Annotated in this window: 98 protein-coding genes and 1 pseudogene (1 of these 99 running past the window's edge); 61 read left to right on the plus strand and 38 right to left on the minus strand. The window is 44.3% G+C overall.

Annotated features, from left to right (window positions below; translation table 11 throughout):
- The 13 genes from LN893_RS04730 to LN893_RS04785 form a co-directional block, all read left to right on the plus strand.
- A partial coding sequence (locus tag LN893_RS04730; RefSeq protein WP_255709888.1) for a UDP binding domain-containing protein occupies nt 1-294 on the plus strand: 294 nt, incomplete at its 5' end.
- 44 nt (nt 295-338) lie between these two features.
- Nucleotides 339-1,916 (plus strand): lipopolysaccharide biosynthesis protein, encoded by a 1,578-nt coding sequence (locus LN893_RS04735; protein WP_229968651.1) that lies wholly within the window; start codon nt 339-341, stop codon nt 1,914-1,916.
- Complete coding sequence (locus tag LN893_RS04740; RefSeq protein ID WP_229968652.1) at nt 1,913-3,172, plus strand: O-antigen ligase family protein; 1,260 nt, start codon at nt 1,913-1,915, stop codon at nt 3,170-3,172. Before LN893_RS04735 ends, LN893_RS04740 begins: the two co-directional genes overlap by 4 nt.
- A gap of 1 nt (nt 3,173) precedes the next feature.
- Entirely contained in the window at nt 3,174-3,896 is a 723-nt protein-coding gene (locus tag LN893_RS04745; protein ID WP_229968653.1) for a hypothetical protein, read from the plus strand.
- Between the two features lie 32 nt (nt 3,897-3,928).
- Nucleotides 3,929-4,714: a glycosyltransferase family 2 protein gene (locus tag LN893_RS04750; protein WP_229968654.1), complete on the plus strand. Its 786-nt coding sequence runs from the start codon at nt 3,929-3,931 to the stop codon at nt 4,712-4,714.
- A complete protein-coding gene (locus tag LN893_RS04755) occupies nt 4,715-5,080 on the plus strand; it encodes a serine O-acetyltransferase (RefSeq protein WP_229968655.1) in 366 nt (121 codons plus the stop codon). It begins immediately after the preceding gene.
- Nucleotides 5,081-5,112: 32 nt separating this feature from the next.
- A complete protein-coding gene (locus LN893_RS20675) occupies nt 5,113-5,265 on the plus strand; it encodes a hypothetical protein (protein ID WP_369427654.1) in 153 nt (50 codons plus the stop codon).
- A gap of 59 nt (nt 5,266-5,324) precedes the next feature.
- The gene (locus LN893_RS04760; RefSeq protein WP_229968656.1) at nt 5,325-5,900 is read left to right on the plus strand and encodes a serine acetyltransferase; all 576 of its coding nucleotides are present in this window, start codon (nt 5,325-5,327) and stop codon (nt 5,898-5,900) included.
- 29 nt (nt 5,901-5,929) lie between these two features.
- Nucleotides 5,930-6,979, plus strand: coding sequence for a glycosyltransferase family 4 protein (locus LN893_RS04765; protein WP_229968657.1), 1,050 nt, complete (start codon nt 5,930-5,932; stop codon nt 6,977-6,979).
- Nucleotides 6,980-6,983: 4 nt separating this feature from the next.
- The gene (locus LN893_RS04770) at nt 6,984-8,054 is read left to right on the plus strand and encodes a glycosyltransferase family 4 protein (protein ID WP_229968658.1); all 1,071 of its coding nucleotides are present in this window, start codon (nt 6,984-6,986) and stop codon (nt 8,052-8,054) included.
- A gap of 13 nt (nt 8,055-8,067) precedes the next feature.
- On the plus strand, nt 8,068-9,354 hold the full coding sequence (locus LN893_RS04775) for a phenylacetate--CoA ligase family protein (protein WP_229968659.1): 1,287 nt from the start codon (nt 8,068-8,070) through the stop codon (nt 9,352-9,354).
- A 78-nt stretch (nt 9,355-9,432) separates the two neighbouring features.
- Entirely contained in the window at nt 9,433-9,885 is a 453-nt protein-coding gene (locus LN893_RS04780; protein WP_229968660.1) for a glycosyltransferase family 28 protein, read from the plus strand.
- A complete protein-coding gene (locus LN893_RS04785) occupies nt 9,882-10,472 on the plus strand; it encodes a glycosyltransferase (protein ID WP_229968661.1) in 591 nt (196 codons plus the stop codon). The genes LN893_RS04780 and LN893_RS04785 overlap by 4 nt, the downstream gene beginning before the upstream one ends.
- A gap of 62 nt (nt 10,473-10,534) precedes the next feature.
- On the opposite strand, the gene fcl is transcribed toward LN893_RS04785, so the two are convergent.
- Entirely contained in the window at nt 10,535-11,467 is a 933-nt protein-coding gene (gene fcl / locus LN893_RS04790; RefSeq protein ID WP_229968662.1) for a GDP-L-fucose synthase, read from the minus strand.
- Entirely contained in the window at nt 11,468-12,580 is a 1,113-nt protein-coding gene (gene gmd / locus LN893_RS04795) for a GDP-mannose 4,6-dehydratase (RefSeq protein ID WP_229968663.1), read from the minus strand.
- Nucleotides 12,581-13,692: 1,112 nt separating this feature from the next.
- Between gmd and LN893_RS04800 the strand changes: the two genes are divergently transcribed.
- Together LN893_RS04800 and LN893_RS04805 are read left to right on the plus strand one after the other, a co-directional pair.
- On the plus strand, nt 13,693-15,090 hold the full coding sequence (locus tag LN893_RS04800) for an undecaprenyl-phosphate glucose phosphotransferase (protein WP_229968664.1): 1,398 nt from the start codon (nt 13,693-13,695) through the stop codon (nt 15,088-15,090).
- Between the two features lie 240 nt (nt 15,091-15,330).
- Nucleotides 15,331-16,095, plus strand: coding sequence for a hypothetical protein (locus LN893_RS04805; protein WP_229968665.1), 765 nt, complete (start codon nt 15,331-15,333; stop codon nt 16,093-16,095).
- 1,039 nt (nt 16,096-17,134) lie between these two features.
- Here the strand turns inward: LN893_RS04805 and LN893_RS04810 are convergent.
- Together LN893_RS04810 and LN893_RS04815 are read right to left on the minus strand one after the other, a co-directional pair.
- Nucleotides 17,135-18,595 carry a capsule assembly Wzi family protein gene (locus LN893_RS04810; RefSeq protein WP_229968666.1) on the minus strand — a complete coding sequence of 487 codons (1,461 nt, stop codon included), beginning with the start codon at nt 18,593-18,595 and terminating at the stop codon, nt 17,135-17,137.
- 39 nt (nt 18,596-18,634) lie between these two features.
- Nucleotides 18,635-20,113, minus strand: coding sequence for a capsule assembly Wzi family protein (locus LN893_RS04815; RefSeq protein WP_229968667.1), 1,479 nt, complete (start codon nt 20,111-20,113; stop codon nt 18,635-18,637).
- A gap of 688 nt (nt 20,114-20,801) precedes the next feature.
- On the opposite strand from LN893_RS04815, the gene LN893_RS04820 reads away from it, so the two are divergent.
- Complete coding sequence (locus LN893_RS04820) at nt 20,802-22,106, plus strand: undecaprenyl-phosphate glucose phosphotransferase (RefSeq protein ID WP_229968776.1); 1,305 nt, start codon at nt 20,802-20,804, stop codon at nt 22,104-22,106.
- A gap of 439 nt (nt 22,107-22,545) precedes the next feature.
- On the opposite strand, the gene LN893_RS04825 is transcribed toward LN893_RS04820, so the two are convergent.
- Together LN893_RS04825 and LN893_RS04830 are read right to left on the minus strand one after the other, a co-directional pair.
- Complete coding sequence (locus tag LN893_RS04825; RefSeq protein WP_229968668.1) at nt 22,546-22,812, minus strand: NifU family protein; 267 nt, start codon at nt 22,810-22,812, stop codon at nt 22,546-22,548.
- A 4-nt stretch (nt 22,813-22,816) separates the two neighbouring features.
- On the minus strand, nt 22,817-23,920 hold the full coding sequence (locus LN893_RS04830; RefSeq protein WP_229968669.1) for an Mrp/NBP35 family ATP-binding protein: 1,104 nt from the start codon (nt 23,918-23,920) through the stop codon (nt 22,817-22,819).
- Nucleotides 23,921-24,150: 230 nt separating this feature from the next.
- Between LN893_RS04830 and LN893_RS04835 the strand changes: the two genes are divergently transcribed.
- The 6 genes from LN893_RS04835 (at nt 24,151) to LN893_RS04860 (ending at nt 30,616) form a co-directional block, all read left to right on the plus strand.
- The gene (locus LN893_RS04835; RefSeq protein WP_229968670.1) at nt 24,151-24,417 is read left to right on the plus strand and encodes a hypothetical protein; all 267 of its coding nucleotides are present in this window, start codon (nt 24,151-24,153) and stop codon (nt 24,415-24,417) included.
- Nucleotides 24,414-24,692 carry an META domain-containing protein gene (locus LN893_RS04840; protein ID WP_369427655.1) on the plus strand — a complete coding sequence of 93 codons (279 nt, stop codon included), beginning with the start codon at nt 24,414-24,416 and terminating at the stop codon, nt 24,690-24,692. The genes LN893_RS04835 and LN893_RS04840 overlap by 4 nt, the downstream gene beginning before the upstream one ends.
- A 252-nt stretch (nt 24,693-24,944) precedes the next feature.
- Nucleotides 24,945-25,466 carry an O-acetyl-ADP-ribose deacetylase gene (locus LN893_RS04845; protein WP_229968671.1) on the plus strand — a complete coding sequence of 174 codons (522 nt, stop codon included), beginning with the start codon at nt 24,945-24,947 and terminating at the stop codon, nt 25,464-25,466.
- Between the two features lie 350 nt (nt 25,467-25,816).
- Nucleotides 25,817-27,754 (plus strand): DNA primase, encoded by a 1,938-nt coding sequence (gene dnaG / locus LN893_RS04850; RefSeq protein WP_229968672.1) that lies wholly within the window; start codon nt 25,817-25,819, stop codon nt 27,752-27,754.
- A gap of 756 nt (nt 27,755-28,510) precedes the next feature.
- Complete coding sequence (locus LN893_RS04855; protein WP_229968673.1) at nt 28,511-29,758, plus strand: bifunctional 3,4-dihydroxy-2-butanone-4-phosphate synthase/GTP cyclohydrolase II; 1,248 nt, start codon at nt 28,511-28,513, stop codon at nt 29,756-29,758.
- Between the two features lie 174 nt (nt 29,759-29,932).
- Nucleotides 29,933-30,616: a hypothetical protein gene (locus LN893_RS04860; protein WP_229968674.1), complete on the plus strand. Its 684-nt coding sequence runs from the start codon at nt 29,933-29,935 to the stop codon at nt 30,614-30,616.
- 253 nt (nt 30,617-30,869) lie between these two features.
- Here LN893_RS04860 and LN893_RS04865 read toward each other — a convergent pair whose 3' ends face one another.
- Nucleotides 30,870-31,640 (minus strand): DUF2705 family protein, encoded by a 771-nt coding sequence (locus tag LN893_RS04865; RefSeq protein ID WP_229968675.1) that lies wholly within the window; start codon nt 31,638-31,640, stop codon nt 30,870-30,872.
- Nucleotides 31,640-32,536: an ABC transporter ATP-binding protein gene (locus tag LN893_RS04870; RefSeq protein WP_229968676.1), complete on the minus strand. Its 897-nt coding sequence runs from the start codon at nt 32,534-32,536 to the stop codon at nt 31,640-31,642. Before LN893_RS04870 ends, LN893_RS04865 begins: the two co-directional genes overlap by 1 nt.
- Nucleotides 32,537-32,813: 277 nt before the next feature.
- Here LN893_RS04870 and LN893_RS04875 point away from each other — a divergent pair, with 277 nt between their 5' ends.
- Nucleotides 32,814-33,446 (plus strand): HAD family hydrolase, encoded by a 633-nt coding sequence (locus tag LN893_RS04875; RefSeq protein ID WP_229968677.1) that lies wholly within the window; start codon nt 32,814-32,816, stop codon nt 33,444-33,446.
- 316 nt (nt 33,447-33,762) lie between these two features.
- On the plus strand, nt 33,763-35,559 hold the full coding sequence (locus tag LN893_RS04880; protein ID WP_229968678.1) for a cellulase family glycosylhydrolase: 1,797 nt from the start codon (nt 33,763-33,765) through the stop codon (nt 35,557-35,559).
- 284 nt (nt 35,560-35,843) lie between these two features.
- On the opposite strand, the gene LN893_RS04885 is transcribed toward LN893_RS04880, so the two are convergent.
- Nucleotides 35,844-36,476, minus strand: a complete 633-nt coding sequence (locus tag LN893_RS04885; RefSeq protein ID WP_229968679.1) for an SDR family oxidoreductase — start codon at nt 36,474-36,476, stop codon at nt 35,844-35,846.
- Between the two features lie 135 nt (nt 36,477-36,611).
- Entirely contained in the window at nt 36,612-37,127 is a 516-nt protein-coding gene (locus LN893_RS04890) for a cupin domain-containing protein (RefSeq protein ID WP_229968680.1), read from the minus strand.
- A gap of 105 nt (nt 37,128-37,232) precedes the next feature.
- On the opposite strand from LN893_RS04890, the gene LN893_RS04895 reads away from it, so the two are divergent.
- Both LN893_RS04895 and LN893_RS04900 read left to right on the plus strand, forming a co-directional pair.
- Nucleotides 37,233-38,192 carry a DUF3078 domain-containing protein gene (locus LN893_RS04895; RefSeq protein WP_229968681.1) on the plus strand — a complete coding sequence of 320 codons (960 nt, stop codon included), beginning with the start codon at nt 37,233-37,235 and terminating at the stop codon, nt 38,190-38,192.
- 231 nt (nt 38,193-38,423) lie between these two features.
- A complete protein-coding gene (locus LN893_RS04900) occupies nt 38,424-38,897 on the plus strand; it encodes a Dps family protein (protein WP_229968682.1) in 474 nt (157 codons plus the stop codon).
- A gap of 190 nt (nt 38,898-39,087) precedes the next feature.
- On the opposite strand, the gene LN893_RS04905 is transcribed toward LN893_RS04900, so the two are convergent.
- The 3 genes from LN893_RS04905 to LN893_RS04915 all read right to left on the minus strand — a co-directional run bounded on the left by LN893_RS04905 (nt 39,088) and on the right by LN893_RS04915 (nt 42,245).
- A complete protein-coding gene (locus LN893_RS04905; RefSeq protein WP_229968683.1) occupies nt 39,088-40,848 on the minus strand; it encodes a M14 family metallopeptidase in 1,761 nt (586 codons plus the stop codon).
- A 292-nt stretch (nt 40,849-41,140) separates the two neighbouring features.
- The gene (locus LN893_RS04910) at nt 41,141-41,581 is read right to left on the minus strand and encodes a DoxX family protein (RefSeq protein ID WP_229968684.1); all 441 of its coding nucleotides are present in this window, start codon (nt 41,579-41,581) and stop codon (nt 41,141-41,143) included.
- Nucleotides 41,582-41,621: 40 nt separating this feature from the next.
- A complete protein-coding gene (locus LN893_RS04915; RefSeq protein WP_229968685.1) occupies nt 41,622-42,245 on the minus strand; it encodes a mechanosensitive ion channel protein MscS in 624 nt (207 codons plus the stop codon).
- A 119-nt stretch (nt 42,246-42,364) separates the two neighbouring features.
- Here LN893_RS04915 and surE point away from each other — a divergent pair, with 119 nt between their 5' ends.
- Nucleotides 42,365-43,144, plus strand: a complete 780-nt coding sequence (gene surE / locus LN893_RS04920; RefSeq protein ID WP_229968686.1) for a 5'/3'-nucleotidase SurE — start codon at nt 42,365-42,367, stop codon at nt 43,142-43,144.
- Between the two features lie 141 nt (nt 43,145-43,285).
- Here surE and LN893_RS04925 read toward each other — a convergent pair whose 3' ends face one another.
- From LN893_RS04925 to LN893_RS04935, 3 genes are all read right to left on the minus strand, one after another.
- Nucleotides 43,286-43,771: an energy transducer TonB gene (locus tag LN893_RS04925; RefSeq protein WP_229968687.1), complete on the minus strand. Its 486-nt coding sequence runs from the start codon at nt 43,769-43,771 to the stop codon at nt 43,286-43,288.
- A 114-nt stretch (nt 43,772-43,885) separates the two neighbouring features.
- A complete protein-coding gene (locus tag LN893_RS04930; RefSeq protein ID WP_229968688.1) occupies nt 43,886-45,334 on the minus strand; it encodes a M56 family metallopeptidase in 1,449 nt (482 codons plus the stop codon).
- On the minus strand, nt 45,318-45,710 hold the full coding sequence (locus LN893_RS04935) for a BlaI/MecI/CopY family transcriptional regulator (RefSeq protein ID WP_229968689.1): 393 nt from the start codon (nt 45,708-45,710) through the stop codon (nt 45,318-45,320). The genes LN893_RS04930 and LN893_RS04935 overlap by 17 nt, the downstream gene beginning before the upstream one ends.
- A 516-nt stretch (nt 45,711-46,226) precedes the next feature.
- Between LN893_RS04935 and LN893_RS04940 the strand changes: the two genes are divergently transcribed.
- Entirely contained in the window at nt 46,227-49,169 is a 2,943-nt protein-coding gene (locus LN893_RS04940) for a SusC/RagA family TonB-linked outer membrane protein (protein WP_229968690.1), read from the plus strand.
- Between the two features lie 18 nt (nt 49,170-49,187).
- Nucleotides 49,188-50,633 (plus strand): RagB/SusD family nutrient uptake outer membrane protein, encoded by a 1,446-nt coding sequence (locus LN893_RS04945; protein WP_229968691.1) that lies wholly within the window; start codon nt 49,188-49,190, stop codon nt 50,631-50,633.
- Nucleotides 50,634-50,759: 126 nt separating this feature from the next.
- On the opposite strand, the gene LN893_RS04950 is transcribed toward LN893_RS04945, so the two are convergent.
- Together LN893_RS04950 and LN893_RS04955 are read right to left on the minus strand one after the other, a co-directional pair.
- Nucleotides 50,760-51,359 carry a histidine phosphatase family protein gene (locus tag LN893_RS04950; protein ID WP_229968692.1) on the minus strand — a complete coding sequence of 200 codons (600 nt, stop codon included), beginning with the start codon at nt 51,357-51,359 and terminating at the stop codon, nt 50,760-50,762.
- Nucleotides 51,360-51,546: 187 nt separating this feature from the next.
- Entirely contained in the window at nt 51,547-52,137 is a 591-nt protein-coding gene (locus LN893_RS04955; RefSeq protein WP_229968693.1) for a GNAT family N-acetyltransferase, read from the minus strand.
- Nucleotides 52,138-52,383: 246 nt separating this feature from the next.
- Here LN893_RS04955 and LN893_RS04960 point away from each other — a divergent pair, with 246 nt between their 5' ends.
- The 16 genes from LN893_RS04960 (at nt 52,384) to LN893_RS05035 (ending at nt 68,997) form a co-directional block, all read left to right on the plus strand.
- Nucleotides 52,384-53,088, plus strand: coding sequence for an SDR family oxidoreductase (locus LN893_RS04960; protein ID WP_229968694.1), 705 nt, complete (start codon nt 52,384-52,386; stop codon nt 53,086-53,088).
- A gap of 20 nt (nt 53,089-53,108) precedes the next feature.
- Complete coding sequence (locus tag LN893_RS04965; protein ID WP_229968695.1) at nt 53,109-54,227, plus strand: NAD-dependent epimerase/dehydratase family protein; 1,119 nt, start codon at nt 53,109-53,111, stop codon at nt 54,225-54,227.
- Between the two features lie 38 nt (nt 54,228-54,265).
- Nucleotides 54,266-56,329, plus strand: coding sequence for an NAD-dependent epimerase/dehydratase family protein (locus tag LN893_RS04970; RefSeq protein WP_229968696.1), 2,064 nt, complete (start codon nt 54,266-54,268; stop codon nt 56,327-56,329).
- Nucleotides 56,329-57,330 (plus strand): MDR/zinc-dependent alcohol dehydrogenase-like family protein, encoded by a 1,002-nt coding sequence (locus tag LN893_RS04975; RefSeq protein WP_229968697.1) that lies wholly within the window; start codon nt 56,329-56,331, stop codon nt 57,328-57,330. Before LN893_RS04970 ends, LN893_RS04975 begins: the two co-directional genes overlap by 1 nt.
- A 3-nt stretch (nt 57,331-57,333) precedes the next feature.
- Nucleotides 57,334-58,380, plus strand: a complete 1,047-nt coding sequence (locus LN893_RS04980) for a Gfo/Idh/MocA family protein (protein WP_229968698.1) — start codon at nt 57,334-57,336, stop codon at nt 58,378-58,380.
- Nucleotides 58,381-58,383: 3 nt separating this feature from the next.
- A complete protein-coding gene (locus tag LN893_RS04985) occupies nt 58,384-59,484 on the plus strand; it encodes a glycosyltransferase family 4 protein (protein WP_229968699.1) in 1,101 nt (366 codons plus the stop codon).
- A gap of 345 nt (nt 59,485-59,829) precedes the next feature.
- On the plus strand, nt 59,830-60,972 hold the full coding sequence (locus LN893_RS04990) for a CgeB family protein (RefSeq protein WP_229968700.1): 1,143 nt from the start codon (nt 59,830-59,832) through the stop codon (nt 60,970-60,972).
- The gene (locus LN893_RS04995; RefSeq protein WP_229968701.1) at nt 60,962-62,068 is read left to right on the plus strand and encodes a CgeB family protein; all 1,107 of its coding nucleotides are present in this window, start codon (nt 60,962-60,964) and stop codon (nt 62,066-62,068) included. Before LN893_RS04990 ends, LN893_RS04995 begins: the two co-directional genes overlap by 11 nt.
- A complete protein-coding gene (locus LN893_RS05000) occupies nt 62,065-63,138 on the plus strand; it encodes a CgeB family protein (RefSeq protein WP_229968702.1) in 1,074 nt (357 codons plus the stop codon). The genes LN893_RS04995 and LN893_RS05000 overlap by 4 nt, the downstream gene beginning before the upstream one ends.
- 182 nt (nt 63,139-63,320) lie before the next feature.
- Complete coding sequence (locus LN893_RS05005; RefSeq protein WP_229968703.1) at nt 63,321-63,617, plus strand: hypothetical protein; 297 nt, start codon at nt 63,321-63,323, stop codon at nt 63,615-63,617.
- A gap of 18 nt (nt 63,618-63,635) precedes the next feature.
- A complete protein-coding gene (locus LN893_RS05010) occupies nt 63,636-64,463 on the plus strand; it encodes a TIGR04290 family methyltransferase (protein WP_229968704.1) in 828 nt (275 codons plus the stop codon).
- A 504-nt stretch (nt 64,464-64,967) separates the two neighbouring features.
- Complete coding sequence (locus LN893_RS05015; RefSeq protein WP_229968705.1) at nt 64,968-65,525, plus strand: NUDIX hydrolase; 558 nt, start codon at nt 64,968-64,970, stop codon at nt 65,523-65,525.
- A gap of 511 nt (nt 65,526-66,036) precedes the next feature.
- The gene (locus LN893_RS05020; RefSeq protein ID WP_229968706.1) at nt 66,037-66,489 is read left to right on the plus strand and encodes a MarR family winged helix-turn-helix transcriptional regulator; all 453 of its coding nucleotides are present in this window, start codon (nt 66,037-66,039) and stop codon (nt 66,487-66,489) included.
- Nucleotides 66,490-66,658: 169 nt separating this feature from the next.
- Complete coding sequence (locus tag LN893_RS05025) at nt 66,659-67,255, plus strand: nitroreductase family protein (protein WP_229968707.1); 597 nt, start codon at nt 66,659-66,661, stop codon at nt 67,253-67,255.
- Nucleotides 67,256-67,266: 11 nt separating this feature from the next.
- Nucleotides 67,267-67,980: a pirin family protein gene (locus LN893_RS05030; RefSeq protein ID WP_229968708.1), complete on the plus strand. Its 714-nt coding sequence runs from the start codon at nt 67,267-67,269 to the stop codon at nt 67,978-67,980.
- A gap of 237 nt (nt 67,981-68,217) precedes the next feature.
- Entirely contained in the window at nt 68,218-68,997 is a 780-nt protein-coding gene (locus tag LN893_RS05035; protein ID WP_229968709.1) for a TerB family tellurite resistance protein, read from the plus strand.
- Between the two features lie 103 nt (nt 68,998-69,100).
- On the opposite strand, the gene LN893_RS05040 is transcribed toward LN893_RS05035, so the two are convergent.
- Entirely contained in the window at nt 69,101-69,700 is a 600-nt protein-coding gene (locus LN893_RS05040) for a DsbA family oxidoreductase (protein ID WP_229968710.1), read from the minus strand.
- Between the two features lie 121 nt (nt 69,701-69,821).
- Between LN893_RS05040 and LN893_RS05045 the strand changes: the two genes are divergently transcribed.
- Entirely contained in the window at nt 69,822-71,000 is a 1,179-nt protein-coding gene (locus LN893_RS05045; RefSeq protein WP_229968711.1) for a serine hydrolase domain-containing protein, read from the plus strand.
- A gap of 381 nt (nt 71,001-71,381) precedes the next feature.
- Here LN893_RS05045 and LN893_RS05050 read toward each other — a convergent pair whose 3' ends face one another.
- The 3 genes from LN893_RS05050 to LN893_RS05060 form a co-directional block, all read right to left on the minus strand.
- Nucleotides 71,382-74,678 (minus strand): amidohydrolase family protein, encoded by a 3,297-nt coding sequence (locus LN893_RS05050; RefSeq protein ID WP_229968712.1) that lies wholly within the window; start codon nt 74,676-74,678, stop codon nt 71,382-71,384.
- Between the two features lie 294 nt (nt 74,679-74,972).
- Nucleotides 74,973-75,515 carry a hypothetical protein gene (locus LN893_RS05055; protein ID WP_229968713.1) on the minus strand — a complete coding sequence of 181 codons (543 nt, stop codon included), beginning with the start codon at nt 75,513-75,515 and terminating at the stop codon, nt 74,973-74,975.
- Between the two features lies 1 nt (nt 75,516).
- Nucleotides 75,517-76,128 carry a hypothetical protein gene (locus LN893_RS05060; RefSeq protein ID WP_229968714.1) on the minus strand — a complete coding sequence of 204 codons (612 nt, stop codon included), beginning with the start codon at nt 76,126-76,128 and terminating at the stop codon, nt 75,517-75,519.
- 345 nt (nt 76,129-76,473) lie between these two features.
- Here LN893_RS05060 and LN893_RS05065 point away from each other — a divergent pair, with 345 nt between their 5' ends.
- The 7 genes from LN893_RS05065 (at nt 76,474) to LN893_RS05095 (ending at nt 84,825) form a co-directional block, all read left to right on the plus strand.
- A complete protein-coding gene (locus LN893_RS05065; RefSeq protein ID WP_229968715.1) occupies nt 76,474-76,755 on the plus strand; it encodes an ATP-dependent Clp protease adaptor ClpS in 282 nt (93 codons plus the stop codon).
- A 14-nt stretch (nt 76,756-76,769) separates the two neighbouring features.
- Nucleotides 76,770-77,378: a recombination mediator RecR gene (recR, locus tag LN893_RS05070; RefSeq protein WP_229968716.1), complete on the plus strand. Its 609-nt coding sequence runs from the start codon at nt 76,770-76,772 to the stop codon at nt 77,376-77,378.
- A 187-nt stretch (nt 77,379-77,565) separates the two neighbouring features.
- The gene (locus LN893_RS05075) at nt 77,566-79,599 is read left to right on the plus strand and encodes a lectin-like domain-containing protein (RefSeq protein WP_229968717.1); all 2,034 of its coding nucleotides are present in this window, start codon (nt 77,566-77,568) and stop codon (nt 79,597-79,599) included.
- Between the two features lie 7 nt (nt 79,600-79,606).
- On the plus strand, nt 79,607-80,602 hold the full coding sequence (locus tag LN893_RS05080) for a PorP/SprF family type IX secretion system membrane protein (protein ID WP_229968718.1): 996 nt from the start codon (nt 79,607-79,609) through the stop codon (nt 80,600-80,602).
- Nucleotides 80,603-80,811: 209 nt separating this feature from the next.
- Complete coding sequence (locus tag LN893_RS05085; protein ID WP_229968719.1) at nt 80,812-82,026, plus strand: pyridoxal phosphate-dependent aminotransferase; 1,215 nt, start codon at nt 80,812-80,814, stop codon at nt 82,024-82,026.
- Complete coding sequence (locus LN893_RS05090) at nt 82,026-83,045, plus strand: bifunctional heptose 7-phosphate kinase/heptose 1-phosphate adenyltransferase (RefSeq protein ID WP_229968720.1); 1,020 nt, start codon at nt 82,026-82,028, stop codon at nt 83,043-83,045. Before LN893_RS05085 ends, LN893_RS05090 begins: the two co-directional genes overlap by 1 nt.
- Nucleotides 83,026-84,825 (plus strand): TrkH family potassium uptake protein, encoded by a 1,800-nt coding sequence (locus LN893_RS05095; protein WP_229968721.1) that lies wholly within the window; start codon nt 83,026-83,028, stop codon nt 84,823-84,825. Before LN893_RS05090 ends, LN893_RS05095 begins: the two co-directional genes overlap by 20 nt.
- Before the next feature lie 148 nt (nt 84,826-84,973).
- Here the strand turns inward: LN893_RS05095 and LN893_RS20485 are convergent.
- The 3 genes and pseudogenes from LN893_RS20485 to hemE all read right to left on the minus strand — a co-directional run bounded on the left by LN893_RS20485 (nt 84,974) and on the right by hemE (nt 87,240).
- Nucleotides 84,974-85,750: pseudogene (locus tag LN893_RS20485) on the minus strand (outer membrane beta-barrel protein).
- The gene (locus tag LN893_RS20490; RefSeq protein WP_255709890.1) at nt 85,690-86,079 is read right to left on the minus strand and encodes an outer membrane beta-barrel protein; all 390 of its coding nucleotides are present in this window, start codon (nt 86,077-86,079) and stop codon (nt 85,690-85,692) included. The pseudogene LN893_RS20485 and the gene LN893_RS20490 overlap by 61 nt, the downstream one beginning before the upstream one ends.
- Before the next feature lie 114 nt (nt 86,080-86,193).
- Nucleotides 86,194-87,240: a uroporphyrinogen decarboxylase gene (hemE, locus tag LN893_RS05105; protein ID WP_229968722.1), complete on the minus strand. Its 1,047-nt coding sequence runs from the start codon at nt 87,238-87,240 to the stop codon at nt 86,194-86,196.
- Between the two features lie 382 nt (nt 87,241-87,622).
- Here hemE and LN893_RS20495 point away from each other — a divergent pair, with 382 nt between their 5' ends.
- The gene (locus LN893_RS20495) at nt 87,623-88,255 is read left to right on the plus strand and encodes a cation:proton antiporter domain-containing protein (protein ID WP_255709891.1); all 633 of its coding nucleotides are present in this window, start codon (nt 87,623-87,625) and stop codon (nt 88,253-88,255) included.
- A complete protein-coding gene (locus tag LN893_RS20500) occupies nt 88,252-88,938 on the plus strand; it encodes a cation:proton antiporter domain-containing protein (RefSeq protein WP_255709892.1) in 687 nt (228 codons plus the stop codon). Before LN893_RS20495 ends, LN893_RS20500 begins: the two co-directional genes overlap by 4 nt.
- Before the next feature lie 4 nt (nt 88,939-88,942).
- On the opposite strand, the gene LN893_RS05115 is transcribed toward LN893_RS20500, so the two are convergent.
- The 3 genes from LN893_RS05115 to LN893_RS05125 form a co-directional block, all read right to left on the minus strand.
- Nucleotides 88,943-89,566, minus strand: a complete 624-nt coding sequence (locus tag LN893_RS05115) for a MarC family NAAT transporter (RefSeq protein ID WP_229968723.1) — start codon at nt 89,564-89,566, stop codon at nt 88,943-88,945.
- 70 nt (nt 89,567-89,636) lie between these two features.
- A complete protein-coding gene (locus tag LN893_RS05120; protein ID WP_229968724.1) occupies nt 89,637-90,230 on the minus strand; it encodes a response regulator in 594 nt (197 codons plus the stop codon).
- Nucleotides 90,220-90,558 (minus strand): hypothetical protein, encoded by a 339-nt coding sequence (locus LN893_RS05125; RefSeq protein ID WP_229968725.1) that lies wholly within the window; start codon nt 90,556-90,558, stop codon nt 90,220-90,222. Before LN893_RS05125 ends, LN893_RS05120 begins: the two co-directional genes overlap by 11 nt.
- Nucleotides 90,559-90,842: 284 nt before the next feature.
- On the opposite strand from LN893_RS05125, the gene LN893_RS05130 reads away from it, so the two are divergent.
- Nucleotides 90,843-91,973: a 5-(carboxyamino)imidazole ribonucleotide synthase gene (locus LN893_RS05130; protein ID WP_229968726.1), complete on the plus strand. Its 1,131-nt coding sequence runs from the start codon at nt 90,843-90,845 to the stop codon at nt 91,971-91,973.
- Between the two features lies 1 nt (nt 91,974).
- A complete protein-coding gene (gene purE, locus LN893_RS05135; RefSeq protein WP_229968727.1) occupies nt 91,975-92,499 on the plus strand; it encodes a 5-(carboxyamino)imidazole ribonucleotide mutase in 525 nt (174 codons plus the stop codon).
- 58 nt (nt 92,500-92,557) lie between these two features.
- Here the strand turns inward: purE and LN893_RS05140 are convergent, their stop codons facing one another.
- From LN893_RS05140 to LN893_RS05155, 4 genes are all read right to left on the minus strand, one after another.
- A complete protein-coding gene (locus LN893_RS05140) occupies nt 92,558-93,046 on the minus strand; it encodes a GNAT family N-acetyltransferase (RefSeq protein ID WP_229968728.1) in 489 nt (162 codons plus the stop codon).
- Nucleotides 93,047-93,425: 379 nt separating this feature from the next.
- The gene (locus tag LN893_RS05145) at nt 93,426-93,947 is read right to left on the minus strand and encodes an outer membrane beta-barrel protein (RefSeq protein WP_229968729.1); all 522 of its coding nucleotides are present in this window, start codon (nt 93,945-93,947) and stop codon (nt 93,426-93,428) included.
- 113 nt (nt 93,948-94,060) lie between these two features.
- Nucleotides 94,061-95,998 carry a molecular chaperone DnaK gene (gene dnaK, locus LN893_RS05150; protein WP_229968730.1) on the minus strand — a complete coding sequence of 646 codons (1,938 nt, stop codon included), beginning with the start codon at nt 95,996-95,998 and terminating at the stop codon, nt 94,061-94,063.
- 344 nt (nt 95,999-96,342) lie between these two features.
- Nucleotides 96,343-99,072 (minus strand): S8/S53 family peptidase, encoded by a 2,730-nt coding sequence (locus tag LN893_RS05155; RefSeq protein ID WP_229968731.1) that lies wholly within the window; start codon nt 99,070-99,072, stop codon nt 96,343-96,345.
- Nucleotides 99,073-99,650: 578 nt separating this feature from the next.
- Between LN893_RS05155 and LN893_RS05160 the strand changes: the two genes are divergently transcribed.
- Entirely contained in the window at nt 99,651-102,848 is a 3,198-nt protein-coding gene (locus LN893_RS05160) for a VPS10 domain-containing protein (protein ID WP_229968732.1), read from the plus strand.
- 173 nt (nt 102,849-103,021) lie between these two features.
- Here LN893_RS05160 and LN893_RS05165 read toward each other — a convergent pair whose 3' ends face one another.
- Nucleotides 103,022-103,429 carry a hypothetical protein gene (locus LN893_RS05165; protein WP_229968733.1) on the minus strand — a complete coding sequence of 136 codons (408 nt, stop codon included), beginning with the start codon at nt 103,427-103,429 and terminating at the stop codon, nt 103,022-103,024.
- A gap of 107 nt (nt 103,430-103,536) precedes the next feature.
- On the opposite strand from LN893_RS05165, the gene LN893_RS05170 reads away from it, so the two are divergent.
- Nucleotides 103,537-104,145, plus strand: coding sequence for a PepSY domain-containing protein (locus tag LN893_RS05170; protein WP_229968734.1), 609 nt, complete (start codon nt 103,537-103,539; stop codon nt 104,143-104,145).
- Entirely contained in the window at nt 104,145-106,553 is a 2,409-nt protein-coding gene (locus LN893_RS05175) for a TonB-dependent receptor (protein WP_229968778.1), read from the plus strand. The genes LN893_RS05170 and LN893_RS05175 overlap by 1 nt, the downstream gene beginning before the upstream one ends.
- Nucleotides 106,554-106,844: 291 nt before the next feature.
- Here LN893_RS05175 and LN893_RS05180 read toward each other — a convergent pair whose 3' ends face one another.
- On the minus strand, nt 106,845-108,503 hold the full coding sequence (locus tag LN893_RS05180; RefSeq protein ID WP_229968735.1) for a M1 family metallopeptidase: 1,659 nt from the start codon (nt 108,501-108,503) through the stop codon (nt 106,845-106,847).
- A gap of 256 nt (nt 108,504-108,759) precedes the next feature.
- Here LN893_RS05180 and LN893_RS05185 point away from each other — a divergent pair, with 256 nt between their 5' ends.
- Nucleotides 108,760-110,538, plus strand: a complete 1,779-nt coding sequence (locus tag LN893_RS05185) for a thiamine pyrophosphate-requiring protein (protein ID WP_229968736.1) — start codon at nt 108,760-108,762, stop codon at nt 110,536-110,538.
- Between the two features lie 101 nt (nt 110,539-110,639).
- Here the strand turns inward: LN893_RS05185 and LN893_RS05190 are convergent, their stop codons facing one another.
- From LN893_RS05190 to LN893_RS05205, 4 genes are all read right to left on the minus strand, one after another.
- Nucleotides 110,640-113,570, minus strand: coding sequence for a WD40/YVTN/BNR-like repeat-containing protein (locus LN893_RS05190; protein ID WP_229968737.1), 2,931 nt, complete (start codon nt 113,568-113,570; stop codon nt 110,640-110,642).
- A gap of 304 nt (nt 113,571-113,874) precedes the next feature.
- A complete protein-coding gene (locus tag LN893_RS05195) occupies nt 113,875-114,285 on the minus strand; it encodes a rhodanese-like domain-containing protein (protein ID WP_229968738.1) in 411 nt (136 codons plus the stop codon).
- A 79-nt stretch (nt 114,286-114,364) separates the two neighbouring features.
- Complete coding sequence (locus tag LN893_RS05200) at nt 114,365-114,670, minus strand: ArsR/SmtB family transcription factor (RefSeq protein WP_229968739.1); 306 nt, start codon at nt 114,668-114,670, stop codon at nt 114,365-114,367.
- Nucleotides 114,671-114,834: 164 nt separating this feature from the next.
- Nucleotides 114,835-115,343, minus strand: partial view of a catalase gene (locus tag LN893_RS05205; protein ID WP_229968740.1) — the 3' end only. It continues 997 nt past the right edge of the window; only the last 509 of its 1,506 coding nucleotides appear in the window; its start codon lies beyond the right edge, outside the window; the stop codon is at nt 114,835-114,837.

The raw sequence follows: 115,343 nt of genomic DNA on the forward strand, positions 1-115,343 counted from the left end.
CGCGCCTACGATCCAGTGGCCATGAAAGAGGCATCGCACACGCTTGGCGACACGATCGAGTACGGCAAGGACGAGTACGAGACGCTGATAGACGCAGATGCGCTGCTGCTTGTGACGGAGTGGCCAGAGTTCAGATCACCTAACTTCGCGGTGGTGAGCAAGCTGATGAAGGACAAGGTGGTGTTCGACGGCAGAAACATCTACGATGCGGCAGAGATGCACGAGAAGGGCTTCACCTACTACGGCATCGGTATAAAGCAGCAGGTTTCACAACAGTTAGACGCAGCAATATAAAAAGAGCATTGATAACAGGTGGAATAATGTAAAGCTTAGTTTTGATGAAAGGAAGCAAAGGTAAAGTCTTAAAAGGGGTATCATTTTCATGGATAAAATTTGCTACTTCTATTGCATTCGGTATCATACTAACTCCATTGATATTTAAACTGCTTAACAAAAATGAAATAAATTACTGGTATTTATTTTTTTCTATTGGTTCTTTTTTGCAAATGGCAGATTTAGGATTGGCTTCTGCTTTATCCAGGACAATAGCATATATAAATAACTCGAAAGAGGGTAATTCTGACTCTTCATTGGAAGTGTACAAAAGGTATACTTTAAAGCAGATATATTATACGGCCCTTCTTACCTTTCTTATATGTGTGATTATTATATTTTTTGTATCTGTTGTTGCTTTTAGCGTCTTGGATAGTACTAATATTTCAATAATCACTATTGCTTATGTAGTGTATGGAGTTGGGGTTATATTAAATCTAATTAGTAATATACCATCTGCTTTTTTATCAGGGCTCGAAGATGTTGGTTATGATAATTTAGTCAAAGTATTAGCTCAAGTAGTTTATTTTATTTTAATAGTTACGTTTTTAGAACAGTTTCCTAACATATTATTTTTATCAGGACTATTTCTTTTGCAAAACTTAATACAGCTTTTGTTACTTCATATTACTTTGTATAAAAAGCATAAATTTATATTTAGTAGTAATACTAAAGTTAAAAGCCTTTTTGCTTTTGAAGCGGCAAAAGAAATTTACAAAAATTCTATGCCGATGTTTATTAACCAGTTGGGGGGGTGGTTAACTAATAGATCAGTTATATTTATTACAACTATTACAGTGGGAACAGCTTATATAGCAGACCTTTCTGTCCATCAACAGCTAATTTCCTATGGAGTAGCTATAGTTTCAGTAATCAATCAATCTGTAGGTCCTTTTATTGCAAAAAAGTATATAAAGGAGGGCCGTGTTGGTGTAATTCCTCTTTTTGAAAAAGTGGTTATTCTAGCCCTTTCTTTAATTACTGCGTTTGCACTTTTTGTGATTTTGGCAGGGAATGAAATATTGCAAATATGGATTGGGACTGGCCATTTTTTGGGAAATAGTGTAATCACATTATTAGCAATTTCTGCTATTCTTGAGATACAGCATGCCGTATGCGGTAATTTTGTTTGGAACTTAGGGAAGTGGCCATTTAACTATTGGACATTGGCGGCAGGAATTTTATCGATGGTTTTAGGCTATATTCTTGGTAATGCTTTTGGATTAGAGGGTTTAGTTTTTGCTTTTACTTTATCAAAGTTATTGACTATAAATTGGTATGTAGTTTACTACTGTTTAAAAGAGCTAAATTACAATATTTTTAAATTCATTATAAACTACCCATTTATGATGCTTCTAATGATGAGTGTTATTATAGTGGTAGTGAAATTAACTAATTTGTTGTCCTTTTTTAATGAAAGTCCTTTAACATCGATAATAGTTATTTGTTTAATAGCAGCAATGTATTTATTTATAGTTCTTATAAAATATAAAGATAAGTTGTTGACAAAAAACATAAAGCTATCAAAGTTAATGGATGAGATAAAGACAAGAAGAAAAGCTGCCTATATAAATGTTAAATGATAAAGTTAAAGCACATCCTTCTCTTATTATTCCTATTGTGGATTTTTGTTTTTGGTTTTTTTAATGGTCAAAGATTCAATAATGACACGGTTACACGAGATTATGGAACTATACTAATTCTTAATATAATATTAATAGCTGTTATTTTATTTGTAAAGAAAATACAATTTAAAACAAGATTTCCTAACTTTAAATGGTATTATTTAATGCTATTTTCAGTTGTTGTATCTGTAGCTTTTAGGACACCATTTGGCTTCAATATAAATAATAGTTTTAATATGCTTTTTACGCAATTACTTATTTTGGGTTTATCGGCTATTACATGGAGGGTAAGTCTTAAAAAAGTGCTTGATGTAATGTTGCTTTTCATACATATAGCCTTGATGCTTTGTTTGTATGTTCATATCAAAACAGGAGGAACGTTTGAGTTTGGTAACCATACTATGGCAGGAAGATTAGGAGGATTATTCTTTTTTGCAGATACAGCAGCATTGGCGGGTTTTGGGCTTAACATTGCCTTTTATTTGTGGATGAAATATAGAACTAAAGTTAGCATAGTATCAGGGGGGGTGTTTTTGTTTTTTCTCATAATAGGTGATAGTAGGGCAGTAATGGGTGGTGTATTATTAGCATTTATTGTTCAGTACTATTTTTACCTTAAAGCAAAAAGAAAAAGTACCAAAAAGTTGATAATAATATCCTTAGTAACAATTCCTTTGTATAACTTATATAAGAGTCTTAATTCAGGAGGGGCAGATGTAGAAGGAGATTTTGAGTTTAGAACCCAAATTTGGAGTGTAGCATTTGTCGGAATAAAAAATAAATTATGGACGGGTTATGGTGATTCTAAATATTATTTTTCTACAATAACGACACATATCACAGACTTTTATGAGCAACTCAGTGACCCTCATTCAAGCTATCTTGCTTTTGTATTACAATATGGTGTGATAGCATTTGTGGTTTTTATTATTTTTCTAGTGAAGACAATAAAATATGTTTATAAATATGTCAACCCAATAGATAAAGGAGTAACCTCATTTATTTTTTTTTGGATAGTTATAGGCTTGACAGGTGGGACCATCTTTAACTTTAATTATACGCTTCTATCACTACTGTTTCAGTTTTCTATTTTTGGCATATGTTTACATCCAAACATAAGGACAAATATTCTAAAACTTAAGGATGAAAGTCTAGTTGCTAAAAAATATAATGAGAATGAGTCAGTACAAAGTTTATTGATAAAAAATTACTAATATGAATAATCCAGTGGTCCTTTTAACAGGAACAATAGATCCACAAAATATGATCTTCACTAAAATCACTGATAAAGATTTTAGGAAAAATCAATATATTGACTCTATAAAATTTTGGCTGAAAGAAACAAAATGCAAGATTATTTTTGTGGAAAACTCCAATAATGATATAAGTCCATACTTTGAAGATGCTCTTAATTCCTTCAGGCTTGAAATATTATGTTTTAACGGAAATACTTATTCAAGGGAAGTTGGAAAAGGTTATGGGGAATTATTATGTATAGAATATGCTTTAAAAAATTCTAAAATTTTAAAAACATCTAATTTTGTATTCAAAATTACTGGGAGACATAAAGTTTTGAACTTTTTGCCTTTTTTTGAAAGATATGATAAAAATAAGGATTTAGATTTGCTTCTTGATTTCAATAAGAATTTAACCTTTTGCGACTCAAGGATTTTTGGCTTCACTCCTGTTTTCTTTTATGACTATTTATATAAATATAAAAATAGTCTTAATGATACTAATGGTGTTTATTTTGAACATATTTTAGCTAAAGCTTCATTGATAGCGATATCGCAAGGTCTTAAATATTTGCCTTTTCCAAGTTCCCCAAAAATCAAAGGTATAAGTGGTTCCAATAATATCAAGTACGATTTAAATAACTTTGAATTTTTTAAGAATTCGATAAAATTTAAACTTAAAAGTTATCTGATAGAGCAGTAGATTTTCTCAAATACAATTACACATAAATATAGATGAATAGTTATCCATTAATAACAATTGTTACACCTTCCTACAATCAAGGTAAATTCATTGAAGAAACTATATTGAGTGTCCTCAATCAAACTTATAAAAACATCCAATATATTATTGTTGATGGTGGATCAACGGATAATACAATGGACATAGTGAATAAATATAAAAATAAAATCGATATAATAATTCATGAAAAAGATAAAGGCCAGTCTGATGCAATAAACAAAGGATTTAAATTATCAAAAGGAGAATTAGTAGGTTGGATAAATTCTGATGATATTCTTTACCCAACCTGTGTAGAAGAAATTGTGCAGCTTTATAAACAAAAGCCCAATGGGGCTATATTTTATTGTTCAAAGCTGAATTTGATAAACTCAGAATCAGAATTAGTACGAACAATTGAGATTAATATACCTAATAGGAGACATTTACTAAATCAAAAGTACAGTGTTATTCAACAAGGCTCTTTCTATAATAGGGAAAGTTTAGTTGCTGTAGGTTTCCTTAATCAGGATATTCACTACTGTATGGATCTTGATTTATGGTTAAGACTCCTGAATAAAGGTACTATTCATGCATATGATCGTTGCCCATTGAGTGCATTCCGCATTTGGGAAGATACAAAAACATCAACAGGGAATATAAAATTTTTAAAGAATATTAGGGAGGTGTTATTAATTAATGGAGCAACAAAACTGTCTAGAGCAGTTTGGTTAACGCATTGGTATGAGTTGAAATTTAATATCAAGACTATACTTATAAAGACCAATATAATTTCTGTTTAGATGATTCAGAAGCTAATCTTATCAGACCTATACCGATATACAGGTAAATACTCATTTAGTGTTTTCATCAAAACTTACTTTAGGATTCCTGGCTTTAGGTTTATGGTCTGGCACCGCATAGCCGCAAGAGCTAAAGCTTTAGGTTTGATATTTTATCTTTTACCATGGCTTTACCATAGTAGGCTAAAGTATAAGTTTGGCATGGATATCCCTCCAGAAACTAAAATAGGTAAAGGATTTTATATCGGTCACTTTGGGGGTATAGTAATAAGCTCTATGGCTGTCATAGGTGAAAACTGTAACGTCTCCCAAGGAGTAACTATAGGACTTTCAAGTAGAGGTAAAAAAAAGGTTATCCAACAATAGGGGATAGATGTTATATAGGGCCTGGAGCCAAAATCGTAGGCAATGTTAAGATAGGAAATGATGTTGCCATAGGAGCTAATGCTGTTGTTTTAGATGATGTACCTGACAAAGCAGTAGTAGCAGGTATTCCGGCGAAAACAGTTTCTTTTAATGGCTCAAATGGCTATATATTGAATCAAATCTAAGTTTCATGTAAGTAAAAGCAATACAAAGTAAAACTCAAAATATTTTAAATTATTACACTATGATATTCAGTCTAATAGTACAGAAGTTGGGAGGGTACTATTTATTAAAGCAAAAGCACAATAACTCTAAAGTTAAGATTATAAAAAGTGTACTTGAATTTGTTAATAAAGGGTTCCTACATGAAACTAATGCTTACCTGCCCCTCAATTGTAAAATTGAAGGGCCAATAAACTTTATACATGGAACTTACGGGGTTTTTATAAGTGGAGGTGCAAAAATTGGTAAAAACTGTACCATATATCAACAAGTAACAATTGGTTCAAATATGTTGATAGATTCCAAAGGTTTAGGTAGTCCTACAATAGGAGATAATTGCATATTAGGTGCAGGCGCAAAGGTAATAGGAAACATAAAAATAGGTAACAATTGTAGAATTGGTGCAAATGCAGTTGTAGTTAAGGATCTACCAGATAATAGTGTTTATGTATTAGGTCCTCCAATTGTAAGAGTAAAGCAGCACCTAGAAAATAAAATCTATCAATTTAGCAAAAGAGGATGGGGTTACAGAGAAAATGGAAATTTTGTGTTAGAAGACAAAGAGTCTAAAATTAGAGCTTTAGAAGCGTTAAATTAAAATACTCTGATAACATATTAAAGTTGATAATGTCACAGAAAATAATACATATTTTATTTGATTTCAATGTTGGTGGAACAGAAAATATGCTTGTTGATATCATAAATGAACAGGCTAAGAGCAATAATGTGGTATTAGTTATAGTTAATAATCAATTTGATGCTAATCTTATTGGAAAAATAAAATTAGCAAAGGTTCATTGTATCAATAGAGTACCAAAGAGTAGGAACCTTTATAAAATTTTACAATTAAACTACCTTGTTTTTAGCTTAAAGCCCGATGTTATTCATTTCCACAATTACAATGGAATTAAATTAATAAAAACAAAAACGAAAGCTCTAAAATGCCTAACAATCCATGATGTCAACGTGCCTCTTCAATATTTGAAATGGCATGATAAAGTAATTGCAATATCTAAAGCCGTTAAAAAAGATGTCTTGCTAAGAGCTAATACGGAAGTAAAGGTAATTTATAACGGTATAGCAACTAATGAAGTAGGAAAAAGAAAAGCTAGAGATCTAATAGAAAATAAGTTTAAAATCATACAGGTAAGCAGATTAGAACACAAGAAGAAAGGTCAAGATATTCTACTTAAAGCCGTTGCGAATCTTGTTCATGAAAAAGGAATAAAGAATATCGCACTAGATTTCATAGGAGCAGGAAGCTCTCTTCCATATTTGGAATCACTAATTACAGAGCTTAAACTAGAAGATAATGTCAACTTCTTGGGGTTAAAAGACAGAGAATTTATTTACAAAAATCTTAAGAACTATGATTTAGCTGTGCAACCTTCTGTATACGAAGGTTTTGGATTGACTGTAGTAGAAGCAATGGCTGCTAGATTAAACATACTAGTTTCGGATATAGATGGACCTATGGAAGTAATTAATCATGGGCAATATGGGTACTTCTTCGAAAATGGTAACATCCTCGATTGTAGTTCTAAATTAGAGGAAATAATACACAATAAGGTAACAAAACAAAACATTGATCTTATTGAATCTGCTTATCTCTATGCTAAAGAAAACTTTGACATCAAAAAAACTGCTTTAAAATATCTAGAAGAGTACTCAATTTAGAGAAATGAACCCAGAATTAGCAAGTAAAGTGTTAGTGGTTGGACCACAATACAAAAACCATAGAGGGGGAATAGGAGCTGTAATTGATAGCTACAGTAAGTGTGTTAAGCCCTTTAATTTTGTTTCGACATACAAGCCTTTAAGTAAATATTTAGTTCCTCTGTATTCTCTTAAACAGATCATTATATTATGTATGTATTTGTTTAAAAATCCTTCAATTAAGATAGTACATATTCACGGGGCCTCAAGAGGGAGCTTTTTTAGGAAGTACATTATCTTTTTATTTTCAAAGTACATTTTTAATAAAAAAACTATTTACCATATACATGGTGCTGAATTTCATATTTTTTATGAAAATTCAAATCTAATTACTAAGAACTTGGTAAAAAATATATTTGAACATACAGATAAGGTGATTTGCTTATCCACATGGTGGTGTAGTTATTTTTTAAAACATTTTAATCCAAAATCTATAAGTGTACTACCAAATATTATTGAGAAAATTGATAGCCAAAAAAAAGATAATCACAATAACAAAAGAATAATTTTTTTATTCTTAGGAAGAGTTGGTAAACGTAAGGGCATTTACGATTTGATTGATGTGATCAGTTCTTTAGCCAAGCTTAATACTCCCCCATTTGAAGTTTGGATAGGGGGAGATGGAGAAATAGATATTCTAGAAAAAATAATAGCTAAAGAAGGATTGCACCAACTAGTTAAATATTTAGGATGGGTAACAGGAGAAAAAAAAAGAGAGGTATTAGCTAAAGCTGATGTTTATGTTCTTCCTTCTTATAATGAAGGGCTTCCTGTTTCAATTTTGGAAGCAATGAATTACGAATTACCTATAATATCCACGAACGTTGGAGGAATTTCTGAATTAGTTAAACCACACAAAAATGGCTTTTTGATAAATCCTGGTGATAAAGATGCTTTACAGGAGGCAATGCTTTACTTTCTAAATAACTCTGATAAAGTTGCAAAATTCGGAGGAGAATCTAAGCAAATGATAAAATCCTATTATCCTGAGAAAGTAGTTGATCAGTTAGGTGATTTTTATAAGGAACTATTGTAAAGACTTACTTCTAATGACACTTGCACTAAACAATAAAGTAAGAATTCGAATATTAGATTTGGCTCGACAAACAAATCAATATAAATTATTTAATCAATATTTAAAGAATCAATATATATATAATAAAGAAGAAATTGAATTATATCAAAAAAAGAAATTTAAAGAAATATTTAAACATCACTTCGAAAACAACGAGTCTTATAGAACTCATTTAAGAAGCATGGGATTTAATGGAAGTAGTTCGAGTGAAATTGATAAAATTCCTATTATTTCTAAGAGCTTCTTCAAGAACAACTTGAATAATCACTTTATTTCTAGTCTAGTACACACAACAAAGTATTCAGGGGGAACTACTGGAAGTCCATTAGCTATTCACTTAAGTCAGGAATCAATAGATAATTTCTGGCCAGCTATATGGCGAGCGTTTGATGTATACGGTGTAGAACCCTGCGATAAAATAATGATGATAGCTGGACCTTCTCTATTAAATAAAAGAACATTAAAACGCAAAATTTATGATTTGGTCTCTAATTTTGAAGTTGTATCGGCTTTTGATTTAAGTTCTGATGTACTTTATAATGCTTATAAGACTTTACTGAAAAGAGACATAAAAGCAATATATGGCTACACTTCATCTGTACTTGTTTTTTTGAATTTTCTGAAGGATAACAATTATCGTTTGGACTTAAAGTGCATCTTTACCACTTCTGAAACTTTTATTCCAAAAGTTAGAGTTCTGGCTAAAGAGTATTGTAATTGTGATGTGATAGATACTTATGGTGCGAAAGATGGGGGAGTTGCAGCCTTTGAATGCAACTTTCACCACGGGTATCATCTTAATTTTGAAAATAGTTTAGTTGAGATAATTGATAACAAAATAATTTGCACTGATTTACTGAATAGAGCGTCTCCATTTATCAGATATGAAGTAGGAGACTATACAACGAGTGATAAAGTAATCACTGAAAAATGTGAATGTGGAAGGAGTCTGTTTCGAATTGAGTCTATAGCTGGCAGAGTTAATGATCATGTTATAGATATTGATGGCAATGTTGTTCATTCTGAATTCTTTAGTCACCTTTTTGTTGAGGACGCTCTGATTGATCAGTACCAAATTTTATATTCTAATCAGGAAATTGTTATTAATATGATAACCTCAGCGATGGTTTCAGAAGAGCAGTTTTACAAAAGTTATGGACTTATGTTGTCTAAGAGATTTAAGATGCCCTTTAGAATAGTAGTTAATCAGGAGATAATTACTCTACCTAATGCTAAAATTCCTATCATTGTTAAGGCTTGAGTATTTAATGTTTAATCTTCAATCTTCAATCAAAATAGAATTCTTGCATTTAATAGATTTTAAAGTAATTTACATACTATGAAGCAGAAAAAAATTTTAGCAATTGCCTCTGCTGGAGGGCATTGGATACAGCTTCTACGATTAAAACCTGCTTTCAAATATCATGAACTTATTTTTGTGTCTACAAAAGGGAGCTTTGCGGAAACAGTTGAAGGACACAAGTTTTACCACGTTCCTGATGCTAATAGGAAGAATAAACTTGATATTTTAAGATCAGCTATAAAAGTTACAAATTTGATAAGATTAATCAAGCCTGATGTTATAATAACCACTGGAGCTGCTCCTGGGCTCATGGGGTTACTTGCTGGTAAACTATTAGGTACAAAAACAATTTGGGTAGATAGTATTGCTAACGTTGAGGAGCTATCAATGAGTGGCAGGATTGCATCTAAAATTGCAGATAAGGTATATACTCAGTGGGAACACCTTTCAAATGATGAAATAACTTTTAGCGGCAGTGTATTATCATGATATTTGTTACTATAGGTACACAAGAGCCATTTGATAGGCTTATAAAAGCTATTGATGAAACTGTTCCCCTTTTGGGTGATGTTGAGGTGATTGCTCAGGTGTCTAACACAGGTTATCTAGTGAAGAATATGAAAACTCTGGAGTTTGTCTCACCTACTGAGTTTAATACATATTTTGCAAAAGCCAAATTAATAATAAGCCATGCAGGAATGGGTACAATCTTATCTGCTTTAGTACAGGAGAAGCCTATTATAGTGATGCCAAGATTAGCAAAACTTGGGGAACATAGGAATGAGCACCAGTTAGCAACAGCCAATCGTTTTAATGAGTTAGGTTATATTAATGTAGCTTATGATGAGGCTGACTTAAAAAGTAAAGTATTGGCGATGGTTAATACTTCTTTGGAACCTCTTCATAAAATTGGGTATCATGCATCTGATCAACTTATTTCTTCTCTTCAGGAGAGCATTGAACGTCCAAGAAGTGGTAAAGGGCATGTTTGGGTGAAGAAGTCTAAAAAAGAAAAATCAATTTACAAGTTGATGCTTAGAAAAGTACTAAATAATATTAAACGAGAAACTAAATAGGAATTCTATAATTCAACACGCAGCAAAGTTATGAATTTGCTGCGTGTTGAATTATAATAATATCATGCCCAACTAAGTTCTTTTATTTCTTCGTATACCTTTTGTATACCTTCTTCAAGAGATATCTTAGCCTTCCATCCGAAAGAGTGTAATTTAGATACGTCCATCAATTTACGAGGAGTGCCATCTGGCTTGGTCTTATCCAGTACAATCTCTCCTTCATACCCTACGGTTTTTTGCACCAGTTTTGCCAGGTCTAGAATGGAGATGTCTTCACCAACCCCAATGTTTACCAAACCTGGCTCATTGTAATTTTGCATCAGGTAGAAACAAGCATCGGCCAGGTCGTCGGCATGTAAAAATTCGCGCTTAGGCGTGCCCGTTCCCCAAAGTTCTACGGTCGGCGCATTGGTTTCTTTTGCTGTAATGAACTTGCGCAATAATGCTGGTAGCACGTGTGAGTTCTTCAGGTCGTAGTTATCATTCGGGCCGTACAGGTTCGTAGGCATCACCGAAATAAAGTTACAGCCGTACTGATCTCTATAGGCGTCGCACAGCTTTATGCCAGCTATTTTAGCAATGGCATAAGGCTCATTTGTTGGCTCTAGTGGCCCTGTAAGCAGATACTCTTCTTTTAAAGGTTGTGGTGCCAGTTTCGGGTAAATGCAGGATGAACCCAGGAACATAAGCTTCTGCACGTTATTCAGGTAAGAGGCATGAATAACGTTGTTCTGGATCATCAGGTTATCGTACAGAAATTCTCCCCGGTACGTATTATTGGCTACAATTCCCCCTACTTTAGCAGCAGCCAGGAAAACATAATCAGGTTTTTCTGTAGCGAAGAAATCATTTACCGCTCCCTGGTTACGAAGGTCCAGCTCTTTGGATGTACGTACGATAATGTTGTTATAGCCTGCTGCCTCTAGCCTTCTGATAATAGCTGAGCCGACCATTCCTCTATGGCCGGCTACATAAATTTTATTTTTTACTTCCATTTATTCGAACTGGTTCTTTACGCGGTAGCCTTTATCCTGTAACATTTTCTCTCTGTGGAAGTGCTGTATGTCAGCTTCCATCATATCTTTGACAAGCGCTGGTAAATCATATTGAGGCTCCCAGCCAAGTTTAGTTTTTGATTTGGTCGGATCTCCAATTAAAAGCTCTACTTCCGTTGGACGGAAGTAACGAGGGTCAACTGCCACAACTTCTTTTCCTACTTCCAGCTGGAAGTCAGGATTTGAGCAAGAAACGACTACGCCTTTCTCTTCCACTCCCTCTCCAGAAAACTCTAATTCTATGCCTGTCTCAGCAAAGGCCATCTTCACGAAATCGCGTACAGTAGTTGTAATACCTGTCGCAATTACATAATCTTCTGGCGTATCCTGCTGCAGAATGCGCCACATCGCTTCAACATAATCTTTGGCATGGCCCCAATCGCGACGAGCATCCAAGTTGCCAAGGTAAAGCTTGTCCTGCAGGCTCATGGCTATTTTAGCTGCGCCGCGTGTAATTTTACGTGTAACGAAGGTTTCACCTCTTAAAGGAGATTCGTGGTTGAACAGGATACCGTTGCAGGCATACATGTTGTAGGCTTCACGGTAGTTTACGGTAATCCAGTAGCCGTACAGTTTTGCTACCGCGTAAGGTGAGCGTGGGTAAAAAGGAGTCGTTTCAGATTGCGGCACTGCCTGCACCAAGCCATAAAGCTCAGAGGTAGAGGCTTGGTAAACTCTTGTTTTTTCGGTTAGCCCCAGAATACGGATAGCCTCCAGAATACGTAGCGTACCGATACCGTCAGCATTCGCTGTATATTCAGGTGTATCGAAGCTCACCTTTACATGGCTCATGGCACCCAGGTTATATATTTCATCTGGTTGCACTTGCTGTACAATACGTATAATGTTTGTAGAGTCGCTAAGGTCACCATAATGCAGGTGGAAGCGCACGTTTTCCTCGTGCGGGTCCTGGTACAAATGATCAATGCGATCGGTATTGAACAAGGAACTTCTACGCTTGATGCCATGCACCTCGTACCCTTTTTCCAACAATAAATCTGCCAGGTAAGCACCATCTTGTCCTGTGATGCCTGTGATAAGAGCTTTTTTCATTCTATTATGATATAAGTAATTCTATAGGATTATCATTTTTATATGGGCAGCTGTGAAAGGCTGCAATGATATAGTGTAGACAAGCTAAGGTAAAGCTATTCGGCTTTAGATTCTTAAAATTTTACAAATATAATATTCTAAACTAAACTACAACAATTGATAGTGAATAATTTCTCTATTTCGAAAACTATGAAAAAAGTTTAGTATATATCTTGTGATTTATCTCAATAAAGATTCAATACGGGATGCTCTTCCATGAATAAATTGATGCCTGAGATTTAGAACCCACCCCTAACCCCTTCCAAGATAGGATTTCCGAAATGAGAGTGTCCGTTCTACTTGCTAAAGAGTGCTTTTGGCTTATATCTACCCTTTTTAACTGTTCTACGTTGTTGATTATTAACCTGATGTAGAGAAACTATATCCTTCAAACTACTAGTTGCGGTAATGTACATACTTGACCAGTATACAACCACAGTGATGTTATGCAATAGCTAAATGAGGCATTCTACTCCTTTAAAAAATGAGGAACGAACTACCAAGTTTACACCCCTATGTTACCTTCAAGGGAATAATCATTCCCACTGCTGATGCTGATTTTTAAATAACAGCTATTCTAAATTAGGTATGGAATAGAAATTAAACTCAAGCTCTCGTCTGCGTCAAAATCCAGGTTGAAGCTCCGATGGCAATCATTGTATTTCCTACAAGATGATTCTAAGCAAAGATGAACTATAAATAGAAAAGGTAAGTGTGAACTCAATCTTCTATGAACAGGTAAGGTAATCTGTTTAAAACATAGAAATGTAATGATGCTAATATTTAAAATTGTTTATATAGATAAAAAATATTTATGATAAAAGATGGATAGTTGTTCTGAATATATAGTTGGTAAATAGTACATTATGTTTTGAGGTAATCTTGTTTGTTATAGTGAGTAACTCAAAATATCAATAAAATTATTGGTATTGTGTACTATTTTTGTTGATATTACAATCATTCTTTTTGGAATAAATTTTTATTTGTTGTCGCTACGCAATCATTATAAAAAGGTTTATGTTTGTATGCTTTTATTGCTTTTGCAAGAGTCCTGTTCAAAAGTAAATGCTTTTATGACATACAGATACACAACTTTTTCGAAGACACTTAATTTGGTTATTGACTTTAGTATTCTGAATCTGGCTCTTTATACCTGTTTTGTTGTGGAGAACCCTGAAAGGATCTGGATGAATGTACCCGAACAATACCGTAAGGAGTTTCTGTTGCTCAACCTTACCTGGTTCTACTGTTCTACTTCCTGTAAATTGTATGAGAATATATTCCGAAGGGATGCCATTCCGACCATTAGCATAACTTTAAAATCGTTGCTGGGTTTCGCATTTCTTGTATTTGTGCAAATGCTCGTGCTTCCACAATTTCAGCTATCCAATTACTTTTTACTTTGCTTTTTTGCTCTGCTGTGCTTTTTTATACTGGCCTGGAAAACAACCTTCCTGCTTGTCAGAAAGCCCAGGCGATGGTCACTCATCAAATTTAAACGAATAGTGGTGGTGGGTGCTGGAACCCAAGGAATGGATCTGTATAACTACATCGAAAAAAACAAGCACTTAGGCTATGAGGTAGTAGGCTTTTTTGATGACAATGTGGCCGCTTTGCCTATTGCTAACAACCTGGTGTTAGGTAAGGTGGCCGACTGTATGGACTATGTAGAGCAGCACAACATAGCTGAGGTTTATTGTGCTTTACCAGATATAGCTAGAGATAAGATCCTGATGCTGATGGAGGAGTCGGACAAGCGGATGATACGCATTAAACTGGTGCCTGATGTAAAAGACTATTTTAAGGAAAACTTTATGGTGGAGATGTATGGGCACATGCCGATCCTAACGCCCCGAAGAGAGCCGCTTGGTGATAAGGCGAATGAAGTGGTGAAAAGAGCTTTTGATGTGGCTTTTTCGCTGGCTGTTTCACTTTTCCTGTTAAGCTGGTTTATTCCTTTGATGGCTATCATTATAAAACTTGATTCTAAAGGACCTGTTTTTTTCAGGCAGTTACGCTCAGGCAAAAATAACAGGCCCTTTTATTGCCTTAAGTTCAGGAGCATGAGCGTGAACAGCGACTCTGATAGTAAACAAGCTACCAAAGGTGATGCCCGCATCACACGTGTGGGTGCGTTTATCCGGAAAACCAGCATTGATGAATTGCCGCAGTTCCTGAATGTGTTGATGGGAGATATGTCTGTCGTAGGGCCTCGCCCACACATGTTGAAGCATACTCAGGATTATTCTGTTCTGATCGAGAAGTTTATGGTTCGCCATTTTCTGACGCCTGGTATTACAGGTTGGGCGCAGGTAAGTGGGTTCAGAGGGGATACAACAGAGACAATAGAGATGGAGAAGCGGGTAGAGGCAGATATCTGGTACCTGGAGAACTGGTCTTTTTTACTTGACCTGAAAATAGTTGTCCTCACATTCTGGCAGGCCGTTCGGGGAGACAAAAAAGCATTTTAATAGTATATAAGCCCTTTTTTCAGTGATCATCTTTAATATCCTAGTGCTGAACCTGCTTATATGCAGCATCTGAAATTTGTATTAACCATATTTTCTTTTAAACTATTATTGCAAAACTATACATAAAATTATATGCATTATTGTATATATAAAAAAATATATTTATAATTGTTCAAAAATACACTGATGCAAAACTTTTACCTGTCCAATAATTACCAGACCATGTTGAAAAAGATACATATGAAAGCCCTTTTCCTGGCAGCCACACTTGTTTTTTTATTAAGTTTTACAATTGACGCCCAGGCTCAGCGGAGCTATAGCCCAAAGTTTAGGGGCAGTTTATATAACAGTTTCAGACGAGCTGATAAGTGGACCTTTATAGCTGGAACAGGTATATCTGTTATGAACAGCGACAACACGACGAGAAACTACAGCAGTAGCATAGGATTGATGAAGGGGAATGGCTATGGGGTAAATGCTAATGCAGGAGTGATGTATCAATTTACTCCTCAGGTGGCTTTGTTGGGAAACCTGGAATACGCGCGTTTTAATGGTGCACAAGATATGGCTGGATATAAGCTTAAAAATAGCTTTTCATTTAGTTCTGAAGCAGTTTCTTTTTCAGGATCAGCTGTTTTCAATATAGCCAATAACTATACGCTTGCAGGCTTATACAGAAGATCCATTCGTAACCGTATGATTATGGTGCCTTATGCGAAGGTTGGGCTTGGTGTGATGCGCTATAATGCTGTTTCTTTTGGTGAAGCAACTGATGAGCCAGATTCTGAATTTAAGCCTACTTACCCAGCTATTGCAGCTGTTATACCAGTTAGTGCTGGCCTTCGTTTCAGATGCTCAAACGAGTTCAGTTTTGCTCCAGAGCTTACATTAAACCTAACAACAACAGATTATTTAGATAATACGAAAAGAAAAGGTGGTTACACTGGTAGTACTGATCAGTTTGTTACTGCATCTATAAAAGTATTTTATACACCTCATTTGTAACGAAGTAAAGGGACACAAGTATCACGACACAAGATGTAAGACTTTTTGTGAAGGAATGTGCTGATATTTATTATGCTGTAAATAATCATGCGCTTTCCTTCATGTAAAACTAATTTTGTTTCCTCATTTAACTTTGTTTTGAGTTGGCTTTCTACAGCACTATAACGAATGGTTGGAGGATTTAGCATAAAGCGGGCCTTGGGAGCTAATCCCAAGGCCCGCTCTATTTCTGTTATATTTTGGAAATTTTAACTGTCAATTTTGTTAGCATGTTGCTGTACTGACACTGCACCTCAAGAAGGTATAAAATAAAAAGTTTCCTTCCGAATAAAAGTACTATGTTTGTTTTAAATCTGACGGTATTATAAAGTGTTCTGATGGAGAAGTTGTTGGTGAAAACACACAACAACGGCAAACAGCATCTTTCAGTTGAAGTAATAGGGGGGAGGCATCTATAAACTAGATTTTATCAGGATGAAACAACATAAGATTAAAAATACTGCCTAACTTACTGAACTTAAGCTCCCCTACTTGGATAAGGAGGGGTTGGGGGTGGTTGGATACAAGGGCCAATTGCTATTGCAAGATTGCGGGAATAACAACACGCGTATTTTTATAAAGCTGCTTATTACTTGAATCCGTTGCTGCTTATTTCACTTGTTTGCGCGAATTTCCAAGTTCATGACTTGCAGATGATGTGACGTCTCCGACTTGTAAAGCCTAACAAAGACTGTTCCGTCTGCCAACATAATCTCACATGTATTTAAACCTCCTACCGTACAAAGCAATTCTCGTGCCTTTGTGTGATGTGATAGGACTCTTCGTGTCCGTCAAGTCGCAGACTCGACAGTATTATTAGGCGCGGGAATTATTCCCGCGCCAGGTTTAGCTGAGAAGTTTACAGGCTATCATACCTCGGGTAAAACCTGCAGAGGCTCCTTCTAAATAGTTTTCCTTCAATGAAATTCTTGAAACTTACCCTTGATAGTCATCAAGGGTAAGTTTACAATGAAAGGGCTTGTATAGAGTTTGGCTATTCTTACCAGTTTTTAGATAATTTCATCATTCCTCCCAAAGAGTTGGTATACAAATTTCCAACATCAAGGGCGGAAACAAAACCGAAGCGATAGCCGTTATTTAAGTTTTTTCCTAACTCCAGATAAGTCGATATTTGCTTTAGCCCCTCTGCATCTGCGGCAGTATTTGCTCCACTGCTACTGCCATAAGTGTTACCTGTTAAGTCAGCCCTGTAGGTGCCGTAGTTTTCAGAGAAGGAAGCTTTAGCAGTAACATTCCATTCTTTCACTTTTCCTTCCACACCCATATGAACAGCAACAACTCTGTTGTTGATAAAGTAAGGTGCACTGTCTGTTAGCAGTTCTTCTTTTACATAGTTCTTGGTACTGATAAGAGGCGTACCTAGTCCCATTTCCTGGTATGACCAGCCCTGTGTATAGATGTAATTGTTGTAATAATCTTCATAACCAAGTAAATCGAGGTTATTCCAGGTGCTTCCTGCCTGATTTTTTGTGTAAAGCACTTCAAAAACCAATTTTTTCCACTGAACTTGTTTATTGGAGATACGCTTGTTCTCAAGGCTCAGTCCGTTTAAACCGTCGGGGAAGTTGGCAAAATGAATAAAGGCATCTTTGTCGTAATAGTGCTGTCTGTAAGCTAAGATGCTCAAATTTCTGAAGTCATACGTAATGCCAAGATCAACAGATCCTACGTGGTTGCCTACCTTGGACCATTCAAACGTTTTACCTGCGACAGCATACCAATATTCCTGCTTAGAAGACAATTTAAATTCTTTGGGCGGGTAAATTATTTTGCTGTCACCCCAGAAGACTTGGTGATTAATTCCGCCATAGAATTTTACCTTCCAATTGGGGCTGCCAATGCGCCCGTACAGCGACTTCTGATGAAGATATGTTTTTGCTTGTGGCGTTTGTCTTTTTCCAAAGCGTGCATACGTTTCTCCTACCCATCCGTGGGCAAAGTTTCCTTTTACGGCAAAAAAACCTTTCCACAGGGGCAGAGGGTAGAATTCTGGTATGCTGATCTGCACCTTCGGTATTCCCAAGGCATTGCCAGAGACGGAGAATGCTCCAGAGGAGAGGGTTGTATCTACCAGGCCCATGATCTCTTTTGAGCGCCCCGCCTTCAGCTCGAAGGGCCCAACGCGCAGCTTTCCGTAGCCCTCTATGAGAAGCAGTTCTGTTCTTTCGCCTATGTTGGCCCTTCCCTCGAAGGAGGCTCCCCAGTCAAAGAGCCTGGTGCGGGTGCTGTCATAGTCCCTGCTCACGCGGTTGATGATGCTCAGGGAGGTGCCAGGAAGAGGAACGCTGCCGTACTGGTTTGACCTCAGCCAGAAGGGCAGCCGTTCGGAGGAGGAGCTAGCCACTCCCTGTACCTCATAGCCATAGTGGAAGTTACTGGACTGGGAGTAACCGAGGAGGCTAATAAAAGAAAGAATAAGAGTGATGTAAAGCTTAAACATGATGGTGCCGAATAAAGACAGAATTATGAACAGTTATCCTTACAAAGATTTAGAAAGCTTTATAATGATGCCCCCCGAATTATCAAGAAGCCCACCGTAATCAACGGCAGCAAGAATGCCTAGATTGAGCTGGTTGGCTAATGTTCTGTTCGCTTCAATGTAGGTGGACAGTTGCCCCACCTCTTGAAAGATGCCGTACTCACCTGGATATCTTTTACTCCCCAGGGAATGGCCTATGGTGCTGGTGCCATAGGTGCCATAACTTCTTGCGTAGGATGCTTTTGAGATAAGATTCCACTCCTTTATCTTGCTTACCACACCAAAATGCATGGCCAGCACTCGGTTGTTGATGAAATAGTTGGCTGGGTGAGTTGGTAAACCCTGCCTGGTAGAAGTTTTAGTGCTAAGGAAGGGAGAACCTAAACCGACACCTTTGTAAGACCAGCCCTGGCTGTACATGTAATTGTTGTAGTAGTCTTCATCACCAGAAGGCGTAACCTTGGCCCAAGCTTCACCTGCTTGATTTTTCGTGTAAAGCAACTCAAACACAAGCTTCTTCCACTGTATAGCGTTGTGAGAAGCTTTCTTGTTTGAAAGGCTTAAACCATTCAGGCCATCCAGTATATTAGCTAAATAATAAAGAGCTCCTACATCATAAAAGTTTTGGCGGTATGCAAACAGCTTGACGTTCTGGAAATCATACTCAAAGCCTAAGTCGATAGAGCCAATGTGATTACCAATTTTAGATACTTCGATTCCTCTGCTTCCGTACTTTTTGCCTGAAACAGTATAGATGTATTCTTGCCATGGAGATAGGGTAAAAGCTCCTTCGGCATACACATTAGCATAATTTCCCCATGTGACTTGATGATTAAAACCTCCATACAATTTCCAACTCCAGTTAGCTTTGCCGAAGCGCCCATAGAAAGACTTTTGGTGCAGGTAAGTTTCGAGAAAGTTTACTCTGCTTTTATCAAACCCTATGGGAACTGAGCCCACCCATCCATGAGCGAAGTTTCCTTTGAAGGCGAAGAGCCCGTTCAGCAGGGGCAGGGTGTAGAACTCAGGTATGCTGATCTGCACTTTCGGTATTCCCAGGGCGTTTCCAGAGACAGAGAAGGCCCCAGAGGAGAGGGTGGTATCCACTAGACCCATAATTTCTTTTGAGCGCCCTGCCCTCAGTTCGGATGGCCCTACGCGCAGTTTGCCGTAGCCCTCTATGAGAAGCAGTTGTGTTTTGTCCCCGATGTTTGCTCTTCCCTCAAAGGCAGCCCCCCAGTCGATGAGTTTAGTTTGGGTGCTGTCATAGTCCCTACTCACGCGGTTGATGATGCTTAGGGAGGTGCCAGGTAGGGGGACGCTGCCGTATTGGTTGGACCTCAGCCAGAATGGCATCCTCTCAGGAGAGGAGCTAGCCACTCCCTGCGCTTCAAAGCTATAGTGGAGGTTGCGGGGCTGGGAGTAAGCTCCTACACAATTTAAAAAGAAGAGAAGTAACGCAATCAGCAATCTAAACATTATGAATGTATTTGAATATTTAGATATATACGTAATGTTGTAGTAATTTTGTTTTGTTTATGAAGATATTTAGTTGAGAGGTGTGGTAGGACCTACCTATATATACTTAACCTGAAGGTCTTAAAAAGGATGTTATCAATGAAAGAAAACCAACCAAACTTGTTGCCGCTTATGTGATTTCTTACTTCATAAAAAGCTGATACATTTTATACGTTCAAGTTGTGCCTTATACACTACCAATCCTGTGTTGCTTAAACTGGCGTTATTAAAGTATGAAAAGACATTACTAGTTTATAATTTACCCTTACAAACTTAGCTTCTAGAGTGCCTGAGGTTAATAACATAAGGTGTCAATAACACATGGTAAATACAGCTAAGTGATTATCCTTATGGTGTATCATTCAAGCAGGAATAATATTCGAACTACTTATTTGATTGAAACAGTAAGGCAATGTATATATCTTTTTTATGTACTATAAATTAGTAAAGGAGAATAATTTTTAAAAATTATTTTGTAATTTAATAACTAAATTTTGCATTTAAAGTATCTAATTGTAAATTACGATATATTAATAGTTGGTTAGTTTAAAATGTAGCTATGACATACAAATACTCAACCTTTTTTAAGTGGATCCATGTTGTAGTAGATTACTTTCTCCTTAACATGTGTCTCTGTATTGGATACGTCATGGAAAATCCTGGTGCGGATTTCTTGGCCGTTTCCGACTTCTATAAGCTTTACTTCGTGCTGCTGAACCTGCTCTGGTTCTATTGCTCGAGCGTCGCTAGGCTTTATGAGAACGTGATGAGGCAAAATGCACTACATCTTCTCAGGAGGTGCTTTGGGGCATTTGCTCTATATTTAACTGTGTCTCTCACATTGGCCTTCATCCTGCCGCAGGTGAAGTTCTCAAGCCATTTTGTGGAGGTTTCCTCGCTGTCCTTCTGCGTAGGGTTGCTTCTCTGGAAACTTTCCTTCCTGGTTCTCAGGAAGTACAAGCGCAGGTTCTGGATGCAGAGCAAACGGGTGGTCGTCGTAGGGTCGGGCCATGTGGGAAGCGAGATATACAACTACATCAGCACCAACCCAGGACTAGGCTACCAGGTGGAGGGGCTCTTCGATGAGGAGCTCTCGCTGAAGTCGGAGGGAGGTAAAGCTGGGGGAGGCATAGGCCAGTTCTTTGATAGTATCGCTGCGACTGGTGTGAGCGAGATCTTCTGCGCGCTCCCGAGGCAGCACCTGGACAAGATAAAGACGCTGATGGAGGAGGCGGACAGGCGCATGGTCCGCTTCAGGCTGGTGCCAGACGTGGACGGCTTCTTCGACAGAAACGTGGTGCTGGACCTGTACGGTCACATGCCCGTTTTGACCCACCGCAGGGAGCCTTTGGATAACAAGGCCAATGAGGTGGTCAAGCGTTTCTTCGACATAAGCTTCTCTTTGCTCGTCATCGTTTGCCTGCTGAGCTGGCTGATTCCTGTGCTGGCCCTGATCATCAAGCTTGACTCGAGGGGGCCTGTGTTCTTCAGGCAGCTGCGCTCGGGCAAGAACAACAGACCCTTCTACTGCTATAAGTTCAGGAGCATGACGGTGAACACAGACTCTGACAGCGTTCAGGCCACCAAGGGCGATATGCGTATCACCAGGGTGGGGGCAATCCTTCGGAAGACGAGCCTGGACGAGCTGCCGCAGTTCTTCAACGTGCTGATGGGAGAGATGTCGGTAGTAGGACCGCGGCCTCACATGCTCAAGCACACGCAGGACTACTCGGCGCTGATTAACAACTTCATGGTGCGCCACTTCCTTACCCCTGGCATTACGGGCTGGGCGCAGGTGAGCGGCTACAGGGGCGAGACAAAAGAAACTACGGCTATGTCGCAGCGCGTGGAGGCAGACATCTGGTACCTGGAGAACTGGAGCCTATTGCTTGACTTGAAGATTATTGTGCTGACAGTGTGGCAGGCGCTGCGCGGAAGCGATAAAGCCTTTTAAATAACTCAAGTTGCGATTAACTTGTGGCGTTGAAATTCAACCCACACCTAACCCCCTCCGAGGAGTAGGGTCGTTTCATTTTAATAATTATAAGTTAAAACTACTGTCATTCTGTAAAGAAGCTTGGTTGAAGGGAGGTTAAGCTTTAGCTACTAACCCACAAGATCCTTTCAGGATGACAAAGAAGTTAGAATGAAACGACCCTGCACCTGGGAGGGGAATTTCTCAAATAAGTAATAATTCCCCTCCTCGGAGGGGTTAGGGGTGGGTAAACAGTATAATGTGTTCATCCTGCTCTTGTAAATCTTAACTTGAGTTAAATAGTCAGATGGGCTTCATCAATGAAAGCGGCTGAACACAATTCTTATAACACATCAACAAAAAAAGTCCTGCTTAAACAGATTTAAGCAGGACTTTCTGAAAATAGGTATTAAATATCTTATAGTACAGCCGTTACATTCACAGCTTCTACTGCTTTTATCTCTGGTACAGCTTTTAACACCGATTGCTCAACTCCAGCTTTCAATGTCATGGCAGACATAGGGCAGGAGCCACAGGCCCCTAAAAGTTCCAGCTTCAGTATCATGTCTTCTGTTACCTCCAGCACCTTCACGTTGCCGCCGTCAGCCTCCAGGTATGGTCGGATCTGGTCTAGTGCGTCCTCAACACGGAGCATGAAATCTTGATCTATGTTAACTACTGCCATTGTATTAGCTTTTAATTTCTACAGGTTGTGTTTTGGCCATGGTTGCGTTGCGAACAGAAACCTGCTGCGCTACAGATTGGGCCAACTCTCTGAAAACACCAGAAGCTGGAGAATCGTTCTGTAATATCACTGGAGTTCCTGCATCGCCGCTCTCGCGTATACTTTGCACAATCGGAACCTGCCCTAAAAGTGGTACTTCATACTTATCAGCCAAGGCCTTTCCGCCGCCTTCTCCAAAGATATAGTATCTGTTCTCTGGTAGTTCGGCAGGTGTAAAGTAAGCCATATTTTCGACAACACCCAAAACAGGCACGTTAATCTGTGGCTGGCGGAACATTTGTAGGCCTTTCATGGCATCGGCCAGGGCTACTTTTTGAGGAGTAGTTACGATAACAGCACCTGTTACGGGCAGTGCCTGTACCATGGTCAGGTGTATGTCAGAAGTGCCAGGAGGTAAGTCGATAAGCAGGTAGTCCAGGTCGCCCCAGTCTACATCCGAAATAAACTGGCGCAACGCAGAGCTTGCCATTGGGCCACGCCAGATCACAGCACCGTCAGAAGGCGTTAGAAAACCGATGGACATCATTTTGATGCCAAACTTCTCTACAGGCACAATATAGTTTTTGCCGTGGTCGCCCTGCACCATGCGCGGACGCTCCAGCTCTGTACCAAACATTGTTGGTATAGACGGACCGTAAATATCGGCATCTATCAAACCTACACGAGCACCAGACTGTGCCAAAGCTATAGCCAGGTTGGCTGTAACGGTAGATTTACCTACACCACCCTTGCCAGAAGCTACGGCAATAATGTTTTTAGCACCACTCACCACAGCAGAGTTATCAGCTCTGCCTGAGGTAACACGCGAGGTCATGTTCACGGTTACATCCGCCTCTTTGTCTACCATGGCATGAATGGCATTCACGCAGGCATTACGGATTAAGTCTTTTAATGGGCAGGCAGGAGTTGTCAGAATCACCGTGAAACTTACGTTTTTGCCTTCTACCAGCACGTCCTCCACCATATTCAGCGTTACCAGGTCCTTGCCCAGGTCCGGTTCCTCTACATAGCTGAGGGCTTTTAATATATCTTCTTTTGTGATAGCCATAATAATTGTGTCGCAAATTGCACTACAAAGATACAAACAATTCTGCTTAATCGGGAAGGATGCCTCCTTTATAGTTCTTGTCGATTCGTCAGGTTCGATATCACCTATGCTATTTTCCTGTTCCTTCAAAATATGAGTTACTGTTTCATCAAGAATGAATTATAGCGGGCATGCAACCCAAGGCTGAGAAAATGAATCTGCTGTATATGAAGACTCCAATCTAGTATGTTATGAAAGATTATTCATCAAGTTCTGTTCTGTCGCTGTTCATTTTGCTGTTCAGCTTTGTGTTGGTTACTTCCTGCCTGGAGATTTATGAACCCGATGAGGCTGTAAATGCTACCATAGTAGGTAAGTGGCAGCTAGTGCGTATAGAGGAGCCGATAAAAACCCTTGCGCCAGCCACTGATACCATTGAAGTCTGGATTGAATTTAAGGAGGCAAACATAAACCCAGCGCAATTGAAGTCTGGATTGAATTTAAGGAGGCAAACATAAACCCAGCGCATCCGACCTTTGCGCCTAACTATAGCCTGTTCGGGGAGAACTTAACAAACCTATACTTTAGCTTGGCTACTTTCGATGCTGGCAAAAAGAAAGGAAAGCTGGAGGTGCATACTATCGGATCAACCAGAAAGGGAGGCCCTGATTCTTATCTCGCTTTCGATACTTATTACCTTGAGAAACTATCCAAGGCCACTTCCTTCACAATAAACGATGGCATACTGATCGTTAACACAGCAGATGGAGATATGCTGGTTTACAAGAGGTAATTTTAACTTAAGTACTAGGACACAAGTATCAAGACACAAGACACATGACTTTTTGCTGAAAACAGTATTTGGTGTTCAGGATATTGCAAAGCATAATGAAACTTATTCAAGTAAAGCTAATAAAAAAAGCTCCTCTCCTTAGATAAGGAGGGGTAGAGGTGGTTGGATTATAAGGCGGTGGCTATTCCAAAAGAAGTCATTTTTACGTAATGTAAAAACTGAGGAGAATATAAGATCTAACCCGAATATAAAATGCATACAAAGCTAGAAGCCATAAAAGGAGATATAACCAAACTTGATGTAGATGCCGTGGTAAATGCTGCTAATAATAGTCTGTTAGGTGGGGGAGGTGTTGACGGCGCTATTCATCGTGCGGGTGGACCTGCTATATTGGAGGAGTGTAAACAGATTAGGGCCAGGCAGGGTGGTTGCCCAACAGGTGAAGCTGTACTGACGACAGGCGGTAACTTGCCAGCTAGCTATGTAATTCATACGGTGGGGCCTGTGTGGAACGGTGGAAGGAAGGATGAGGCAACGCTGTTACAAAATTGCTACTACAACAGTGTGCGCATCGCCTCTGAAAAGAACTTGCAAAGCATTGCCTTCCCGAACATCAGCACAGGCGTTTATGGCTATCCAAAGCAGCAGGCGGCGGAGGTGGCGGTTCAGGCTGTAAAGGAGTATCTGCAGAAAAATGAAACAAGTCTGAAGTATGTTCTATTCGTTTGTTTCGACGACGACAATTATACTCTTTACCAGAAGCTTCTAGTGTAGCATTTGCCGCTAATATATAGGATTGTTGCTGCTATTTGATTTTCTGCTGAGATCTTTGAGTTCTTGGGGTCGCAGCGCCTAAACCAGTTGGCTTTTTTCTACATTTCATACCTTCAATTTAAGGGCACGAGCATGTGAATTTTCAGTTTCGCATGCTCGTGCTAGTTGGAGACAAAAAGTTTATTGAAAGACCTCACAGTGTTTTCCAGACCTGTGAGCGCCTTGCCTGCAATAACGCATTCTTTTCCTCAACCCCAGGATTTTCAAGTTTAGCTTTACTTTCCCGTGAACAACCTTCACATGTAGGCTTAGATTGTTATCTTTGTAACCCTTTTACCATTTTCAACGCCATGTCCCTTATTCCAAAAGAAACAGTTGACCAGATTCTAGCCCAAGCCGATATAACGGAGGTAGTTGGTGATTTTGTGTCGCTGAAGAAAAAGGGGCAGAACATGTGGGCTTGTTGCCCGTTCCACCACGAAAAATCACCTTCTTTCTCAGTGTCGCCAGCTAAGGGCATTTATAAATGCTTCGGTTGTGGCAAGGCGGGTAACTCTGTGCAGTTTATCATGGATGTGGAAGGCACCAGCTTTCCTGAAGCGCTGAAGTACCTGGCCAAGAAGTATGGCATTGATATACCAGAAGAAACGGCTGATCCAGAATACGCAAAAGAGCAGAACGAAAGAGACAGCCTTTTCATTGTTTCAGATTTTGCTAACAATCACTACCAGCAGAACCTGCATCAGCATGAGCAGGGGGGGATAGGGCAGTCTTACCTGAAGCAGCGAAGCCTGGGCAGCAACACCATCCGCAAGTTTGAACTAGGCTATAGTTTAGATGCCTGGTCCGACCTGACAGATACGGCCCTGAAAGCAGGTTTTCAGCAAAAGTATTTAGAAGCTACTGGCCTGACCATCGCCAAGGAAGACGGCAAAAAGTATGACCGCTTCCGTGGCCGCGTTATGTTTCCGATTCATAATATTTCGGGGCGTGTGGTGGGCTTTGGTGCCCGTACCCTAAAAACCAACGACAAGAAGAGCCCGAAGTACCTCAACTCGCCTGAGTCTGAGATTTACCACAAGAGTAATGTGCTCTATGGTTTGTTTCAGGCGAAGCAGGCGATCCGCATGCAGGATATGTGCTACATGGTGGAAGGTTACCTGGACGTGCTCTCGCTGCACCAAGGCGGTATTGAGAATGTGGTGGCCTCGTCGGGTACTTCGCTTACAGAAGGGCAGATCAAACTTATCTCACGCTATACCCAAAATATTACCGTTTTGTACGATGGTGATGCGGCTGGTATAAAAGCCTCTTTGCGCGGTATAGACTTGATTCTGGAGAGTGGCCTGAATGTAAGTGTGGTAACTTTCCCAGAGGGAGAAGACCCAGACTCTTACATCCATAAAGTAGGCGATACGGCTTTTAAGGCTTTTATAGAGCAGAATGCACAGGATTTTATTTCTTTTAAAACAAGTCTTTATGCCGAAGAGGCTAAGGGCAATCCTGTAAAGAAAGCGGAGGCCATAAAAGAGATTGTGGCTTCTATAGCCAAGATTCCTGACTCTATTAAGCGAACGGTTTTCTTCCGAAGCTGCAGCCTTATTTTTGATATTGATGAGCAGGCGCTGATATCGGAGTATAACAAGATACAGCTACAGGACCGCAGACAGCAGCCAAAAACGGGTAGCCCCAGCTTTGATGCTTCTTTTGAACAGTATGATGCCCCTTTTCCTACCCTAGAGCCTGAGCCAGAACAAGAGGAGTCTGATGTGGACGTGCTGAAGCGGTATGAGCGGGAGATTGTGCGCATGCTGCTGAATTACCCCGATCAGATTCTGGAGGAAGGCATGACGACCTGCCAGTATATGCTGGAGCAGCTGGAGGATGTGGAATTTAAAACGCCATTATATGCGCGGCTGTTGGTGCTGGTAAAGGATAAGCTATGTACAGGTGTCATTCCGACCGCCGAGGATTTTATTAACTTTCCAGATCAGGATATCCGAACCGAAGCTACAAACCTGCTTTCTGACCCGCATGAGCTTAGCCACAATTGGGAAACGCACCATATATTTGTTCCGACAGAAAAAGACCTTTTGCCTTACGGAGCTGAGCGTGCCGTGCTGCGGCTGAAGTGGCGCAATGTGGGGCTGATGGTTAAAACCGAAATGGAGAAGCTTAGGCTTGTAACCGACCCACAGGAACAAATGCGGCAACTGCAGTTTATCCGAAACCTAACAACTTTATACAGCCAGCTTGGCGACATGCTGGGTATTGTGGTGAACCGATAGCTCTAACTTTGTGTATCTGCCCCACATTCAGAATCTGAAGCAGGTAAATTATTTTCTTTAGCTATGGATGGCATCATAGCTCCAAGGTTCCCTCCAGAGTAGGGCCGCTTCATCTAAACTCTTAACAAGTATTGCGTTTTTGTTCCCCTTTTAAGCTAATCTTGTAGGGTTAAATGTGACATCCCCTATTTAACTCCTAAAACCCGATAACATGCTTCAAGTTTTCAACTTGGAGCTTTTCATGAGGCAAGTTTTCAACTTGCGTAGCGAAATTTTCCAGCCAGCACTTCCACGAAAGTTGAAAACTTACCCCATTTTAACCACAAGATGAAATCTTGCGGTAAGTTATTTTTCCCTACAAGATTAGCTTCAAAGGGGGACTTTTTCTCCTAAAGTAAATTTGAATTTACTGTCATTCTGTTAAGAAACTTGGTTGAAGGGAGGTTAAGCCTTTTCTACTAGCGGGGGAGCTCTTTTAACAAAATCCTTTCTGGATGACAAAGTTGTTAGAATGAACGGCCCCTACAGCAAAGTGAACAGCAGTCGCTCCTACAGTTAGGCTTTTCCTTTCTCAGCACAAGCTTAGCAGCCCGCGAAACCGCTGCTATTCATCTTCTGCAACAACTAAAATCCGACGAAATGTGTTATCTAAACAAATGAAAGGTTACGGTATAAACTTTTCGTAAATTTGTGCCGCATTCAAATAACAGCTAGCCATGCTATAAGTATAGTATTGGTAGGCATAATGTAGATAACATGGAAGCTAATGAAATGGAGGTAACAAGGCCTTTCGATACAATAGAGGCTGCCATCGAAGATATCCGCCAAGGCAAAATTATAATTGTGGTGGACGATGACGACCGGGAAAACGAAGGTGATTTTATCTGTGCAGCAGAGAAGATTACCCCAGAAATAGTAAACTTTATGGCAACGCATGGCCGTGGGTTATTGTGTGCTCCCCTTACAGAGGAACGTTGCGACGAACTGGAGCTGGAACTGATGGTTGGCCGCAACACGGCGCTGCATGCAACTCCTTTCACGGTGTCGGTAGACTTGCTTGGGCACGGCTGCACTACGGGTATTTCTGCATCAGATAGAGCCAAAACCATCCAGGCACTTGCCGATCCTGCTACAGATCCTGCTTCGCTAGGTAAGCCAGGGCACATTTTTCCGTTAAAGGCGAAGAAAGAAGGTGTGCTACGCCGCTCTGGGCATACCGAAGCCGCCGTAGACCTTGCCCTTTTAGCAGGACTGAAGCCTGCTGGTGTGCTCATTGAGATTATGAACGAAGATGGCACCATGGCTCGCTTGCCAGACCTGATTCAGGTGGCGGAGAAGTTCAATCTGAAACTCATCACGATCAAAGACCTGATTAAGTATAGGCTGCAGGCAGAAAGCCTTATCGATCGTGAGATTGTGGTGCAAATGCCAACTGACTTCGGAGATTTTGATCTTTATGCCTTTACGCAGCGAAGCAATGGAGCGCAGCACATGGCGTTAGTGAAAGGAACTTGGGAAGAAGGAGAGCCTGTGTTGGTAAGAGTACATTCTTCTTGCGTTACAGGTGATATTTTTGGCTCCTGCCGCTGCGACTGCGGTCCTCAGTTGCATGAGGCAATGCGCATGGTAGAGAAAGAAGGCAAAGGTGTTATTGTGTACATGAACCAGGAGGGCAGAGGCATCGGGCTTATAAACAAGCTTAAAGCTTATAAACTGCAGGAGCAGGGCATGGATACGGTAGAAGCAAACCTGGAACTGGGCTTTAAAATGGATGAACGCGACTATGGTGTTGGTGCCCAGATTCTGCGTGATTTAGGTGTAACCAAAATGAAGCTGATTTCTAACAACCCAAAGAAGCGCTCTGGCCTGCAAGGCTATGGCCTGCAGGTAGTAGAACGTGTGTCGATTGAGATTGGGCCTAACGAGCACAATAGAAAGTACTTAACGACAAAACGCGACAAGCTTGGTCATGAAATACTTAAAAACCTGACCTTGGACCGCTAGTAAAATTTAAACTAAAGGAGAAAAGCCTGTACAATGAAAACAATTTTCGTTGTACAGGCTTTTTGTTTATGTGTTTCTCTTAAAACGAGAAACCTTTAAGCGATAAATGACTACAATATAAAAGCTAAAGTGCTCAAGGTAAGATGGTACTGGTGAAAATTAAACTATGAAAACATGAAAAAGGGATTGATGAAAGGTACACTTAGCTTGCTGTTGGGTATACTATTTATGTTTACTTCTGATGAGGCTGCGGCTCAACTTAGATCTAGAATAGATGTGCAGGAGTGGCCTAACGGCATGGTTGTTTTAACAACTGGAGATACACTGCGAGGGCCTATTGCCTTCTATAGAAAAGATGATGTTATTAATGTTTTGCACAGCGACGGTACTGTTAGTGCTTTGTCCCCGGTTAATGTGCAATATTTTATAGCGCAAGACAGCTTCAAAGATCAGCCTCATGTATTTGTATCGCTTATGTGGGACCAGGGAAAAGATTACTCAAACTTTAAGAGACCAACTTTTTTTGAGCAGCTGAGTCCTGGCAACGTTACATTGGTGATGCGTGAGGCCTATGTGCAGCGAGATATTAGCAGAAGCAGCAGGTTGCTTGCCTCAAGTTACTACTACGACCCTTACTACTACAGTGGCAGCCAAATGACAGAAGAAGTTCGAGAGCTTTACTACCTGTTGATGCCAGACGGCAACGTGCTGACACTTCGCAAAACAAAGCGGGATCTCCTCAGGGCATTCGGGAATAAAGCATCGCAGGTAAAAACGTTTGTTAAAAATGAAAGGCTTAGCTACGACAGACCAACGGACTTGGTAAGCATTCTGGAATACTATAACGGGCTAAACTAGTGCTTCTCCAATTTAATCTTTAGAAGAGAATTATCCTCTTAAGGACAACCTGAAGCGAGAGCTTTAGAGTTGCTGGCAAAGCAATAAGGGCGTTTACTACTGCTGATAATTGCTTTTATGAACTGTTTCTACAACTTCTGAGGGTTTCGACACCCCTACTGAGCTGTGCTCACAATCTACAAACTCTCGTTCTTGCTTGTCCTCAAGGGGATAGTTTTACTTTAAGAATTAAATTAGATGTGTACTAGCCTAATTATAAGTCACGTACTTTTAGCAGACTATAGGAAAGAAACAGAAACAGCCCGATGTAGAACAAGCCAGCAACCGCGGCCCATGGAGGGGTAAGTTGTTCGGTGGGCGTGGTAAACTGGTCGATAAGGTCTTGGCCAGGCATAGGGGTAAGGCTGCCAAGAGCTTTCATGGGCATGTACTTATCCACGGTATCAGGTATTCTAAGGTGAACAAGCGGCTCCACGATTTTAGCATAAGCGATAAATGCTATAATGGCGAGGCCGCTTTTCTTTATCAGAAAGGCAAAGAGCATGGCCAGCGCCATGTACGCTACTGCCTGAACGAAGTAGTAAGAAAGGTGATCTATCTGGCTGAAGAAAGCATCCACAGAATGATCAGTACTATAAAGCAAGCTGAAGTATAAGCCCAACAGCAGCAAAAAGATAGTACTAAAGGCAGCCACGGCTAATATGACATAAAACTTTGCCAACACAATTTCAACACGCGAAAGGCCATCTATTACCTGCTGCCGCAGTGTCCTGAAACTATACTCATCCGACACGAGCACAATGATCAGAATGCCTAGCAGCAGGTTGAAAAAACTTGCCAGAAAGCTTAGCCGCTGCCAAACGCCAGGTAACTGAAACGCATCGGCACCTAATTGTCTGCCATTTATAGTTATACCACTGCTGGCATTCAGCACCAGCACCATGAGTACCACATAAATGGCAAGTATCACCCAAACAGTTTTGTAAGGGAGTATTTTCCGAAACTCTATTCGAAGTAAATTCATCAGGATTGGCTTTTGATTATTTCCAGAAACTGTGCCTCCAGGCTTTTGCGGCGTACCACCAACTGCGATAGCACAATGCCCGCTTCAAACATGGCTTTGTTCACGTCTGTACTACTGTAGCCGTCTTTTAAAGTGAGCACAACGGTGTCTTTTTCAGGTTTGAAAGCTTCTATAAACGGCAGGCGCTGTAGTACTTCTGTAACTATTGGCAAGTTAGGTGCACTGATCAGTATTTGGTCTTTGGCAGAAAGAATGGCTCCGACTGGGCCTTCGGCTTTTAGCTGCCCGCGTTGTAGTACTGCCACATGGGTACAAACTTTCTCTACCTCGTCTAGCAGGTGGCTTGCCAAAATAATAGTTTTACCTTCGGAGGCAATGCGAAGTATAAGTTCACGCACTTCGGCTATCCCTTCAGGGTCGAGGCCGTTTGTTGGCTCGTCTAATACCAGCACTTCAGGGTCGTTGAGTAAAGTAGCGGCTAATGCTAATCGCTGTTTCATGCCTAACGAGAATCCTTTAAACGAGCTACTCTTTCGGCTTTCTAGCCCCACGAGCTGCAGTACACGATTTACGTTCGCTTTATCAGCGCCTTTGATATCTGCTATAACTTCTAAGTTCTTTTGTGCGGTAAGGTAGGGGTAGAAATTAGGAGTTTCGAGCAGCGCTCCCACACGGCGCTTTGTTTCACGGCTACTCGGTTGCCCAAACCAAGAATAAGTACCAGCCGTTGTTTTAATTACATCCAGCACCATGCCCAGCGTTGTTGTTTTACCGCTTCCGTTTGGTCCAAGTAAACCATAGATACTGCCCTGTTCTACTTTTACGGAAAGTTGGTTTACAGCCTGAATAGCGGCATATCGTTTGGAGAGACTGTTGATATCTAGTACTTCTGCCACTTACTTTTAGGTTAAATATTGTGCTGCCTGCATAGCAGCCTTAACAAATATAGGGCTTTCATTGAATTATGAATTATGAATTATGAATTATGAATTATGAATTATGAATTATGAATTATGAATTATGAATTATCATCCTTATCAACCAATCACAAAGCACGAAACATAATACACGAACAACGAATAACAATCAACGAATAACGAAATGTGGTATCTTTGTTTAAACCCCAATCTAGAAATGGAGGTATGGGAAGATGTTAAACGTTAAATCAGAAGCATGTTAGAAAATACAGACAGCATCATATTCGACCTGGATGGCACCCTTTGGGATTCAACGGGAACAGTAGCCAAAGCGTGGCAGGAAGGCACAAACCAGGTAGATTATGTAAAAGATAGAGTTACGCAGGAAGACATTCGGGCAACGGCAGGAATGCCTTATGATGCTATTTACCACAAGCTTTTTCCTTCTTTGCCTGAAGATAAGGCGGAGGAGTTTAGAAAATTATGTGGCAAGATAGAGCTGGAGTATGTGCACAAGTACGGTGGCGATTTGTATCCTGAGCTACTGGAGACATTGGAGTATCTGCAGGCTAAGTATAGGTTGTTTATTGTAAGCAACTGCCAGGTAGGTTATATCGAAGGTTTTCTGGAGCACCATAACCTGCTTCACTTTTTTGAAGGTCATCAATGCTATGGCACCAAAAATCGTCCTAAAGCAGAGAATATTAAAGACGTAGTAGCTGATTACAACCTAAATAGCCCCGTTTATATAGGTGATACAATGGGAGATTATGAAGCTGCAAAAAAAGCCGAGGTGCCATTTATTTTGGCAGACTATGGTTTTGGAACTGTAGAAAGCGGTTGGGAAACGAAGCTTGAAAAAGTATCAGATCTGATGAAGCTATTTTAGCTGTATACTACAGAAGCTGTATACTACAGAAGGAGCTATAGGAAAGAGCCATGCATTGCATGGCTTTTTTTGTAGTACCCCTTTTTAAGAGCAGTACCCAAACAGTAGCAATGGTGTATCAAATACGTATGCTGAAAGGAGCTAGCATGCTTGATTAGAGGTAAATACTGATGAAAAGTCTAGTATCTTGTATCACCTCAATTCATTAGAGAAAATGCTGTTAGAACTATAGATAAATTGACTACTGCAATGCCTGCTGAAAGCTCTACACGCACAATACCCTACTTTCTATCATAAATAAGCTACTATTAATCTTATGAAAAACTTTACGAAATTTTGTACAGTGTTTTTCCTGCTATTCCTCCTACTGCCTAACAGCTATGGCCAAGGTTTTTTAAAGGCCGATGGTAAACGCATAGTAAATGAGAAAGGAGAGGAGGTAGTCCTTAGAGGTATGGGTTTGGGCGGCTGGATGCTGCAGGAGGGTTATATGTTGCAGCTAAACGGAATTGCGGGGCCGCAGTACCAGATCAGGGCTAAAGTAGAAGAATTGGTAGGACCTGAGAAAACGCAGGAGTTTTACAATGCCTGGCTCGCCAACCATACCCGCAAAATCGATATTGACTCGTTGGCAGCCTGGGGCTTTAACTCGGTGCGATTGCCGATGCACTATAAGCTTTTTACACCTCCTATTGAAGAAGAGCCTGTAAAAGGAAAAGTTACCTGGCGTGAGGATGGTTTCACTATAACCGACCAGCTGCTGGAGTGGTGCAAAGCCAACAACCTGTACCTGCACGCTACCCCAGGCGGACAAGGCCACGATGCTAACATATCGGATTATGATACCTCTAAACCATCGTTGTGGGAAAGTGAGGCGAACCAGCAAAAGATAGTGGCGCTCTGGCGAAAGCTGGCCCAGAGGTATAAAGACGAGCCGATGATTGGTGGCTACGACATCATCAATGAGCCGAACTGGGGCTTCGAAAATCCTGCTGATAAAAACGGATGTGATGAAAAGCTAAACGAACCATTGAAAAAACTGATGGTGGAGATAACGAATGCCATCAGAGAAGTAGACCAGAAGCACATCGTCATAATTGAAGGCAACTGCTGGGGCAACAACTACAGCAATATACTGCCGCCCTGGGATAATAACATGGTGCTTAGCTACCATAAATACTGGAACTACAACAACCAGCAGGCTATACAAAATATGCTGGATACACGTGAGAAGTATAACGTGCCGATTTGGTTAGGAGAGACAGGCGAGAACTCAAAATTGTGGTTTAGGGACGCCATTCAATTGCTGGAACAACACAAAATTGGTTGGGCCTGGTGGCCGCTCAAGAAACTGGGCTTTAATAACCCGCTGGAGATAAAAGTGAACCCTGGCTACCAAAAGGTGCTGGACTATTGGAGAGGCGGAGGTACAAAGCCAACTGAGGCAGAAGCATACCAGGCATTTATGCAGCTGGCTGAAAACTCCAAACTGGAGAATTGCATCTATCACAAAGATGTTATCGATGCTATGTTCAGGCAGGTGTACTCCAATGAAACAAAGCCTTTTAAGCATCATACAATAGGAGCCAGCGCTGTTATAAACGCTGAAGATTACGACATGGGCCGAAACGGCTATGCTTATTTCGATAAGGACACGGCTAATTATTATATCTCTACTGGCGGCGACCGCACTCCCTGGAACAAAGGGCATACCTATCGCAACGATGGCGTGGACATAAAATCAGGTCAGGAGAAGTATGAAGCGCACTATGTGAGCAATATGGAAGCAGGCGAGTGGCTTCAGTACACGGTTCAGGCTGAGCAGCATGGTGTTTACGATTTACAACTTCAGGTGGCTTCTGAAAGAGGTACAGGCAAAATAGCAGTGTTGCAAAACGGTACGGTAGTGAGCAATGCTGTGGCAGTGCCAGAAACAGGCGGAGAGCAGAACTGGCAAACAGTACAGATTTCAGGAGTTTCGCTAGCAAAAAGAGAAAATACCTTACGTGTAAAAGCCCAAAGCGGTGAGTTTAGCCTGAATAGCTTACAGTTCGAAAGAAAAGGTGACAAGGCAGCAACTGGCAAGAAAGCGAAACGAAAGTCAGGAAAGTAGTACTCCGATGCCTCTGGCATGCTGCAGAAGGTGAAAACAAAAAAGGTAACAGCACTTGCTGTTACCTTTTTTGTTTTTGAGGGTAAGGCTGGTGTTTTATAGGTTTACCCATGTGAGTGCTTGCCTCTTTTCTGCTGAGAGCCTCTGCCGTTTTCTGTGGTTTTACAGGCTAGAGGCCTAAAGATAGTAGACACAAACGTTGACGCTCGCGCCAGGTTTTGCCTTCAGGAAAAGCAACTTTTACTGCTTGTGCTACGCTGCAAGCTATCATTAGCCACTTACAATTAGCCACTATACTTCTCCAGTGCTTCCTGTATGGGAGTGTCGCCTGTAAAAAGCTCGAATATTTTACCTTTTACATTTTCCACATCCAGGCAGGAAAGCAGGACCTGTGCTACATCTGCACGCGGTATGGGTGTCTCTTTTCTTTCTTCAAAGTGTCGGGCTATGGTTACTTTGCCAGTAGGTGCCTCAAAACTCAGGCTACCTGGGCGGACGATTGTGTAAGTTAGGCCGCTTTCGAGTAAGTAATCGTCTGCGTTTCCTTTTGCTCTCAGGTAGTTTTCGAGCTGCCCCTGTGGGTTATCGGCGCTGTAAGAACTAAGCATTACAAAATGAGAAACACCCGCTTCTTTAGAAGCATCTATAAGTCTTTTTGCTCCTTCCTGGTCTACACCTATTACATCTTTACCTTGAGAGCCTGCCGCAAAAATGACTGCATCCTTGCCTTTTACTGCTTCTGTTAAATCATCTTCCAAGTCAGCTAGTACGATATGGTTAGCCCCTAACTTCTTCAATTCCTCGGACTGCTCTTCTTTTCTGATCATGGCATACGACTCGTGCTGTGTGGTTTTGCTCAGCAACTCTACCATTATTTTTCCTGTATTTCCGTGTGCTCCTGCAATAAGTATTTTCATAGGTTATTATCTTGTGTTCAAGTTTTGTGCTATTGAATTTACTCCGTTAGGTGCTCATATGTTGTTAAAAATCCAAAATGAAGTGTAACATCAGCTGTGTTTGGAAGCATTTTAATCCTGCTAGGATATGATAAGCTACTGTTGTCCCCAAAGTTTCATCAAGGGGCCTGCTTTTCCTCCAACTGGGTCGGCAGCAGGCAGTGCTACTTGGGCAATGTTCTGCTTCTTTTCTTCTACGTCATCGTCAACCGTGCAAATGTCGTAGTTCTCCTGTCCTTTGGGGTAAGCACCCATCACCTTAAAATCGGGTGAGGCGCTTTTGCAGCAGTGGCCTGTACCAGCAGGTAGCACTGCCAAATCACCAGCCTTTAGGGTTACCTCTTCTCCGTCAGGGCCGCCAAGCATAATAGTAGCGGAGCCTGCTAGTACGCCTAATGCCTCGTGTGCAGTGCTGTGGTAGTGATGGTAGTTGAACACCCCATTAACCCAGGTGCCGCTCCAGCCATTTCCCTCAAAAGCTTTCTTAAACTGGCTTTCCAGGTTTTCACTACTAGAAAAGACTTGTTGGTATAGTAACAAGGGGAGAATTGTGTTGTTCGGGATGTTTTTGTTGGGCTTTAAGTGTAACGGTTTTGCTTGTAAATTTTGCATAGTAAGGCTGAGCGACAATTGTTATTTCATTTTTAGGGTTTACCTGTAACTTTGAGAGATTTTGCTACCAATGCATACGCATTTCTTCAACCTTAATTTAGCCTAATGGTAAGAATTTTACGTAATTCAGCTCTTTTTACGCTTCTTTTATTTAGCTGTGTTTCAGGAGCCTTTGCCCAGGATACCACGCAAGCCGACACCGTAACTGTTGCCAAACTGTGGGATTGGGGCGGCACAGGAACTATAAACTTTAGCCAGGTGAGCCTACATAACTGGTCAGCTGGAGGACAAAACTCTTTGTCGGTGTTGGGTATAGCCAACGTGTTTGCTAACTATAAAAGCGGCAAGAACACCATCAATAATACGCTAAACGTAACGTACGGAACTGTAAAACTGGAAAACCAACGCGTGCGCAAAAGCGATGACCGAGTTGACCTTAACCTAAAGTATGGCAGGCAAGCTTCAGATGATTGGTTTTATACCGCACAGCTAAACCTGAGAACGCAACTAACTCCCACTTACAATGAGGAGCGCACGGCGAAACAATCTGATTTTTTCTCTCCAGCTTTTATTCTGGCTTCTATAGGTATGGACTATAAACCGAATGAGAAGCTGTCTGTTTTCCTGTCGCCTTTTACGGGAAAGTTTACCATAGTAGCGGATCAGGAACTGGCTGATAGAGGGACCTTTGGCGTAGATCGTGCCCAAACAGATGCTGCTGGAAATCCTATTGCAGGTACAGGCAAGCGATTCAGAGGTGAGTTCGGTAGTTTTGCCAACATCCGTTATAAAGATGAAATATGGAAAAACGTAACCTGGCAGTCCAAGCTCGATCTGTTTACGAATTACCTCAACAATCCTGAGAATGTGGATATCAACTTTGAGAATATGCTAAACCTGAAGGTGAACGATTACCTATCGACCAGCTTTTTTCTGCACATGGTGTATGATGACGATATTATGATTGATGTGGACGAGTCAGGAGATGGTGTAATAGATGCACGTGGGCCACGGCTGCAGTTAAAAGAAACCTTTGGCGTGGGCTTATCTTACAAGTTCAGGTAATAAAATCGTAGTCTTTGCTTTGTGTATATGTGGTTGATTTGCAGCTTGTAAATGATAATGCTGGACTAGCTTTTGAAATTTATGTATACAATCTGTGCCGCTGCCGTAAAAATCAAAGGCTGTGCTATAATACATGTTCTGCTTCAGGTGATGGAGTAAATCATTTGCTGATTATAGTTAGAGTCTGAATTTACATTACAAAGTATAACCTAAACACAACATAAAAGAACTATGATGACGAAAAACATGATTGGTATAGATACCGACAAGGCACAGGGATTGGCAGAAAAATTAAATGCACTGCTGGCTAACTACCAGTTGTTTTACATAAATGCAAGAGGCTTTCACTGGAACATCTCTGGCGATAAGTTTTTTGAGTTGCACGCTAAGTTCGAAGAACTGTACAATGATGCTATTCTGAAGATAGACGAAATAGCCGAGCGTATCCTTACCCTTGGCCATACACCGTATCACACCTTTACTTCTTACCTCGAGAATGCCTCTATCAAGGAGCTATCTAATGTTTCGGATGGTAATGCGGCAGTACGCGAAGTATTGAATGGCTTTAGTGAACTAATCCGTTGCGAGCGCGAACTCCTGAATTTATCTGCTGATGCCAATGATGAAGGTACAAATGCCCTGATGAGCGATTATATCAGAGAGCAGGAAAAGCTTGTTTGGATGTATTCTGCTTATTTGAAATAAGACAAAGGACGTTAGACACAGGACACATGACTTCATAGTTGTAAACGCTAGAGGTATAGCCTTCAGCTTTTGCCGAAGTTTTACTTAGCCTGTGTAGCTCCTAATAACAGCAAAAGCCACCTAGTTAGGTGGCTTTTGCTGTTTATGATTCAGGCGCATGCCAGCAGTACGATGTTCATTTGTGTCGCGTTTAAAGCGGAAGTTTCACGTCCTGCATCAGCCTGCCAACTGGGTACATCATGTGCGTGTACTCGTAGTGAGGCGTGTGCTTGTAAACAAATTCTAATTGTGCTCGGGCGCTTTTGGCCAGGTTTGGGTCTTTCTTTTTCGCCTCTTCCAGTTGCTGGCGCAAAGCTGGATCATTTTTTAAGTATTCTGCAGCCAAATCCTCAAACACGTAAGCCGAAAAGTGTTCTTTTTGCATGAGTATGCTATCAAAGAAATTCCAGGCAAAGTAAGAATCTGCTCCCTGAGGCTCCAATGTTTCTACCAGAAAGCGGTTGGCTTCCTGGTTCAGGTATACCACATAATCACCCTGGAAGAACTGACGCTGCATCTTACGCGGCTCCACCTTTACGTCGGTATGCAAATAATGCCCCTCATAGGGGCGCTGGCCTGTTTTATAGTCGGTAATGTAATACGTTTCCAGGGTTATGGTCGTGTCCCGTTTTAGTTGCCGCATCTGCACGTTTTCATTTTTCAGTCGCTCAATCACTTCTTCCCATGCAAAAGGTATAATATAGGCTACAGGTTTCTTAACTGTTGTAGTAGGAGTGAAGGTATTGTAATACGGAATGGTTGTCGAAAAAGGAGCAGAGCGGTCATAATACAGGCGCTCCTGGCCACTTACTTCGCTTGGTTTATGTTTAGCTTGATAAGCCAGAAAAGGAATTCGTTCTACTTTGGTCGTATCCAGGGTCCAGTTAAGCGGGAACTCCTGTTGTGTTAGTGTTTGCTGTTTGGCTTTGGCCCGGGCAGCTGCAATTTGCTCCGAGTCGCGATCTATAATCTGCAGCATGTTCTCCATCAGCTTATAAGTGCTTTGTACGCGCTGGTCGAAAGGCTTAAGCATATGTGTTTCGGGCATAAAGCCGATGGTGTTGTAAAGTGCAGCATAGCCCGTAGAATAGCGCGGCGATTCCAGGAAAGCAATGGTACCTGATTCTGGCGTTTCTCCGATGGTGCTCATGTAGGGCACAAGCGGAAATTTGTCCTTTTTCATGCCGCTATACAGGGCTGGCAGCATTTTCTGCTGCAGATAGCTGGCCAACGTCGGGTGCAGTTTGTTGTGCTGTGTCGGGATTAGCGTCATCACATGCTGGTAGTCGGCTCCGTTGGAAGTGTGGTTGTCCATGAACACGTCAGGGTCCCAGTCGCGGAAAATAAGGTGGAACAGCTTGGCATTACGGGAGTCAGTTTTGATGAAATCGCGGTTCAAGTCCAGATTACGGGAGTTGCCCCTGAAGCCATAGCTTTCAGGTCCGTTCTGGTTCGTGCGGGTGTGGCTGTTACGGTTTAAGGAGCCACCAATGTTATAGATGGGTACTATAATCAGAACCGTATTGTTTAGTTGCTTGCGGCGTTTGCTGTCCTGCAGATAATCGCGGGCCAGCATCATGGTGGCATCTACACCTTCTGGTTCGCCAGGATGAATTCCGTTCTGAATGAAAAGCACCCGCTTGTTTTTACGCTTGATAGAAGCATGATCAAAATCCTTATCAGTAGATACAATTACCAGGTGCAGCGGCCTACCCGAATCTGTTAAGCCGTAAGGTACCATTCTTACCTCGTCGTAGGCAGCATCCAGCTTCCTGTACCAATCGATGGCTTCCTGGTAAGTGGCTGTTTGGTTGCCGTTTCCTTTCTCGTACGGTGTTTTTAAGTCTGGTTTTGTTTGGTCGGGCGTACCTGTAAAGAGCAGTGTAGCCGCTAGTAAAAGCGTTGTCAGCATGTTTATCTTTTGGGAAGTAATTCAGAATGTAATGTTACCCATTTTTGGGGTAAAATGGTAGAGAGGGCCTTGCAGGCACTACTGTGTCCTACCTGCCGTATGCTCCAAAACCAGACTTACAGAAGTATTCTTTGGCTCAAAATCCAGCCTTTTGCTATAGGTATAGCCGTGTTTTAAGTAAGGCAAAGTAAAGCTCGCTGTATAGCTTGGTTCTACTTTGCCTTGTAGCTTCGTGGCAGGCAAGGCATAAGCGGACACTTGCGCCAGTAAAGAAACAAGTCACGAGTAGTAACTAAAAGGTTGTTCTGTCTTTTTCGCCTGGAAAAATTACCTGGTCTAAGCTATGAGCACCTGGCCCGATGAAGTACAAAGAGAAGAAAAGGATAGCAGACTCCAAGGCATGGGAGTAGCCGCCAAAGCCATCGCCTGCCACTACATGGCGGGTAGTAGCCACCAGCATAGTTATCAATAAAAGGGCACAGGTTGGCCTGAAGAATAAGCCTAGCATCAGGAAGAAACCACCTACAGCCTCAGAGAAACCAGCCATAAAACCCCAAAAGGTAGGAGCGAAGTCGAGGCCCCACAAAGCCATGTTCTCGCCTATGGCAGTCCATCTTTCTGGTCCGCCCGTAAGTTTTGGCCAACCGTGTAAAATAAACATGACACCTATACCGATACGGAGCAGCAATAGCCCGAGGTTCCAGTACCTGTAGCGCGAACGTAGTATACCCATATCAGCAATAATACAGAATTTTTAGAAACATACCAAAGAGTTAATATACCAGAATGCCTCTAACAAGGGTGTTAGCGGGTATGTCTGTAGGTGTAGCGTTAGGCTTGCTTAGCGTTACCTGTGAGTTCTCAAGTATAAAAGATATACCCGCTTTCTCAGAGACTGCTACCAAGCCAGCATCAGCCAGCGTAACACTGCTAATCGGATATGCTTTTTGTATTTCTGCAAACTTAGAACCTACGCCTAAACCTGACGGTGTTTTGTACTGCTCGCCTTTTACCGTAATGCGCCACACACGGCAATCTGGTTCACAAAGCTGTTCTACCAGTATTCCCTTCTCCTGGTTTTTGGGGTGCAACACGTAGGCAGTGAATGGTTGACCCTCCAGGTTCAGCGTGGTGTCGGCTATTGCCAAGCCTGCTGGCACCTGCTCGCGCATCTGTGTGATGGGCATACCTATTTTAACGTTGCCGACGCTGTTGTTTTGTATAACCAGGTTTTCGGGAGCTTGAAATGGTGTGTCTCCTTCTGTTGCGGTGGTATCACTAAATGCTATTGTCTGGGTAGGTTCGTTCAAGTTGCTTTCGTCCCCATCCCGTTCTGAAAGACAGGCCGCCATGCCTACACCTAGCAGTATGGCATATATTATGTTCTTAATCATCATTCTACACTAAGCGGTTCTTTATTTTAGTATTAAACCTTGATGTACAACAGGAGGTTGTTGTATATTAGCGTGAAAACGAAAATCGTTTGTTATATTATACATCAACTTAAAAAAGTAGAATGGCTAAACCATTAATCCTGGTCTCGAACGACGACGGCATTACTTCACCAGGTATAAGAACGCTGGTAGAGGTTGCCATGAAGATAGGGGAAGTAGTGGTGGTAGCACCCAACAGTCCTCAGTCTGGAATGGGACATGCCATTACCATCGGCAACACGCTCAGGCTTGATAAATCGATAGCGTTTGATGATTTAGACGTGGAAGCATATGAGTGCTCTGGCACACCTGCTGACTGTGTAAAGTTAGGTAAGCACCATGTGCTGCGCGATCGGAAGCCCGACCTGGTGGTAAGCGGTATCAACCACGGCTCCAACTCCAGTATCAGCGTACTTTACTCAGGCACCATGTCGGCGGCTATTGAGGCGGCTATTGAGGGCTTGCCAGCTATTGGCTTTTCGCTCTGTGACTATGGCCACGAAGCCGATTTTTCGCATACGATACCTTTTGTAGAGAAGATCATCAGGCAGGCGTTAGAACACGCCATCCCTACGAACACGGCGCTGAATGTAAATTTCCCTAAGAAAAGCGAAGAGCCGATCAAGGGAATGAAGATATGCCGACAGGCACATGCTAAGTGGCAGGAAGAGTTTGACGAGCGCCTGGACCCGCACAACCGCAAGTACTACTGGATGACGGGCAACTTTGTGAACTTTGACAAAGGGGAGGATACCGATGAGTGGGCCTTGGTAAATAACTATATTTCCATTGTCCCTTGCCAGTTCGATATGACGGCGCATCACGCTATTGCTCGACTGAATAATGAGTGGGCGTTGGAATAACTATGTCTGCAACCAATTAACTCAAGTTGTTGCAGAGCTTTCACTCTAAATATAGCCCTTTCTTGGCCCTCTTCGGAGGAGCTTAGAAAGGGCTACAATTTTTAAGGTACTACAAGAGCATTAAATGCCTATTCTTTAGAATTACTTTTTATCATGGTTCAAGCTAAATCGTACTGGAAGGTTAAACTGCACGCGTACCGATTCGCCGTTTTGTTGACCAGGTATCCACATGCCATCCATTGATTTTACGGTGCGGATAGCTTCTGCGTCCAAAGCTTCGCCAGCACTGCGAACAACTTCAATGTTGCTGAGGCTGCCGTCTGTTTCAACTACAAATCCTAGCACGACCATTCCTTCTTCGCCTGCTGCCTCTGCTGCTTTAGGGTATTTCATGTTATTTCCTAAGTACTTCAATAGTTCAGCATCGCCGCCTCTAAACTGCGGCATGTTCTCTACATACGCATAAGGTTTGTCCCCTTCTGGCCTTGTGAATTCAGGTGCTTTTGAAACGGCTTTTTCTTCTGATACATCTGTTAGTGTTGCCGTGTCTTCGTCTTTTGAACAGGAAACTGCTATAAGTAAAAACGATAGGAGCGCTAGCAGTAAAGTGTTTTTGTGTGATGTCATTTGCTTCATGGTTAATGATTTTTAAGGTTTAAATTAATTTAAAAAAGGCAATAAGGTGCCGCCTCAGCCTTTTCTGGCTGAGTAATAGGATTGAAGGGTGCTATAGATTAGATTTTATTTAATTGTAAACCGGATAGGCAGATTAAAGCTAACGGGAACCTTCCTGCCATTCTGGGTGCCTGGTTGCCACTGGCCACTCATACTTTCTACTACTCTGATTGCCTCTTCATCAGTGCCTCCGCCTAGGCTTCGTATCATCTTAATATCAGAAAGTGTGCCGTCTGTGTTTACTGTAAAGTTCACCACTACCATACCCTCTATACCAGCTTCCTGTGCCTGCTTAGGGTAGCGCATGTTCTTTCCGAGGTACTTCAGCAGTTCAGCATCGCCGCCTTTAAACTGTGGCATGTTTTCTACATAAGAATATGGCTTTACATAAGGCTCAGCTTTTTCTTCAGCTTCAGGTGTTTCATTAGTTTTAGGCTTTTGGAACACTACGTCTTCAGTTATATCTGTGGGCGGGGGCATTTTTGGTGCCGTGCCTGCTATGGCAGAGCCAGGTGCAGCTGGTGGTTCTAAGGCATCAGTGTCTGTTATTAGAGCAGGTGCGGTTGGCTCCTGCGTTGTCTGATTGTTAGCGGTAGCAGTTAGAGAATTGGCAATGTCGGCGGTGGCATGCTGGGCCGAAAAAACAGTAGCCATTATAAACAAGAGTGGCAGTATAAGTAAAGGTCTCAGCCATCCTGTTTTTTTGTCACGCTGCTGCAGCATCTGCAGGCGCTTAAAAACCTGCGGCTCTCTGAAGTAGCTGCCCATTGGTACACCTGTTTTATAGAGTGCTTCTTTAGCCAGCAAAGACGTGTACTGTGCAGGTTGGTGTTCAGAAACCACATAAGCGTCTGCCTGGTACTCGTGTACATCCCGCAACTCACTTTTTAGTAACCAGATAATGGGGTTAAACCACATGACAGAGGTTAGCAGCTCATAGTAAAGTATGTCCCAGGTATGGTGCAGTTGTACGTGAGCCAGTTCGTGTGTCAGTACCTGTTTCTTTTCACGTTCAGATAAATGCGCCTGATCACCTAAGAATACATAATCCAGAAAGGCAAAGGTTGGTGTTCCATTCTCTGTTTTTAAGACTGTGGCAGAACTTGTGAGATTAGCTACAGGTTTGCTGGCTGCAATTAATTTCCTGATGTTAAAGAGCTGTAGCACCAGGCGTGATGCTAAAATAGCTAGGCCCAATAAGTACGTGAATAGCAGCATGTTTTTTATGGATAACAGGCTGCTGCCTACTGAACCAGCTTCTGATGCAGCAGGGGAGTAGCTAACCACTACCTCCGGGAGCTGAATACTTTGGAGCTGGTGTGCCACAAATGATTCTGAAGGAAAAAGTGAAGGCCACGGCAAGAACGGAAGCAGTACTGCAACGAGTGGTGCGAGCAACAAAAATGCACGGTTTTGTTTTAGCCCAGGCTGGCTGCGTAGCAAAGTATAATAGAACAGGTAAAGCACCAGCAGGCACAGGCCTGGCTTTAAGATATAGTTACTGAGCTGTTCCATCTTTTAGGTCCTCGTCTTCTAAATCATTTTTAACATGCTTCATCAGTTGGTCTAATTCCTTTAGATCTAAGTTGTTGTCTTTGGCAAAAAAGGAAACCAATCGTTCAAATGAACCGCCGAAGTAGCCGCTCATAAAGTTTTTTAGAAAGAAACTTTTATACTTGTCTTTGGCTACCAGCGGGTGGTACTGGTGTGCCTTTCCGAAAGCGGTGTAGCCGACAAAGCCTTTGCGCTCCAGTATGCGCACAATAGTAGACACGGTATTATAGGCAGGCTTGGGCTCTGGCATTTGCTCAATAATGTCTTTCACAAATCCTTTTTCCAGCTTCCACAGGATCTGCATTACTTCTTCTTCGGCTCTTGTTAGTTCTTTCATATAGCGTATAAATGTTTCTGAAGCTAATATAATAACTAAATACTTAGTTTTTAACTAAAGGTTTAGTTAAATGAGAAATTTTTTTCTCAAAAGATTGAAAATAAGTGTATCTACATTGATTTATTTGGGGATAACTTCAAAGATTTGTAAATTTGGCATTTATATATTTATACTAATGCCGTATAGTTAATTTTTTAGTTGATCTAATGAGATACTATTAACCTGTGTTACCACATCATAGCTTATTCTTATCATACTGAAGCATAGGTAGCAGCTGTTTTGGTAGACAGATATTTATATGCCTAAAAATCAATGTATTAACATGGTGTTGTTGTTGAAACAGCATGCTTTGCAAAGGATATTTAATTTCCCCAACACTTAAATGAACGTGCACTTTAGTAGAAACAAATATCAATTTATAACTCAGTCTTATGAAGCCGAAATAGCTGGGATAGGCTTCTTCTCTTTTTCTGCCAGCTACACACTTTTTACCCATTTAAATTAAACTAATCTAACATGAGAAAACTATTACTATTGAGCATGGCTCTTGTGCTGTGCTTGCTACAGCAGGCGATGGCCCAAAGTAGAACAGTTTCGGGTAGGGTAACCGAACAGGGCACTGGCGAAGGGCTGCCAGGTGTATCTGTTGCCATTAAAGGAACCTCAACGGGAACCAACACTGGCATAGACGGGGGCTACACGATTACTGTTCCTAACGACAATGCTACCCTTGTGTTCAAGTTTATAGGTATGGCCACTCAGGAAGTTGCTGTAGGCGGCAGAAGTACTGTAAATGTAACCTTGAGCCCTGACAACCAGCAGTTAAATGAAGTGGTGGTGACAGGCTACACTACCCAAACCAGAAGAGAAACAGCTGGTTCTATAGCTGTAGTAGAAGCAGAGGAAGTAGCTATGGTGCCGCTTGGTTCTTTTGACCAGGCGCTGCAGGGCAAAGCCCCAGGTATACTAGTGCAGGCAAACTCTGGTCAGCCTGGTGCAGCTGCAAACATCCTTATCCGTGGACGCGGATCTATTCTAGGTTCAAACGAGCCGCTTTATGTGTTAGATGGTATCCAAATCTCTGCTAACGATTTTGCCTCTCTTAACCCAGCTGACTTTGCTAGCTTTAACATTCTGAAAGATGCAGCGGCAACATCGGTGTATGGTTCCAGAGGTGCTAACGGTGTAATCGTTATTACGTCTAAAAAGGGAGCTGCCGGTAAAACACGTTTCAACTACAACGTACAGTACGGTTTCTCTAAGGCACCAGAAAGCGGAATAGAGTTGATGAACTCAAACCAAAAGCTGGACTACGAACTTATGAGAGGCAACCCTTATAGATGGGATGCTGATGACTTAGCAAGATTAAGACAGATTGATACAGATTGGGGCGATGTGTTTTTCCAGACTGGCCGTACTGCTAACCACACAGTAAGTGCTTCTGGTGGTGCTGGTAAAACTACCTTCTACCTTTCTGGGTCAGTTTTCGACCAGACTGGTACAGTACAGAACACGGGGCTAGAGCGTTATACAGGTAGAGCAAACATAGAGACAAATGCAGGCAATTTTACTTTCGGTATCAACTCTACTGTAGGGGTTTCTGATTTTACAAACACCAGCGAGAACAACACTGGTATAGCCACACCACTTAACGCCATAAACTGGACCAACCCTTACGAAACTCCTTATGACGCGGATGGAAACTATACCCAGATTTACTCTGGTCAACCTAATGCATTGCAGGAGCTTCTGGAAAACAGCAATTTAAGAAAGCAAATTAAGGGTGTTGGTAACGTTTATGTTTCTTACGATGCTCCGTTCTTGCCAGGCTTAGTGCTTAGAACAAGCTGGGGTGGTGATTTCAGATCGAATGAGACAACCTCTTTTGTGAACCCAACTACTTATTCTGGCCAGTTTTCTACTGGTGGTTCAGGTAGCTTCGGACGTGGCTATTCCAGAGACTTCCGTTATACTGGAACAACATCAGCCTCTTATTCCAAAGACTTTGGCACAGAGCATACATTAACAGTTGCGTTGTTCAATGAGATTGTGAGCAGCAACGGCAGAAACTTTAGCTTTACTGGTTACGGGCTGGGTGGTCCTTTTCAGAACGAGGCAGGTATAACACCAGGTAACGCTACCAATGGTTTCATACCTTCTGTTGGCGGCGGCGGTGTCGAAAATGCATTGCTTTCTTACTTCACAAACATCAACTATGGTTTCAGAGACCGTTACTATCTTACTTTAGGTGCCCGCCGTGATGGTTCTTCCCGTTTCGGTGCTAACAGACGCTATGCTAACTTCGGTTCTGTTGGCTTTAGCTGGATTGTTTCTGACGAAGCTTTCATGGAAGGGCTTACAGATGTGTTCAACCAACTTAAATTCAAAGTTAGCTATGGCTCATCTGGTAACCAGGCAGGTATAGGCAGCTTTGAGTCAAGAGAATTATACGGCCGTGCTATCTATAACGGTGTGTTTGGCTTGGCGCAAACTCAATTGGCCAACCCAGATTTGCAGTGGGAGAGAAAGAATATCTTTAACACAGGTTTAGAGTTTGCCACGCTTAACGGTAGACTGAGAGCTACTGTAGAATATTATAACTCGCTTACAACAGACCTGTTCCTGAACAGACAGCTGTCCAGAACTACTGGTTATTCTGAGTTAACATCAAACATAGGCGAGTTACAAAACAGAGGTTTCGAATTTTTCCTGGACGGTGACATTATTGCAACTGAAAACTTTACCTGGACTGCTAATGTGAATCTAACCCGTAACCAGAACGAGGTTAAGCAATTGGTAGGTGAAGGCGACAATGATATCATTGAGGGTGTGATCATCACGCGCGAGGGAGAGTCTATGAATTCTATTTACGTTGTTCCTTTTGCAGGTGTAAATCCTGATAACGGCAATGCCTTGTATAGAACTTTGGACGGTGAACTTACTGAGACTTACGATCCAAGCAATCGTGTTATTGTAGGATCTGCCGAGGTGCCGTTCTTTGGTGGTTTTGGTTCTGCCATAAACTTCAAAGGCTTAGAATTAAACGCCTTCTTTAGTTTCCAGCGCGGAAACACAGTTTACAACAACGACCTTAACAACGTTACCAATCCAGCCTACTTCTATGACAACATGAGTGTAGAGTTGCTGAATGAGTGGCAGCAGCCTGGTGATATTACCAATGTGCCTAGAGCAGGTAATCGCTACAGAAGCGCAACAACACGTTTTGTAGAAGACGGCAACTTCTTAAGGCTTCGTAACCTGAATCTTTCTTATACTTTACCGACCAGATTGGTTAGCGCTATAAAACTAAACAGCCTGCGTGTATTTGTTCAAGGTCAGAACCTGGTAACCTGGACTGATTTCAGAGGCTGGGATCCAGAAATTGCAGGGGTATCTTTAACAGGTGCTCAGTATCCTGCGCTTCGCACAGTTACATTTGGTCTGAATGTCGGTTTGTAAAAAACTTAATCTCTAGAAATGAAAATCAATAAAATAATATTAGGTATAGGACTAAGCTGCGCTTTGGCTCTTCCTGCCTGCGAAAGTGTAATTGAAGTGGGGCCAGAGTTTGCAGAGGACGGCTCACAGATATTTACCTCTCTTAATGATTATGAACTTGCTCTAACTGGTGCTTATTCCCTTTTCAGACAGGTAGGTTACTTCGGAAACGGCGGCCAAACAACCGGCGCCTGGTCTGTGCTGCCCGATTTGATGAGTGATAACCTGGTGCAAACGGCAGAGGACTTAGCCAACTGGCAAAATCAAATCAACTTAGAGTACTCTACCGATGATGCCGACGTTGCGGCTTCTTGGATAGCTGCTTATTCTGTTATAGGGCAGGCAAACCTGGTGCTACGCAACATAGAGCAGTTTTCCGAAACCGATCCTGAGCGTGTAAACCGCATTAAAGGACAGGCTTTGGCCATTAGAGGTATGGTGCATTTCGATTTGCTGCGGTACTGGGGCGTGGAGTTTGAAAGAAATTCGACAGCTCTAGGAGTTCCTTACAAAACGATTGTCGATATCAACGATATGCCGCGTAGATTAACGGTGGAAGAAACTTACGACAATATCTTTAGAGATTTAGAAGAGGCGGAGACTCTATTAGGTGACGTTGATCAGGAGATTAACACCAGCAACAGAGCCTATATCGACCAGCTGACAGTACAGGCTATTTTAGCACGTGTAAATTTATATGCTGAAGAATATGCTGCTGCGGAAAGCTATGCGACCATGGTGATAGAGCAGATGCCTTTAGCTGATATGGATGATTTCCAGGCTATTTGGGGAGACGCCTCTACAGAAGAAGTTATCTGGGCTGTATCTTTCAACGCAGGTGAAGGTAGTCCTGCTAGTAGTGTTTTCAATGCTCCCTCTAACCGAAACCGAGCAAGGCCTGCCACGCCGCTGTTAGAATCTTATGACATGGGAGATGATATTCGATATGGTACCTATTTTTCTACCAGATCTCTTTCAGGCAACAGCCGAAACATCCTCAGTAAGTTTATAGGACGTGGTTCGGCAGAAGACAATCTCGTGGATTGGAAAGTGTTTAGAACAGGCGAGATGTACTTGATTCGTGCAGAAGCCAGAGCCAGGCAAGCTGGTAAGGAAGCTTTAGGCTTAGCTGACTTAAATGAGTTAAGAGCAGCAAGAATTGTTGGTTATACTCCAGTTAACTTGTCGGGCCAGGCTTTGCTAGATGCCATTGCTCTGGAAAGACGTAAAGAGCTGGTAGGCGAAGGCCACAGGTTCTTCGATCTGAAAAGAACTACCCGTACTTTAACGCGTACAGACAGCGATTTGGCTTCTACTAACCTAAGCGTTTCTCCTGATGCTATTGAGTGGGTGTGGCCAATTCCGCAGGGCGAAATAGATGCTAACCCGAACATAGCAGACCAACAAACTCCTGGTTATAACTAAGGAGTTGCTTAAAAAAGCAAACCATAGATAAATTAGCAGCCGCAGGTACTTACATACCTGCGGCTTTTTTTGTACAGCGCTCTACTTCTTTTTCAATGTATATGATATAGGAGAAAAGAGAATAACTTAAACTTCTCTTGAAAGTACGTTGACACTTACAAACCCTCTTCCGCCGTTAAGTGTTAGTTGCCACCCCATCTTTCGCAGCTCCCGCTCTATAAATTTGTTCAGCAAGCCATGTGCTACCAGTACCGCAACTTTATTTTCTGTTGCCTCTGCTGCTAGTATAACGGCTCCTGCTTTGGCTCTTTGCCTGGCTTGCTTAAACGTTTCAATGTCTTTGCTGTTAAAGCCCAAAAACCAAAGCAGCCTGGCACTAACTAACCACAATTTTACAGGCAATTTTAGAAGGGGGAACGAAAAGATTCTGCGCTCAAACTCCCTGAAACTATGGTCTTTTACCATTTCAATTCCATCACCAAAAATAGCTTTAGCCGTGAGTTGGGAGCGGTTAAGGGTGCTACAGTATACTTTCCTGATTTCTTTGAAAGGTATGGCTTCGTTTTCTAAAATAAACTCTTCCACAGCAGCAGCATCGTAGTCAACAATGAATTGTTGCGCATCAGACGCGCTAAAAAAGCCTTTCTTGTTAGCTAATGGACGGGCGTGGCGAATCAGAAAAATACGTGGCGGAGAAGTGGCAGATGACGTAGGTTGTTTATCCAAAGTATAGCTGCTTGTTTTATAGTTTGTACGTAGTGCTTGTCTGATTAGATTGCTAACGGAACAGACCTCGCGGCGTCTTGCCTGCTACGAAGGAACAGCTGTTGGTGCAGATGCTTACGGTTGCTAAAAGACATTATGAGCGTCTTTTAGCAACTGTAACACGCATGATTCAGCAGAAAGCTGTAAGTTAGTTTTGCTCCAGATCCTGAAACACATGCTTTTTGATATTCGGCCACTCAGATTTTAGAATGCTGTAGAAGATGGTGTCGCGGCGGCGGCCATCGTGCATCAAAGTGTGGCTCCGTAAGACACCTTCTTCTGTGGCTCCAATCTTCTGCATGGCTTTGCGAGAGCGCAGGTTCAGTATGTCTGTCTTCAGTTCTACCCGTTCAAACTGCAAAACCTCGAAAGCATACTGCAGGAGCAAAAATTTGCAGTGCCTGTTCAGGCCGCTGCCCCGATAGTCTTTGCTCAGCCAGGTCCAGCCAATTTCCAGTCGCTTGTCGGGCACCGAAATGTTGCCGTAGCTGGTGCTGCCTGCAATTTTGCCCGTAGCTTTATCCACAATCACAAAGGTGTAGCGGCGATTGCTTTGCCGATCCTTTAGTGCAGCAGCGGCCCAATCTTCGAGCTCAGAGGGAGTAGAGATGCGGTTAGTTGTAAACCGCCAGGTATCTTCATCGTACACGATGCTCGAAAGTTCTTCAACATCTGAAGCTTCAAAAGGGCGAAGCAGCACTAGGTTGTCTTGTAAGATGATGTTTTGTGTTAAATCCATAGCACGGGTCAGGGTTCAGGAATAGGACATTTACTGGTAAATATAAATGTGTTTACACATAGGTCATAAGAAGGAAGCCAAAGGATAAAGTTTTAACACCAGAAAAGCCTGCTACAGATAAAATTAGGTGATTTTTATATAGCAAATCAGCAGCATCTACAACCCTGTTTGCCTCTCCTACGTTCATACAAAGCAATTCAAAATAGGTATATTTTTTTATACCGTTAATGTACTTTATATACACTTGTGACTGAAGTTAAGGGACGAAAAGCATTGATTTCTGGAGGAAGCTCGGGCATAGGCCAGGCTATTGCAGGCAAATTGTCTGCCGCTGGAGCTAAAACAGCGGTTGCAGATATTTCTCCCCTTAAGGACAGCACTGATAGCACCCTTTCCTTTTTATGTGATGTTTCTTCTGGTACCGATGTAGATGCACTTTACAAGCAAGTGCACGATAACATGGGAGCACCCGACATTTTGGTTTGTAGCGCTGGCCGTGGTATTCATGAGAAGCTGACAGAGGGAGACCCTGAGAAGTGGCATGAGATTATCCAAACCAACTTTTTGGGAGCATTGCGCCTGGTGCGTGCCTTTACGCCAGCTATGCTGGAGGCAGGCTTCGGCGATGTGGTGTTTGTGTCGTCGGTGTCAGCGAAGCACGCTTACCCCTACGGTGGTGTGTATGCAGCTACCAAAGCGGCGCTGGAGGTGGTGGCCGAAACGCTTCGGCAAGAAACGTTGCCTAAGTTACGGGTAACGGTGGTGGCGCCAGGAGTAACAGATACGAACTTTTTTAACAATACAGTTTCAGGATTCCATACGGCTGAGGACATAGGGTATGGCGCGATCTCCCCAGAGGAGGTGGCAGATGCCGTGCTGTATGCCATAAGCAGAGCGCAGGGGGTTTCGGTAGGAAATATCACCATACGGCCTACAGCTCAGCCTTTTTAATCAAATACTTAACTAAAACTATGAAACAGAAAATTCTGATTACAGGTGGAGCTGGGTTTATCGGGTCGCATTTAGCCGATGAACTGCTGAGCCAGGGATATGAAGTAAGGGCGCTGGATAACCTAAGTGAGCAGGTGCATGGGAAAGATTGCGTACGGCCTGACTACCTGCACGAAGACGTGGAGCTGATGATTGGCGATGTGCGCAACCCAGAGGACGTGGCACGTGCGCTGGAAGGTGTGGATGCCGTGTTCCATTTTGCCGCCATGGTAGGCGTAGGCCAAAGCATGTATGAAATTAAAGAGTATACCGATGTAAATAACATAGGTACAGCGGTATTGCTGGAGGCGCTCATCAAGAACCCTGTAAAGAAACTAGTGGTAGCTAGCAGCATGAGCATCTACGGAGAGGGCATGTATAAAAATCCTGCTGGAGAGATGACAGTTGTAAACGAACGTGGCCTGGAGCAGCTGAAAGCAGCTGACTGGGAACTGTACGATGCGCAGGGCCAGCAACTGCAGCCAATAGCTACACCCGAAACCAAAACACCTTGCCTTTCTTCGGTATACGCACTTTCTAAATACGACCAGGAGCGCCTTTGCCTAATGGTGGGCCGTGCCTATAATATTCCAACAGTGGCGATGCGCTTCTTTAACGTGTACGGCACACGCCAGGCGCTTTCGAACCCATACACTGGTGTGCTGGCCATCTTTGCCTCCAGACTGTTGAATAACAATTCTCCGATGATTTTCGAAGATGGACACCAGCAGCGCGACTTCGTGCATGTGCGCGATGTGGCGTTAGCTTGCCGCCTTGCGATGGAGAAAGAAGAGGCCAACGGCGAAGTATTTAACGTAGGAAGCGGTAACAACTATACCATCCGCGAGATTGGCGAAAGACTGGCCACCGTGATGGATAAAACGCACTTGCTGCCTGAGATAACAGGCAAATACAGGGTAGGCGATATCCGCCATTGCTATGCCGACATCACAAAGGCAAAAGAAAAACTCGGTTTCTATCCGCAGGTTGAGTTTAACAGCGGACTAGAGGAATTAGCAAACTGGCTGGAAGGACAGATTGCATACGACAGAGTAAATGAAGCCAGCGCAGAACTGGCCGCACGCGGGCTGACAGTATAAGCCCAGATTTACTTCTACATTCTAAAGAATTTTACACAATGAGTATAGAAAAATCTATAGAGAACCGAAAAGCAGTACCGACCATCGGTATAGTGGAGTGGTTCCGACCTGGCGAATACGAGCACGTGAAGCAGACGCTGGCAGAGCTGAAAGAGTTGGGCGTAACAGACCTACGCACAGGTGTATCCTGGGCTGACTACTACACCGAAGGAGGTAAAGACTGGTATAACTGGTTGATTCCTACGCTGGCGAAAGAAGTAACGGTACTGCCTTGTTTTCTCTACACGCCGCCTTCCATCGGCGAAAAACCAAGAACTTCTTCTCCGCCGAAAGACAGAAAAGCCTATGCCGATTTCCTGGATGTTTTTATAACTGACCTTGGAGAGCATTTTGAGTGGGTGGAGCTTTGGAACGAGCCGAACAACCAGGTGGAGTACGACTTTACGCTGGACTATGGCTGGAACAAGTTTGCCGAAATGATAGGTGGTGCCGCTTACTGGTGCCAGCAGCGCGGCAAGAAAACGTTGTTGGGCGGCATGAGCCCCATAGACCCGAACTGGCTGCACGTCATGTTTGAGCATGGCGTGATGCAGTACATCAATGCCATTGGCATGCACGGTTTCCCTTACGTGTTCGACCAGCAATGGGACGGATGGGAAGAGAAAGTGCTGTCGGTAAGAGCTGTTATGGATAAGTTTGACTGCAAAGCTGAACTATGGATTACGGAAGCGGGCTTCTCTACCTGGCAACATGACGAGTTTAAGCAGGTGCAGGAGTTTAAGCTGGCCATGCAGGCCGATGTGGACAGACTGTACTGGTACGGGTTGCGCGACCTGGATTCGTCTTTGCCAACGGTAGCTGGTTTTCACCTCGACGACCGTGAATATCATTTCGGATTGAGAAAGGCAGATGGAACACCAAAGCTGCTGTACAGGCTATGGGCCAAGTATGGTGTGCAGGAACTGGAGAACTTGCAGCATGTGAAATGCACTTCTGATACCGCTGTTTCCGCAGAGCCTTATACTTTGATCACTGGTGGAGCTGGTTTCGTGGGTACCAACCTGGCGAAGCGACTGCTGGAAGAAGGTAAACGCGTCATGGTGTTCGATAGTCTTTCCCGCGACGGCGTGGAGCGCAACCTGCAGTGGCTTTGCGATACCTACGGCGATAAGCTGGAAGTACACGTAGGCGATATCCGTGATCTGCAGTCGGTGCGCAAGGTGATGAAGAACGCCAATGAAGTTTTCCACTTTGCTGCACAGGTAGCCGTTACCACTTCGTTGGATTTTCCGATCAACGATTTCGAAATAAATGCACGCGGTATCATAAACGTGCTGGAGGCGATACGGGAGCAGGACAATCCACCGCCGCTCGTGTTTACCTCTACTAACAAAGTATACGGAGGCCTCGAAGACCTGAAGTTTATCTCCAACGGCTCCCGTTACTACCCAGCCGACGAAAATATCAAGGAGAACGGTATCAGCGAAAAACGTCCGTTGGATTTCCATAGCCCATACGGTTGCTCGAAAGGCGCTGCAGACCAGTATGTGATCGACTATGCCCGTACCTATAACCTGCCGATGACGGTGTTCCGTATGAGCTGCATCTACGGTCCGCACCAGTACGGCAACGAAGACCAGGGTTGGGTGGCGCACTTTGCCATCAGAGCCATTGAAGGCAAGCCTGTAAATATCTACGGTGACGGCAAGCAGGTGCGCGATATCCTTTTTGTAGAGGATTTGGTGGATGCTTTCCTGCTGGCACAGGAGCACATGGCAGAGATATCGGGCCAGGCCTTTAACATTGGCGGCGGTCCTGAAAATACTGTGAGCCTTTTAGAGCTATTGAAAACGATTGGCAAATACCGTGGCGAGGAAATTCCGCTCAGCTTCGGCGACTGGCGACCAGGCGATCAGCATTATTATGTGTCTGATACGCGCAAGTTCCAGGAGGCTACAGGCTGGTATCCGAAGCACAACGTGCAGCAGGGGGTAGCCAAACTATACCAGTGGCTGTGCGAAAGCCGCGGACTCAAAGCGCCTGTCATTCTAAAACTATCATCAGAAAGAGAAGAACCTGTAAAAAAAGCAGCTTTAGCCTAATGCAAGACACCCTTATAACTGAGAAAAAAACAACGGCCACTACCATGCGAGCCGCTGTTATTACAACTCCTAAAACAGTAGAAGTACAGACTATAGCCCTGCCAGAACCAGAAGCGGGGCAGGTGCGCCTGAAGCTAGAAGGCTGCGGACTTTGCGCATCTAATATCCCTGTATGGGAAGGCCGTGAGTGGTTTAGCTACCCCGTAGAGGCTGGCAACCCTGGTCACGAAGGCTGGGGCGTGGTAGAAGCCGTAGGCGAAGGTGTGGACAACGTAAAAGTTGGCGACCGTGTGGCGGCGCTTTCTTATCATTCGTATGCCGAGTTTGATGTGGCCGATGCCGATAAAGTAGTGAAACTGCCTGCTGCTTTGGCGGGCAAACCTTTCCCTGGCGAGCCGCTCGGTTGTGCCATGAATATCTTCAAGCGCAGCGATATTTCCGAAGGGCAGACGGTGGCTATACTTGGGATTGGCTTTTTAGGAGCGCTGCTCGTGCAACTGGCCAAACATGCAGGTGCACGTGTTATCGCTATCTCTAAAAGAGAATTCTCTCTGGATATGGCCAAAGAGTGCGGTGCCGATGAAGTAATTGCCATGGACGATCATTACCAAATCATTCAGAAAGTAAGCGACCTGACGAACGGAAACTTCTGCGACCGCGTGATTGAGTGCACGGGCAAAGAATGGCCGTTGAACTTGTCTGGTGAGCTTACAAAAGAACGCGGTAAACTCATCATCGCTGGTTTCCATCAGGATGGCATGCGCCAGGTAAACGTGCAGTTGTGGAACTGGCGTGGCCTGGATGTAATCAATGCCCACGAACGCGATCCGCAGGAATACATCAAAGGCATAAGAGCCGCCGTAGAAGCTGTGGAGAAAGGAATTATCAATCCTGAGCCGCTTTATACCCATACGTATACTTTGGAGAACATACAGGAAGCCTTTGATAACCTGACCAACCGCCCCGACGGATTTGTAAAAGCGCTTATAACCTACAACTAAGTTATGCAAGACACGATACTCGAAAATAAAAGCGAAACTATAGCTTCTTCTTCATCTACTTCCGCTAAGCCAAAGCTTGGCTTTTTGGGCGTTGGCTGGATTGGCCGTAACCGCATGGAGGTGATCGCCAATAACAATGCAGGGGAAGTAGCTTATGTCTCCGATACAGCTCCTCAAAATGCCGAAGAAGCGCTTAAAAGTGCTCCTAACGCAAAACAAGTTGGTTCGCTGGAAGCCATGATTCATGCGCCAGAGGTGGATGGTGTTGTGATTGCCACCCCGAGTGCTTTTCATGCTGAGCAAAGTACATTAGCCCTGGAAGCTGGAAAATCTGTTTTCTGCCAAAAACCGCTTGGCCGTAACGCCGAGGAAACCAGACGTGTGGTAGACGCTGCCCGCAAGCAAAATAAACTGCTGGGCGTAGACCTTTCGTACCGTTACACCGAGGCGATGCAGCAGGTATACAAAGTGGTACAGAGCGGCGAACTGGGGCAGATTTATGCCATCGAGTTGGTTTTCCACAATGCCTATGGTCCTGATAAGGCGTGGTTCTATGAGCCTAAGTTATCGGGTGGTGGCTGTGTGATTGACTTGGGCGTACACCTGGTAGACCTGGCGCTGTGGACGATGAACTTCCCTGCAGTAAAAGAGGTGAACAGCCACTTATACTCAAAAGGAAAACCTATTAGCATGGCAGAGGGTAAGGTAGAAGATTATGCCACGGCCAGCATCGCCCTGGAGACAGGCACTAATATACAACTGAGCTGCTCCTGGAATTTGCCAGCGGGGCAGGAGGCTATCATCAGCGCCACTTTTTACGGTACAGAGGGCGGCGTGGCGTTGAAGAATGTAAACGGCTCGTTCTACGATTTTGTGGCGGAGCGTTACTATGGCACCAAGTCGGAGCGACTGAGCTCACCGCCAGATGAATGGTCTGGCAGAGCGGGTGTGGCCTGGGCAGAACGCTTGGCAAAGGGTGAAGGCTTCAATGAGGAGGCGGAAGAGTTTGTGAAAGTAGCAGAAGTTTTAGACAAGATTTACGGAAGATAAAATATGGAAGCACATCACCCAGCAAAGATTTTAATGACAGCAGATACCGTTGGCGGTGTCTGGACTTACGCCATGGAGCTGGTGCGCGCCCTGGTGCCATTCGGTACGAAAGTAGCCCTGGCTACCATGGGTGCACCCTTAAGCGAGGACCAACGCAGGCAAACGGAAGACATGAGCAACCTCACCATTTACGAAAGCAACTATAAACTGGAGTGGATGGAGAACCCATGGGAAGACGTGGAGCAGGCGAGCCAATGGCTGATGCATTTAAAGGATGAAGTGCAACCTGACCTGGTACACCTGAACGGCATGGCGCACGGTAACCTAGATTGGGGTGTGCCTGTGATCGTGGTGGTGCATTCCTGCGTCATGTCGTGGTGGCGTGCTGTGAAAGGCGAAGAGGCTCCGAAGGCGTGGGACAAGTATAAAGAAGCTGTGACAAAAGGTTTGCAGGCTGCCGATATGGTAATAGCACCTACACAGGCTATGCTGCACCAGGCCGAAAACTTTTACGGACCTTTTAAAGCGAGCACTGTTATTTACAATGGCCGTGGCCAGTACGGTTTCCAGTTCGGTAAAAAAGAACCGTTCATCTTCAGCATGGGCCGTGTGTGGGACGAAGCCAAAAACATTTCGATGCTGGCACATATTGCTTCCGATCTGTCTTGGCCTGTATATATTGCTGGCGACAGCAAGCACCCTGCTACTGGCGAAACTATTGAACTGGAGAATGTTCATTTCCTGGGCAAGCTTTCTGAGAAAGAAGTTTCAGAACGGCTATCAAGAGCCTCTATTTACGCTTTGCCAGCCAAGTATGAACCCTTTGGCCTCACCATTCTGGAAGCAGCTATGTCGGGTTGTGCTTTGGTAGTTGGTAAAGCAGAGAGCCTGGTAGAGATTTGGGGTAACGCCGCCAAGTATGTTGATCCGAATAGTGCCGATGATTTGCGAGACACCATCAACAACTTAATTCAGGATGAATTTGCCCTGAACATCATGGCCATGCGGGCCATCAAACGCTCCCACGGTTATACTTCCGACCCTATGGGCCAGGACTATGACCACGTGTACCGCCAGTTGCTCAGGCAAACGGTCAGTGTTTAATTTTGAATAACTGAATTTTGAATGACTGAATGCAAATAGGTGATCCAGTGGCAAAGTCGTGGATAAGAGGGAGTAAGTAGATCAGCATATAGTAAACTGCCTTCGCCGTTGTTGCGTGTTCTCACCAACAACCCCATTTCACTAGCTATGGCAAAGGCATTCATGCATTCAAACTAACTGGAGTTGTTGGTCAGAAGACACAACAACGGCAGCGGTATTTAGTAATCAGATTGAACAGGAATAAGTACGTTATTCAGATTTGTAAATTAAGAACAACAAAGTTAAAAGTCTTAAGTCTAGTGTCTTGATACTTGTGTCCTTTCAAAATAAAACTAACATCAAACTATGAACATCACCCTTTTCTACCACTCTATACTTTCTGACTGGAACCATGGCAATGCCCATTTTTTACGCGGCGTGGTGCGGGAACTGGAAAAGCGGGGGCACCAGGTAGAAGTGTATGAGCCAAAGAATGGCTGGAGCCTGCAAAATCTAGTAGAAGGCTACGGAGAAGAAAAACTGGAGGAGCTGCAGGCTTATTACCCAGGTATAAAAACCAATTTTTATACCTTGAAAGAACTTGATTTAGATGTCGTTTTAAAAGATGCTGACCTGGTGCTGGTGCACGAGTGGAGCGAACATGAACTGGTGAAGCGGGTAGGGGAGCACAGAGCGAACGGCGGCAAGTATAAACTGCTTTTCCACGACACCCACCACCGTGCCGTAACCGAGCGCGAAAGTATGGCCAAGTACGACCTCACGCACTACGACGGCGTGTTGGCTTTCGGGCAGGTGATCCGCGATTTATACTTGCAGGAAGGCTGGACGAGCAAAGCCTGGACCTGGCACGAGGCCGCTGATACTTCCGTTTTTTATCCGCACGAAAAGAAAGAGCTGGCGGGCGACTTGGTTTGGATCGGGAACTGGGGCGACGAAGAACGCACAGCCGAACTGCACGAATTCCTTATCAACCCTGTAAAAGAACTGGGGCTGAAGGCGAAGATTTACGGTGTACGCTACCCTGAGCATGCCCGTAAAGCCCTGGCTGATGCTGGTATAGAATATGGTGGCTGGCTACCAAACTATAAAGCCGCTGAAGAATTTGCCAAGTATAAAGTAACGGTGCACGTGCCGCGAAGGCCTTATGTCGAGGCGTTGCCAGGTATACCTACCATTCGTCCATTTGAGGCGCTGGCCTGCGGCATTCCGTTGATTTCTTCGCCTTGGGATGATGCTGAAAACTTGTTCACTCCAGGCAAAGACTTTTTAGTGGCCCGCAACGGTGAGGAGATGAAACAGCACTTGCAAACGATATTAACCGACGATCTGAAAGCTGGTGAAGTGGCGCGAGCTGGGTTAAGTACTATCCAGAGCCGCCATACCTGCGCCCATCGTGTAAACGAACTGGAGAAAGTATGCGAAGAGCTAGGCATCGCTTCCTCTAAAATCTATGTCACCCCGAAAGAACAATCCTTACATGAAGCATAAGAAACTGAACATCGCCTTTTTCGGCTCCAGCCTGGTATCGGCTTACTGGAACGGTGCCGCCACCTATTACCGTGGTATTGTGCGTGCGCTGCACGAGCGAGGGCACCAGGTTACGTTTTACGAGCCCGATGCTTACGACCGCCAGCAAAATCGCGACATGCCCGACCCTGATTACGCAACCGTAGTAGTGTATGAAGCCACCGAAGAAGCCGCCTACAAATGCCTGAAAGATGCGGCTAATGCCGATATCGTGGTAAAAGCAAGCGGTGTAGGGGTGTTTGACGAGCTGCTGGAGCGTGAGGTGCTGAAACTGCAGACCGATGAGCGCCTGGTGGTGTTCTGGGATGTAGATGCGCCTGCCACCCTGGATCGTGTACATCATAACAAAGACGACCAGTTCCTGCAACTGATTCCGCAATACGACATGATTTTGACCTATGGCGGCGGCAATCCTGTGATAAACGCCTATGAGGCCTTGGGAGCGAAGAAATGTGTGCCTATATACAATGCGTTGGATACAGCCACACACTTTCCTGTAGAAGCAGAAGAACGTTTTGTGTGTGATCTGGCCTTCCTTGGCAACCGCCTGCCAGACCGCGAAGCACGTGTAGAAGAATTCTTCCTAAATCCTGCTGCAGCAACACCTGATAAAACGTTCATGATCGGGGGCAGTGGCTGGGGTGATAAGCACATGAGCGAAAATGTGAAGTACATTGGTCATGTTTATACCAAAGACCACAACGCCTTTAACTGCACGCCGAAAGCGGTGCTGAACATCAGCCGTGAGAGCATGGCGCGTTACGGTTTCTCGCCTGCCACTCGTGTGTTCGAGGCAGCTGGCGCAGGAGCTTGTATCATTACGGACTACTGGGAAGGCATCGACTTCTTTTTTGAACCTGATGCAGAAATTCTGGTAGCTAAAAACGGAGCAGAAGTAGCCGCTATCCTATCTGATTTATCCGAAGAAAAAGCAAAAGCAATTGGCGAGGCAGCCTACAAAAAAGTGCTCGCCGCCCATACTTATAACCACCGTGCGGAGCAACTCGAAACGCTGCTGTACGCTAAAGTAAAACAACAAGACGAGGCACTGGCATGAACATAGTTATACTTGGTTTATCGATCACATCGAGTTGGGGTAACGGCCACGCCACCACCTTCCGTGGGCTGGTGCGTGAGCTGAAAAACAGGGGGCATGAGGTGCTGTTTCTGGAGCGGGATGTGCCGTGGTACGCCAACAGCCGCGACCTGCCGAACCCGCCGTACTGCCAGACAGAGCTCTATACTTCCTTACAGGATCTGCAGCGTTTTACCGAGCAGGTGCGCGAGGCTGATTTGGTGATAGTAGGTTCCTACGTACCAGAAGGAGTAGCGGTAGGAGAGTGGGTAATCCAAACAGCGCAGGGCGTAAAAGCCTTTTACGATATTGATACACCTGTTACGCTGGCAAAACTGGAGCGCGAGGATTTTGAATACCTCCATCCAAAACTTATTTCTAAGTACGATTTATACCTGTCGTTTACAGGCGGGCTTACATTGGAGCTGCTGGAACAAAAGTACGGATCCATGATGGCGCGGCCGCTTTACTGTGCCTTCGATCCTGAGCTATACTTCCCTGAGGAAACAGAAATGCAATGGGATTTAGGCTACCTCGGTACGTATTCTGATGACCGTCAGCCGCCGCTGGAGAAGCTGATGCTGGATGCTGCCCGCCAGTGGTCAGCGGGTAAGTTTGTGGTGGCTGGTCCGCAGTACCCCGAAAGTATAAGCTGGCCTGCCAACACACAGCACATACACCATTTGCCGCCAGCGGAGCACCGTAAGTTCTACAATAGCCAGCGTTTCACGCAGAACATCACCCGTGCCGACATGATCAGGGCAGGTTATTCGCCGAGTGTGCGCCTATTTGAGGCAGCGGCCTGTGGTACGCCTATCATTTCGGATTACTGGGAAGGCCTAGATAGTTTCTTTAAGTTCGATTCCGAAATACTGGTTTCTTACTCGGCAGAAGACACACTGCGTTACCTCCGCGAGATGAGTGAGACTGAGCGTAAAGCCATTGGTGAACGGGCAAGGCAGAAGGTGTTGTCGGCACACACGGCGGCGCATCGGGCACAAGAGGTGGAGCTGTATACTTCGCAGCTGCTGGACTTTACCATGAAAGCATAGTTGGTTTTAGCGACACAAGTATCACGACACAAGACACAAGACACATGACTTTTGATATTTGTTACCCCAATACTTAGCAGTTTATATTGAACACAGGCAGTATGATAAGAAAGCAACTCATAAGAATTTGTATGCTGCTGCTATGCTGCATCGCGTTTTCTTCCTGTGCTACAGTACCTCCCATGTTTTCGAGTAAACCAGATATTTTCTACCTGGGCGAAACTTATGCTGCAACTGTCAGTAGTGTAGAGGTATATTACGACGAGATGGATGTGCCGAACCAGTTCAGAGTGATAGGCAGAATGACGCACGACATAATTCTTAGGTATGAGGAAGAGGAGTTGAAGAGTTCCATGATAGCGAAAGCAAAGGAAGTGGGAGGCGATGGCATCATTTTTACGGATGTAGAAGTGAAACGCCCTAACGATTCAGGAGATAAACTTGTAGTAAAGGCAAAAGTAATTAGATTTTTGAAGTAGATTAATTTACAGATCTTAATGGATACACAGCAGGAGATAGAACAGCTAGGACCTTGGTTTCATAATTTACACTTGCCTAATGGAGAGCAGACATCTCCAAATCATTTCTTAGGCGATTTTCCTGCTTTTAAATGGAAAGAACTGGAACCGCATATTCCTGCTGATCTGTCGGGTTGGGAAGTGCTGGATATTGGTTGCAATGCAGGCTTTTACTCTTTAGAACTGGCTAAACGCGGTGCCAACGTATTGGGTATAGATATAGACCCGCACTACCTGAAGCAAGCCGAGTGGGCCGCTAAGCAATTTGGGCTGGAAGATAAAATTGAGTTGATGCAGATGCAGGTATACGATTTAGCTCGCCTCGACCGCCAGTTTGATTTGATTTGGTACATGGGTGTACTCTACCACCTGCGCTACCCGTTGCTCTCCCTGGATATCCTTTCCCAGAAAGCCCGCAACCTGATGGTGTTCCAGACACTGACCATGCCAGGTGATGAAGCGGTAGATGCGCCAGAAGATTTTGAAATCAACGACCGCCAGCGCATGCAGGAAGAAAGCTGGCCTAAGATGGCTTTCATTGAAAAGCGCATGGCAGGCGACATAACCAACTGGTGGGCCCCCAACCGCGCGGGCATCGAAGCCATGATGCGCTCCTGTGGCTTTAGGGTAACAGAACAGCCAGGTCACGAACTGTACATCCTGCAAGTGGATGAAGACCTGCGCCAACACCAGCAATGGAATCAGTCGGAGTACTTGTCTGCTACAGGCCAGGATTGGCAGGAGGCAGTGAAAGCCAAAGTAGAGGGGAAGAATGAGTATATGGTTGGGGCGAAAGAGAAAAAGTAGGAGGGAAAAGCTGGTAGGTATAAATCCTCGCCGCTGTTGTATGTTTTCACCAATAGCTTTTAAGCTATAATTTACCTTTTATGTCATCTCGACAATAGGAGAGATCTGTTTTATTCAATCATTTGATGTTATTTAAGGTTTTGCCTGCGGTCGAGTGACAGCTTTGATTCTTACTCTTAATAAAATTTATAATACCCTTCATTAACTATACTTACTGCTGGGTTTTGGCCTTGCCAGCTGGGCCTTACTTTTCTGCTTGATGAGATTAACCACCCCGCCTGCGGCACCCCTCCTTGAAAAAAGGAGGGGAGTACAAAAGAACAAAGACGCTCAAACATCGAATCGTCAAGTTGTGCACTTGGCAAATGCTTTATACTTTGTAGTATAAAGGTGGATATATACTTTTCATAGCTTTACTTTGCACAAGTAAGGGAATAGTCGTGCTACTTGTGTGTCGTTTTATAAAATCCTGTGTCTTACGTCCTGTATCCTATGTCTAAAAATATGTCTGAAAATAAAGATCAACATTGGAAAGTACTGAAATCGGAACTGGTATTTAACGAGAAGTGGTACAAGCTACGTCGGGATGAGGTGGAACTGCCGAATGGCATGATACTGGACGATTACTATGTGAGCGTGCGTCCGAACGTAGTACTTACTTTTCCGCTGACCGAAGATAGTCATGTCATCTTTGTGCGGCAGTACAAACACGCAGCTGGCGGTGTCTTTATAGAATTGCCTGGCGGTGTGATTGACGAAGGCGAAGACGTACCCGTTGAGGCGGCTAAAAGGGAACTGCTGGAAGAGACTGGCTATACTTCAGACGAGGTGGAGCCAGTGCTGGAGGTAATTGATAATCCTACCAAAGACACAAACAAAATATACTTCTTCCTGGCCCGCAACGTGCGTAAAGTAGCAGAGCAGGACTTGGATGAATCAGAAAGTATAGAAGTGCTGAAGGTGCCGCTGAATGAGGTGGAGGAGCTGGTGTTAAGCGGAAAAGTTAATGTTTCTGGCTCCGTAGCCCTTTGCTTGCTAGCTCTTAAAAAGCTGGGGAAGTAGGTGTTGCCTCAACTAATGTCTGATGCTGTTCTCAACATCCATATCCAGAACTTAACTGTTGCTGACACTGACATCCATGTCCGCTTGTGCAAGCATTAAACGAAAGATGTCCCCAGCAGAATGCTTTCCGAGATGGATGTCCGAAAGAACGACTAGCTTGATCTAAGATTCTTTGGCATTCGCGTATTTCTATCATAGAGCAGTCACTAAAGTAACTTCCTTTGCCCTTGTTGAGTATTCCCACTAACAAGCATAATAGCCGTTCAGGTGGCAATGCCGCTAACATTAGTCCATCTGCTTTGCTTTTTAATACAGCGCATTTGGCGTTGGCATTCATAATCAAGTGTAGCAGACATTACCTCACTAGTTACCATTTCTATTATTGGTGAGAACCATGACAAGGGCTTAAGCTTTTACAACATCCTCCCAAAATAAACTTATGAGAAACTGGCTAAAGCGAAACTTTTACTCTACCTTTGTTGTATATACAATAGTTGGCAACGCAACAGCTATGAGACTAGAAGAAGAGATTAAGATGAATAAATTCAGGAATGCCTACCAGAAGGCGTCTCTGAACCTAATGTTTACGGGAGAATGGCTGGTGGCGCGTATCGATGGGCTTCTAAAGCCGTATGATATCTCTTCGCAGCAGTACAATGTGTTACGCATTTTGCGTGGGCAGCAGGGTAAGCTCATCAACCTATACGAGATTCAGGAGCGCATGCTGAATAAGATGTCTAATGCGACGAGGCTGGTGGAGAAGTTGCGCCTGAAAGGGCTGGTAACGCGGGAGCTTTGTGAGCATAACAGGCGCAAAGTGGAGATTGCCATTACCGAGAAAGGGTTGGAGTTGCTGGAAACAATTGATCCGCTTATGGCTGACCTAGAAGTGTCGCTGTTTAAGAACCTATCAGAAGAAAAAGCTGATCAGTTTAATGACATATTAGATAGCATGCGAGAATAAAATTTTCACCTAACTGTTGTATAGACAATATAAGTAAAAACAATAGATTGCTCTTTTATTTCAGAATGTGGATTTATTAAGTATAGCAAAAGCTGAAAGATAACACAATAGCAGCTGAATAGGTACAAAAGGTATAGATTGAGTAGCAAGGGTTTAAAAACATAAAATAATGGGAGATCAGAATAAACATATTATAGCAGAAGTGGCTATCAATTCCTTGATAGCACAGCGCAAAAGTCCGAGAGCTTTTAGCGCAGAACCTGTTACACAAGAGGAACTACAGACGCTTTTTGAGGCGGCACGTTGGGCGGCATCGGCCATGAACGAGCAGCCTTGGCGCTTTATTTATGCCACCAAAGAAAATGAGGAAGCATACAACAGGTTGCTGAGTTGCCTGGCAGAACCGAACCAGGTTTGGGCTAAAGATGCTCCTGTGCTGATGCTGACGGTAGCTAAAACGAACTATAGCGGCAATAACGCCCCTAACTCGCATGCCTGGCACGACATAGGTTTGGCAACTGCTAACCTAGTACTTCAGGCTACAGAATTAGGACTGCATGCTCATATGATGGGTGGTTACAGCGCTACAAAGGCAAGAGAGGTGTTGGGCATACCAGCAGGTTACGAGCCTGTTACCATGCTGGCTATCGGGCATATTGGAGATCCTGAGCAGCTGCCTGAACAGTTGAAAGCAAGAGAATTGGCACCACGTACCCGCAAACCGCTGGAGGAACTGGTACACGAAGGTGTTTGGCAGGAAAAATAAGATACAAAGAAATGAGCAAGAAAGTAATTCACAAAGCCGATACCCGTGGTCATGCGAACCATGGCTGGCTAAATTCATATCACAGTTTTAGTTTTGCTGGTTACTACAACCCAGAACGAATGAGCTTCGGGCTGCTGCGCGTGCTGAACGACGATGAAGTTGCGGCAGGTATGGGCTTTGGTGCCCACCCGCACGATAACATGGAGATCGTTTCTGTTCCGCTCTCTGGTGCCCTGGAGCACCAGGACAGCACAGGAAACCGCAAAGTAATCTATACCAACGATGTGCAGATTATGTCGGCAGGTACTGGCCTAACGCATTCCGAGTACAACCATTCGAAAGAAGAAAAGGTGAAGTTTTTGCAGATATGGGTATTTCCGAAAGAGCGTGAAATTAAGCCGCGCTACGAGCAAAAGACTTTCAACCCTGAAGATCGGCAGAATAAATTACAAACTGTAGTATCTCCAGAAAAGGGCAGCGATGCTGTCTGGATAAACCAAGATGCCTGGTTCACGCTAGGGACTTTAAAAGGTGGTTTTTCAGAAGACTATAAACTCCACAAGAATGGCAACGGTGTTTATGCCTTTGTGCTGGAAGGGGAGGTAGAGATAGACGGTGAAAAGCTGGGCAGACGTGATGGTTTGGGAATTTCGGAAACCGACAGCTTCAATATAAAAGCAAGTGAAGATGCTGAGCTTCTGTTGATGGAAGTTCCGATGAAGTAATAAAGTATAAAAGCACAGCAACGGCCCTGACAGATCATTTCTGCCAGGGCCGTTGCTGTTTTAGCGAAGATTAATACCAAAATAAATTCCCCTTAATAAGGAGGGGAAGTTGGAAACAAAGGCAGTGGCTTTTCTCTAGACGTATCACTCTTACTATTTAAAGATAGAAGCAGCATGCATCGATATCAACCTGCCTTAGCACCACTACGTTAAAGCAATACAAACAAAAGCAGAGTTATGGAACAGGAACAAACGCATTTACTTAAAGACTATACAATAGAAGAAAAAGGAGCTTACCTCGGAGCATTGGCTACTGTGGCCTCTGCCGACGGACACGCCTCTGATGAGGAACTGGAGTTTCTTAGCCTAATGGCTGAAGCAGCAGATTTACCCGAAAACGTGCAGCAGGAGGTGATCCATGTGGCAAAGAACCCCTCGCAGATAAGTGTGCAGAAGTGCCTGGATGTACTGAAAGGAAGCCAACTGCGCTTTTCTTTTGTTACAGACATCATCAGTTTTGCCAAAGCAGACGGTGAGTACTCTGCCGAAGAACAGCAAAAAATAAAGGAAATGTCTGCTTACCTGGGTGTGGATCAGCAGCAGTTTAGCCTGCTCGATCAGTTTGTAAACAAAGCAGATGAGGCACAGCAGCGGGGCGAAGACCCAGCCTCACAGTCTTTTATGAACAAAAGCGGCTTTGGCGATATGTTTCAAAAAGCAGGAATATCACCTGGTATGGTAAAAGGCATGTTAGGTATAGTAGCCCCAATCGTGATAGCAAATATGCTGAGCGGTGGCCGCAGACGCGGGATGATGGGCGGCATGGGCGGCGGTTTGCTCGGTGGTCTTTTAGGTGGTGGCATGATGGGCGGCGGCATGTACCGCAGCGGTGGTGGCCTGGGCTCTATGGTTTCTATATTAGGGGGCCTTAACGGAAGACGTGGCTACCGAAGAATGGGTGGCGGCGGACTTGGCAGCTTACTGGGCGGCCTGTTCGGTGGTGGCCGACGCTGGTGAGAAAAAGTTAGTGAATTAGAGAGTTTGTGAGTTAAAAAGTTAGAAGGTTTGCTTTATGCATATGTTCCTTTCTAACTCCTCAACTCTTAAACTCTCTAACCTTCTAACTCTCTGTCTCTCTTTTTATCAGTTCTCTAAGATCTGGTTCCCGTAGCAGACCGCGTACTATTTTGTTTCCTACTATAAAAGTGGGCACTGCCTGTACGCCCACACCCTCGTAAGCTTTGCGCAGCTCCTGTTGGTGTGTTTCCTTATACTTTCTGCTCACGATCACCTGCCTGAACTCCTCTTCAATTAGCCCAACTTCTCTAGCCAGTTTCGTAAGCACATCAATTTCTCCGATGTCCTGTTCCTCCTGAAAAAAAGCAGTGAACATGCGGTGCGTGTAAGCTTCGCCCTTTCCCTTTTCTTTGGCATATTGGTAGCCTTCAAAAGCCAAGTGGGTGTAAGGCTGTGGCGAAACTTTAGGCAGAACAATGGGAATATCTAAATCCTTTGCCATTGGGTACACAGAGTTTTGCCAGGTAGTTTGCAAATAGTCTCCTTCTGGTTTTAGCGTTGGTGTTGGTTCTGGCCTCAACTCAAAAGGCATCCACTCTATCTGTACTTTATCTTCCATTCCTTTCAGTGCCCTCTCCAGTACCACTTCTCCTAAAAAGCAATAGGGGCACACATAGTCTGAATATACTTTTATTTGTAGCATGTTTTCATATGTTATATGTATAAGTACAGCTATAAACCTGTTTGGGTTAGTTTATAGCAAATGGTGTTACAGCTTTTGCCATTCTTTTTGTAGTTTCAGCACTTTAAACGGATGTACACAGATGTTAAAGAAGAATACTTTTTTAGGACTGGTGCTTATGCTGACGCTGTTTTCTTGCCAGCAGCAAAAGCATAACAGTGGCACAGGTCAGCAAACTACTGCCAAAATTTACTACCCTGGCGAAGGCAATGATTGGAAAACCAGAAAGCCAGCGCAGGTAGGCATGGATGCGGCTAAACTGCAGGAGGCGGTGGAGTGGGCCAAAACGCAGGAAACAACCCAAATGCCTAAAGATTTTTCTACGCAGGAGGAGATTTTTGGTAAAATGCTTGGACCTTTGCCTGCCGAGAGAGCCAGCACTAACGGCATCATCTTAAAAGACGGTTACATTGTGGCCGAATGGGGCGATACCAAGCGTGCCGATCCGACTTATAGTGTAGCCAAAAGCTTTCTTTCTACTTTATTGGGTGTTACTGTAGACCGTGGCTTTATCAAAGACATAAAAGATCCCGTTGCTAACTATGTCAACGACGGAGGGTACGATTCGGAGCAGAACCGCAAAGTGACCTGGGAGCACCATGCGCGGCAGACAAGCGAGTGGGAGGGAGAACTCTGGGGTAAAAAACATGATTTTGTAGGCAAGGAAGAATATGGCAGGGGCGAACGAAAACCACGTGCGTTGCAGGAACCAGGCACCTATTACGAGTATAATGATGTGCGCATAAATCGCCTTGCCTTATCGCTGCTGCGTGTGTGGCGTAGACCTTTGCCAGAGCTGCTGAAGCAGGAGGTAATGAACCCAATTGATGCTTCGGATACGTGGCGCTGGGTGCCTTACGATAACTCTTATGCAGTAGTGGAGGGCAGAAGAATGCCTTCTGTTAGCGGCGGTACACGCTGGGGTGGCGGCCTTTGGATTAACACTCGTGATGAAGCTCGTTTCGGCTACCTGTTCCTGCGCAATGGCCAGTGGCGCGATAAACAAATTGTATCGGAAGAGTGGGTAAAGGAAGCTACAACTGAGCATGGTCCTGTAGGTCCTGACTACGGCTACCTGTGGTGGCTAAACACCGAGGGTAAAGCCTGGCCTGATGCACCGCGTACAAGTTATGCCGCCCTTGGTGCGGGTCAAAATACTATTTGGATTGATCCTGAACATGACATCGTGGTAGTGTGGCGCTGGCACAACGGTAACCCAAATGAGCTGATAAAGCGAGTGCTAGCGGCAGTGAAGGAGTAAGAAGAAGTTGATATGAAGAAGGAGGTGATTTAAACAAGCACCTCCTTTTTTTATGTCTCTATTGAAGTCAAGGATTGATTCTCATGCGTAACTCACTGCTGCGAACCTCCAGATACGTGACTAGTAACAATGTGGTGTATGCGACTCCACGGCCTCGCAGAGGCCAACAAAGGCTGCTCAGTTTGCTTTGTCTCCTGTTAAAAGAAGAAAGTGCGAATCTGAAGATACATGCCTACCCTAAAGTCAAAAGATAGTTAACGTGCCAGGATGAGGTTGAACAGCAACAGCCTACAGTCATCTTTAACAAAAGGAAGTAACCTAAAACAAAACAGCCACCCCAAATAAGAGGTGGCTGTTTTACTAACTATGTATATTTACATATTAATGGCGGCAGGAGCAGTGGTCTCCAGCAATGCCTAGGTGGCTGGTGTCGGTGCCTTCGTGCCAGTCGAATGCGGAGGCCGTTTTACTGTTTTCCCAGTAGAACTTGCCAGGCTTGCGCTCGTGGTTTCCTGTTTCGGCCATTGTCTCGGCATCGTACAGGCGGCCGTTTACCATCGTATATTTTACAAACTCCGAGTTTTGTATATTCTCCAGCGGGTTCTTGTCCAGCACGATCAGGTCGGCTAATTTGCCTGTTTCCAGCGAACCGATTTCTTTACCCATGCCCAGGTACTCTGCACCGTTCAGTGTGGCTGCGCGAAGTGCTTCAAGGTTGCTCATGCCGCCTTGCTGCAGCATCCAAAGTTCCCAGTGTGCTCCTAAGCCTTGCAACTGACCGTGTGCACCTAAGTTTACTTTTACGCCAGCATCTGTTAAGGCTTTGCAGGCCCTGGATACTGCTATGTAGCCATTCTGATATTCTTCTTCTGGCACCTGCGTCACAAACCTGGAACGGCCATCGATTACGGAGCGAGGCGTAAAGCGGAGCAGGCGCTCTTTCTCCCACACTTTGGTATTTTGGTACCAGTAATACTCTCCATTGGCAGCTCCATAATTCACAATCAGGGTAGGTGTGTAGCCTGTTCCGCTAGCTTTCCATAGTTCTAGCACGTCTTTGTACAGCGGAGCAATCGGAATGTTATGTTCTACACCTGAGTGTCCGTCCATTACCATTGTCATGTTATGGAAGAAAGTGGAGCCTCCTTCTGGCACAACTGTCATGTCCAGTTCTCGGGCTGCCTGTATTACCTGCTGGCGCTGCTCACGGCGTGGCTGGTTATAGCTTTTTACAGAAAAACCTCCCGCTGCCTTAATGCGACGCAGGTGCGAGCGGGCATCGTCCAGGTTGTTGATAACGGCTTTGAAATTACCATCTGCTCCGTAAAGCACAGTACCTGTAGAAAAAATACGCGGCCCAACCATCGCTCCCGACTTCACTGCTTCAGATTGGCTGAATACCATCTCGGTAGTAGAAGATGGGTCATGGGTGGTGGTGACGCCGTAGGCCAGGTTTGCATAGTAGGCCCATTGCTTTTTCGGACTAATACCCAAGCGGAACGTACCCATGTGTGCATGCACATCCACAATGCCTGGCATAATGGTCTTGCCTGATGCATCCACTATTTTGGCATCTTTCGGTACCTGCACATTTTTACCTACAGCCACAATACGGTTGCCCTCTACTACTATGGTACCGCCTTCAATCACCTCATCGCCTTTCATGGTAATGATGCGGGCATTGGTGAAGGCTATCTTGCCTTCGGGTATATCGGTGTTGAGCACCAAGCCAATTTTAGTGCCTGTGGTATCTATGGCTGGCAGGTTCTCGGGTGCGCCCTCCACAAACTTAAAGCGGTCTTTGAGTTCATTGCTAAAGTACTCATCGCCCAACACCCAGTTTATCTTTTTGCTATCAGAAGACCAATGTATACTGGTGCCAGCGTCGCGGGTGAAGCGTGCTACAGGTACAGCTTTTGTGTCAGCACTTAAATCCAGGGCACCGCCGTTTGATGTAAGCGGTACAATGTAGCCGTTAAACATTTCTACAAAGGCCAGCCACTTGTTGTCGGGGCTAGGCAGGAACTCGGTAGTATATTTAGATACATAATGGGTTACTTCCTCTTTGCCCTGCAAGTTTATGCTTTTAAAAGCTGCCTTACCGCCTTCTGAATCTGTAAAGAAAATACGGTCGGAAGTAGTGTTGAAAACAGGGGAGGAACCGTTTTTAGTTACCAGTACAGGTTCGCCTCCATTTACTGGCATATAAAAGATACCTTTCACTTTTCCGTAGGCGTAGCCCATATGGTTATTACCGCCCTCGCGGGTGTACACAATGTGCTTACCATTTGGCGAGAAAGAAGGGGAAGTATAAAAACCTTTTTCTGTTGTCAGCTTAGTAGGTTTCGCGTTTTTCTTACGAAGGTCCAGTTTCATCAGCGTGCCGTAGTTCTCATCATCCCAGGTCGTATAAACAAGCGTTTTTCCGTCAGGCGAGAAAGCAGGATAGAACTCAAAGTCCTGGCTACTGGTAAGACGCTCTGGCTTGCCGTTTGGCAATTCTTTTTTGTAGATATATCCCGCAGCATTAAATACCAGCGTCTTACCATCTGGCGAAGTTACAGCATGGCGAATAGCTTTGGCGGCAAACTGCTTGGGAGAAATCCCATCCTTGCTGAAATCGTGGCGAACGGCATCAGTAATAGTATGTGTAGCGGTAGCCTCAAAAGGTATGTTAGTTACTTTTTGAGTAGCGACATCTACTTTATTGATTTTGCCACCAGCCCAGAACACAAGGCTCTTGTTGTCAGGTGTCCAGGAGAAGTTCGGGTATACTCCAAATATTGCCCAGGCTTCCTGCTGGTCGTGGTTTAGCTTATCGTGTATTGGCCATTCTTCACCAGTTTTCAAGTCGTGGATAAACAGCACCGATTTGGTACGCACCCGACGCACAAAAGCCAGCAGTTTGCCATCAGGCGAAATAGCAGGACGCACAGAACCACCGTTACCAGTTACCACATTCTCGATCTCACCAGTGTTGCGGTCTACGCGGCGGATAACATATATCTGCCCGTTCGGGTCTTTGTTATATTGGAAGGTGCTGCCACCACTCATATCCTCCGAAAAGTACAAATACTTCCCATCTGGCGATACAAAAGGCTCGCCTGCATCCTGCTGGTCGTTTTTACGCTTGGTTAGTTGAATGCCGCTGCCGCCTGTTTTATGGTACATCCACATTTCGCCAGCGCCCAGCGAACGGGTAGCGGTAAAATGTTTGCGGGCAATTAAGTATTCTCCGTCAGGTGTCCAAACAGCATTATTCAGCAGTCTAAAGTTCTCGTTGGTGATTTGTTTGGCATCAGAGCCATCACGCTTCATGATCCAAATGTTATCGCCGCCACCTTTATCGGAAGTATAGGAAATATACTTGCCATCGGGGCTGAAGCGTGGCTGTACTTCGTAGGCGTGCCCACCCGATAGTTGCCTTGCCTTGCCGCCCGTCATAGGCATAATGTAAATATCACCCATCAAATCAAATACAATTTCTTTACCGTCTGGGCTCACATCCACACTCATCCAGGTGCCTTCGTCGGTGGTGAGGGTGATTTCTTTCTGCGGTCCGTGGGCATCTTCCACCTTCCACTTCGTATCTTCTTTTTTATCCTGAGCATAAGTTGCACCAACTGGCAGGGCTAGTGCCGCTGCCAATAGCAAACTCAGGTAAGGGCGTTTATTCATGTTATGTATTTGAACAGTAGATTAGTTTTAATTTCAAATTTAAGAATTTTATAAATACCCCCTCCCCTAAAAACAGGGAAAGAAGCTTAGTTGATGTTATTCTAGGCAGCATTATAGTAAGGCCAGTTACATTTGTGGGTAAAGGATTTTACTGAAGAGTGGAGCTGGTTGTAAAGTAAAGCTTCTCTCTTTGTCATCCTGAAAAGATCTTGTTCGGAGGGAGGTTAAGCAGTAATATAGCACAATGACAAAAGAGTTCTTTAGCTCTTTTCCCGCTTTCAAGAGAGGGGCTGTCTACTCCACTTCAAAAGAAGTGGGCAACTTAAAGCTCAATGGCTTACTGTGGTTGTGTATCTGGCTAAGGAAGCCATCCAGCTCGGCTTTGTACTCCAGGTGATAGTCCTCGTGAAGGTTCTTTTTAATTAGCTGTGTGGTGCGCAGTAGCAGCCGTGCCGAGGCAGTATAAAAGCTTTTATAAAAGCTGTCGAACTGGCCTGTGTAGTTATCGAAAATCAGTCGCAACAGGTACAGGTGCAGTTCTACTTCTGATTTTTTATCTTTGGTTATGCGTTTGAAACGGGCTATTTCTTTTATGGCTTTGCGAAGGGCTTTAGCGAGAGCCTTGCTTAGGCTGCGGCCACTTGCATTCACCATAAGCTCCTGGATTTTGTTTGCGTGCAGCTCAAACATTTCCTCCAGCGTCAGTTCGCCTAACTCGTACAACAACAGGTCGTACAGTTCTGCATCGCGTTTGGCGGCCTTTAAAATAATTGCTTCTTTTTCTTTGTCGCCTAGTTGGCGGACGGCCTGCTTAAAAGAAGACGAAACAGTAGGCATGTTATTGAGGCAGGTTCTGTAGGTCGAGCAGGTCTTGTTGGCGGGCGGTGGCTTTTTTATTTTCCTTTAAATCCTGTAGGCTAATAAAATGTACAGTGTTCCCATCAATTACTGCAGTTTTCTTTCTTTCCCAGCAAGCTGTAAAATCCACGCCCTCTAAGCCTGTTGCTATATCAATGCGGTTTGGTGGGTAACCCAATTGCGTTACTACGCCAGGTGTGGTCAGGTCTTCTGAGGTAATCTGATTGTCGTTATAGCCGTACTCCTCTAGTGCGTGGAGCACACAAGCAGCATTTGCTTCTGAAGGGTTTATCCAAATATCAATATCGCCAGTATAGCGCGGATAACCATTATATGCCACTGCAAAGCCTCCTGCTACCATGTATTCAGCTTTGCAGCTATTCAAAATCTTTATAAAATCCAGAAAGTTTGTTTGCAGCTCCATACCCTTTAAAATGCTGTACTGTTTGCGCAGGTAAGCTATGGCATCTATACGTGCAGTAGCAGACTGTGCAAGCCAGTACGATAAATCATCGTTGCTGTCCGACAATTTCTTTTTTGTAACGACGCTGGCTGTCGGTTGTGGCCGCGCGCTGCTGATTTTATTAGGCATTTTGTCGATTTTACTTTGAACAAGAAGAGCTATAACACGATCAGCAGAAATTTATATAGCAACCGCATAGCAGTTGCTACTGCAAAGTAACTAAAATATAGGCTTTCTACAAAGCAGTATAATTACTTTTAGCCTTAAATAAACGCAATTCCTGTTTTGTAAATGCACTACAATTTTTCCTCACCTTACTCATAAAAGAGATGCGTCTTTAAAGCCTTATTAGCTGTAGAACGGAATTTTAAACCAACTCAGTATGTTTTATAACAGTACCAAAAGCAGAAGTCCTAACCTGTATTTATGGCACATGTGCTTCATTTAGTACGTTTAAATTTATAAATTTGCACTATGGATATTGGAACAGAGATTTTACAGCAGGAAGACGTCGCCGTTCTGGAGGAAACAACAGACCTTCGGAATTTGGTGGTATATAATGATGATGTGAATACATTTGATCATGTGATCGAAACGCTCATTAGAGTATGCGGACATACTGCCGAGCAGGCTGAGCAGTGCACTTTACTCATACATTACAAAGGTAAGTGTACGGTAAAAGTTGGATCCTACGAGGAGTTGGTAGGTATGTGCACCGCCCTGCATGATAAGGATCTTTCTGCCGATATCGAGTAACACCAGAAACTTGAATGAATTTCCCGTCGAAGTTAATTGAGAACGCTGTAGAGGAGCTGGCGAAGCTGCCAGGCGTTGGTCGGAAGACTGCGCTCCGTTTAGCTTTACATTTACTTAAAGAAGAATCTGAAGATACTTTTTCGCTTGCCGAGTCGCTGGTAAAAATGCGTACAGAGGTAAAGCATTGCAAAGAATGCAATAATATTTCGGACACAGAAGTGTGCAGCATCTGCGCTAACCCATTGCGCGAACGCAGCTTGCTTTGTGTGGTGAGCGATATACGCGATGTGATTGCCATCGAGAATACAGCTCAATATAGAGGGTTGTATCATGTGTTAGGCGGTGTTATCTCTCCCATAGAAGGTGTTGGACCTTCCGACCTGCATATAGATTCGCTGCTTGAGCGCTTGCCTAACTCAGAAGTTAAAGAAATACTTTTAGCTATCAGTCCTACCATGGAAGGTGATACTACAGCCTTTTACCTGACACGTAAGCTGCGCGATATGGATGTACGTATTACCACTATTGCGCGTGGCGTGCCTGTGGGAGGAGAACTGGAGTATACTGATGAAATAACTCTTGGCCGAAGTATAGTAGAGCGTACAGCTTACGGTAGAATATAGAACAAAGGAGTTTGAGATGAAAAAGAGGAGCAGGATTTTCATCCTGCTCCTCTTTTTCATTTACTCTGAGTTTAGTTTTAGGCTAACTTTATATGCTTTTTTATATCCAAAAATTTATAAATATCGTAATGTATTAAAAAAATACACTATATGTATATATACGTGATTGGTAAAGTGTAAGAAGCATATGATGGCTTTATACAAAATGTTTGGTAAAAATCCAGCTTCGTGGCTGTGCAATAAGATTGCTGTATTAGTAACTGTTTTCTTCTTGCTTACTCCTGGTGCTTTAAAAGCTCAATTTGAAACAAGAGGTGACGCTACAAGAGTTACAGATAATTGTTACAGAATTACAGAAGATAAACAGAATCAGCATGGTGCCATTTGGGGAACAGAGAAAATAGATTTTTCTGAGCCATTTAGGTTGGACTTCGTTATTTTTTTAGGAAGTAAAAATAATGAGAATAATGGCGCTGATGGACTAGCGCTTGTGTTTCATGATGATCCCAGAGGTCGAGATGCAATTGGAAGTACAGGAGCAGGATTAGGGTTTGGGCCTCTGTTTTATTCTAAAAGCAGCCAAGCTATAAAACCATCAGTTGCTGTAGAATTAGATACGAGAAACCACGGAGGACGAGTGAATGATTTAGAGGAAGATCATACTGCATTAGTTTACAACGGGGAGATTAGAAGGCAAGTTGCAGGTCCTGTTGCTATCGATCCAGCTAAACCAAATGTTCAAGATAATCAGTGTCACGATTATACAATTACTTGGGATCCTATTACACAAGAGTTGATGATGTTATATGATAATGTAGTTCGTCTCAGACATAAAGATGACATTATAAACAATGTTTTTAAGGGTGTAACACAGGTGTATTATGGCTTTACTGGCTCTACAAGCGAATCTTATAATGAGCAAACTGTTTGCGTACTAGATAACGATAATAACATGCCTGTTGCTGTGAATGATAAAGCTGAAACACAACAACATGATGCTGTCTCTATATTTGTTTTAGGGAACGACTCGCATACAGCTGGTGCCAAGATTTTTCTTACGGGTGTTGTAGAACAGCCTAGTAACGGTACAGTGGTGGTTTCAGGGAATGAAGTAGTATATACTCCCAGAGAGTGGTTTAGTGGTAAAGATACTTTTACCTATCAGATAAGTGAATCAACTTCTAATTCATGCTATGCAAAGCCTACCACGGCTCAAGTGGAAGTAACAGTTATTTGTAAAATCGTACAGCAGGAAGTGCCAATAAAGGTTGAAGGTAAGAATGTTATTTGCGAAGGAGATAACGTAATGCTGCGAGTGCCTTATATGGATGAATCCACTTATCAATGGAAATTGAATGGAGTGCCTGTAGGAGATAATCTGTCTGAATACGTTGCTACTTCATCAGGTATTTATACTGTTGAAATTAGTTCGGCTTGCGGCACTGCGCGCTCTACAAACGTAGCTGTAGAGGTTGTTTCTGCGCCTGCTGCACCTGTGGCGGAAGATGTTGGCAGGTGCGGGCCAGGTAGCACTATGTTGACTGCTACAGGTGGGCATGATGGAGCTTATCGGTGGTACGAATCCCAAAAAAGTACTGTGCCTCTGACTGGGGCAACTGGCAGTACTTTTACAACACCTGATCTGCAGGAGACCAAAACGTATTATGTTTCAATCGTGTCTGCTGCAGGGTGTGAAACTTCTAGAGTACCAGTTAAAGCACTTGTTTATGACCTTCCTGCTGCAAACGCTGGCGAAGACATGTCTATAACCTTAGGCGGTCAGGCCAACCTGAGTGGGTCGGGAGGAACCAGCTACAGGTGGGAACCAGAGGCTTCTCTGGATAACCCAAATATTGCCAACCCTATTGCTAGGCCAGAGGAAACGACAGTTTACACTGTAACCGTCACAAACGAAGCGGGTTGTGAGTTCAGCGACGAGATGACTGTGTATGTGGAGAAAGAACTCGGTATTCCCAACGCCATCTCCCCAAACGGCGACAACGTAAACGACAATTGGGTAATCAAGAACATAGACACGCATCCGAACGCACGGCTTGAAATTTATGACAGGTGGGGAAGCAGGCTCTACGAAGCGGTAGGCTACAAGAACGACTGGAACGGGTACTATCAGGGCAAGGTGCTGCCCGCCAGTACATACTACTACCTCATCACACTGCGGGGCGAAAGAAAGCTAACAGGCTCCATCAGCATCGTTTATTAATATCGCTATGGTTAGAATTATACTTCAGCTTGTTGTTTGTTTCTTGCCCTTTCTTGCTGTTGCGCAGCAGAAGCCGCAGTACAGCCAATACATGATGAACAATTTTTTGCTGAATCCTGCCATAGCTGGTATAGAAGATTATACGGATGTGAAACTGGGCAGTCGTTACCAATGGGCTGGGATTGAGGGCGCTCCTATGACGGTTTATGTAAGTGCGCATACAAACCTGTCCAATTCAGGTAAGAGAATGCCCTCCTCTAGTAGTTCTCCATCTTTTTCGGGCTTGGCTAAAAGAGGTGAGAACAGGAGCTACGACAGAAATCGCCATGGCGTCGGGGTAGTTGTGCTTCACGATGAGATAGGGCCTTATAAACGAACGGAGGCGTCTTTGTCCTATGCCTACCATATTCCGCTAACGTCAAAAGTAAAGTTATCTGCAGGCTTGTCAGCAGGGTTTTTCCAGCAGGTGCTGAGCGGGGACGAACTGGAGTTTGAAGACCCAGCTGATATAACAGCAGGAGGCTGGCGTTCTTTTAAGCCAAATCTATCTACAGGATTGTGGTTGTATAGCAGTAATTTTTATGTTGGGGCATCTGGTACACAATTGCTAGGGCAGGCTTTCTCTTCTACTAACGAATCTAACGGTTCCTACGCGGCACAAAAACATTATTTTTTAACAGGAGCCTATAAGTATGATATTACTTCTAAGCTAGCCATTTTGCCATCTGTTATGGTAAAATGGACGCAGCCCATGCCTGTTTCAATAGATTACAACCTGCGCCTTGTTTACCTGGACAGGTTCTGGACAGGTGCTTCTTTTCGATCTGACAAAAGTGTGGCCCTCTTGGCTGGGTTGTCGCTTAATCAGTTATTTGATTTTGGGTATTCCTATGATTTTGGTGGCAGCTCACTAAGTAGAGAAAGTGGAGGAAGCCATGAGGTGATTTTAAGTATAAAGCTCTTCAATGAACATAGAGTTCTCTGTCCGCAAAGCTTGTGGTAGTCCTATACCAATCAGTTTAGTTGCGATAAGTTCGTGTGACTAAACTAGGTAAACCAGACCTAAAAACTTTATTTGTTGTTATTTCAACGCCTTCTTGCCAAATTGCTTTCAAATTAGCTTACACACTTATATAGCCCTTTGATAAATCGGAAACAAAGTGGTAAATAAGTTTCGATATAAGTAAATTGTCGGCATAAAAAATATATACCATGCAAGAATTAGGAGAAATAAGCAACATTCTTTCTGATAGAATAACTGCTCTAGAAGAATCTGCAACCATAGCCATGGCTAAAAAAGCTCGTGAGCTTGGAGCACAAGGATTTGATGTAATTAACCTGAGCTTTGGAGAGCCAGACTTCCAAACGCCACAGTATATTAAAGATGCTGCCAAACAGGCTATTGATGAAGGCTTTACCTTCTATACACCAGTTCCTGGCTATCCAGAGCTACGTCAGGAAATTGCAAACAAACTAATGCGCGACAATAACCTGGATTATAAGCCTGAAAATATTGTCGTATCTACAGGTGCGAAGCAATCCATCGCAAATGTGGTGCTTTGCCTTGTAAATCCTGGCGATGAAGTAATTATCTTCTCTCCGTACTGGGTTTCTTATGAGGAGATTGTAAAGTTAGCAGAGGGTGTGCCTGTAAAAATAATGGGAACCCTGGAAAACGACTATAAAGTAACAGCAGAGCAACTGGAGCAGGCTATTACTCCGAAAACAAAGCTTGTAATGTACTCTTCGCCAAGCAACCCTACGGGGGCTGTATTTACAGAAGAGGAATTGCAGTCGTTAGCTAAAGTGCTGGAGAAGCATCCGCAGGTGCACATTATGGCTGATGAAATTTATGAATACATCAACTTCGAAGGCGGGCATGCGAGTATGGCTTCTATCGATGCTGTGAAAGACCGTACGATAACTGTAAATGGCTTCTCGAAAGGCTATGCGATGACGGGCTGGCGTGTTGGCTACATAGCCGCTCATAAAGATATTGCCACTGCCTGTGATAAACTACAAAGCCAAATAACTTCTGGTACAAACTCTATCGCTCAGAAAGCCGCTGCTGCTGCCCTTAAAGGTGGAAAAGCCTCTGCTGAGGAAATGTCTGCTGCATACCTGCGCCGCCGTAACCTGGTGCTGGATCTGCTAAAGGATATTCCTGGTTTTGTAACGTCGGTGCCAGCTGGTGCTTTTTATATTTTCCCTGATGTAAGTGCTTATTTTGGTAAAAGCCACAACGGTAAAACTATCAATTCTGCCCTGGATCTGAGCATGTATATTCTTACAAATGCACACGTGGCAGCTGTAAGCGGCGAAGCCTTTGGTGCGCCGCAGTGTATTCGATTCTCTTTTGCCACTTCCGACGAAAAACTGGTTGAGGCTTTTACCCGCATCAGATCTTGTCTGGCGGAACTTCAATAATGACAGAAATCAAAAGTATAGAAGACCTATTTTCTGCCTTCGATAAGCTAACCGTACTTATTGTCGGCGATGTGATGATAGACTCCTACCTATGGGGGAAGTCTACTAGAATTTCTCCTGAAGCCCCCGTGCCCATTGTGAACGTGGTGAAGCGGGAAAAACGGTTAGGCGGAGCTGCCAACGTGGCGCTTAATGTACAAGCATTAGGCGCTACGCCCCTGCTCTGCTCAGTTATAGGCGATGACCAGGACGGTGCCGATTACCTTCGCCTGATGGAGGAGAAAGGCCTTAGTACAGAAGGTATAGTGCAGAGCCTGGAGCGCGTAACAACCATTAAGCACCGTATTATAGCTGGCGCACAGCAGCTGCTTCGTGTAGACTCTGAGATAGAGTATAACCTAACGGAGTATGAAGAACGCCATTTAGAAGAGCGTTATCGGCAGTTGTTAGCACAGGCCGATGTGGTTATTTTTGAAGATTACGATAAAGGAGTTTTCTCAGAAACTAACATCAGCCGCTTCATACAGCTAGCACGCAAGTTGAATATTCCTACCGTAGTTGACCCCAAAAAGAAAAACTTCCTGAGTTATGTTGGGTGCACCTTGTTTAAGCCCAATCTTAAGGAGCTGAAGGAGGGCCTGAAAGTAGACTTTGCCGATGAAAACCTTCCTGCTTTTGAAGATGCTGTGAAAGACTTGCAGCAGCACTTACAAGTAGAGCAGGTGTTAGTAACGCTCTCGGAAAGAGGTGTATTTGTGGCTGACGGAGAAGAAAAAACATATCTGGCTGCACATAGAAGATCAATTTCTGATGTTTCGGGTGCTGGCGATACCGTTATAAGTATAGCAGCTTTATGTATGGCGCTCCGAACCTCAATGCCTTTTGTAGCTGGGTTGAGCAACCTGGGTGGTGGCTTGGTTTGTGAGCAGGTGGGGGTAGTGCCTGTTGATAAGCAGCGTTTACTGGAAGAGGCACTACATGTAAGGCTATTCGATACAAATGAATACAGAAAATCTTAATCGCATACTTTACGGCAGCAAACTGAGGGCTTATGCCATCATGCGCTGGACGACTTATACACTTACCTTACTTTCTATCGGGCTACTACTTTATGCACATGGTGTGGTAGAGAGACCCGATACGTTACGAGTATTATTCTATGCCATAGATGCTATTCTGGCTATTTTCGTCATTATCTTTTTCCTGCGCATACTGTACACTTTCGAGCGGAAAAAATTTTTGAGGGAAAAGTGGGTAGAAGGTACTTTGATGTTGATTATACTGATCAACCATATCGGTACTTATCTGCTAGGCATACCTGTCATTTACAATATCTTTGAAGGTATTGGGGTGCCACTGTCGGTAGAGCTTTATCGGGTGCTGGTTTCGCTTTATATGCTGGTTTTACTGGTGGTAGAGCTGTTGGAAACGAGAGTCCACCAGAAAACAGTACAGCTCAGACCGTCTATTACCTTTATTCTTAGCTTCATATTTCTTGTACTATTGGGTGCAGGGTTGTTTATGCTGCCCAAGATGACGAATGCACCTGAGGGCATGCGCTTTATTGATGCCCTATTTATGGCCACAAGTGCCGCCTGTGTAACAGGTCTGGCTGTGGTAGACCCAGGTACTTATTTTACTTTTGCAGGGCAGGTTGTGTTGCTGTGCCTTATTCAATTGGGTGGCTTGGGTATCTTGACCTTTGCAACGTTCTTTGCCTCCATCATGCGGCAGGGAATAGGTTTAAAACAAAACGCTGCAATGCTTGCCCTGTTAGATAGTGAATCACTTTTCTCTACCAAAGGGCTATTGCGTAAGCTCATCTTTCTCACCCTAACCATAGAAGCTATAGGGGCTGTTGTTATTTTTATGTCCTGGGGGCCAGAAACCGAGTTTGTAAACCTGGGGAGCAAGTTGTTTTTCTCCGTTTTCCACTCAATTTCTGCTTTCTGTAATGCTGGCTTTTCGCTGTACCCAGCAGGCCTTTTTACAGAGCCTGTACGTTTTTCCTACATTCTGCACCTGACCATAGCCATGCTTATCATTCTTGGAGGATTAGGATTTCCGACTGTACTGGATGTGCTCTCTCCAAAAGCGATGCGAGAACGACTGCATGCTCCCTGGAAAAACTGGAAAATGTTATCTAGAGTAACTATTTATACTTCTACGGCGCTGATAGCAATAGGCATGGTTGGCTTCTTTTTGCTGGAGTACTACAACACGCTTGCTCAGCTAAACTTTGTAGAGGCATTAATTACCTCTTTTTTCCAATCGGTTACTACCCGTACTGCAGGTTTCAATAGCGTAGATATCTCTGCACTAAACGTACCTACACTGCTGATGTTTATCTTCTTGATGTTTATCGGAGCATCGCCTGGTTCTACGGGTGGCGGTATAAAAACAACCACCTTTGCAGTGCTTTTGCTGGCTGTAGGAGCTACCATTCGTAACAAGCGCAACCTTGAAATCGGGCACCGTACAATTCCGCATTCTGTGGCTTACAAAGCCTTTGCTGTGTTTACGTTCGCGGCACTTATCAATATTACGTTCATTTTTATTCTTTCCATTTCAGATTCTCAGTTCGATATTCTGAAAGTGGCTTTTGAGCAGGTTTCTGCCTTCGCAACGGTCGGTCTCAGTACAGGCATCACTGCAGGCCTTTCGGATGTGGGTAAGATCGTGATTATCCTTTCGATGTATATAGGCAGGGTAGGTACGCTTACGCTGGCACTGGCCTTGAGTACAAGAGCACCTTCTACGGCTTACAAATATCCTGAAACACACCTGGTGGTGGGGTAGTACGGAAACAGTAGGAAACGATACATTTTCAAGCCACGGCATAAGGGAATGGTCCAATAACAGTGGCCCGTTCCCTTTTTTGTTATGACTGTCATGAGGTGCATTGTCAGACAGTTTCTGTATTCCTGTATATACCTATGGAGCAGTGTTATTTTGAAAACTTAACTGCCATCGAGGCAATTATGGCTACATTGTGATTAGACGTAGTGGTTTCACGGGTAAAGATATCCTGCTTGCTGCTGAGCCACCTGCCTTCGATGCGGCACATAACAGATGGTGAGGGGGCGTAATCAAGATTGGTCGAAAAGCCTGCAGTTTTGAAGGGAGCAGTAGTGGCGGTTGAGACAATTGCAGCATCCTCGTCAGAATAGTACTCCGTGCGCATAGCAACAGCCCAACTTTTGTTTATAGTATAGCGGGTAATAAGAACAGGAGAGTACCAGAAATTGTAGGTATAGTCTCACTTATTTTCCTGCTCTATGCCAAAATCGAATCCTGCGGTAAGAGCCAATCTTTCCATAATAGAAAACTGGCCGTATAAATTGTGGAAGTAGCGCATCCTGCGTGCCGCATCAGGATAATCTGTTCCGATAAAGGTGCTCCAATTGAAAAGCATGCTCTCTGAAGGGCTGTAGCTTACCTGTGTGCCAAAGGCCGGTAAGGAGTTTCCGTTAAGACGCCTGATGCGCTGCCAGCCGTTGCATACCAGTGCCGAGAGGTGCCATTTATCGTTTGGGGTAAAGGAAAATTTTGCGCCAGCCAGGTATTAAGGTGAGTTTTCTGCCAGCAGCGAACGAGTCAACGTCATGTTTTCCGAGGAGATGGCGCTTTCAAAACCGATGTGGGAGGGTAGTATACCTGCGTCTATCCAAAGTGTGCGTTGCTGGTTAAGATCCCTACGTTTGCCTCGAATACGTGTTTGAATAAATCCTGCTCTGCGGCATAGTTGTCCTGAGCATAAGTGCCAGCCTGTAAGGCCAAGTTAGCCCTATACCTGCTGTGTTCCGCCGCAACTTTAACAAAACCCAGGTTTAGGTTAAATTCGTTGTGGCGGTTGTGGTTGTAGAGGAAAGGCTGGCGGTAATCGGTAGTAGGTTTATCGAAGTCATAGGCGTAGTATACATCTAAAAATCCTGGAAAAGTTATGGATGGACTTACCTGTACTGTGCTGTCATGTTGAGTAAAACCAGATTTTGGAAAGAAGAGGAGTAGTGAAAGCAGGGAAATGCAGAATAAATTCAGTTCTTTCTTCATGAGAGCTATAAAGAAGACAGCCTGTTGGTTATAAACCTAAGCTTTGTTGTACTTTAACTGAGATTTAGGATTATAGCCAACAGGCTAACTTTATGGGTACTTTTGTGCTAAACCTTAACCATTTCCCAACGCCAAACTACCGTACTCCTTCACCGTCTGAACAAAACATTTTACTTTCTCGGGGTCAGTGTCTGGGTAAACGCCGTGGCCGAGGTTGGCGATGTGCCGCTGCGGACCAAACTCCTTCAGCATTTTAATAGTCTCGTGCTGAATGGTATCGAAGGAACTGTAGAGCAGGCATGGATCCATGTTGCCTTGCAGCGTCTTATTTGGACCAACTTGTACACGTGAAGTTTTAATATCCATGTTCCAGTCCAAACCGATTGTTTCGCAGTTAAGCTTGCTGAAATCTTCTAAAGCAAAAAAGGCACCTTTGGCAAATACGGTAACAGGTACATTGCGGATAGCATTACAAATCTCGCTGATGTATGGCAACGAAAACTCGCGGTAATGCGCAGGTGAAAGAATCCCAGCCCATGAGTCGAACACCTGAATCAGGTTTGCGCCTGCTTCTACCTGTGCTTGTAAATAAGCAATAGTGGTATCCGTGATCATACGTAGCAACTGGTGCGCCAGCTTCGGGTTGGTGTACAGCATACCACGGGCATGGGAGAACGTTTTAGAACCGCTTCCCTCTACCATATAAGCCAGTATAGTCCAGGGAGCACCAGCAAAACCGATCAGTGGCACACGGCCGTTCAGGGCTCTCTTTGTTACTTTGATGGCATCTAATACATAGTGCAGGTGCTCGTGTGGGTCTGCTACACGCAGCCTTTTCAGGTCTTCCTCGGTACGGATGGTTTTCGGGAACAAAGGCCCTCGCTTCTCCACCATCTCATAGGTGCAGCCCATCGCCTCTGGCACTACAAGTATATCTGAAAAGATAATTGCAGCATCCACATCCAGTATATCTACAGGCTGAATAGTTACTTCAGCAGCCAAGTCTGGCGTTTCTACCAGTTCTTTAAAACCACTCAAGCTATTACGTACAGCTCTGTATTCAGGTAAAATGCGGCCAGCCTGGCGCATGAGCCAAACAGGCGTGCGTTCTACAGCCTCACCCCTTGCAGCTCTAATAAGCAGATCGTTCTTCAGTTGCATACCGCAAAGATACTGAATAATATCTTTTTAGAAGAAAATCAGACCCTATGTGTGCGTAAGTTAAGCTTGAAATTTACGCAGCAGACATCCTGTGACAGCTTGATAGGAACAAGTTTCAAAGGTTCTTAACTACTAGATTAACTGGGGTTTTTAAGGGTTTATAAGTATCTATTTGTGCCAAAATACTAGTTTAAAGATTTTTATGTCATTTATAATTAATTGGTTTATAATATGTTGGATGTGCTTATGAGCTGTTTAAATAGTATCTATAGGGGGAAAGACGCCGTAAAGAGTATTCAATTAGCACCCACGATTAGGTTTATGTAGAAGTGAGGCATTCCTAATTCTCATACAACCCTCACATCATCTGATACTATATATTATGGAAGTAAAAGAGGCTTTTGAAGTACTTGAGAATTATGATTTGTGGCTGGTAATAATTGTACTTGCTCTGTTAGCTACTGCTGTTATACCCCGTCTCCTGGCAAAGTATCCTTTTTCGATGCCTGTGTTGTTGCTGGGCTTAGGAGCTGTCGCTATACCCTTAGGGTTAGAGGCTCCAGATCCGATTGAGCAGGGCGATTATAAAGAGCACCTAACAGAACTGGGAGTAATCATATCCTTGATGGGAGCAGGCTTGAAAATTGACAGACGACCTAGCTTAAAAGGCTGGAGCGTAACCTGGCGTCTTTTGGGTATAACCATGATTATAACGATTGCACTTGTTGCCTTAACAGGTTGGTGGCTGGCAGCCTTCGCCCCAGCCTCGGCTATGCTGCTAGGAGCCTGTCTTGCTCCTACCGATCCTGTTCTAGCCTCTGAAGTACAGGTAGGCGCACCACAGGAAGGTTCCGAAGATGAAGAAACAGAAGATACAGATGAGATAGGCCATGGCGAGGAAGATGAAGTGCGATTCGGACTTTCTTCTGAAGCTGGTTTGAACGACGGTCTAGCCTTTCCTTTTACCAATATGGCAATCGCCATGGCAATGGCTGGTGCTTACCCTGGCAATTGAATAAAATCAGGTTTTTGGTAGATGTGCTGTATGAGTTAGGAGTTGCCGCAATAATAGGCGTGAGTTTAGGATACGTACTGGCTCGCTTTATTATGGCTATGCCTGCTAAAACTGAACTGGCTAAATCAATGGTAGGCTTAGGGGCTCTGGCTGCTACACTTCTTATCTACGGAGTTACAGAGTATGCAGGCGGATATGGCTTTATTGCTACTTTTATTGGAACTGTTGTTATCAAAAATTACGATCAGAGTCACGAGTACCAGAAAGCCATGCATGCCTTCACAGAAAAGACAGAACGGATATTGATGTCTGTAATTTTAATAGCCTTTGGTGCTGCTGTTGCAGGTGGCTTGCTCTCTTCGCTCACTTGGCCAATGGTTATTTGTGCGGTGATTATTGTATTCATAATACGACCTATTGCAGGTGTGATCGGGCTGGTTGGTTTCAACCGTGCTCCCTGGCGCGACCGCTTTGCTATCAGTTTTTTAGGTATGCGAGGCATAGGGTCATTTTATTATTTGGCCTATGCCTTAAATGAAGAAGATTTTGAGGGGCCTGAAGAACTCTGGGCTCTTGTAGGTTTGGTTGTGCTTATCACTATTTTTGTGCATGGTATATCGGCCACGCCAATCAATGAAAAGCTCGACGAGATGAGGGAAAAAGAAAACAAGGCTTTAAATTAAAGGCTTATTGCTCTGTAAAAAATAAAGCGGTTAATGCCGATACTATAAAGTTCACCCCGATAGAAAGTACAATAAAGCCCATGATGCGCGAAAGGGCGGCCAGACCAGACTTACCCATAAACTGTGTTAGCCTGGAGGAAAAGCGCAGGATAATATAGCTAACAGCGGCAAGCAAGACAATGCCTACCAATATCTGCACCATATCAAAAACGGAGAGGGAGGTAGTAAATAAACCTATACTAACGGCGATAGAGCCTGGGCCTGAAAGCATCGGCATAGCTAATGGCGTAAAAGAAATGTCTTCTTTTTGCTGGCCTTCCTCTACTACCTCTGGCGAAATCTTTTTCTTGTTTGCACCCGGTGTAAGCAGGTCGAAGCCTGCTTTCATAATCATCAAGCCACCTGCAATGCGTAGGTCATGAATACGGATGCCGAAAAAGTTGAGTACATATTGCCCCGTCAGGAAAAAGACGGCTAAAATACCAACCATATACATACAGGCTTTCAGGGCCTGCTGGTTTCGGTGCTCTTCAGTGTCGTCTTGCGTCAGGGTCAGGAAAACAGGCATGGCCCCAAACGGGTTAACAACAGTGAACAAAGCTGAAAAGGTAGCCAGAATTATTTCCATTAGTTAGCAACTCGAGTTTTGAAGGAATAAGCTTTAAAGCTAACAAAAGCTTATTCTACTTTCAAAATATTTAGAAGGCTACTTTTCCTAATAGTATAAAGACTAACTCTGCCACAGCAAGTGCAGACATGCCCAGTGCGAAGTTCTTGTAAAGTTTTCTTCTGCTAACTTTTTTTGGGTTATCGCGATAAACTACCTCGTAAAGAATTTTAGGCTTGCTGCTTTCTTCTGTATTCTTGTTTAGCAATCGCTCTAACGATCGCTGTAAGCGAGGAAAAGCGTTCTCGTTCTTGGAAATATAGTCAACAGCTCCTGCATCAAGCAAGTTATCTACAACGGCTATATCTTCCTGCCCCGAAACTACAATAACAGTAATAGGAATGGAAAGGCTTTTAAGCTGTTGTAAAACCTCTAAGCCATTCAATACCTCGTTACTGTAAATTGGAGAGAGCTTGTAATCAAGAATTACCACATGCTGCTCACTTGCCTTAAGGTGCGACTTCTCGATGCCCTGTAGCTCATTTATAAGTCTTTCTCCTGCCGAATATTTCTTATACTCAATCTGTCGCAGCTTATCATTAAGGTGAATCTCCAGGTAGTCCTGAATCAGTTCTCTGAAGAGAATGTCATCTTCTACGATGTAAATGTTTGTCTTAGATTTCATTTTCTAATTTCTGTTTTTCAGATTCTACATTTTTGATCAATGAAGCTACACTGTTTTTTAAGGCAGGAAATCGGCTTCGAATCTTTTCCAAGCATTGTTCACCTTTTATGGAGGCTAACTGATCGTTAACTTCGTTGCTTCTGAAATAAGACAGACTAAACTTTAGCTTGTAGAGAATATCTTGAAATGTTTTTATGTCTCCCATGTTTTCAGCTTTTTCAAGTTGAATTAGGTATTTAGGAGTTGTGTCTAAAAACAGTGAAAGATATTTTAACAACTTTTGAGTATTTGAGAGTCCTAACTCTTCAAAAAAACTGTAATTCAGCATTTTATTGGTGTTCTGTATAAGGATAATTATACTTTGTGTACTTCTTGCTTTACAAAGCTAAATAATCAAATTGTTATAGTAAACTAATTTTGCTACAATTTTAGAGGAAATAAAAGTTGTTGTTTTTGCTTCTTTTTATCTTTTATAAGTACAATTTATGTGATGCGGTTTTTAGCTTCATATTTGCTTGTTTTTGCTGCTTTGTTTCGTCATACTTATAGGGTATTCTTTAGAGTAGACGCAAACAAATTGTTAACTTTGCCGCTAAACCTCTATAAAAACTTATGAAAGGAGAAGTAAAGCTCGGTATATTAGGTGGCGGTCAATTGGGGCGTATGCTCATGCAGGCAGGCCTGGATTTTAACCTCTATACCTTAGTTTTAGACCCCGATAAAAATGCCCCTTGCAAAGACATTTGCAACGAGTTCTATACTGGCAGTTTTCGTGATTTCGATACTGTGTATGGATTTGGCAAAAAGTGCGACATCGTCACCATCGAGATTGAGCACGTAAATGCCGATGCCCTGGAAAAGCTGGAGCAGGAGGGTGTAAAAGTATATCCCGATGCGCGCACAGTACGCACCATTCAGGACAAAGGACTTCAGAAGGAGTTTTATTTAAAGCACTCCATCCCGACAGCCGATTTCAAAATTCTTAAAGATAAAGAAGAGCTAGAGCAAAACCTGGGCTTTTTGCCTGCTTTCCAGAAGCTGCGCCGCGAAGGCTACGATGGCCGTGGTGTAACGCGATTAACCAGCGAGGCAGATTTAGGAAAAGCTTTTGAGGAGCCTTCGGTGCTGGAAAAGTTGGTTGATTTTGAGAAGGAAATTTCCGTTATAGTTGCGCGTAACGCCAGGGGAGAGGTGTCGGCCTTTCCTGTTGTGGAGTTAAGCTTTCACCCAGAGCATAACCTGGTAGATTCGTTGTTTGCGCCTGCCAATGTACCTTATAAACTCCAGCGCCTGGCTATCGAAATTGCTACACGCGTTATCGAAGCTTTCGAAACGGTAGGTATACTGGCCGTAGAAATGTTCCTGACCAAGGACGGACAGATACTAGTGAATGAAGTGGCACCGCGTCCGCACAACAGTGGGCACCATACCATAAAGGCAAACTATACATCGCAATACGAGCAACACCTGCGTGCAATCCTTAACCTGCCGCTAGGTTCTACTGACATCCAAAGTGCAGCCGTTATGCTCAACCTGCTAGGAGAACCTGGCTACGACGGTGAGGCCGCTTATGAAGGGTTACAGGAGGCGCTGTCGGTGCCAGGGGTGTACATTCATTTATATGGAAAAAAGTATACACGGCCTGCCCGCAAGATGGGGCATATTACAGTGCTAGGAAAAAGTATAGAAGAGGCACAGCAGCGTGCGGAATCAGTTAAGAACGTAATAAAAGTAAAAGCATAAAATGGCCGAAGAAACAACACAACAGCCGCAGGTAGGCATTATTATGGGCAGCCAATCTGACCTGAGAGTAATGGATGCCGCTGCCGAGATACTAGAAACCCTTGGGGTTCCTTTCGAACTGACAATTGTATCAGCGCACCGCACACCGCACCGCATGATAGAATATGCCGAAACAGCTCGTAAGAAAGGCCTGAAAGTAATTATAGCAGGTGCGGGTGGTGCAGCCCACTTGCCAGGCATGGTGGCTTCGCTAACAACGCTTCCTGTAATTGGTGTGCCTGTAAAGTCTAGCAACTCTATTGATGGCTGGGATTCGGTGCTGTCTATCCTACAGATGCCAGGAGGTATACCAGTGGCTACCGTTGCACTGGACGGAGCTTTAAACGCAGGCATACTGGCCGCTCAGATTATAGGAACTACCAATGCCGCTGTGGCCGACAGGCTGGAGAAGTATAAGAATAGTCTGAAAGAAAAAGTAATGCGCTCGGTGGAAGAGCTGCGAAGAGGCGATCGGGACCTGGATTAAATTTAACGATAGTTAATATAACAGAAGAGGCTGCAATCAATTGCAGCCTCTTCTGTTACTATGCCACTACAGGCCTTTCCATCCAAATGGTGCAGTCGAAATGCTCTCCATTGCCTAAGGGTTTGTCGAGACTTACAAAGCCAAACTGCTGGTATACTTTCACTGCCTGAGCCAGTTCAGGCATGGTTTCGAGATAAAGGCTGTTGTATCCGTTGTTTTTTGCTGCTTCTATACACTTTTCCATCAAGGCTTTCCCAAGTCCTTTTCCTCTTGTTTCGGGCAGGAGGTACATTCTAACTAATTCGCAGGTGCCTTCTGGAAGCCCTTCCGTTGGATATATGCCAGCGCCACCAACTACCTTACCATCCAATTCAGCTACAAAGTAGCAGCTGCGGTCTACTTCAAATATTTCACTAAGGTGGTCGGTGGAGGCATCGTAATAGGCAGTGCCAGGTTTGTTTGCCTTAAATTCTTCAAGTGTTTGCCTGATGATAGAAGCCAGCGCTTGATTATCTTCTGAGGTGATTGATCTAATTTGGATGTTCATGAAAAGGATAAACAGTATAATGTTGGCTCATGTAAAGCCAAGTCTTTATTTCTTATAAACAGCAAAATAAGGACTTCTTCAAGCCATTTACAAGAGCGAGGGCATTTCGGTAGAGGAGTCACGGAAAAATAAAACACAGCCGCAACACTAGCGAACGGCTAGTAGCTGAATAGCCAGGCTAGCAGGAAAAGAAAGATTAAAAATATAAGACTGCTCCCAAGGCTGCCTTTGAAAGACTGAAGTCAGCATTAAGTTCGCTTGTGCCTTCTATGTGTTTTGTATAATTGATTAGGTTGACCTTTAGCTCAACCCCAACCTTTGGTACAGGAAAAAAAACGGCACCAGTGGCAGCATTTCCATAAAGGCTCTGCGCGTTGTTTCAGAGAGTATTGAATTGAGAATTTTGAACTATATTACCTGCTGGTTGGCCTGGTGACACTGGCTGATAGTGCCCAGAGCTTTGTTTGAGTTCTACTTTTGTTTTTTCGGAAGAGAATCCTGCGTTACCTTCGGCAAACAAAGTGAATCTGTTGCTCAGTGGCATGAAGTAACGAGCAACTGGCCCAAAACCAAACGCGTTTTCCTTTAGCTCATAGTTGCTTTGGCTTATGTAGGTAGTGTAGCCAGAAGAGCTTGGAATAGGTATCTGTGAAATTGACTCAGCTTTGGTTCTGGAAGTATTATACCACCCCTGCAGGCCAACCATCCACCTTGAACTGACAAAATAGCCAACAGTAGGGGATACGTTTATACTAGCGACTTTTGTGTTGGCATCGGGCCTTTGTATGCTACCGCCAGCATGAAGTCCTGTGTAAGTACTGCCTGCACTTAGTTGAGCAAAAGCACCGTGTACAGAGGCCACAATCAAGGCCAAAACTAAAACAGCTATGTATCTTTTCATCTTGATAAAATGTTTCTAAATATGTAGAATATTTTAAGATGAAGTATCTGCGTTAGACATAAAAAAAGCCCCGCTGAAACCAACGGGGCTTTTCTATATAAATGTGTCTTTTATTACTTGTTTGTGTTGCCGTCTACTTCTTCGTAGTCAACATCGGTTACACCGTCACCGTCGGCAGTTGCACCCTGAGCTCCACCAGCCTGTCCGTTTCCGTCAGCTCCTGGCGCACCGCCTGGCTGACCTTGCGTAGCTGCATACATCTCTTGCGATGCTGCGCTCCAGGCGTTGTTCAATGCTTCAAGAGCTGCGTCTATTCCTGCTACATCTTTAGCACCATGCGCAGTTTTTAACTGACCTAATGCGTTTTCGATATTAGATTTGTTACCGTCAGATAACTTGTCGCCGTACTCTTTCAGCTGCTTCTCGGTTTGGAAGATCATAGAGTCAGCTGTGTTCAGCTTCTCGATCTCTTCCTTCGCACGCTTGTCGGCTTCTGCGTTGGCTTCAGCTTCCTGGCGCATGCGCTCAATTTCCTGCTCGCTTAAACCAGAAGAAGCTTCGATACGGATCTTCTGCTCTTTGCCAGTAGCTTTGTCTTTTGCAGTTACGTGCAAGATACCGTTGGCATCAATGTCGAATATAACTTCAATCTGAGGTACACCACGTGGTGCTGGCGGAATATCAGCTAGGTGGAAGCGACCAATCGTACGGTTATCGCGGGCCATTGGGCGCTCGCCTTGCAGTACGTGTATCTCCACAGACGGCTGGTTATCAGAAGCCGTAGAGAATGTCTCAGACTTCTTCGTAGGGATAGTTGTGTTAGCTTCAATCAGCTTAGTCATCACACCACCCATTGTTTCGATACCCAGTGAAAGTGGCGTTACGTCTAGCAGAAGTACGTCTTTTACTTCACCTGTTAATACACCACCCTGGATAGAGGCACCAATCGCAACTACCTCGTCAGGGTTAACACCTTTAGATGGCTTCTTGCCGAAGAACTTCTCAACTTCTTCCTGTACTCTAGGAATACGGGTAGAACCACCAACCAAAATTACTTCATCAATGTCAGAAGTAGAAAGGCCAGCGTCTTTCAAAGCCTGACGGCATGGCTCCATAGAGCGACGGATCAGGTCATCAGAAAGCTGCTCGAACTTAGCGCGAGTCAGTTTACGTACCAAGTGCTTTGGCACACCATCAACTGGCATAATGTATGGTAGGTTTACTTCAGTTTCGTTGGAAGAAGAAAGCTCGATTTTCGCTTTTTCAGCTGCTTCTTTCAGACGCTGCAACGCCATAGGGTCTTTGCGCAGGTCTATGCCTTCGTCGTTCTTAAACTCATCTGCAAGCCAGTTAATAATTACCTGGTCAAAGTCGTCACCACCAAGGTGTGTATCACCGTTCGTAGAAAGTACTTCAAATACGCCATCACCAAGCTCTAAGATAGAAATATCGAAAGTACCGCCACCAAGGTCGAATACCGCGATTTTCTGGTCTATGCTTTTCTTGTCCAAACCATAAGCAAGCGCTGCTGCTGTTGGCTCGTTAATAATACGCTTTACTTCCAGACCAGCAATCTGGCCAGCTTCTTTTGTAGCCTGGCGCTGTGCATCGTTGAAGTAAGCTGGTACGGTAATAACCGCTTCTGTTACAGTTGTACCTAGGTAGTCTTCGGCAGTAGCTTTCATTTTCTGAAGCACCATCGCAGAGATTTCCTGTGGGGTATACTGTCTGTCGCCGATCTCAACACGGATGGTGTTGTTACCACCTTGTACCACTTTATAGGATACTTGCTTTGCCTCGTCGCTTACTTCGTTGTAGCTGTGGCCCATGAAGCGCTTGATAGAAGCGATAGTGTTTTGTGGGTTTGTGATCGCCTGACGTTTTGCAGGATCACCTACCTTACGCTCGCCGTTACCGTTGTCTAAAAAAGCAACGATAGACGGAGTTGTTCTGCGGCCTTCGCTGTTTGGTATAACCACTGGCTCGTTACCTTCCATTACGGCAACGCATGAGTTAGTTGTACCTAAGTCAATACCTATTATCTTTCCCATTCTATAGTTTTATTATTAATTCCGAATTCAACTCTTAACTGTTATTACTCTTTTAACAAGCTATGTGCCAAGCAGGAAATGGCTAGTTTTTTATGTCAATCTGTCACTTTTGCAAGCAAGCTTTTACCTTTTGTCTGACTTGTGTTGCGATTAGGCTTCTTCCGCGACATTATTTCCTGAGTTACTTTTAAACCTCCTGTAAATAGCAGTATAGTACTCGTTTGGGAGCATTAAGTATATTTTTTTAGTTGTTGACGAGGTGCTGCTTTCAAGTTATACTCCGATTCAGACCTAAAACAAAAAGCCCTCCGATCGGAGGGCTTTTTACTATGAATACATATACTTTAATGTGCTACAACCATTCTGCTGGTAGTAGTTTTCCCGTCTGCATTAATGCGATACAGGTAAATACCGTTCTCTAGATTTGTACCATCGAACTGTACACTATGGTTGCCTGCGGCTTTGCTTTCTGCTACCAGTGTCTTAACTTTTCTGCCTACTATGTCATACACTTCAACTGTAACAGGTCCTTCGTTTGCTACACCATAATTAATGGTAGTAACGCTAGAGAAAGGATTCGGATAAGTAAAGCTTTTCTCCCACAGTTCAGGACCAGCCTGTAAGGCCGAAGTAGATTCTGTAGAGGCCACAGGTTGCGTGTTAGCTTCCCAACTAGTGTGTGTGCGCGTAATAATTACGGCGAACTCTGCTCTTGTTACGTGCTGCTTCGGCTTGAAGGTAGCTTCCAAGGTAGGGAACAGGTCAAAAGTGCCTTGCTTTACACTATAATAGGCGTTGATCAGGTTTAGTTCTAGTGCCACGCTTACATAGCCTTCTAAACCAGCTGGAATGTCTGCCGCATCTTTTATAGGAATGGCTTTACCATCAACGGTTACAGTTACGGTTTTGCCGTTACGCTCTAGGGCATACTCCTCCAAACCAAGGCTTTGTACCAGCGAGTAAGCTATTTCTGCTCTGCTCACTTTGCCGTTCGGGTTAAACCTACCAGTGCTGGCAGGCAACATGACACCTTTATAAGCATGTAATCTGTCTTTAAGTGCTGCACCTTTTGCCGTTACAGATTCAGCTAAAAGCAGGTCGTTTCCTGAAATGTCTCCGAAAGACACGGCACCGTTTGTTGGCTTATACTGGCGTATGGCTTGTCCCATCATCAGGTAGTCGGCCAGCTGAATTCTTTTTAGCGGCTCGTCTGGTTTAAAGCCACCGCTCAAGCCATCCATCAGACGGGCGCTAACTGCCATTCTGATAGAGCCTTCTGCCGCATGCCCCACGACATCATTTAAACCAGTAGAGCCTGTTAATTGTGAAGCGGTTAGTGTTCCAGTGATGGTTTCTGGTAAAGCAATGCCTTCCAGTCCTTGAACTCTAAGCGTCCAGGTGCCAGGGGTAGGAGAGGCCACTGCTACGCTACGGTCGAAGTATAAAGCAAAAGCAACTGGTATTCCAGATCGATATTCTGTACCGTTAGGCGCTACCAATATGAGGTTAGTAGAATTGCCTGTCTGTCCTGCCAAACCTCCTGACATAACTTTAGCCTCTAAAGCTGTCGTACCGTTGGCAACCTCAAATGTGATAGCATTACCAGTTGTTAGCACAGGGTTATAGTCGATGGTGAAGTCTTGTGTAGTGGACGTCTTCTGAACGCTGCTCTTGAAGCTTCTGTTCAGGTTAAGTGCAGTACCAAAAGCAGTATTTCTGTAGATGTAGTCTACGGCTGCATAAGCGTTGGCGTAACCAGCCCCTACTTCCCAAGACTCACGGTTTGGCATATTGGTGGCAGTTTTCTGCAGAATGTCTTTTACCTGAGCTGGAGTAAGCGCAGGATTTGCCTCTAACATCAAGGCAACTATACCAGAAACATGTGGTGTCGCCATAGAAGTACCACTCATGTGCGTGTAAAAAGGTACATGTGCTGGGTCAAGTTCTGCTACATCCTGGTCTGCGGCAAGAGTTGTTACAGGAGCAATTACACGTGTAGATACAATGTCTACGCCAGGCGCTACAAGTGTTGGTCTGTTCTCAAAAGTCCATACTTCGCCATCAATAGAAAATGAACCGCCTTCGCCTTTTACTCCTCTGGAAGAGAAATCAGCAAGCTGTCCGTATTTATCGCCTGCACCAACAGATATTACCCAAGGAGCAACAGCATAAGGGTTATGTGTATCGGAAGTAGGGCCATCGTTACCTGCTGCAAAAACAGATATTATACCTCTATCATATGCTAGCTTTGAAGCAATGTTAACAGGGTTGAAAGGGTCGAAGTCTCCGCTTGTACCCCAGGAGTTGGAGATAACTCGGATACCATACTCATACTGATGCGTTAGTGCATAGTCGTAACCGCCGATTGCATCCAGTATAAACAATGCAGCGCCTGAGCCATAGCCAATTAGATCAGCTCCAGGTGCTACACCTTCGTACATACCACTCGATTTTGCTCCGTTGCCACCTACTGTACCAGCGCAGTGTGTACCGTGACCTGAGTTAGTATCTGTGTTCGGTACGTTCTCGAGGTAAGAAACTGGTAAAAGAGAACTCCAGCTATTTAAGTTAGTAGTACCCATTACGTTTTGCACCAGGTGCGTGCCTAGCTTAATGTCATCGTGGGTGCCATCTACACCGCTGTCATTTATCATAACACCAATGCCTTTGCCCGATACAGGCATGCCATTGTTTCTGGCAATCATTTCTTTGTCTGTTCTCAGCCTTTTTACACCAGTAAGGTGTGTGCCGTTGTAGTTGTAGTAGGTAAGTTTCTTGTTGAGGTACACCGACTTTACTTCTGGCCTCTTTGATAAGGCGTCTACCTGTGCGGCAGTTGCTAGCACACCAGCTATAGGTAAAGATTGTAGAGTGATGCCTTGGGTGATGCCGAGGCTGCTAAGTAAGCCCAACTGAGCCGAAGTAGGAGCGCCTTTACCTTCGAAGGTAATGATAACTGCAACAGGAGATGTGCTTGTTTGCAGTGTCTGTAGGAGCTCTCGGTCGATTACTTGAGCAAGTGCGCCACTGGCAAATAATAAGACAGCGCAAATAAAGGAAATAGCTTTTTGCATAAAGGAATAGTTAAAAGTGTTACATAGAAATTGGATTGATATTGATTTGTATTAAAAAGTAAAAGCGCTGATTAGATGATATAAATAGAAGTTTTCTTATATATCAAATCAGCGCATAACCGTAATGTTTTAAGATTGTTTTTCGAAATTTCCTGATTTTACTGTTTTGGTGCTCTTAAGGTTGTTGTTGAAGAACATTTTTTTAAGCTGACCTACATGTAAATGAAACCATAATAGTATTATGTTTATATTGAATAATAATTTATTTGTTTTTTTATTGCACTATTATGGTGTAGTAAATACTGAAATGTAAAAAGAGGATACTGTATTAATGATTATAACTTGCTAATAATCAGATTCATTTTATTAAATCTTATACAGAAGGGGGTGATAATTGGGCAATGGTGGGAGAAATTACGTGCTCTTATCAGAAAAATATGTGTGAATCAGTTACTTTGAAGTGCTATTAAGCGATAAAAGACCTGTAAGGCTACATAAGTGTAGGCTGTGTTTGCTTTTCTTGCTAAAGTTTTCTAACTCAAAACTCCAAACTAATCTAATCAACATAATTTCTATTCATGAAAATAGGATTACGCAGAACAGGTACTGTCGCTTTGTTGCTGTACGCATTGGCAGTAGGCTCGCCTGAAGCTGTTGCGCAGCGGAAAAAGGTAAAGACCAGCAAGAAGAAAGAGACTGCTGCTCCTTTTGATACGAGCATGTACAACGGCCTTAACTGGCGCTCTATAGGCCCTTACCGTGGCGGCCGTTCTGCAACAGTAACAGGTGTGCCTGGCAAACCAAACCTCTACTACTTTGGCTCTGTGGGTGGTGGCGTATGGCGCACCACCGATGGCGGTTCTACCTGGGAGAGTATCTCGGATGGCTTTTTCGGAGGTTCTATCGGGGCAGTGGCGGTAAGCGAGGCCGACCCGAATGTTATTTATGTAGGAGAGGGCGAGAAAACAGTTCGCGGTAATGTGTCGTCGGGCTTTGGCGTGTGGAAATCTGTGGACGCAGGGAAAACCTGGCAACATACAGGATTAAAAGATTCAAAACACATAGGCCGTATCCGAATTCACCCACAGAACCCTGACATTGTTTATGTGGCTGCCATGGGCGATCTCTACAAATCGAATGAGGAACGCGGTGTTTTTAAAAGTACTGATGGCGGCAAAACCTGGAAACGCACCTTGTTTGCGAACAAAGATGCTGGCGTTGTGGACCTTGTGATTGATCCGTCTAACCCAAGGCACCTGTACGCCACTACCTGGAATATCCGCCGTACTCCTTATAGTTTAGAATCGGGTGGGCCTGGCTCTGGCATCTGGAAAAGTACCGATGGCGGCGACACCTGGAAAGACATTTCTAAAAATGAAGGATTGCCAAAGGGAACGCTAGGTATTGTAGGTATAGCCGTATCACCTGTAAATTCGGAGCGTGTGTTTGCAATGGTGGAGGCAGAGGAGGGCGGACTTTTCCGCTCCGACGACAGCGGACTGACTTGGCGCAGAGTAAACGATGACCGCAACCTGCGCCAGCGTGCCTGGTACTACACCCGTGTGTATGCCGATCCGAAAGACGAGGATGTGGTGTATGTGATGAACGTAGCTTATCATAGGTCTAAAGACGGTGGCCGCACCTTTACATCAGCCTACGCGCAGCACAGCGATAACCACGACCTCTGGATTGCCCCTGAGAACCCGTCGCGCATGATAATAGCAAATGATGGTGGCGCACAGGTAACAACTGATGGAGGCATGAACTGGAGTTCTGTAGACAATCAGCCTACAGGTCAGTTTTACCGCGTGGTTACGGATAACCATTTTCCGTACCGCATTTACGGTGCGCAGCAGGATAATTCTACCGTACGCATTGCCCACCGCTCTAACGGCTATAGCATAACAACAGACGATTGGGAAGAAACAGCTGGTGCGGAAAGTGCACATTTGGCTGTAAATCCTGAGAACCCCGAAATTGTGTACGGCGGTAACTACGGTGGCTTCCTATCTAGGGTAAACCACGACAATGGGCAGGAACGTGTGATTAATGTGTGGCCTGATAACCCGATGGGACACGGCGCGGAAGGTATGAAGTACAGGTTCCAGTGGAACTTTCCGATTCTGTTCTCTCCGAACGATCCGAAGAAACTGTATACCACTTCTAACCATGTGCATGTTACCTACAACGAAGGCCAGTCCTGGGAAACCATAAGCCCAGACTTAACGCGTAACGACTCTACAAAATTAGGTCCATCAGGCGGCCCGATTACGAAAGACAACACCAGCGTGGAGTACTACGGTACAATTTTCGCCATCAACGAATCAGCGATAGAGCCAGGAGTTATTTGGACGGGTTCGGACGATGGCCTGGTGCACGTAACCCACGACGGTGGCAAGAACTGGAGCAACGTAACGCCGAAGAATATGCCAGCATGGATCATGATCAACAGCATCGATCCGCACCCAACTGTAAAAGGAGGAGCGTACGTGGCAGGCACCATGTATAAGTCGGGCGATTTCAGGCCATACCTTTACAAGACTACCGATTACGGTAAAACCTGGACAAAAATAACGTCAGGTGTACCAGAAAACCACTTTACCCGTGTGTTGCGTGCCGATAAAAAACGTGCTGGTTTGCTGTATGCAGGTACTGAATATGGTATGTACATCTCGTTTAACGACGGCCAAAGCTGGCAGCCTTTCCAGATGAACCTGCCGATCGTGTCCATCACGGACTTAACCATTAAAAACGATAACCTAATTGCTTCTACCCAAGGTCGTGGTTTCTGGTTAATTGATGACCTTACGCCGCTACACCAGCTGAATGCGAATGTGGCTACTAACAAGTTCCATCTGTATAAGCCATTGGACACCTACAAAATGAACGGAGGCAGTAGAGGATCATCTAAAACAGCTGGCGAAAACCATCCTGGCGGTGTAATGTTGTACTACCACCTACAGCAGAAGCCCGACTCTACCACTGTTGTGAAGCTGGAGATTCTGGATCAGCAGGGAAATTTAATTAAAACCTATGCGACGGATGCAAAAGAGCGTGGCGAGAAACTGGCGGTGAAGGAGGGCCTGAACCGCTTCGTGTGGGACATGCGCTATCCAGAAGCAAGTAGGTTTGATGGTATGATTTTATGGGGCGGAGGCACTCAAGGTCCAAAGGCAGTACCTGGTACTTACAAAGCCAAATTAACGGTGAACAAAGAAAGTCAGGAAACTGACTTCACGATTCTGCAGGACCCAAGAACTAATGCTAGTCCTGAAGATCTGCAAGCTCAGTTCACATTCCTGATGGAAGTGCGCGATAAACTGACGGAAACCCACGATGCGATCAAAGACATTCGTACCATGCGCGGGCAGCTGAAAACCCTTACAGGCAACCTGAAAGGCAACGATAACTATAAACCTATTGTGGAATCGGCTAAGGAAATTGAGAAGAAGATCACGCAGATTGAAGAAGCGCTGTACCAGACCAAGAACCGTTCCGGGCAGGACCCGCTCAACTATCCGATCCGCCTGAACAACAAACTTGCAAACCTGGTAGGGCAGGTAAGCACAGGCGACTTCCGACCAACCGAGCAGGCGTATGCGTTTAAGAAAGAAATCACGGCTCAAATAGATGCGCAGCTTAACCTTTTACAGCAAGTGAAGCAGCAGGAAATACCTGCTCTGAACAAGATGATTCAGGAAAAAGAAGTTGATTTTATCTCTGTGAAAAAGGATGAAAAGAAAGACGGTGCTTCGCCAACTTCATCTGTAAAATAATTTACTAGCCGAACAAATTGAAGAGGCCCTGCCAAAATTGGTAGGACCTCTTTTTATTAAGTGTGTTTTCATTTGATGCTGTACCAGCATCGGAACTAATAAAACTATAGAACCTTCTCGACTACTAATGTAGCTTTGTTTGTTTCGCCTTTAAGTTCTGTGCCAGGGTATGGCTACACGTCTTTTAATGTTATTTTATAGTTTGTCTGCCCTACCGCCAGCGTTACCGTATGCGTGCTGCGCATATCGCCTGGCGCGCAATTGCCTATACACAATTCAATATTCTCATTTTTACCCTGGCTGTTGGCAGCCGAAAATTTGGCTGCGGCACTGCCGTAATGATTACAATTAGCATTGGCAGGGCATCGGGAGTCGTTTAACTGCTCCAGCATGAGGTGCAACCTTCTAAGCGCTTCTCCGCCGTAAAGTGTTATGGCATCGCCTTTATAAAGGCTAAACTCCTGCCCGAACTTTATACCGTCGTCTGTTACTGTATATTGTTCAGAAGAAGTCTGGGTGGTTTCGTCCTGGCACTGCCACAGTAGCAGGAACATACACAGAGGGTAGATTAACTTTAGCATAGTTTATAGTTTTATTCTGTATTTCTAAGAGTACTTTAGGCGGGGAAGGGTTGCATCTGCTGCCACTATGAAACCGATGTGCTGACATTGTTTATTAAGCACATTTGTTGGATATTGTAACTTTTAGCGAAATAATAGTTAGCGTGCGTACCCAATCGGTTACAGTTAAGGAAAAAATAAAGAACCTCACCCACAGGCTGCGGAACTACCGCGTGTATCATAGGTATCTAGGTTTGATTTTAGGTCTGTTAGTTTTGGTTAGTAGTATAACTGGTGTTTTATTGGGCTGGAAAAAGAATGTTGATACACTACAGCCACCGCTGATTGAAGGCCAGACACCAGATCTGACTCAGTGGATATCTTTAGCAGATATGTCCACTGTAGCTTACACGGCCCTGGATTCTGCTGTTCAGGTAAAAAACAATCCCATCGATAGAATAGAGGCACGCCCCGAGAAAGGAATGGTAAAAGTGCTTTTTTCGGAGGGTTATTGGGAGGTGCAGTTAGATGGCAGCACAGGAAAAGTGTTGTCTGTTGCCCGTCGCCACTCCGACTGGATCGAGCAAATACACGATGGCTCTATTATAGGTGATCTTTTCAAACTGATCACCATGAACGTGCTGGGGCTGGGACTACTGATCATTTCGTTCACAGGTTTTTTCCTGTGGTTCTATCCTAGGAAAATAAGACAAATTAAAAAAGAAGATAAATCGTGATGAAGAGGTGGCTGGTGCTGTTATTTTCAATCGTGTCCTTTTCTGGTTTTTGCCAAATGGTAACGGTAGTGGATAAAACTTCCTGGCTCCCTTTGGCTGGAGTTACCGTGACTGGAATTCCAGGGGGAAACTCAGTACAAACTGATGCGAACGGAAAGGCTGTAATTGCAGAACTGATGTACAAATCAGATTCTCTCAGATTTACCTATCTAGGTTTTCAGTCCAAAACAATGGCTGTAGCAGTAGTTCGGTCGCAGGAGTATAGGGTGGCGCTTGTGCCAGAGGTGCACGATATAGGGGAGGTGGTGATTTCGGCAGGGCGATTTTTGCCACAAAAGCAGGTGCCGCAGCAGGTAGAGGTGCTGCAGGCAAGGGAAATTGCCTTTGCGAGCCAACCTACTACAGCAGACTTATTGCAGCAAACAGGAAAAGTGCTGGTGCAGAAAAGCCAGATGGGAGGCGGCAGTCCCGTTATCAGAGGCTTTGAGGCGAACAAAGTACTTTTGGTAGTAGATGGCGTCCGCATGAACAATGCGATTTACCGTGGCGGCCACCTGCAAAATATCATTACCATCGACAATAGTGTGCTGGAACGGACAGAGGTTTTGTTTGGACCGAACTCCGTCATGTATGGTAGCGATGCTTTGGGTGGCGTGATCCATTTTTACACAAAGCGGCCCCAACTGGCGACGGCAGGGCAAAGTAATGCCTTTTCTGGTGAAGCCTATACCCGTTACGGTACTGCTGCAAACGAATTTACGGCACATGCACAGGCAAATTACGGGCGTAGCAAGTGGGCAAGTTTTTCAGGTTTAACTTACACCAGTTTCGGTAATCTGCGGCAGGGCGCTAACCGCAGCAGTAACTACGGAGACCTGGGCATCAGGAATTACTATGCCGCCCGCACCGCCACCCGAGATACGATGCTGCTGAACCCGAACCCGAACGTGCAGCGCCCCACAGGCTATAAACAATACGATTTAATCCAGAAAGTGCTGTTTGAGCCAAACCGTAATATTTCGCACCAACTGAACCTGCAGTACTCCACCAGCACCGACATTCCCCGCTACGACCGCCTAACTGAGATGACAGGTGATGGAGAATTGAATTATGCCGAGTGGTACTATGGTCCGCAGGACCGTTTCCTGGCAAGCTATAGCTTGGCCCTGAAAGATACAGCCAAACTCTATGACCAGGCACGCGTGGTGGCAGCGCTGCAAAGGCTGGAGGAAAGTCGCCATAACCGCCGCTTTGGCCGCAATGGTCTTTCGCATAGGGAAGAAGAGGTGTGGGTGTATAGCCTGGCAGCGGATTTTAGCAAGCAGCTACAGAAGCATAGACTGCAGTATGGCGTAGAGGCAAACTACAACGATGTGGCCTCTGAAGCAACCGAAGAAAATATAGAAATGGGTGTTTCTGCCCCGATCTCCACGCGCTACCCCGACGGTGGAGCCACTATGCAAAGTTTAGCCGCTTTTTTGTCTAATACGTGGAGCGTTTCACCCAAGATTGTGCTCACGCAAGGAGTGCGGGCAGAGCGTGTAAGCTTGCATGCCGAGTTTAAGGATAAGACGTTTTTTCCTTTCTTAGAGGATGAAGTGACGCAGCATAGTTCGGCTGTGACAGGTAGCGTGGGTGGCACATGGCTACCAAGCCGTGATTGGCGTTTTTCACTGGTTGGAGCATCAGGTTTTCGTGCCCCTAATGTAGATGACTTAAGTAAGGTGTTTGATTCTGCACCAGGCATAGTTTTGGTGCCTAACCCAGATGTAAAGCCCGAATATACCTATACAGTAGACATGGGTGTTTCTAAAAGCTTTGCTGATATTCTATCGGTGGAGGTTGTTGGTTACTACACCTGGTACCGTGATGCGTTGGTGGTGCGGCCGTTCCAGCTGCAGGGGCAGGATTCCATTGAATATGAAGGAGTGAAGAGCCAGGTAATGGCGAACGTAAATGCTAGTAATGCCTATATCTATGGCTATAGTGCCTCAGTGGCAGCCAATATAACGAGTGCAATTGTATTGAAATCGACCTTTTACTATACCTATGGGAGAGTTAAAGAAGAAACAGGCGATGTGCCCTTAGATCATATTCCCCCCTTCTTCGGTAAAACAAGTCTTTATTTAAATTTGAAAAAGCTACAGGCAGAATTTTTTGTGCTGTATAACGGGCAGAAAACGCTGCGAAACTATAGTTCATCAGGAGAAGACAACCTGCAGTATGCCACACCAACTGGTATGCCTGCCTGGTATACTCTGAACGTTCGTACTGCTTATCAACTTACGCCACACCTGCAGCTGCAGGCCGCTTTAGAAAACATAACTGATCGCTATTACCGTGTCTTTGCCTCAGGCATCAGCGCCCCAGGCCGTAACTTTGTAGTGACCTTGAGAGGAAGTTTTTAAAGAATTCAGTACAGATCCACAGCATTCACCTAATTGTGAGAGTCTTACTGGCTACAATGGAACAAAGTATTTTGAACGGAAATTCGTGGACTGTAAAAGCATCAGCCCTGCCACAATCAAATGTGGCAGGGCTGATTTTGATTTTAGAAAAACGTTGCCGTTGTTGTGTGTTCTCACCAACAACTTAAAATATTTTTGCTATTCGACACGCTTCTTGCTTGCTGGTGAGAACACACAGCAACGGCTAGAGTACTCAATCTAACCTTAGTTCTGCTTAAAGTTTAAATATACCTAAGAAGCAGTAGCCTGCGCTGACTCAATATAAAAGTTTGGATCAACTTTTACCTTCGCATTCTTCTTCAGCCCCTTCAGTTGCTGCCAACTGTTGGTCGGCTCCAGCCATTCCTCTTTACCATCTATGGTTACTTTAACAGGCATGTTAAAATTATCCACAGTGTTGGTCCATCTATACTTCAGGTTCTTGCCCACCAATTGGTACTCCAGTTTCGGCACACGCACATCGCGCAGGTATTGATCGAAGAAAGAGGAGAGGTCGCGGCCAACGTGCTGGCTCAGGTAATCTTCAATTTGCTTCGTAGTAACGGTTTGGTGATAGAAGTCCTTGTTCATACCTCTCAGGATGCTTCGCCATTTTTCATCATCGTTCACGATCTGGCGCAGCGTGTGCAGCGTGTTGGCACCTTTAAAGTACATGTCGCCAGAGCCTGTGTTGTTCACATCATACTTACCGATAATCGGAATGTCATTTTCGATGTTACCGCGCTGCCCGATCACATATTCGCTGGCTGCCTTTTTGCCGTAGTGATAGTCCAGGAATATATTTTCAGAGTAAGTGGTGAAGGCCTCGTGTATCCACATGTCGGCGGCATCTTTATAGGTAATGTTATTGGCGAACCACTCGTGCCCCGACTCATGTATGATGATATAGTCGAACTTAAGCCCCCAGCCAGTGCCGCTCAGGTCGTAGCCTCTGTAGCCGTTCTGATAGCCATTGCCGTAGGTAACGGAACTCTGGTGTTCCATGCCCAGGTAAGGCGCCTCTACCAGTTTATAGCTATCTTCGTAAAAAGGATAAGGCCCGAACCAATGCTCAAAGGCTTTCAGCATTTTAGGCACATCCTTGAACTGCTTTTTGGCTTTGTCCAGATTATAGCTCAGTACATAATAGTCGCAGTCGAGCTGGCCTTTTTCGCCCTGGTACTTCTCCCCGAAATGTACGTAGTCGCCGATGTTTACATTCACACCATAGTTGTTGATAGGATTGGAGACAAACCAGTGGAAGGTCTTCGTGCCATCGTTGTTCTGGTCTACACTCAGCAAACGGCCGTTCGAAACATCCATTAGTTTCTCAGGCACTGTCACGCTGATCTTCATGCTATCCACCTCGTCGTACATGTGGTCTTTGTTGGGCCACCAAATGCTGGCACCGTCGCCCTGGTTCGAATTGGCTGCAAAAGGATTTCCGTTCGCATCACGCTGCCAGGTCATTCCGCCCGTCCACGGAGGGTTGGTACTAACTACAGGTTTACCGCCGTAGAAAACCTTTATGCTGTTCACAGCGCCAGGTGTTTGTTTTTCCTCCAGCTGAATATAGTACACGTTGCCATCTCTGTTAAACTGAAGTGGCTTCTCATTTTGTGTCACCTTCTCGATGGCCATAGGTGGCTGCAGGTCCAGCTGCATACGCTGGTTCGGTTGCAACACTTTATATTGCACGGTGTTAGATCCTTTGATGGTGCTATCGGCAGGATTTACTTTTACATCAAGGTGATAATATGTTAAGTCCCACCATGCTCTTTCAGGGGTGATGGAACCACGCAGGGTATCCTGGCGAGAGAACTCCGTTTGCTGGCCATGTTGTGCCTGGGCCGAAAGGGTCGTTAAAGAAAGCGCCAAGGCCAACGGAGGTAATACTTTAAATAATTTCATAGAGTTTTTTAGTGACAGAAGCTTTACAGTAAGTATAGCAACAACGTTTCGCTTGTGAATAACAAGAACTGTTCCTGTTTTACCTGTTTTTATAGTCCAATATAGGCAAAATTTAGCTTGTGCAGGTAATGCTGTGGCTGCTCTGTTTCAACAATCTGTGTTTGCCGCCGTACCTTTTCTAAGTTTATCCATTGATTTTTAAGCTTAAAGCCGCAAGTGCGGTCTTAGCTTTCAGCATATTTTAACGAGGAATTTTATGGCGCAGCTGGTAAGCGATTATCTGGTAGAAAGGCTATCGAAATGGGGGGTAAAACGCATTTTCGGTTACCCTGGCGATGGCATTAACGGAATTATGGGAGCTATGCAAAGAGCAGCAGAGCCGCCCGAGTTTGTACAGGTGCGGCACGAAGAGATGGCTTCGCTCATGGCTTGTGCCCATGCCAAATTCACGGGTGAAGTAGGCGTGTGTATGGCCACTTCTGGACCTGGGGCTATCCATTTGCTCAACGGTTTGTACGATGCCAAACTCGATCATCAGCCTGTAGTGGCCATTGTGGGGCAGAAAGCGCGTACGGCATTGGGAGGGCATGCGCAGCAGGAAGTGGACCTGATGGCTTTGTTTAAGGATGTGGCAGGCGATTATGTGCAGACGGCGATGGAGCCCAGCCAGATTAGGCACTTGATCGACAGGGCCATCCGTATTGCCAAAGCTCAGCGGACCGTTACCTGTGTTATCGTGCCAAATGATGTGCAGGAGCTGGAATACGAAGAGCCGAAGCATCAGCACCAGACGGTTCATTCGGGCATCGGCTATACTTCGCCCCGCGTATTGCCTACTGACGAGGATTTGCAAAGAGCAGCTGAAGTACTAAATGCAGGAAAAAAAGTAGCTATACTGATAGGAGCAGGAGCCAAGGGAGCCGCCGAAGAAGTAACGCAGATAGCCGATGTATTAGGTGCTGGTGTAGCCAAAGCATATTTAGGAAAAGCCGCCCTACCCGACGAACTACCTTTTGTAACGGGCGCCATTGGCTTCTTCGGAACCAATGCCACGCACCAGATGATGAAGGAATGCGATACGCTGCTGATGATCGGCTCAGGATTCCCCTACGCTGAGTTTTTGCCGAAAGAGGGACAGGCGCGTGGGGTGCAGATTGATATTGACGGACGTATGCTAAGTATACGCTACCCGATGGAAGTGCCGTTGGTAGGCGACAGCGCTGAAACCTTGCGTGCCCTGTTGCCGCTGCTGCAAAGAAAAGAAGACCGCTCGTGGCGCGAAAGTATTGAGCAAAGTATAAAAGACTGGTGGCAGCTGCTGGCAGAACGGGCACAGCAGGAAGCAGATCCGCTCAATCCAAGATTGGTGTTCGAAAAGCTTTCCCCTAAGCTGCCAAACAATTGTATCCTGGCTGCAGATTCAGGTTCTACTTCCAGTTGGATGGCTCAATACGTTAAAATCCGCGAAGGCATGAAGTTTTCTGTTTCGGGTACGCTGGCTACTATGGGCTGTGCCGTACCTTATGCCATTGCTGCCAAATTCGCTTATCCTGATAGGTTAGCCATTGCCTTTGCTGGCGACGGTGCCATGCAAATGGGCGGCAACGAAGAACTCATCACGATACAGAAATACTGGAAGCAGTGGGCTGACCCGCGCCTAATTGTACTTGTGCTCAACAACCACGACCTGAACTTCGTGACCTGGGAGCAGCGCCTGATGGCGGGTACACCGAGAATTGAAATGTCGCAGGAGGTGCCTGAATTCAACTATGCGCAATATGCCGAGTCCCTAGGTTTGATAGGCATCAGAATTGACAGCCCTGAGCAGGTGGAGGAGGCGTGGGAGAGAGCCCTAAACGCAGAGCGCCCTGTGGTGCTCGAAGCTGTAACCGATCCGAATATCATCACGCTGACGCCTGAGGTAGCCACCCGCTTTGCCGAAAATCTATCTTCTGCCATTGAAAAAGGAGACAAGGGTGCAGGAGAGCATTTGGATGAACCGCTGGCAAGTGAAGTAAAGCAGGCGAAGGAGTAATAGATTTTTTTACAAAACAGCAGCGGCAGCCATTTGGCTGCCGCTGCTGTTTTGTAAAAAAATCTTGTGTCTTACGTCCTGTGTCTTGTGTCTAAAAAAGCCTAGCTTCTGCTTCTACGCTGCGGAGCTTTCAAAGTAAACTCTGAAGTAGCTTTACCACCGTTGGCTGTTTCTACTTCTATTGTATACTTGCCAGGCTGTAGGTAGATTGTTTTATTTTCGGCAGGTTCTACCTTTACGGCTTCTTCTCCATTCTTCTTTCCAGCATTCAGGGCTGTTTCGTAAGCCTGAGCATTGGCTGCATCTACCGAGAAGTTATAGCTGACGTAGTTCAGGCCGCGCTCACTTTCGTCTTTTATTTCTTGTAGCACCTGGCCTTTGTCGGTTTTGATGCGGATGGTGGTGGTGCCTGGGCTGGAGGTGTAGAATGGAATTTCCATGGTGCTCTCCATGGCTTCGCCCCACGCTCCCCATTTCTGACCCCAGCGTGGATTGTAGTTCACAGGCGCTAGGTCGAACAGGTGTAACCTTTGGCTAAGCAGGTCTGGCGTTAGCTGCTGCAGATGTGCTACATTTCCGATGTAGATAGAGCGGCCATGTGTGCCTACTACCAAGTCGTTCTCTCTCGGATGCACCACTAGGTCGTGTACCGAAACAGCAGGCATATCTGCAGCAAGCACCATAAAGTCACGACCTCTGTTTACTGAAACATATAAGCCGTGGTCGGTGCCTACGTACAGGATGTCAGGGTTTTTCGGATCTTCTTTTACGACGTTAATGGCTTCCATGGGCAGATTGCCGCCTAAGCGTTCCCATTTTTTGCCGTTATCTTCTGACACGTACAGGTACGGTGTAAAATCATCCCAGCGATAGCCGTTCAGGGAAGCATACACACGACCTTCCTTATGGTTAGAAGCTACTACCGTAGATACCCACAAATTTTGCGGCAACTTATCAGAAATACGACCCCAAGTATTGCCACCGTCTTTCGACACATGAATGACCCCATCATCGGAACCTGTATACAACAGCCCGAAACGAAGTGGTGATTCATCTATTGTTGTTAGGGTCCCGTAGCCCACATCACCTTTAATACCTCCGTTTGTCAGGTCACCCGATAAGGTTTTCAGGTCCTCGCCACGGTTAAGAGAACGGTGGAATTTGTTCGAGCCATAGTATAGGATATCCTGGTTGTGGCGGCTCAAATGAATGGGTGCCTCCCAGTTAAAGCGCAACGGACGCTCGCCCAGTTCATGCGTAGGTTTGATCGACTGACGCTCGCCTGTCTGCTTATTAACGCGGGTATAGTTTCCGTACTGCGAACCGAAGTATACCATGTTGTTGTCGCGAGTGTCTACCTGCACCATCATACCATCGCCACCACCAATTCGCTGGTAAGGATAGCGGCCGTTTTGGGTCCAGGAGGCGCTGGCTTTGTATGTGCTGGGGCCGTACCAGGTGCCATTATCCTGCAAACCGCCATATACGTTGTAAGGCTTTTCCATGTCCACGGCAATTGCGTAAAACTGCCCTACGGAAGGCGAGTTGGCTATAAACCAGTTCTTGCCATCGTCATAGGTGATGTTGATACCGCCGTCGTTTCCGTTTATGAGGTAGCCAGGTTTATCAGGACTCACCCATAGGGCCTGGTGGTCGGAGTGTACGTTTTCGCCTTCAATGTTGCGGAACGTTTTACCGCCATCGTCTGATGTTAAGATAGGCACACCTAGAATGTAGATTTTATCAGGATCATGCGGAGCCACACGTACCACACCAAAGTAATAGCCGTAGCTGGAGTACATATCGTCGATGTAGCTGTCGTGGGTTTTCTTCCAGGTTTTGCCGCCATCATCGGTGCGGTATACTTCCGCTCCTTTTACAGGTGCAGAGGTAGTTTCTACGGTCGGGTCTTCCAGGTAATCTGCCAGGGCAACAGGCCTTACTTCTCCTTTTCTTACTTTTTCCTTAACCGATTTTGCTGTGTATTCTCTTGGGAAGCGGTTGTTGTCCAGAAACTCGTTCAGGTTTTTATCGTCCAGTGCCAGAAAAGCGCTTACCGTCATGTTCTTAAACTGGCTTGCCTGCAGCTCGCCAGCTTTAGGTGTTTTCTTCTCCACCTGGCGCAGTTCCTGGTTATCCACCAGAGCGTACATAGTATTGGAGTTGCCAGGGAAGAGGCTTAAACCAATACGTCCTACGCCATCAGAGTCAGGAAAGCCACTGCTGGCTGTGCTGATGTCAGTCCAGGTGTTGCCACCGTCGGTAGATTTGTATACTCCAGAAGTTTTGCCACCCTCCACAAAGTTCCAGGCGCGGCGTTCGCGGTGCCACATAGCGGCATACACGTTGTTCGGGTTCTTCGGGTCAACCTGCAGGTCTATGGCTCCTGTGTTATCATCTATATAAAGCGTCTTTTCCCAAGTTTTGCCGCCATCGGTGGTTTTATATACACCGCGTTCTTTGTTTGGCGAGTAAAGATGCCCAAGCGCAGCTACCCAAAGGGTATTCGGATCGGTTGGGTGGATAATTACTTTGCCGATGTGGTGGGTGTCGTCTAGGCCCATGTGTTGCCAACTCTTGCCACCATCCGTGCTCTTGTACATACCCACGCCAGAGTAGGAAGAGCGGCTGGAGTTGCTTTCGCCTGTACCAATCCAGATGGTTTCGTTGTTGTTCCAGTCAATGGCAATGTCGCCGATTGTCATCACGGCCTGCTCATCAAAAAGAGGTTCAAAAGAGATGCCGTTGTTGGTTGTTTTCCACAGGCCGCCAGAGGCATAGGCGGCATAAAATGTAGTAGGGTCTTTGGGTGATATTTCGAGGTCGGTGATACGGCCGCTTTGTACAGTTGGCCCTACATTGCGGAAGGCGATGTTACTGGCAATAGAGGTTTGCTTCAGGTTCTGCCTTGTTTCTTTTGCCTGTAGCCTTTCGTTGGCGGGTGTTGCCGTTGGCTGCTTTTTCCGTTGGGCTTGTAGATTTCCGCAGGCAAGTGCCGTTAACAAAGCCGCGGCAAGTATACGTTTTTGCATAGTATAACTTTAGAAGATTAGAGTAGTTTGGGTTTCTAAAGCTAAGGATTTATGCGGGATTTTGGAAGTATAGGAGTTTGAATGAAGGATTAGGTAAAACTAACTCTATATACCCATTTAAATGGATAGAGAGAAAGATGCTCAAAACCATGTTGAAATTATTCTCATGCCTCAAGGTTGAGGCGCAGATGCCACTAGAATAGAAAGGTACGAGTTATAAACCTGCGCCAGCAAAAGAGGCAGATGAACGTTAGACATAAGTAGCCTTGTACCGCGCTCCCTCAGGAATCAGGCTTCTGTAGTTTTATCTATCCAATTCTGGGATTTCCATTTCTGTCGGGAAGCCTGCTTCTCTCAAATCCTGGTATGCTCCTATGTTATACACCTTCTCAAAGCCAGCTTCTTTCATGAGTTGAGCCGCTTTGCCACTTCTGTTGCCTGAGGCGCAGTAGAGGTAGTAGGTCTTTTTCTTGTTCAATTCCTTTAACTCTTTAGCAAATTGCCCGCTACGGTAGTCTGAGTTTTCGGCTCCTTCCAGGTGTCCAGCGTTATATTCCTCAGGTGTTCGTACATCCAGTACCACTGTTTTCATGCTTAGCCTCTGGCCTTTGAACTCGGTTGGCGTAAGCGTTTTTACTGCTGAACTAGTACCTTGCTGTGCTAAAGCAGAAAAAGAAAGTGTACAGGCAAGCAGACTAAAGAATATGAATTTCATAGATGTTTACGCAAAGTTAATTCAAGGATAAAGATAGCTTTTTAAGGAGCATTACTGCAACTTTATACAAGTAATATACTTAAGCGGATTTGCATCCCTGAATGCAGGAAATAATAGTGGTGATAGTGGGGTCTGAAAGAGAATAATAGACATTCTTGCCTTTACGCTTAATGCTGACAATGCCTTTGTCGCGCATTTTTATGAGGTGGTGTGAAAGCAACGACTGCTCTATTTGTAGAATTTCCTGTAGCTGACCCACACTTAAGGCCTCACTCTGCTCCAGTAAATCTATAATGCTAATCCGAACAGGGTGAGCTACGCACTTCAATACATAGGCTGCCCTTTCCAACTTCTCCTGTTCCACTCTAACTTTAAGGGTGCTCATGGGCTACTTCTCCATTTAAATGGTATATACATGAACATGTATTCATGTATGCATTATTACAAACAAGCTGCTGAAGAAGTTCCTGCAGATGCAGAATGGTATAAACAAATAAGGGCCCGCATTACGGGCCTTTATTTGTACTGTGTGTTTATAAGAAAAATGTTCTAGTTCAACATCAACATAGAGCCAGCGTAAGCGCTAACATCTACTTTCAAACCTTCTGCTATACCAATACCAAGGCTAATGTCGGCACGGAAGAAGTGGCACAGCTGGCGATTGATGATCTCAAGACGCTTAGGACCTTCCATACCGCTCATGGATGCTACAATGTTATTGATCGTGCTTTTCTTTTCTTCTGGTGTCATCAGTCTGAACAAGTCACCTGGCTGCGTGTAGTGGTCGTTTTCACCTTCGCCGTTACGGTCGTACCAGTCAGCAACCACGCTATCCAGCCTTTGAGCAGGCTCTTTGTAAGCTGCATCAGGCTGCACGTTGCTGAAGCTGTTCGGGAAGTAGTTCGGCATACGGCCTCCATTACCGTCTACACGCATGGCTCCGTCGCGCTGGTAGTTGTTAGTGGCAAACGGGCAACGGTTCACAGGTATTTGCTCGTAGTTGGCTCCCAACCTGTAGCGTTGTGCATCCGGATAGCCTAGAATTCGGCCCTGTAGCA

It is taken from the genome of Pontibacter harenae (assembly GCF_020907245.1).
GTDB lineage: Bacteria > Bacteroidota > Bacteroidia > Cytophagales > Hymenobacteraceae > Pontibacter > Pontibacter harenae.

Excerpts from the sequence above, each read along its gene's own strand:
- dnaK (WP_229968730.1), bottom strand. The coding sequence starts at position 95,998 with ATGGGAAAGATAATAGGTATTGACTTAGGTACAACTAACTCATGCGTT.
- LN893_RS04890 (WP_229968680.1), bottom strand. The coding sequence starts at position 37,127 with ATGCAAAATTTACAAGCAAAACCGTTACACTTAAAGCCCAACAAAAAC.
- LN893_RS04860 (WP_229968674.1), top strand. The coding sequence starts at position 29,933 with ATGAAAAAGGGATTGATGAAAGGTACACTTAGCTTGCTGTTGGGTATA.
- LN893_RS04820 (WP_229968776.1), top strand. The coding sequence starts at position 20,802 with ATGGAAAATCCTGGTGCGGATTTCTTGGCCGTTTCCGACTTCTATAAG.
- LN893_RS05010 (WP_229968704.1), top strand. The coding sequence starts at position 63,636 with ATGGATACACAGCAGGAGATAGAACAGCTAGGACCTTGGTTTCATAAT.
- LN893_RS05090 (WP_229968720.1), top strand. The coding sequence starts at position 82,026 with ATGACAGAAATCAAAAGTATAGAAGACCTATTTTCTGCCTTCGATAAG.
- LN893_RS04925 (WP_229968687.1), bottom strand. The coding sequence starts at position 43,771 with ATGACATCACACAAAAACACTTTACTGCTAGCGCTCCTATCGTTTTTA.
- LN893_RS05120 (WP_229968724.1), bottom strand. The coding sequence starts at position 90,230 with ATGAAATCTAAGACAAACATTTACATCGTAGAAGATGACATTCTCTTC.
- LN893_RS04770 (WP_229968658.1), top strand. The coding sequence starts at position 6,984 with ATGAACCCAGAATTAGCAAGTAAAGTGTTAGTGGTTGGACCACAATAC.
- LN893_RS04845 (WP_229968671.1), top strand. The coding sequence starts at position 24,945 with ATGCATACAAAGCTAGAAGCCATAAAAGGAGATATAACCAAACTTGAT.
- LN893_RS04805 (WP_229968665.1), top strand. The coding sequence starts at position 15,331 with ATGAAAGCCCTTTTCCTGGCAGCCACACTTGTTTTTTTATTAAGTTTT.
- LN893_RS04980 (WP_229968698.1), top strand. The coding sequence starts at position 57,334 with ATGCAAGACACGATACTCGAAAATAAAAGCGAAACTATAGCTTCTTCT.
- LN893_RS04935 (WP_229968689.1), bottom strand. The coding sequence starts at position 45,710 with ATGAAAGAACTAACAAGAGCCGAAGAAGAAGTAATGCAGATCCTGTGG.
- LN893_RS05035 (WP_229968709.1), top strand. The coding sequence starts at position 68,218 with ATGGAACAGGAACAAACGCATTTACTTAAAGACTATACAATAGAAGAA.
- dnaG (WP_229968672.1), top strand. The coding sequence starts at position 25,817 with ATGTCCCTTATTCCAAAAGAAACAGTTGACCAGATTCTAGCCCAAGCC.
- LN893_RS05015 (WP_229968705.1), top strand. The coding sequence starts at position 64,968 with ATGTCTGAAAATAAAGATCAACATTGGAAAGTACTGAAATCGGAACTG.
- LN893_RS04780 (WP_229968660.1), top strand. The coding sequence starts at position 9,433 with ATGAAGCAGAAAAAAATTTTAGCAATTGCCTCTGCTGGAGGGCATTGG.
- LN893_RS04810 (WP_229968666.1), bottom strand. The coding sequence starts at position 18,595 with ATGTTTAAGCTTTACATCACTCTTATTCTTTCTTTTATTAGCCTCCTC.
- LN893_RS04740 (WP_229968652.1), top strand. The coding sequence starts at position 1,913 with ATGATAAAGTTAAAGCACATCCTTCTCTTATTATTCCTATTGTGGATT.
- LN893_RS04910 (WP_229968684.1), bottom strand. The coding sequence starts at position 41,581 with ATGGGTATACTACGTTCGCGCTACAGGTACTGGAACCTCGGGCTATTG.
- fcl (WP_229968662.1), bottom strand. The coding sequence starts at position 11,467 with ATGGAAGTAAAAAATAAAATTTATGTAGCCGGCCATAGAGGAATGGTC.
- LN893_RS04955 (WP_229968693.1), bottom strand. The coding sequence starts at position 52,137 with ATGGATTTAACACAAAACATCATCTTACAAGACAACCTAGTGCTGCTT.
- LN893_RS04965 (WP_229968695.1), top strand. The coding sequence starts at position 53,109 with ATGAAACAGAAAATTCTGATTACAGGTGGAGCTGGGTTTATCGGGTCG.
- LN893_RS04990 (WP_229968700.1), top strand. The coding sequence starts at position 59,830 with ATGAACATCACCCTTTTCTACCACTCTATACTTTCTGACTGGAACCAT.
- LN893_RS05165 (WP_229968733.1), bottom strand. The coding sequence starts at position 103,429 with ATGCTAAAGTTAATCTACCCTCTGTGTATGTTCCTGCTACTGTGGCAG.
- LN893_RS04975 (WP_229968697.1), top strand. The coding sequence starts at position 56,329 with ATGCAAGACACCCTTATAACTGAGAAAAAAACAACGGCCACTACCATG.
- LN893_RS04930 (WP_229968688.1), bottom strand. The coding sequence starts at position 45,334 with ATGGAACAGCTCAGTAACTATATCTTAAAGCCAGGCCTGTGCCTGCTG.
- LN893_RS05020 (WP_229968706.1), top strand. The coding sequence starts at position 66,037 with ATGAGACTAGAAGAAGAGATTAAGATGAATAAATTCAGGAATGCCTAC.
- LN893_RS20495 (WP_255709891.1), top strand. The coding sequence starts at position 87,623 with ATGGAAGTAAAAGAGGCTTTTGAAGTACTTGAGAATTATGATTTGTGG.
- LN893_RS04905 (WP_229968683.1), bottom strand. The coding sequence starts at position 40,848 with ATGCTGACAACGCTTTTACTAGCGGCTACACTGCTCTTTACAGGTACG.
- LN893_RS05200 (WP_229968739.1), bottom strand. The coding sequence starts at position 114,670 with ATGAGCACCCTTAAAGTTAGAGTGGAACAGGAGAAGTTGGAAAGGGCA.
- LN893_RS04755 (WP_229968655.1), top strand. The coding sequence starts at position 4,715 with ATGATTCAGAAGCTAATCTTATCAGACCTATACCGATATACAGGTAAA.
- purE (WP_229968727.1), top strand. The coding sequence starts at position 91,975 with ATGGCCGAAGAAACAACACAACAGCCGCAGGTAGGCATTATTATGGGC.
- LN893_RS04900 (WP_229968682.1), top strand. The coding sequence starts at position 38,424 with ATGATGACGAAAAACATGATTGGTATAGATACCGACAAGGCACAGGGA.
- LN893_RS05050 (WP_229968712.1), bottom strand. The coding sequence starts at position 74,678 with ATGAATAAACGCCCTTACCTGAGTTTGCTATTGGCAGCGGCACTAGCC.
- LN893_RS04985 (WP_229968699.1), top strand. The coding sequence starts at position 58,384 with ATGGAAGCACATCACCCAGCAAAGATTTTAATGACAGCAGATACCGTT.
- LN893_RS04735 (WP_229968651.1), top strand. The coding sequence starts at position 339 with ATGAAAGGAAGCAAAGGTAAAGTCTTAAAAGGGGTATCATTTTCATGG.
- LN893_RS05055 (WP_229968713.1), bottom strand. The coding sequence starts at position 75,515 with ATGCCTACTGTTTCGTCTTCTTTTAAGCAGGCCGTCCGCCAACTAGGC.
- LN893_RS04855 (WP_229968673.1), top strand. The coding sequence starts at position 28,511 with ATGGAAGCTAATGAAATGGAGGTAACAAGGCCTTTCGATACAATAGAG.
- LN893_RS05125 (WP_229968725.1), bottom strand. The coding sequence starts at position 90,558 with ATGCTGAATTACAGTTTTTTTGAAGAGTTAGGACTCTCAAATACTCAA.
- LN893_RS04875 (WP_229968677.1), top strand. The coding sequence starts at position 32,814 with ATGTTAGAAAATACAGACAGCATCATATTCGACCTGGATGGCACCCTT.
- LN893_RS04785 (WP_229968661.1), top strand. The coding sequence starts at position 9,882 with ATGATATTTGTTACTATAGGTACACAAGAGCCATTTGATAGGCTTATA.
- LN893_RS04885 (WP_229968679.1), bottom strand. The coding sequence starts at position 36,476 with ATGAAAATACTTATTGCAGGAGCACACGGAAATACAGGAAAAATAATG.
- LN893_RS04750 (WP_229968654.1), top strand. The coding sequence starts at position 3,929 with ATGAATAGTTATCCATTAATAACAATTGTTACACCTTCCTACAATCAA.
- LN893_RS05185 (WP_229968736.1), top strand. The coding sequence starts at position 108,760 with ATGGCGCAGCTGGTAAGCGATTATCTGGTAGAAAGGCTATCGAAATGG.
- LN893_RS04745 (WP_229968653.1), top strand. The coding sequence starts at position 3,174 with ATGAATAATCCAGTGGTCCTTTTAACAGGAACAATAGATCCACAAAAT.
- gmd (WP_229968663.1), bottom strand. The coding sequence starts at position 12,580 with ATGAAAAAAGCTCTTATCACAGGCATCACAGGACAAGATGGTGCTTAC.
- LN893_RS04970 (WP_229968696.1), top strand. The coding sequence starts at position 54,266 with ATGAGTATAGAAAAATCTATAGAGAACCGAAAAGCAGTACCGACCATC.
- LN893_RS05160 (WP_229968732.1), top strand. The coding sequence starts at position 99,651 with ATGAAAATAGGATTACGCAGAACAGGTACTGTCGCTTTGTTGCTGTAC.
- LN893_RS04940 (WP_229968690.1), top strand. The coding sequence starts at position 46,227 with ATGAGAAAACTATTACTATTGAGCATGGCTCTTGTGCTGTGCTTGCTA.
- LN893_RS05040 (WP_229968710.1), bottom strand. The coding sequence starts at position 69,700 with ATGCTACAAATAAAAGTATATTCAGACTATGTGTGCCCCTATTGCTTT.
- LN893_RS04945 (WP_229968691.1), top strand. The coding sequence starts at position 49,188 with ATGAAAATCAATAAAATAATATTAGGTATAGGACTAAGCTGCGCTTTG.
- LN893_RS05175 (WP_229968778.1), top strand. The coding sequence starts at position 104,145 with ATGAAGAGGTGGCTGGTGCTGTTATTTTCAATCGTGTCCTTTTCTGGT.
- LN893_RS04865 (WP_229968675.1), bottom strand. The coding sequence starts at position 31,640 with ATGAATTTACTTCGAATAGAGTTTCGGAAAATACTCCCTTACAAAACT.
- recR (WP_229968716.1), top strand. The coding sequence starts at position 76,770 with ATGAATTTCCCGTCGAAGTTAATTGAGAACGCTGTAGAGGAGCTGGCG.
- LN893_RS04915 (WP_229968685.1), bottom strand. The coding sequence starts at position 42,245 with ATGATGATTAAGAACATAATATATGCCATACTGCTAGGTGTAGGCATG.
- LN893_RS05085 (WP_229968719.1), top strand. The coding sequence starts at position 80,812 with ATGCAAGAATTAGGAGAAATAAGCAACATTCTTTCTGATAGAATAACT.
- LN893_RS05130 (WP_229968726.1), top strand. The coding sequence starts at position 90,843 with ATGAAAGGAGAAGTAAAGCTCGGTATATTAGGTGGCGGTCAATTGGGG.
- LN893_RS05025 (WP_229968707.1), top strand. The coding sequence starts at position 66,659 with ATGGGAGATCAGAATAAACATATTATAGCAGAAGTGGCTATCAATTCC.
- LN893_RS04835 (WP_229968670.1), top strand. The coding sequence starts at position 24,151 with ATGAAAGATTATTCATCAAGTTCTGTTCTGTCGCTGTTCATTTTGCTG.
- LN893_RS05005 (WP_229968703.1), top strand. The coding sequence starts at position 63,321 with ATGTTTTCGAGTAAACCAGATATTTTCTACCTGGGCGAAACTTATGCT.
- LN893_RS05060 (WP_229968714.1), bottom strand. The coding sequence starts at position 76,128 with ATGCCTAATAAAATCAGCAGCGCGCGGCCACAACCGACAGCCAGCGTC.
- LN893_RS04765 (WP_229968657.1), top strand. The coding sequence starts at position 5,930 with ATGTCACAGAAAATAATACATATTTTATTTGATTTCAATGTTGGTGGA.
- LN893_RS05155 (WP_229968731.1), bottom strand. The coding sequence starts at position 99,072 with ATGCAAAAAGCTATTTCCTTTATTTGCGCTGTCTTATTATTTGCCAGT.
- LN893_RS05195 (WP_229968738.1), bottom strand. The coding sequence starts at position 114,285 with ATGAAATTCATATTCTTTAGTCTGCTTGCCTGTACACTTTCTTTTTCT.
- LN893_RS05075 (WP_229968717.1), top strand. The coding sequence starts at position 77,566 with ATGATGGCTTTATACAAAATGTTTGGTAAAAATCCAGCTTCGTGGCTG.
- LN893_RS05030 (WP_229968708.1), top strand. The coding sequence starts at position 67,267 with ATGAGCAAGAAAGTAATTCACAAAGCCGATACCCGTGGTCATGCGAAC.
- LN893_RS05140 (WP_229968728.1), bottom strand. The coding sequence starts at position 93,046 with ATGAACATCCAAATTAGATCAATCACCTCAGAAGATAATCAAGCGCTG.
- LN893_RS05000 (WP_229968702.1), top strand. The coding sequence starts at position 62,065 with ATGAACATAGTTATACTTGGTTTATCGATCACATCGAGTTGGGGTAAC.
- LN893_RS05115 (WP_229968723.1), bottom strand. The coding sequence starts at position 89,566 with ATGGAAATAATTCTGGCTACCTTTTCAGCTTTGTTCACTGTTGTTAAC.
- LN893_RS05145 (WP_229968729.1), bottom strand. The coding sequence starts at position 93,947 with ATGAAAAGATACATAGCTGTTTTAGTTTTGGCCTTGATTGTGGCCTCT.
- LN893_RS04825 (WP_229968668.1), bottom strand. The coding sequence starts at position 22,812 with ATGGCAGTAGTTAACATAGATCAAGATTTCATGCTCCGTGTTGAGGAC.
- LN893_RS04895 (WP_229968681.1), top strand. The coding sequence starts at position 37,233 with ATGGTAAGAATTTTACGTAATTCAGCTCTTTTTACGCTTCTTTTATTT.
- LN893_RS04760 (WP_229968656.1), top strand. The coding sequence starts at position 5,325 with ATGATATTCAGTCTAATAGTACAGAAGTTGGGAGGGTACTATTTATTA.
- hemE (WP_229968722.1), bottom strand. The coding sequence starts at position 87,240 with ATGCAACTGAAGAACGATCTGCTTATTAGAGCTGCAAGGGGTGAGGCT.
- LN893_RS05180 (WP_229968735.1), bottom strand. The coding sequence starts at position 108,503 with ATGAAATTATTTAAAGTATTACCTCCGTTGGCCTTGGCGCTTTCTTTA.
- LN893_RS04880 (WP_229968678.1), top strand. The coding sequence starts at position 33,763 with ATGAAAAACTTTACGAAATTTTGTACAGTGTTTTTCCTGCTATTCCTC.
- LN893_RS05190 (WP_229968737.1), bottom strand. The coding sequence starts at position 113,570 with ATGCAAAAACGTATACTTGCCGCGGCTTTGTTAACGGCACTTGCCTGC.
- LN893_RS05065 (WP_229968715.1), top strand. The coding sequence starts at position 76,474 with ATGGATATTGGAACAGAGATTTTACAGCAGGAAGACGTCGCCGTTCTG.
- LN893_RS05045 (WP_229968711.1), top strand. The coding sequence starts at position 69,822 with ATGTTAAAGAAGAATACTTTTTTAGGACTGGTGCTTATGCTGACGCTG.
- LN893_RS04815 (WP_229968667.1), bottom strand. The coding sequence starts at position 20,113 with ATGTTTAGATTGCTGATTGCGTTACTTCTCTTCTTTTTAAATTGTGTA.
- LN893_RS05095 (WP_229968721.1), top strand. The coding sequence starts at position 83,026 with ATGAATACAGAAAATCTTAATCGCATACTTTACGGCAGCAAACTGAGG.
- LN893_RS04995 (WP_229968701.1), top strand. The coding sequence starts at position 60,962 with ATGAAGCATAAGAAACTGAACATCGCCTTTTTCGGCTCCAGCCTGGTA.
- LN893_RS04800 (WP_229968664.1), top strand. The coding sequence starts at position 13,693 with ATGACATACAGATACACAACTTTTTCGAAGACACTTAATTTGGTTATT.
- LN893_RS05080 (WP_229968718.1), top strand. The coding sequence starts at position 79,607 with ATGGTTAGAATTATACTTCAGCTTGTTGTTTGTTTCTTGCCCTTTCTT.
- LN893_RS04830 (WP_229968669.1), bottom strand. The coding sequence starts at position 23,920 with ATGGCTATCACAAAAGAAGATATATTAAAAGCCCTCAGCTATGTAGAG.
- LN893_RS20490 (WP_255709890.1), bottom strand. The coding sequence starts at position 86,079 with ATGAAGAAAGAACTGAATTTATTCTGCATTTCCCTGCTTTCACTACTC.
- LN893_RS04775 (WP_229968659.1), top strand. The coding sequence starts at position 8,068 with ATGACACTTGCACTAAACAATAAAGTAAGAATTCGAATATTAGATTTG.
- surE (WP_229968686.1), top strand. The coding sequence starts at position 42,365 with ATGGCTAAACCATTAATCCTGGTCTCGAACGACGACGGCATTACTTCA.